The organism is Streptomyces sp. NPDC033270 (genome assembly GCF_055576575.1).
Genome location: NZ_JBVIRA010000016.1, coordinates 115,214 through 203,399, shown reverse-complemented (window position 1 = coordinate 203,399; position 88,186 = coordinate 115,214). Strand labels below are relative to the sequence as shown.

Genomic DNA, 88,186 nt, shown 5'->3' with positions numbered 1-88,186 from the left:
CCCCCCCCCCCCTCCCCCCCCCCCCCCCCCCCCCCCCCCCCCCCCCCCCCCCCCCCCCCCCCCCCCCCCCCCCCCCCCCCCCCCCCCCCCCCCCCGCAGCGGCGTGGAAGGGAAGCCGGTCAGATGTGGCCGACGCCGGCGCCCGCCTCGGCGTTGGCGCCACGCTTGGTGAAGATCGCGACGACGGCCGCGAGGACCGCCACGCCGCAGGCGACCGTGAAGGCCAGGCCCATGCCGGACACGAAGGTGTCATGGGCGGCGGAGGTGATCTTCTGGGCGAACTCCGGCGGGGTGCCCTTGGGGATCGGTGCGATACCGGCCGAGACGGCGTCGGACAGCTCGGACGCCTTGGCCGGCGGAACCGGCGGCAGACCGGCCGACTGCCAGTTGCCCGGCAGCTCGCTGTCCACGCGGGAGGCCATCACCGCGCCGAGCACGGCCGTACCGAGGCTGCCACCGACCTGCATCGCGGCCTGCTGGAGACCGCCGGCGACACCGGATAGCTCCAGCGGGGCGTTGCCGACGATGACTTCGGTGGCGCCGACCATGACCGGGGCGAGGCCCAGGCCGAGCAGGGCGAACCACAGGGACATCGGGCCCGTGGTGCTGTCGGTGTCCAGGCCGGACATGCCGTACATGGCGACGGCGGTCAGGACCATGCCGCCGACCAGCGGGATGCGCGGGCCGAGCTTGGTGATCAGCGCGCCGGCGAGCGGCGAGCCGACGATCATCATGCCCGTGAGCGGGAGGAGGTGCAGGCCGCTGTCCACGGGGCTCATGCCGTGCACGTTCTGGAGGTAGAACGTCACGAAGAACAGGCCGCCCATGAAGGCGAAGGCCATCAGCACCATCAGGACCGTGCCGGCGGTCAGCGGCAGCGAGCGGAACATCCGCAGCGGGATGAGCGGTTCGCGCACCTTGGTCTCCAGGACGGCGAACAGGGCGAAGAGGACCACGGCGCCGATCAGGAAGCCCCAGGTCTTCATGTCGCCCCAGCCCCACTCCGTCGCCTTGATCAGCGGCCAGATGAGGCAGAACATCGCTCCGGAGAGCAGCACGATGCCGGGGATGTCGAACGAGCGCGGGGCGTTCTCGGCGCGGTGGTCCTTGAGGATCACCAGGCCCAGGACCAGGGCCAGCACACCGACCGGGACGTTGATGAAGAACACGGACTGCCAGTTGACGTGCTCGACCAGCAGTCCGCCGACTATCGGGCCGCCGGCCGTGGAGGCGCCGATGACCATGCCCCAGATGCCGATCGCCATGTTGAGCTTCTCGGCCGGGAAGGTGGCGCGCAGCAGTCCCAGTGCGGCGGGCATCAGCAGCGCGCCGAACAGCCCTTGCAGCACACGGAAGACGATGACGAGGGTGACCTCGTGGGAGAACCCGATGGCGCCGGAGGCCGCCGCGAAGCCGAGGATGCCGATCAGGAAGGTCTGGCGGTGGCCGAAGCGGTCACCGAGCTTGCCCGCCGTGATCAACGAGACGGCCAAGGCGAGCATGTAGCCGTTGGTGATCCACTGCACGTCGGCGAGCGAGGCACCGAGATCCTGCTTGATGGCCGGGTTGGCGATGGCGACGATCGTGCCGTCCAGGGCGACCATCATGACGCCGATGGCGACGGAGAAAAGAGTCAGCCACGGATGGCCTCGCAGCCCCTTGGGGGGCTCCGGTACGGGAAGTTCCGGCGCGGCGTCGGCGACCGGGGTCTGAGTACTCATACGACGACACTAATGTCAGCCACTGACAATTGACAAAGCAATTCATGAGTCGGTAACTGTCATCTCCCTCACAGGTAATCTGAGCAGCGCGAACTCCACGGAAAGGCGGCGCAGGATGGCGACCCCGACGCCGCAGACAGCCCCCGCAGGCGGCCTGCGCGAACGCAAGAAGCAGCGCACCCGCGACGCGCTGATCCGCGCGGCCCTGGAGCTGTTCACACAGCAGGGGTACGAGGCGACCACGATCGACGAGATCGCGGAGGCGGTGGACGTCTCCCAGCGCACGTACTTCCGGTACTTCGCCAACAAGGAAGACGTCGTCTTCGCCGTGCCGGAGATGGTCGAGGCCCGCTTCGTGGAGGAGCTGGCCGCGCGGCCCGCGACGGAGGCCCCGCTGACCGCGCTGCGCAGCGCGGTGATGGCCGCCTGGGACGACATCGGCAGCGCCATCGAGTCGGTGATCCCGGTGGAGTTGCACATGCGCTCGTACCAGATGATCGAGTCGACGCCCGCGCTGGTCGCCGTGCACCTGCGGCGCTCCTCCGAGCTGGAGGAGCAGATAGCGCGGCTGATCGCCCGGCGCGAGGGGCTGGACGTGGACACCGATCCACGGCCGCGGGTGCTGGTCGCCGCGTTCAGCGGAGTGATGCGGGTGGCGGGCAAGGTCTGGGGCGAGGGCCAGGACTGCAGCGTGACGGCCATCCGCGAGCTGACCCAGTCCTATCTGGACCACATCGGGCCGGCGATCGACGACGACTGGCGGGCGCGGCGCTGAGGGCGCCCCGGCCCGCCGCCCGCACCGGCAACCCTGGGTAACCATCACCGGCCACGGCGCAACCCATTAATCTCCCCCTGAGACCGCTCCTGCACGGCTGAGCACCGGGTTTCGATAATTCGTGTCCGTTTTGGTCGAAATACCCAGCGTGAAACGTGAGATCACTCACGGCCGGACCAGCCGACCTGCCACGTCTCCTAGGGTGGCTCGCGGTGAATTCCTTCCCGGGCCTCGGCCCCTCCTCCGGTTTCCTGCAGTCCACCGCCTGGCGCGCGGCACTCGCCTTGGTGGTGGTGTTCGTGATGCTTGCCTTGACCGGCTGGACGGCCATCAGAGGAACCAAGGAGGACGCCAACCCCCTGGCCACCGCCAAGGCCGCCTGGAAGCACGCCACCTTCCTCGGGCGCCCGCTGCCCGACCCCAACGGCTCGCCGGCCGCGCTCCGGGCCTTCTTCGCCACCCTCGGCCGCGCCGAGCAGCAGCAGCTCGCCACCCGCTTTCCCCTGGCCGTCGGCAACATGGGCGGCGCCCCCGTCGCCCTGCGCTACCACGCCAACCGGATGGCGATCGACGACGCCCGGGCGATCGAGAAGAAGCGCATGACCGACCACCGGCTCACGCCCGTCGGCCGCCAGGAAGCGGGCCGGCTGATGCACCGCCTCGAATCGCTGATGAGCCCCGGCCGGCAGATCCTGGCCTTCGACCCGGCCTACGGCGGCCGGGCCGCCGAGGTCTTCGGCAACCTCCCGCGCGCGGAGCGGGTCTCGGTCGTGGTGCCCGGTGTGGACACCAATCTCGCGACCTTCGAACGCACCGCACGGGCGACCAGCGCCCCCGTCGGCATGGCCCACGCCCTCTACCGGGCCGAGCGGGACGCCGCCCCGGACACGCGTACCGCCGTGATCGCCTGGGCCGACTACACCTCGCCGGCCGGGCTGGGCGTCGAGGCCGCCACCGGGCAGCTCGCCGAAGCCGGCGCGGTCCGGCTGCGCGCCCTGGTGAAGTCGCTGCCGTCGGCCGACTCTGTCTCGCTGTTCTGCCACAGCTACGGATCCGTGGTGTGCGGCGTCGCCGCCCGGGACCTGCCGGCCAACGTCGAGGACATCGCGGTGGCGGGCAGCCCCGGTATGCGGGCCGGCAGCCGCGCCGCGCTGGACACCCACGCCCGGGTCTGGGCGATGCGGGACTCCGACGACTGGATCCAGGACGTGCCGTACCTGGAGGTCGGCGGGCTCGGCCACGGCGCCGACCCGGTCGACCCGTCCTTCGGATCGCGGATCTTGTCGGCCGAAGGCGCCGTCGGGCACGCCGGCTACTTCACGCCCGGCACCCGCAGCCTGCGCAACTTCGCGCTGGTCGGGGTCGGCGCGATCAGCTCGGTGGACTGTGCCTCCGCCGATCCGCAGTGCAGCACGGACCTGGTCTGAGGGCCGATCCGCGCCACAGCCGGCGGCCGCAGGCAGGGCCCGGCGCCCGGGGACGGGCCCTGCCTGCGGGAACCGCCCCCCTGACGGGGGCGTCCACGGGACAAAAGACGGAGCAAGCGGTCGCGGGGCGTGACACGCCGGCTCCGGCAGGTGTGCGGAAGGGGGACGGGCGGGCGACCGCCCGCATACGATGAGCCGCATGGGTGATGTGCTGGCCGGTTTTCACGCCGTCTGGGAGTTCGACACCGACTCCGTACTCATCCGCTTCGAACGGGGGATCCGCAGGCCGAAGCTGTTCCAGGCGCTCGGCGAGCGACGCATTCCGTACGAGGCGCTGAGCGCTGTCGAGGTGACCGAGGGCAGACGTGGCACGGTGGTGCTGCACGCCGTGCCACGACACGGCGCCGATCCGCTGATGGAGGCGGCGGCCGGGCAGCTCAAAGAGGACGCCGACCCCTACCGGCTGGTGCTGCCGGCCGAGCGCGAGACGCTCGCCGAGTACTACGCCGACGAGCTGCGCACCGCGCTCAGCCCGGAGGCGAAGGAGCCCGCCGACCGCCATCTGGTGGCCGCGCCGGCGCCTCCGCTGCACTTCAAGGCGTACGACGGCAAGGCGTCCTTCGACGGCCGGTCGGTCGCCTTCCGCTGGTTTTGGACGGGCGCGTCGTCGGCGAAGTGGAAGCGCGGCGACCAGACCTTCACGGTCGGCGAGCTGGCCGGTGTGGAGTGGCGCTCGCCGGAGATCTTCAACGGCCATCTGCGGCTGCTGGAGCGCGGGGCCCGCGACCCGGGAGCGGGCGAGGCGGACCAGGACCCGGCCGCCGTGGTGTTCGGCCTGGGGTACGGCCCCGTCCACGAGTCGCTGCCGTTCGCGGCCGCGGTGCTGCAGGCCGTACGCGCCACCGACCCGGCGCAGGTGACGCCGGACGGCGAGCCGGTACGCCGGCGGACCGGGGACGCGCGCCGGGATCCGGCCGACATCGCGGACCGGATACGGCACCTCGGCGAGCTGCACGACGCCGGGCTGCTGACGGACGACGAGTTCAGCGCGAAGAAGGCCGAGCTGCTGGCGGAGCTGTGAGAACGGGCCGCCGGCCGACTCCGGGCAGCGCCCCGCACCGGTGCCCGACACAGGACTCATACCGTGGTACGGGGTGAAAGCCCGCACCACGGTATGACGCCCCGGCGGCCACGCTCCGCTTACATTGACTCCGCGATGAACGGACGACCCCTGCCCCCGCCCCCCGAACCGGCCCGCGGCGCCGAGCGCGAGCCGCTCCGCACGAGGGCGCTGCGCACCGCGCGGCAGGCGCTGCGCGTACTCGCCACCGAACTCGGCAATCCGACAAAGCCCGGCACTCCGCTCTTCGGCAACGTCCAGAGCGGCTGGCTGCGCGGCGTCCCGTACTTCGTGGCGTTCGCCTTCATGGCGTCGCTGCTGCCGTCGACCATCAATGTCCTCGGCAACGACTACGGCATGAACAGCGGCCTGGCCGGCGCGCTCGCCACCGCGCAGACCGTGCCGCTGCTGCTCGCGGTCAGCCGGCCGCTGCAGGCCTGGTGGGTGATCTTCGCGGCGGACGTGGTGAGCGCCGCGGTCCTCGCCGTCACCGACGGCGTCACCGGCCGCGCCTGGCCCTGGCCGCCGACGGCGATCGTCGGCTATCTCGTGCTGATGCTGGCGCTGTCGCTGCGCGAGCGCCGCCGCACCCTGATCGCGGTCTGGCTGACGACCGGGGCGACGGGCGTCCTGCTGGAGCCCACCGCCCCCGACGGCAGTCAGAGCACCTGGGTGCTGCTGTTCGTGCTCACCGGCGTGATGCTGCTGATGGGCGCCACGCTGCGGGAACGGGGCGACGCCCAGCGGAAGTTGATCGAGCAGGAGACCATCAGCGAGGCCGAGCGCGCCCGCCGCACCCTGCTGGAGGAACGCACCCGTATCGCCCGTGAACTGCACGATGTCGTCGCCCACCACATGTCGGTGATCACGGTCCAGGCCGACAGCGCCCCGTACCGCATCGGCGGCATCCCCCAGGATGCCCAGGACGAGTTCGCCTCGATCGCGGCGACCGCCCGGGAGTCACTGGCGGAGATGCGCCGGCTGCTCGGGGTGCTGCGCAGCGAGGAGACGGAGCGCCAGGGCGGCCCGGAGAAGGCCCCGCAGCCCGGTATCGGCATGCTGCCGAAGCTGGTCGAGGCGACCGTACGGGCCGGTGTGCCGGTCGAGTTGACGCTGCCGGGCGAACCGGTGGCGCCCGAACCGGCGGTGGATCTTTCGGCGTACCGCATCGTGCAGGAGGCGCTGGCCAATGTGGTGCGGCATGCCCCGGGCGCGCGGACCCGGGTGTCGGTGACGACCACCGCGGACGGCTCGCGGCTGACGCTGCTGGTCGTCAACTCCGCGCCGCCCGCACCGTCCGCGCCGCTGGAGACCACCGGAACCGGCCACGGCCTGGTCGGTATGCGCGAGCGAGTGCGCCTGGTGGGCGGCTCGCTCGACACCGGTCCGCTGCCCGACGGCGGCTTCCGCGTCGCCGCTCAACTCCCGCTCTCGCCGCCGCCCTCCTCGACCGCTGCCCTCCCCACGAAGGATGCCGACCCGGTATGACCACCCGCGTGATCATCGTCGACGACCAGGCCATGGTGCGCGCGGGGTTCGCCGCGCTGCTCGCGGCGCAGAACGACATCGATGTGGTGGGCGACGCGCCGGACGGGGCGCAGGGGGTGGAGCTGAGCCGCCGGACGCACCCCGATGTGGTGCTGATGGACGTCCGGATGCCGGAGATGGACGGGCTGGAGGCGGCCCGCCGGCTGCTCGATCCGCCCGTCGGCGTCACGCACCGTCCGAAGGTACTGATGCTGACCACCTTCGACGTCGACGACTACGTCTACGAAGCGCTGCGCGCGGGTGCCTCGGGGTTCCTGCTCAAGGACGCCCCGCCAGCCGATCTGATCTCCGCGGTCCGGGTCGTGGCGGCCGGTGAGGCGCTGCTGGCACCGTCCGTGACCCGGCGGCTGATCGCCGACTTCGCCCGGCGGCCGGCGCCCCGCAAGGACCGGGCCTCGCTCCGGCTGAACGGCCTGACCCCGCGGGAGACGGAGGTGCTGGAGCTGATCGCCCGGGGCCTGTCGAACCAAGAGATCGCCGATGCGCTGATCCTCGCCGAGCAGACCGTGAAGACCCATATCGGCCGGGTACTCGCCAAGTTGGAGCTGCGGGACCGGGCGCAGGCCGTGATCTTCGCGTACGAGTCGGGGCTGGTGGCCCCCGGGGAGCGGTAACAGCGCGCTCCTCCCCGAGGACGAGGGGCGGCCCGCACCCCCTACTCCGGTATCACCCGGGAGTTGGCGCCCCGGTGTGACGCCGCATCACCCACCGGCTTCCTACGTTTCCCTCCGCCACACCATCGGGAGAGGGAGACACCACCATGTCCGTGCTGCGCACCGCCGTTCGACGCAGCAGGCGCGCGCTCATCGGCGCCGCGCTCGCGGTTGCTGTGGCCGCCGGCACCGGCGGCTGGGCGGCCGGCTCCGCACAGACCGCCGTCACCGGCCCCGCGCCCGGCGCCGCAGCCTGGCGCGCCGACCACGCCCTCGGCGTCCGGCTGCCGGACCCGGCGAGCGCGCGGCCGGCCGAGGTCGCCCGCTTCTTCGCCTCGCTGACCGATACCCAGCAGCACGCTCTCGCCGCCCGGCACCCGCTCACCGTGGGCAATCTCGACGGTGCTCCCCTCGCCCTGCGGTACGAGGCCAACTCCCTCGCCCTGAAGGCGGAACGCAGCCGCCAGCTGGCCCGCAGCACCGACCCGGCCGGCACCCTGGAGGACCACCGGCAGGCCCGGAAGGCGGCCGACCGCTGCGCCGCGCTGCTCGCGCCCGGCCGCCGGATCCTCGCCTTCGACCCGCGCGGCCGCGGGCAAGTGGCCGAGGTGCACGGCGACTTGGCGCGTGCCGAACGCACCGCGGTGATCGTGCCGGGCTCGGACATCGACCTGGCCTCGTTCGACCGCGCGCGGGACCCGTACGGCACGCCCACCGGGATGGCCAGGTCGCTGCGGGCGCAGCTGGCCGCCGACGCGCCCACCACGCGTACCGCGGTCATCACCTGGGTCGGGTACACCACCCCGGTCGGCGTCGGTCCGGACGCCGCCACCGGGCGGCTCGCCGAGGCCGGTGCCCCGCGGCTGGCCCGCTTCCTGTCCGGGCTGGCCGCCGTCGAAGCCCCGGCACCGGCCGTGCTGTGCCACAGCTACGGCTCGGTGGTCTGCGGGCTGGCCGCACCGCGGCTGGGCCGCGGCCCGATAGCCGACCTGATCGTGTTCGGCTCCCCCGGTATGCGCCAGGACAGCGTGGCGGAGCTGCGCGGCCCGGCGCGGGTCTGGGCGGCGCGGGACGCCTCCGACTGGATCGGCGACGTCCCCCACGTGCAGCTGCTGGGGCTGGGCCACGGCACGGACCCCACCGACCCCGCGTTCGGCGCCCGCCGCGTCGCCGCCGAACGGGCCGAGGGCCACACCGGCTACCTCGCGCCCGGTACCGACTCCCTGCAGAGCTTCGCGGCCATCGTGCTGGGCCGCTACGGCGACGTGCGCTGACGCCGCGCCCGCCCCCTCGGCCCCCTTCACCGCTCCTCACCTCACCGGTTCACGGACTCAAGGACGCCTCATGGACACCGCATTCCCGGCAGCCCTCGGCGGCGCGGCCCGCAAGGCCGTCCGCGCGATCGAGGAACGCACCCCGGCGGACCGCGACCGGGCGATCGACGGTCTGCGCGCGCTGGCGCTGCTCGCCGTACCCACCGGCCACTGGCTGCTCGGCGGCTTCACCCTCGACGCCGACGGCGCGCTGCACAACGCCAGTCCGCTGACCTCCTTCGGCTTTCTCGCGCCCGCCAGTTGGGTGCTGCAGATGCTCGGCATCTTCTTCTTGGTCGGCGGCTACGCCTCGGTGCTGTCCTTCCGGCGCGCCACGGCGCGGGGCGGGTCCGCCGGCGGCTGGCTGCGCGGCCGGCTGGTCCGGCTGGGGCGCCCGGTCCTCGGTGTGACGGCCGTGTGGGCGACGCTGGCGCCCCTGCTGTACGGCCTGGGGGTGCCGGAGGCGACGCTGCGGACCGGGGCGACGCTGGTGATCCAACCGCTGTGGTTCGTCGGCGTCTACGCGGTGATCACCGCGCTGACGCCGTACTGCGTCCGCGCGGCGCGGCGGACGGGCGCCTGGGCCGCGGCGCCGCTGGCGGCGGCCGTGGCGGCGGTGGACTTTCTGCGCTACGGGCCGGCGGCGCCGGACATGCCGTCCTGGCTGAGCCTGCTGAACCTGCTCCCCGGCTGGATGTTCGCCTACCAGCTCGGGGTCTGCTGGGGCGAACGGCGGCTCGGCAGACGCGCGGCGTGGGCGCTGCTGCTCGGCGGGACCGCGCTGTTCGCCGTGCTGCTGCTGGGCTTCGACTACCCGGCGAGCATGGTCGGCGTCCCCGGTCAGGACCGCACGAACTCCCATCCGCCGTCGCTGCTGGTCCTGGCCCTGGCCGCGGCCCAGTCGGGCGCCGCGATCCTGCTCCGCGACCGGCTCGCGCGGATCCTGCGCCGGCCGGCGCTGTGGGCACCGGTGGTGATCATCAACCTCTCCGCGATGACGATCCTGTGCTGGCATCAGACGGCGCTGCTGTCGGCGGCCGTGCCCGCGTCCTTCCTGGGACCGGTACCGGGGCTGACCCTCGCGCCCGACACGCTCGGCTGGCTCGTGGCCAGGATCGCCTGGCTGCCGGTCTTCGCCGCGGCCCTGCTGGTGATCGCGCGGACGACCCGTCGGTTCGAGGCGCCCTGGACCGGCGTCACCCGGGCCCGGCGGGCGCTCGTGGGGGTCCTGGCCGCCGGGTTCGCGCTCTTCGCGCTGGGGGTGGCGTAGGGGCGGGGGGGGGTGGGGTGGGGTCCGTCGGGGTGGCCCCGCAGGGGGTGGGCGAACACATCCCTTAGGGGATGCGAGCGCCCCCTGCAGGGCCACAACGCGCCGGGCGCGGAAGGTATTTCCGGCCGGGCCCGAGCGGACAGAGGGGTAGTTCCGGCCGGGCGCCCGAGCGACAGCCCTAGTCCCGCCCCGCCGAGGTGAACGACATGTCCGCGTAGCGCGGTCCCGCCACCTCCGCGGCGATGGGCTCCAGCAGGGCCAGCTCCTGCTCGGTCAGCTGGATGCGGGTCGCGGCGGTGTTCTCCTCGACGCGGGTGCGCTTGCGGGTGCCGGGGATCGGAACGACGGCCAGGCCGTACGCCGCGGCCTGCTGCTGCACCCAGGCCAGCGCTATCTGGCCGAGCGTCGCGCCGCGGGCCTCGGCGATCTTGCGGATCGGCTCCAGCAGCGCGGCGTTGGCGGCCGCGTTGTCGCCGGTGAACCGCGGCTGCTGGCGGCGGAAGTCGTCCGCGCTCAGCTCCTTGTCGGCGCTGACGAACGCGCCGGTCAAAAAGCCCCGGCCGAGCGGCGAGTAGGCGACCAGGCCGACGCCGAGCTCGGCGGCCGCCGGCACCACACCGTTCTCGATGTCCCGGCTGAACAGCGACCACTCGGACTGCAGCGCCGCGATCGGGTGCACGGCCTGCGCCGCGCGCAGCTCGGGGCCGGTGACCTCGCTCAGCCCGAGGTGCTTGACCTTGCCCTCGGCGACCAGCTCGGCCATCGCGCCGACCGTCTCCTCGATGGGGACCCGCACATCCCGCCGGTGCATGTAGTACAGGTCGATCTCGTCCACGCCCAGGCGGCGCAGGCTGCCCTCGACGGACTGGCGGATGTAGGCCCGGTCGTTGCGGATGATCCGCTTGGTCGGATCGTCCGGGTCGAGCGCTATCGCGAACTTGGTGGCGAGCACGATCTCGTCGCGGTGCGCCTGGACGAACGGGGCGATGAACTTCTCGTTCTCCCCCATGCCGTACATGTCGGCGGTGTCGTAGAGCGTCACGCCCAGCTCCAGCGCGCGCTCCAGTGTGGCCCGCGCCTCGTCGGCGTCGGTGGGACCGTAGGCGAAGCTCATGCCCATGCAGCCGAGGCCCTGCACCCCGACCCGGGGACCGCCGGTGCCCAGCTCGACCGTTTCGATCTTCTTGCTGCTCATGAAGGCCTCAGAACCTCTCGGACGCCCGCCGGGCGTCGGCATAGATATCGATCTTGTAGTCGAGTACGTCCAGCGTGCTCTGCAGCTCCGCTATCCGCTGCCGCACGTCCTCGCGGTGCGCGGTCAGCAGTTGCTCCCGCTCGGCGAAGGTGGACTCGCCGGCCCGCACCAGCTCGGCGTAGCGGACCATGTCCGCGACCGGCATACCGGTCAGCCGCAGCTTGGTGACCAGGCTCAGCCAGTCCAGATCGCGGTTGGTGAAGCGGCGCTGCCCGGTGTGCGTGCGGTCCACGTGCGGCATCAGGCCGATCCGCTCGTACCAGCGCAGGGTGTGGGCGCTGAGCCCGGTGTGCTCGGCCACCTCGCTGATCGTGTACTGGTCCCGGCCGGCCGGGCGCGGGTGGGGTGGCGCGGTGCCGCAGTCCCGCACCTTCGTCGGCAGTCCGCCGGCCGCGCCGCTCGCGACCGGTTCGCTCTGCGTCACCGTCATGCCCCGTCTCCCCTGTTTCGCCGGATATCGCCCGGCTCTTTCGCCGGATCCCTCTCGACGTCCTCAACGCTAGAGACTTGGAGCGCACTCCAAGCAAGCGCCGATCACACGCAGACTTGACCGGAATTTGGACCGTTAGGCTCGTGGGCATGCAGAGCCTCCGGATGATCGAGAACTGGCCGGTGCCCACCGCCGCGGCCGCCGTGGTACGAGCCGACGGGGTGGTGGCCGGCTCGTACGGGCCCCTGGAGCAGCGGTTTCCGCTCGCGTCGGTGACCAAGCCGCTGGCCGCGTACGCCGCGCTGCTGGCCATCGAGGAGGGCGCGATCGAGCTGGACGAACCGGCCGGGCCCGAGGGGTCCACGGTGCGCCATCTGCTCGCGCACACCTCGGGGCTGGCCTTCGACGAACAGCGGGCGATGGCCGCGCCGGGGACCCGCAGGATCTACTCCAACGCCGGTTTCGAGGCACTGGGCGACCACATAGCCAAGGCGACCGACATCCCCTTCCCGCAGTATCTGCACGAGGCGGTGCTCGCACCGCTCGGCATGACCGCGACCGAGCTGGCCGGCTCGCCCGCCAAGGACGGCGTCTCCACGGTCGCCGACCTGATCCGCTTCGCGGCCGAGCTCCAGGCGCCGCGGCTGCTCGCGCCCGAGACGCTCGCGGCGGCGACGCGGGTGGTCTTCCCCGGTCTGACGGGTGTGCTGCCGGGCTACGGCCATCAAAAGCCCAACGACTGGGGGCTGGGCTTCGAGATCCGCGACGGCAAGTCGCCGCACTGGACCGGCGCGCTGTCCTCGCCCCGCACGTTCGGGCACTTCGGGCAGTCCGGAACGTTCCTGTGGGTGGACCCGGACGCGCGGGCCGCCTGTGTGGCGCTGAGCGACCGGGCCTTCGGCCCGTGGGCGATCGAGGCCTGGCCGAAGCTGACCGACGCGGTGCTGACCGAGCTGGCCCGGCCGGCCTGACGGCCCTGGCGTCACCGCGTGCGGGCACCGGGCCTGCCAGGGCCCGCACGCCCGCCTCATCCGTAGCGGGGCTCCGCCGCCAGCTCCCACACCAGGCACTCCGACGGGGCCAGCCCCGTCAGCTCCACTCCGGCCCCGTCGGTGATCCGCGCCGCGTCGCCCGCCCCGAGCTCCTGCCCGTCGATCCGCACGGCACCCCGCACCACATGCACATACGCCCGTGCGGCGTCCGGGACCGCGGTGCGCTCCCCGTCCGCCAGGCGGCGCAGGTGCAGCAGGGCGCCGGCCCGCGGGACCGCGTACGGAGTGCCGTCGGCGATGCCGCGCACCACCTCGTACGACGGCTCCCCGCCGAATTCGGACGGTGCCAGCCACATCTGGACGAAGCGGAGCGGCCGGCCGGCGGTGTTGCGCTCCACATGCCGTACGCCGCCCGCCGAGCTGAGCCGCTGGAGATCGCCGGGGCGTACGGTGGTCTCGTGGCCGGCCGAGTCGCGGTGGGTCAGCTCGCCCTCGATGACCCAGGTCACGATCTCGGTGTCGCTGTGCGGATGCTCGTCGAAGCCCGCGCCGGCCGCCAGCCGCTCCTCGTTGCAGGCGATCAGTGCGCCGAAGCGCAGATTCTCCGGGTCGAAGTGGGGCCCGAACGAGAACGCGTGCAGCGACTCGATCCCGGCGTCCGGATCGCCGCCCCGATAGCGTTCCGTGCCCCTGCGCACCTCAATCATCGGCCCACCGTAGCCCCCGCCCCCTCACCTCCCCGTCCCGATAGTGCAGGCTTGTCCCGTGTCTGAACCCGCATCGCGCGACGCGCACCCGCACTCCGCGACCCTCCGGCGCCTGGAGAACTCGTCCGGCAAACTGGCCGCCGCGGCCATCGCCCGTATGGACGCCACGCTGCCGTGGTACCGCGCGATGCCCCCGGAGAACCGCTCCTGGATCGGCCTGGTCGCCCAGGCCGGCATCGCCGCCTTCACAGAATGGTTCCGGCATCCGGAGACCCCACAGGCGATCAGCACCGATGTCTTCGGTACCGCGCCGCGCGAGCTGACCCGGGCGATCACGCTGCGCCAGACCGTGGAGATGGTCCGCACGACCATCGAGGTCATGGAGACGGCCATCGACGAGGTCGCGGCCCCGGGGGACGAGTCGGTGCTGCGTGAGGCGCTGCTGGTCTACGCCCGCGAGATCGCCTTCGCCACCGCCCAGGTGTACGCCCAGGCGGCCGAGGCGCGCGGCGCGTGGGACGCCCGGCTGGAGTCGCTGGTGGTCAACGCGGTGCTGTCGGGGGAGGCCGACGAGGGCGCGGTCTCGCGGGCGGCCGCGCTGGGCTGGAACTCCCCCGAGCATGTGTGCGTGGTGCTGGGCACCGCCCCGGACGGGGACAGCGAACTGACCGTGGAGGCGATCCGGCGGGCGGCCCGGCACGCCAAGCTCCAGGTCCTCACCGGCGTGCTGGGCTCGCGCCTGGTGGTGATCGCGGGCGGCTCGGACAACCCGCTCAAGGCGGCGAAGGCGCTGATCGGTCCGTATGCGGCCGGTCCGGTGGTGGCCGGTCCGGTGGTCTCGGACCTGCTGGCCGCGACCCGGTCCGCGCAGGCCGCGGCCGCCGGGCTGCGGGCCTGCGCCGCCTGGCCGGACGCCCCGCGCCCGGTCCTGGCGGACGACCTGCTGCCGGAGCGCGCGATGGCCTCGGACCCGGTGGCGCGGGACCAGCTGGTGGAGGAGATCTACAGACCGCTGGAGGAGGCGGGGTCCGCGCTCCTGGAGACGCTGAGCGTCTATCTGGAGCAGGCGAGCAGTCTGGAGGGCGCCGCCCGTATGCTCTTCGTCCACCCCAACACCGTGCGCTATCGGCTTCGACGTGTGACGGACGTCACCGGCTGGTCGCCCTCCGATGTGCGCTCGGCGTTCACACTCCGTATCGCGCTGATTCTGGGGCGTCTGGCTGACGGTGAGGCACAACCCTAGACTTTTGTCGGAGACCAACAATTACCCCGATGGTTCTTCGTCCCTGTCCCCACGGGCGGGCGGAACCACCCACAAGAGAGAGTGTGAGGGTGCTCGTACTCGTCGCTCCCGGCCAAGGCGCTCAGACGCCCGGCTTCCTGACTCCCTGGCTCGACCTCCCCGGTGTCGAAGACCGGCTCCGTGAGTGGTCGGCTGCCATCGACCTGGACCTGGTCCACTACGGAACGAAGGCCGGCGAGGAGGAGATCCGCGACACCGCGGTGGCGCAGCCGCTGCTGGTGGCCTCCGCCCTGATCTCCGCCCGCCAGCTGTTCGCGACGGCCGACGACTTCGCCGCGCAGGTCGGCGCGGCGGCCGGCCACAGCGTCGGTGAGCTCGCCGCCGCCGCGCTGACCGGCACGATCTCCGACGAGGCCGCGATGACGCTGGTGCGCCGGCGCGGCCAGGCGATGGCCGAGGCCGCCGCCGTCAGCGAAACCGGCATGGCCGCCCTGCTGGGCGGCGACGAGGCCGTAGTCATCCCGCATCTGGAGCAGTTGGGCCTGACCCCGGCGAATGTGAACGGCGCCGGCCAGATCGTCGCCGCGGGCACCGCCGAGCAGATCGCCGCGCTGGTCGAGAACAAGCCGGAGGGCACTCGCCGGGTCGTACCGCTGAAGGTCGCCGGCGCGTTCCATACTCACCACATGGCACCTGCCGTCTCGGCCCTGGAATCGGCGACCTCCCAGCTGTCGGTCGCCGATCCGCACACGCGTTACGTCTCCAACAAGGACGGGCAGCTGGTCTCCTCCGGTCAGGAGCTGGTGCAGCGCCTGGTCGGCCAGGTGGCCAACCCCGTGCGCTGGGACCTGTGCATGGAGACCTTCAAGGAGCTCGGCGTCACCGCGCTCATCGAGGCCGCCCCCGGGGGTACGCTCACCGGTCTGGCCAAGCGTGCGCTGCCCGGAGTGCGGACCCTCGCCCTCAAGACGCCCGACGACCTCGACGCGGCCCGCACACTGATCGCCGAAGCGGAATCGGTCGTCTCCGCAGCAGGCTCTGCACCGGCCGAATAGGAGTCCCAAGCGCATGACCTCGAAGATCAAGCCCTCGAAGGGCGTCCCGTACGCGCGGATCATGGGCGTCGGCGGCTACCGCCCGACCCGTGTCGTGCCGAACGAGGAGATCCTCAAGCACATCGACTCGTCCGACGAGTGGATCCGTTCGCGATCCGGCATCGCCACCCGCCACTGGGCGGGCCCCGACGAGACCGTCGCGACCATGTCGATCGAGGCGTCCGGCAAGGCGATCGCCGACGCGGGCATCACGCCCGAGCAGATCGGCGCCGTGATCGTCTCCACGGTCTCGCACTTCAAGCAGACCCCGGCCATCGCGACCGAGATCGCGCACCGCATCGGCGCCGGCAAGCCGGCCGCCTTCGACATCTCGGCGGGCTGCGCGGGCTTCGGTTACGCACTGACCCTGGCCAAGGGCCTGGTGACCGAGGGCAGCGCCGAGCACGTCCTGGTCATCGGCGTCGAGCGGCTGTCGGACCTGACCGACCTGGAGGACCGCGCGACGGCCTTCCTCTTCGGCGACGGCGCCGGCGCGGTGATCGTCGGCCCGGCCAAGGAGCCGGCGATCGGCCCGACGGTCTGGGGTTCGGAGGGCGACAAGTCCGAGACCATCAAGCAGACCCTCGGTTGGGACGTCTACCGCTCCACCCCGCTCCCCGGGGGCGACGGGCCCGAAGCGCGCCCCGCCCTGGAGGAGATCCGGTACCCCGCCATCACCCAGGAGGGCCAAGCGGTCTTCCGGTGGGCGGTGTTCGAGATGGCGAAGATCGCCCAGCAGGCGCTGGACGCGGCCGGAGTCAGCCCGGACGACCTGGACGTCTTCATCCCGCACCAGGCCAACATGCGGATCATCGACTCGATGGTGAAGACTCTGAAGCTGCCGGAGAGCGTGACGGTCGCCCGCGACGTGGAGACCACCGGCAACACCTCGGCAGCCTCCATTCCGCTCGCCATGGAGCGGCTGTTGGCGACCGGGCAGGCCAAGAGCGGCGACACCGCGCTGGTCATCGGCTTCGGGGCGGGTCTCGTCTACGCCGCGACGGTCGTTACCCTCCCCTAGGCAAGATCTGCGCAGCACCGCACGTCCTCGGACGTGTCGGTCGCCGCACGGACCTTCACCACAAGTAACGCAGTTTCCCCTTAAAATGACCGAAGGAGCGCCATCATGGCCGCCACTCAGGAAGAGATCGTCAAGGGTCTCGCCGAGATCGTGAACGAGATCGCCGGCATCCCGACCGAGGACGTCCAGGTGGACAAGTCCTTCACCGACGACCTGGACGTCGACTCGCTGTCCATGGTCGAGGTGGTCGTCGCCGCCGAAGAGCGCTTCGACGTGAAGATCCCCGACGACGACGTCAAGAACCTCAAGACGGTCGGCGACGCGACCGACTACATCCTCAAGCACCAGAGCTGATCCAGCTCCCGCGCATGTCGCCACCTGGCGGTGGCGCCGTCGATTCAGACCCCTCTACCCGTGGAGTAAGAATTCCCGTGAACGCGACCAATCGCACCGTGGTCGTCACCGGTATCGGCGCAACCACACCGCTGGGTGGCGACAGCGCTTCGACTTGGGAGGCGCTGCTCGCCGGACGCTCCGGTGTCAGCAACCTCGACCAGGACTGGGCCGCCGACATGCCCGTCCGCATCGCCGCGCAGGCGGCCGTCGACCCGTCGGAGGTCCTCCCCCGGGCGCAGGCCCGCAAGCTGGACCGCTCGGCGCAGTTCGCCCTGATCGCCGCCCGCGAGGCCTGGGCCGACGCCGGTTTCACCGCCAAGGCCGGTGAGTCCGACCCGGCGGCCGGCGAGGCGGGCTCGGTCAACCCCGACCGGCTCGGCACCGTCATCGCCTCCGGCATCGGCGGTGTGACCACCCTGCTCGGCCAGTACGACGTGCTCAAGGAGAAGGGCGTACGCCGCGTCTCCCCGCACACGGTGCCGATGCTGATGCCCAACGGCCCGTCCGCCAACGTCGGCCTGGACGTGAACGCCCGCGCGGGTGTGCACACCCCGGTCAGCGCCTGTGCGTCCGGCTCCGAGGCGATCGGCTACGCCATCGAGATGATCCGTACGGGCCGTGCCGACATCGTCGTCGCGGGCGGTACGGAGGCGGCCATCCACCCGCTGCCGATCGCCGCGTTCGGCAACATGATGGCGATGTCGAAGTCGAACGACGACCCGCAGGGCGCCTCGCGTCCCTTCGACACCGGCCGCAACGGCTTCGTCATGGGTGAGGGCGCCGGCGTCATCGTCCTGGAGTCCGCCGAGCACGCCGCCAAGCGCGGCGCCAAGGTCTACGCAGAGGCGGTCGGCCAGGGCATCTCCGCCGACAGCCACGACATCGTGCAGCCCGAGCCGTCCGGCAACGGCATCGCGCACGCGCTGCAGAACCTGCTCGACAACACCGATCTCGACCCGGCGGAGATCATGCACGTCAACGCGCATGCCACCTCCACGCCGCAGGGCGACCTGGCCGAACTGAAGGCGCTGCGCAAGGTCTTCGGCGACGACACCGACCACATGGCGGTCTCCGCCACGAAGTCGATGACCGGTCACCTCCTGGGCGGTGCGGGCGGTATCGAGACGGTCGCCTCGATCCTGGCGCTGTACCACCGGACGGCTCCGCCGACGATCAACGTCGAGGAGCTCGACCCGGAGGCCGACGCGGACGTCGTCCGCGGCGAGGCCCGCAAGCTGCCCGCCGAGGGCCGGATCGCGGCCCTGAACGACTCGTTCGGCTTCGGCGGCCACAACGTCGTGCTCGCCTTCCGCACGGTCTGACGCGGACGGCACCTCGCACCTGCGCCAAGGGCCCGCCCGGTGAACCTCACCGGGCGGGCCCTTGGCGTGTCCTCAGGGCCGGTCCCGGCCTTCGAAGCTCGCGAAGTACGCGGCCGCGGCGTCCTCGTCGCCGTGGCCCTGCTCCTCGGCCCGGCGAAAGCGCTCGGCGGCCGCCGCCGCCAGATCCATCCGCACGCCGGCGTCCCGGGCCGCCCCGGTGATGAGCCGGGCATCCTTGCGGGCCGCGGACACCGTGAAGCTCGCCGGGTAGGTCCCGGACAGGATCAGCTCGGATTTCAGCCGCAGATACGGCACATCGAGCGCCCCGCCGGCGACCACGGCGAGGAAGTCGCGCGGGTCGGCCCCGAGCCCCTCGGCGAGCGCGAGGGCCTCCCCCGTGCCGTTGATGAGGGTCAGCACCCAGCTGTTGACGACGAGCTTGAGGCGGCTGGCGGCGCCACTCGCGGCGTCCTCGCCGACCCAGTGGGTGGCACTCCCGACGATGTCGAAGACCTGCCCGGCGCGCTCGCGGACGTCCTGCGGACCGGCCGCCAGGATCGTCAACTCGCCTTTCTCCGCCGGCGCCTTGGTGCCCAGGACCGGGCAGTCGACGAAGCGCAGCCGGTGCTCGCCGGCGAACCGGGCGAGCGGGGTGACCCCTTGAAGGCCCACCGTGCTCGTCTGGAGCCACACCGCACCGGCCCCGAGCGCCGGTGCCGCCTGCCGCAGCGCGTCGAGGACGGCGTCCCCGTCGCGCAGCATGGTCACGACCACCTCGGCGCCGTCCACCGCGTCGGCGGGGGTGTCCGCGATGTGGGCCCCGTCGGCGGCCAGCGGCTCGGCCTTGGCGCGGGTGCGGTTCCAGGCGCGGACGTCCAGTCCGGCCCTGGCGAGGTTGCGGGCCATCGCCGCGCCCATGATTCCGGTGCCGAGCACCGCCACTGAGGGGGCGTCGGAAGAGTTGCTGTCGGTCATGGCGGCACGCTAGACGCTGGAGCGAGCTCCAAGGCAAGGGCGCCGTGCGGCCGCGCCGGTGCCCGCGGCCGCGGCGTGTCGGGGAGTGCCGAGCGGGGCGTCAGACGACCTGGTGGAGGCAGCGGATCGGCGCCGCACTCGTCATACGACCCTGGTGCAGCCAGCGCACCGGCGGCGCACTCCTCATACGACCTGGTGCAGCCAGCGCACCGGGGCGCCCTCGCCGGCGTACCGGAACGGCTCCAGTTCGTCGTCCCAGGGCTTGCCGAGGAGTTTGGCCACCTCGGCGGCGAGTTCGGTCTCACCGCGTGCGGAGCGGGCGACCGCGGCGCGCAGCCGGTCCTCGGGGATCAGGATGTCGCCGTGGATGCCCGTGACGGCGTGGAAGATGCCCAGGTCGGGGGTGGAGCTGTAGCGCTCGCCCTCGGCGGTGGAGCAGGGTTCCGCGGTCACCTCGAAGCGCAGCAGATGCCAGCCGCGCAGCGCGGAGGCCAGTTTGGAGGCCGTACCGACCTCGCCCTGCCAGGAGAACTCGGCTCTCCACGTGCCCGGGGACGCCGGCTGGCGGATCCAGTCGAGGTTGACGCGCACACCGAGGACGCCCGCCACTGCCCATTCGACGTGCGGGCACAGCGCGCGCGGAGCGGAGTGGACGTACAGAACTCCACGTGTCGTCACCGGGACCTCCAGTGCGGTTCGAGGTTCGCCTTCCCCAGCGGCCTCGTGCCCGTTCCGGTTGCGGCCGGGACAGTTGCCATTCTGCCCCAGTGATCACTTCGGCACCAGCATGCGAGGTGACCTACAGTAAACACCATTGGACTGAATTTGCCGCAAAAGGGACAGGAAATGACGTGATGTAATTTGTCTGTGCCGACTGCACTTGCCACTTTGGGTCACCGCCCGGGAGGCACGGGGCAAAGCTACCGCGCAGTGCCAGGCGAAAGAGTGACGTACCGTCGGTACCCGAAGAGATATCACTCGCACGCCGGAGGGGACAGGGGATGACGCAGATCGATCGGCCCTTTCGCCCCCGGCGCAGCCGCCTGGGCCGGAGAATCTCACGCACCGTAGCCGCCGCTGCCACCCTGTTGATCACCGTGGCCGCCTGTAGTGCCGGCGGCGGCTCCGCCCCGCACTCCGGGGCATCGGGCAACCAGGCGCCCACCTGGCGGACCGACCCCGCCTCGCTGGCGGCGCTCGGCGACTCGATCACCGTCGGCTTCGACGCCTGCACGGTGCTCTCCGACTGCCCCGAGGTCTCCTGGGCCACCGGCACCGACCCCAAGGTCGACAGCCTGGCCCGGCGTCTGGTCGCCCACCCCGCCACCCACAGCTGGAACTTCGCGAAGACCGGCGCGCTGATGAGCGATCTGCCCGACCAGGTCGCCGCGGCCGTCCGGCGCAAGCCCGAACTGGTCACGGTCCTGATCGGCGCGAACGACGCCTGCCGCCGCAGCGTGGGCGCGATGACCCCGGAGGCGGCCTTCCGGGCCGACTTCACGCGGTCCCTGGCGTCCCTGCGGCGCGCCCTGCCGCGCACCCAGGTGTATGTCGCGGCGGTGCCGGATCTGCTGCGACTGTGGTCCGAGGGCCGTAAGAACCCGCTCGGCAAGGAAGTGTGGAAGCTGGGGATCTGCGGGTCGATGCTGCGCGACCCGGACGATCTGACGAAGTCGGCACAGGACCGGCGGGCGAAGGTCCGGGCGCGGGTGGTCGCGTACAACACGGCGCTGGCGGAGGTGTGCGGCAAGGATCCGCTGTGCCGGTTCGACGGCTCGGTCTTCGACTACCGCTTCACCGACCGGCAGTTGAGCACCTGGGACTGGTTCCATCCGGGCGCCCGCGGACAGCGGGAACTCGCGGAGCTGGCGTTCCGGGCGATCACCCGCAGGCAGTCGTAGCCCGGGCGGGACACGCCCCGGACACCCCGCGGTAGCCGTCCGCGGTCCCCGGAGGGCGCCGGACGGCCGCCGGGCATAGGCTCGCGGCCATGAACACGCAGGTCGGCAGGGAACCCTTCGGCACGCTGGGCGACGGCACCCGCGTCGACCGCTGGACCCTTCAGACCGGCTCCGGGGCGGACGCACTGCGGGTGGGCGTGCTGACGTACGGCGGGATCGTCCAGAGCGTCGAGGCACCGGACCGGGACGGGACGACGGCGCAGCTGGCGCTCGGCTTCGCCGATCTCGCGTCGTACGTCGCGCACGGCGGGTCGTACTTCGGCGCGCTGGTCGGGCGGTACGCCAACCGGATCGCCGGGGCGCGGTTCGCGCTCGACGGCAGGACCTACCCGCTGACGGCGAACGACGGGCGCAACAGCCTGCACGGCGGGCCGGGGAACTTCTCCCGGGTGGTGTGGGACGCCCGGGAGGTCGAGGGCGGGGTGGAGCTGCACCGGGTCAGCCCGGACGGTGAGGAGGGCTTCCCCGGCACCCTGGACGTGCGCGCGACGTACACCCTCTCCACGGGGCGGGACGGCGCGGCGCTGCGGATCGCCTACCGCGCGCGGACCGACGCCCCGACGGTCGTCAGTCTCACCAACCACACCTATCTCAATCTGGGCGGAGACGGCAGCGGCAGCGCCACCGGGCACGAGCTGCGGCTGGCGGCGTCGCGGTACACGCCCGTCGACGGCACCGGCATTCCGCTGCCGGGCGCGCCCGTCGAGGTCGCCGGCACCCGCTTCGACTTCCGGGCGGCACGGGCGGTGGACGGCGCCTACGACCACAACTTCGCGCTCGACGGCGGGGTGAGCGAGCAGCCGCGCAGGGTCGCCGAGCTGTACGACCCGCGCTCCGGCCGCGCACTGGAGCTGGCCACCACCGAACCGGGCCTGCAGCTCTACACCGCCGGCCACCTCGACGGCACCCTGACCGGCACCTCCGGGGTCCCCTACGGCCCGGCGGCCGGTCTCGCCCTGGAGACCCAGCACTTCCCGGACTCCCCCAACCGCCCGGATTTCCCCAGCACGGTCCTGCGTCCCGGCGCGAGCTACCGCTCGGAGACCGTGTACGGCTTCTCGGTCCGGCCACGCCGGGCCGGCGCGGGGGCCGCCTGAGGGCGGGGGTCCCCTAGGGGAGTGTCATACCGTGCGGTGACGGCAAGGTCATACCGTGCGGCGACGACCGCGGGGCGGCGAAGGCCGAAGATGGGCTGTGATCGCATCCGATCCGCTCCGACCGTCGCCTGACCCGGGAGAACTCGTCACCATGGCCCGCCTCCGCGTTCCTCATCTCGTCCTGTCCTGTGCGGCGTTGACCGCGCTGGTGACCGGCTGCTCGCTGTCGGGTTTCGGCCCGACGAAGGAGGCGGAGCGCACGTACTCGGTCGACGGCAAGATCACCGCGCTGTCGGCGACCACGCACGGCGGGGACATCGAGGTGGTGCCGGTCGCCGCCGGAGGGTCGGTCAAGGTGCGCGAGAAGTACCGCTACAACGACCGCAAGCCGACGCCCGAGCACGGGGTCAAGGACGGCCGGCTGACGCTGAAGGCCGAGGACTGCGGCATGGGGCGCAAGTGCGAGGTGGACTACCGGGTGCTGCTGCCGCGGGACGCCTCGATAGATCTGCACACCAGCGGCGGGGACATCACCATCCGGGGGACCGCCGGCCGGATCACCGCGGAGACCAGCGGCGGCGACATCACCGTCAGGGACTCCACCTCCCGCTCGACGACGGTGAAGACCAGCGGCGGCGATGTGGACGTCACGCTGGACGCCGCGCCCGACGAGGTCTCGGGGCGGACCAGCGGAGGCGATGTGACGATCCGTCTCCCGAAGGGCACCTACGCGGTGGACGCCTCGACCAGCGGCGGCACCAGCAAGGTCTCCGTGCCGACGGATCCGAAGTCCGGGCACAAGGTGACGGCGCGGACGAGCGGCGGGAATGTATCGGTGAGGACGTCATGACCGGGGCGATGAAGGCGGCGGTCTCATGACCGGGTGGCGGGGGCGCCCCTGGCGGGAAGCGCCCCCGGACACGCCCGCGTCAGCCGACGGTGACCTCCGCGGTCAGCCTGCGGTCGGCGACGCTGTGCGCCGCCTCGACGGTGTAGTCGCCCTTGACCCGGCGCCAGCCACGGTCCTTCTCTTCCCAGACCGCGAAGGCGCGGTCCGGCAGCGGGATCTCGGCCTCGGCGCTCTCGCCGGGAGCAGCCTCGACGACGGCGAAACCCACCAGCCAGCGGGCCGGGCGCTCCGGTGCATCCGGGGCGGTGTCCGCGGGCGGCGCCAGATAGATCTGGACGACCTCGCGGCCGGGCCGGTCGCCCGCGTTGCGCACCCGGACCCGCACCGAGTCCGGCGTGGTGTCCAGCGACTCGTACTCCCAGTCGGTGTAGCCCAGACCGTGGCCGAAGGGGTACGCGGGGGCCACCGCGGACCGCTGCCAGGCGCGGTAGCCGATGAAGACGCCCTCGGAGTAGTCGAGTCGGCCGTCGGTCGGGGTGACGGTGGTGACCGGCGCGTCGTCGAGCCGGGCCGGCCAGGTGGTGGGCAGCCGCCCGCCCGGCTCGTGCGCGCCGAGCAGGACGTCCGCCAGCGCGGCACCGGCCTCCTGGCCGGGGAACCAACTCAGCAGCACCGCGGGCACCTCCGCACGCCACGGCAGCTCCACCGGCGAGCCGGAGTTGACGACCACGACGGTGTGCGGGTTGGCGGCGGCGACCCGGGTGACCAGCTCGTCCTGGCGGCCGGGCAGCCGCAGGTCGCCGCGGTCGAAGCCCTCGGACTCGACCTCCTCGGTGGTGGCGACGACCACGACCGCGACATCGGCGGCCGCCGCGACGCGGACCGCCTCCTCGATCTCGGCGCCGGGGTCGCCCTGCGGCTCGCTGTGGCCAAGGGAGAAGTACAGCGCGTCGACGCCCTCGCCCAGGCCGCGCCGCAGCGGGACGAAGCGCAGGGTGACCTCGACCCGCTCCCCCGCCGTCAGCTCCGCCGTCACCCGCTGCTCGACGGGGTGCATGAGGGTCTCGAAGGGGTCGCTGCCCTCCGGCACGCAGCGGTCGTCGAAGAGGACCGAGCCGCCGACGGTCAGCCGCAGCTCGCCGCTGCCGGCGACGGCGAAGGTGTGGCCGCCGGTGAGCCGCGGGGTGAAGCTCCCGGTCAGTTCGACGGCATCGAGGGTCTGCCGGGTGACACCCGCCGGGAAGCTGCCCGTGGCGCGCACCCGACCGTCGAACTGCGGGGTCTCGGCCAGCAGTCGGCCGTCCGCGGCGAGGTAGCGGGCGCGCAGGGTGAAGCCGTCGCGGGCGTGCGGGAGGCGGGTGCGCGGATCGGCGCCGGCCGCGAAGGCGACCTCGACGTGGTCGGGCAGCGCGGCGCGCAGTCCCTCCAGCGGGGAGACGACGGTCTCGGGGAAGACCGTCGCCGAGCCGCCGCCGAGCACCCGCGCCTCGCGCGCGCCGGCGCCGATGACGGCGATGCTGCGGACCGCCGCCGGGTCGATCGGCAGCGCCCGCCGCGCGCCGCCGACGGGCTCGTTGCGCAGCAGGACGAAGCCCCGCCGGGCGACCTCGCGGGCCACCGCCCGGCCGTCGATCCCCCTCGGGACACCGGCCGGGTCGACGGCGGCCGGCACCCCGTCGAGACACCCCGTGCGCGCGGCGAGCAGCAGCACCCTGCGCACCGCGTCGTCGACTTCCGACTCCGCGACCTGCCCCGCGCGGACGGCCTCGGCGAGCGGGACGCCGTAGACCGTCCGGGGGCCCGGCATCGCCACGTCCAGCCCGCCGCGCAGTGCGCGCACGGTGTCGCGGGCCGCCGTCCAGTCGGAGACGTTGACGCCGTCGAAGCCCCATTCGCCGCGCAGCACATCGTGGGCAAGCGAGCGGTGCTCGGTCATCGTCGAGCCGTTGACCTGGTTGTAGGCGGTCATGATGCCCCAAGGGCGGGCTTCTTCGACGATGTGCTCGAAGGGCGCCAGATACAGCTCGCGCAGCGGCCGGGGAGCGATGCGGTTGTCGACGGTGAGCCGGTCGGTCTCGGCGTCGTTGCCGACGAAGTGCTTGACCGTCGTACCGACGCCGCCCTCCTGCACACCGCGCACATATCCGGCGCCGATCGCGCCGGTGAGCAGCGGGTCCTCCGAATAGCACTCGAAGTGGCGGCCGCCCAGCGGTGAGCGGTGCAGATTGACGGTCGGGGCCAGCAGGACGTGCACACCCTTGCGGCGGGCTTCCTGGGCGAGGAGGTGACCGGCCCGGCGGGCCAGCCCGGGGTCCCAGGTGGCGGCCAGCGCCGTGGGGCCGGGCAGCGCGATGGAGGGGTCCTCGGCGCTCCACTGCGAGCCCCGTACCCCGATCGGGCCGTCCGACATCACCAGCGAGCGCAGCCCGATCCCGGGCACGGCCGGCAGCGTCCACATGTCCTGGCCGGACAGCAGCCGGGTCTTGGTGTCGAGGTCGAGTGCGGCGAGCGCCCGCTCGACGGCCGCGGCGTGAGCGCCGGCGCGGTCGTCGTCCGGGGCCCGGTCGTCGTCCGGGGCGCGGTCGTCGTCCGGAGCCCGGTCGCGGATCGGATGCCGGTCGTCGTCGCGGGTGGGGTGGTGGGGCTGATCGTCGGTCATGCGGCTCTCCGGTGCTCCCTGAGTGGGTCTACGGCCTCCCTGTCCGGATTCTTGCCCTCCCACCTGCCAAGCGGTAGGCATCGTCACGCTTCCGTTACCCATCCGTACGGGACCTCCACTCCGGGGTTACGCTCGGCCGGTGAGTGCACGAGAGCCGCAGGCGCCCCGCGACGGCCGGCCGGCCCCGCGGCGGGCCGGCGGCGGGCGGGAGGCGCAGCGCGCGGAGCGGCGGGAGGCGATCCTGCAGGCCGCCATGGCGCTGATCGCCGAGCGCGGCTACGGCCGTACCTCGCTCGCCGCCGTCGCCGAGCGCGCCGGGCTGACCCAGCAGGGCCTGCTGCACCACTTCCCCACGAAGGAACTGCTGCTGGTCGGCGTGCTGGAGGCGCGCGACCGCTGGGACCTGGCCTCGGCCGCCGCGGCGTCCGGGGCCCGGCGCACCGACACCCTCGCCCAGCTGGTCGACTACAACGCCACCCGCCCCGGCGTCGTCCAGACCTACACCGTGCTGTCCGCCGACAGCGTCACCGAGGACCACCCCGCCCGCGAGTTCTTCGAGTCCCGCTTCCGCCGCGTACGTGCGGCGATGGCCGAGGCGCTGCGGGCCGAGCACGGCGACAGGCTGCCCGGTGGCCTGACCCCGCAGCGGGCGGCGCCGCTGCTGGTCGCGGTGATGGACGGGCTGCAGCTGCAGTGGCTGCTGGACCCGGACGACGTGGACATGCCCGCGGCGTTCCGGGACTTCCTGGCGCTGCTCGGGAGCGGGGGCGGGGACGGAAGCGGGAACGACGGGCCGGCCGAGAAGCCCGGCCAGGCCGAACCGGGCTGATCCAGGGCTGCCCCAGGGCTGCCCCGGATCCCCTAGGGCCTGTCCGATGGGTCATGGCCGGGTCCGCGGCGTCTGGCACGGCACCTCGCGGCGTTGCCGAAACGTCCCGAGAGCTCCGCTATCGAGACGCTCCGGCGCCTTGCGATGCACCGCACCAGACGCCGCGGCCTTTCCAACCCTGACCCATCGGACAGGCCCTAGCGGACCGGCGCGAGGCAGGAGACGGTCATCTTGTCCGGGCTGTATTCGAGGTCCGCGAGCAGTTCGCCGTCCGCGCAGGTGTCCTTGGGGGTGTCGAGCCTGCGGGTCACCAGGTACTGGGCATCGGCCGATCCGCATGCCACGACTTCGAGGTCCTGGTCGTGCCAGTCGCCTTCGTTGCGGACGCAGTCGCCGACGGCGAGGGTCGGGGTCTTGCCGATACCCGCTCCCTCGACGAACGCGCCGAGTACGAACAGGGTGGGGATCGCCAGCGCCACGAGCGCCATCGGCACCAGGAACAGCAGCGCCTCGGGGCGGCGCAGCAGCGACTTGCCCGGATCGAGGGAGGGCCCGAAGCCGCCTGCCGGGGCGGCCAGTTTGCGGAAGCGGGCCCGTGGGCCGAGGTTCACCAGCAGGGTGATCGGGGTGATGACCACCGACAGCGGGCTCCACCAGCCCTGCCACAGGGTCTTCGCGGACATCTCGCGGTAGGTGGCCAGCCCGCAGGAGCGGCAGAACACCGCGCTCCGGCTGAGGAACCGCATCAGGAAGAGGATGCCCTGATGCCCGCGCACGGTGGCCCGGACGGCGGGCTGGGCACCACAGAACTCACAACCGGGGGCGGTGGCGTAGGGCGCGGGGTGCGGCGGCTGGGCGTAGGGTCCCGTGGGCGGCTGGGCGTAGGGCCCCGTGGACGGCTGGACGTAGGGTCCCGTGGGCTGTTGGGCGTAGGGTCCCGGGGGCTGTTGGCCATACGACTGCGCGTACGGGTAAGGGCCGTGCGGCGGTGGCGGTGTGGCCACGGAGATTCCCCCTGGATTCCTCGGACGTGCCGGACGCATGGGCGGACCGGACCAGAAACCCTAACCGCGGGCCGTATCAAGCCCTCCCGCGCCCTCTACCGCCGCACCGCGCGCCCCGTTTTACTCGCCCCATGAGACGCATACGCACCAAGCCGGTCGCACTCGGCATCGCACTGCTCGCCACCGTCCCGCTGTCCCTGACGGCTCCGGCCCAGGCGGCCGACGGGAGCGGGGCCACCGCGGCACGGACCGCGGTCGAGCAGGTCACGGTGGAGGAGGCCCGGCTGACACAGGCCGCGCCGCAGGAGATCCTGCGGCGCAGTGCCTTCGACGACCAGGCGCGGGAGTTCGGGCGCGGGCTGACCCGCCTGGAGGGCTACCCGCAGGCCAGGCGCTATGTCGAGGACGCGGGACGGGCGCTGTGGCGACGGGCGGTGGACCGGGCGCAGGGGCGCGGGCCCGAGGGCGGCGATCTGAGCCGGGACGACGACCGGCCGCTGTACTGGGCGCGGCTGGGGATGACGAAGGAACTGCGGCAGTGGCGGCCGGACTTCGCGCTGTCCCCCGCCCGGCGTGCCGCGCTGCTCGGTTCGCTGGAGCGCGGCTCGCGCGGGCAGGACGGCATCGAACTGCCCGCCGGGAAGCAGGTGCTGCGGATCGTGGTGACCGGGTTCGACCCGTTCCAGCTGGACGCCGACCCACGGCGGAGCAATCCGTCGGGGGCGGCGGCGCTCGCGCTGGACGGGACGACGGTGCGCACCGCGTCGGGCCGGACGGCCCGGATCGAGGCCGCCGTCTTCCCCGTACGGTGGGCCGACTTCGCGGCCGGCACGGTGGAGCGCACCCTGCTGCCGCACTTCCGGCGCGGGCCGCGGCAGGTGGATCTGTTCACGACGATCAGCCAGGGACGCCCGGGGAGGTTCGACGTCGAGCGGACCAATGGGGCCTGGCGGGGCGGCTATCCGGACAACGTGCGGGAGTCCCGTACGGAGACGGTGCCGATTCCGGCGGGCGTGCCGACCGTGACGCCGCAGCCGCAGTGGACGACCACCAGCCTGCCGTACGCGCGGATCACCGCGGCGGACACCGGGCCGTATCCGGTGGTCGACCACACGCCCGTCACCGAGATCCCGGCGGGCGGCACCGAGCCGGTCGAGCGGCCGAACGGCCCGACTCCGGGGTCCACGGCCCGCGCCGGTGGCGGCGGGGACTACCTGTCCAACGAGATCGCCTACCGGGCGACGCTCCTACGGGACGCGGTGCGGCGGCCGGCGCTCCCGGGCGGCCATCTGCACACTCCGGTGCTCCAGTTCGGGCCCGGCAACACCGATCCGGCCGGCGGTCAGGTCACCGACCCGGTCTTCGTGCACAACCGGGTCGCGATCATCGGGCAGGTGCGGGCGGTCGTGGCGGTGGCGGCTTCGCAGGAGGCCGCCGGCGGGTAGCGCGGCGGCGGGCACGGGCAGGTTATCCACAGGCCGTCACGCGCCGTGAACTGCGGCGGCATCATGGAGCCATGATCCTTGCTGCCGCACAGTTCACCCCCGTACCACGCGACATCGACGCCAACGCCGCGCGGATGGCCGCGCTCATCACCGAGGCCGCCGGACGCAACGCGGATCTGGTGGTCTTCGCCGAACTCGCACTGTCACGCTACGACCTGGAGGCGATAGCGGCCGATCCGCAGGAGATGACCGTCGGCCCCGACGACCCCCGGCTGGCGCCCGTCCGGGAGGCCTGCCGGGCGACCGGCACCGCCGCGGTCGTCAACGCCCCGGGGCGTGCGGCGGGGGACGGCCGCCGCCCGTTTTTGAGCACCTTCGTCTACGGGCCGGACGGCGCGCTGCTCACCCGCTACGACAAGCGGCATCTGTCCGGGGCGGAGAACGACCTCTTCGCGCCGGGCACGGCCGAGGGCCGCTTCACCCTGGGCGGGATCCGCTTCGCGCTCGCCACCTGCTACGACAACAACTTTCCCGAGGTGCCCGAGCAGGCCGCGGCGGACGGCTGCCGGGTGTACCTCGCCAGTTCCTTCCACGACGACCCGCAGTGGATGGCGCGGTACGCGGCGATGGCGCGGAAGCACGGGCTGCACATCCTCCTCGCCAACGGCACCGGCACCGGCACCGGCACCGGCGTCGACCGCCCCGACCGCCCGGCCTGCGGCCGCAGCGGCGCCTGGCTGCCCACGGGCGAGCAGGTGGCGGCGGCCGGCGCCGGGACGGACCTGGCGCCGGGCGAGGGCTTCGAGCTGGTGCTGACCGATGTCCGCGACCGGATCACGCTGATGGCGGACCCTGCGGTGGCGGCGATCGGGGTCGAGGAGTGCGGTGAGCCGCTGGTGGACGTCCGCACCGCGGCGCCCGCGCTGCTGGTGGCCGCGGACCGGGACGACGAGCGGGGTGCGTTCGCCCAGTTGCGGCAGGGGGTGCTGCGGCGGCTGCTGGCGGCGCAGGAGTCGCTGCCGGACGGGCTGCGGCTGCAGCTCGTCGAGGGCTACCGCCCGCCGGAGCTGCAGCGCCGCTACTTCGAGGAGTACGCGCAGGAGCTGCGCGCCGCCCAGCCCGGCTGGGATGCCGAGCGCATCCACCGGGCCGCCAGCCGCTATGTGTCGCCGCCCGACATCGCGCCGCACAGCGCGGGCGGCGCGGTGGACCTCACCCTGGTCACGGCGGACGGCCAAGGCCTCGACATGGGCACACCCATGAACGCCTCGCCGGAGGAGAGCGACGGCGCGTGCTACACAAGCGCCCCGGATCTGACGCCCGCGGCCCGCACCCACCGCCGCATACTGTCCTCCGCCCTGCGGGCGGCCGGTCTGGTCAACTACCCCACCGAGTGGTGGCACTGGTCCTACGGCGACCGCTACTGGGCGCTGGCGACCGGCGCCGCGCATGCGCTGTACGGCCCGGTGGAGGGGTGGTGACCCCACCGGCCGGCTGACGGCCCGGCGCCCGTGCGGCGCCGGACCGGCCGACGGGTCTCAGCCCTACGGGGCCTCCGGCGCCAGCAGCTCCAGCTCGGCCCGGGTCGGGTAGGACGGCTGGGCGCCCGGCTTGGTGACGGCCGCGGCCCCGACGCGTACGGCGAAGCGGGCGGCCTGCGAGAGCGAGTCGCCGCGTGCCAGGCGGGTGGCGAGGGCGCCGGTGAAGGCGTCGCCGGCACCGGTGGTGTCCACGGCCTTGACCCGGACGCCGGCGACCTCGCTGGCTCCGGCGGCGTCCAGGACCAGCGCGCCGTCCCCGCCGAGGGTGACCACGACCGAGCGGGCGCCCTGGTCGAGCAGCGCCTGCGCCCACTCGGCGGGGGTGCCGTCGGCGCGACCGGAGAGCTGGCGGGCCTCGTGCTCGTTGACCACCAACGGGTCGGCCACCGCGAGGAGTTCGGTTGCCAGGGCCGCCTCGGGGGCCGGGGAGGGGTTGAGCACGACGCGGGTGCCGGCCTGCGCGGCGGCCTCGGCAGCGGCCCGTACCGACTCCATGGGGATCTCCAGCTGGAGGGAGACCACCGAGGAGGCGGCGATGACCTCCTTCGCCGCGGCCACGTCCTGCGGGGTGAGGGCGGCGTTGGCGCCGGGCGAGACCACGATGCTGTTGTCGCCGTCCGGGTCGACGATGATCATCGCGGTGCCGGTGCGGGCCGCCTCGTCCACGATGACCGGTGTGACGTCGGTGCCGGCCCCGCGCTGGGCGTGCAGCAGCAGTTCGCCGTACGCGTCGCCGCCGACCCGCGCCAGCAGTGCGGTGCGGCCGCCGATCCGGGCCGCGGCGGCCGCCTGGTTGGCGCCCTTGCCGCCGGCCGATTCGACCAGGTCCGTGCCGAGCACGGTCTCTCCCGCGCCGGGCCGCCGCTCGACCCGTACCGTCAGATCCGCGTTGGCCGAGCCGACCACCAGGACGTCATACATGCGCCGTTCTCCCATGTCTCAGCGGCGCGCTCCGATAGCCGTGCGCCGCTCTGCCGATTGTTGTCATCTGTGGTCTCGCCTGCCGTCCCACTCGCCGGCCCGTCCGCGGTCTCATCGGCCGTCGAACGTCGCGGCGTTCTTCGCCGTCACCAGCACCACCGGCACCTTGACCGACTCCGGCAGCCTCTCACCGCGGGCGGCCTTCAGCGCCCAGTCCACGGCCTGCCTGCCGAGGAGTTCGGGCTGCTGGGCGACGGTGGCGGTCAGGGTGCCGCCGCGGACGGCCCGGACGCCGTCCGGGGTGCCGTCGAACGCCACCACCTTCACGTCCCCGCCGGACCGCCCGCCCAGCGCCTTGGACGCGCCGAGCGCCATCTCGTCGTTGGCGGCGAACACCCCGGCGATGTCGCGGTGCGCCTGCAGCATGTTGGACATCACGTCCATGCCCTTGGTGCGGTCGAAGTCCGCGGGCTGGCGGGCGACGACCTGGATGCCGGGGTACTTCCTGATGCCCTCTTCGAAGCCCCGGCCGCGCTCGCGGGCGGCGGAGGTGCCGGGCTGGCCCTCCAGGAAGGCCACCTTTCCCCTGCCGCCGAGCGATTCGGCCAGCGTCTTCGCGGCGAGCCGGCCGCCCGCGACGTTGTCGGAGGCGATGGTCGAGCCGACCGTGCCGCCGTTGACGCCGCGGTCGATGGAGATGACCGGCACCTTCGCCCGGTTGGCGACGCCGACGGCCGGGACGGCGGCGTCGGAGTCGACCGGGTTGATGATCGCTGCCCTGACGTTCTGGCTGGTGAACGTCTCCATCTGGTTGATCTGCTGGGTGGGGTCGTTCTGCGCGTCGGTGATGTTGATGTGCAGCCCGCGGGCGTCCGCCTCGGCCTGGGCGCCTTCCTTGATGCCGACGAAGAACGGATTGTTCATCGTGGACAGCGCGAGCCCCAGGTCGGTGTCGCCGCCGCGGTCGCAGCCGGCCAGCCCGAGGGCCACGGTCGCGGCCAGCCCGGCCGCCAGCGACGCCCTGGCCCGGGCGAGGGCCCCGCGCCCGGCGGCCCTCCTGAGGCGCACGGTCCGCGCCGTCCGGTCCGTCCCCGCCGCGCTCCGGCCCCGGGCGGTCATCGCGCGCTCCGTCGGCGCAGCGTGTCCAGCAGCACCGCCAGCGCGATGACCAGCCCGGTGGCCACCTGCTGCCAGAACGCCGAGACGCTCAGCAGATTGAGGCCGTTGCGCAGTACGGCGAGGATCAGCGCACCGATGAGGGTGCCGGACGCCTTCCCGGAGCCGCCGGAGAGGCTGGCCCCGCCGATCACCACGGCGGCGATCGCGTCCAGCTCGTATCCGACGGCGGCCTGCGGCTGGGCGGAGGTGAGCCGGGCCGCGAGCACGATGCCGGCCACCGCGGCGAACAGCCCGGACAGCGCATAGATGACGAGCTTGCGGCGCTTGACGTCGATGCCGCAGAGCCGGGCCGCCTCCTCGTTGCCGCCGATCGCGAACATCGCGCGTCCGGTGTACGTACGGGCCAGGACCAGGGCGGCGACCAGCCCCATCACGATCATGACGAGGACGGGTACCGGCAGCCAGCCGCCGAGGGTGTCACCGAGCCTGCCGACCGAGCCGGGGAAGGCGATCGGCGAGCCGCCGGAGATGACCAGCGCCAGGCCGCGGCCGACCGAGAGCATCGCCAGCGTGGCGATGAAGGCGGGCAGCCGGCCGTAGGCGACCAGCGCGCCGGAGACCAGTCCGGCCGCCGCGCCGACCGCGAGGCCGAGCAGCACCGACGTCCACACCGGCAGGCCCCCGTCGGTGGCCGCCCAGGCGACGACGGTGGCACAGAGCGCCGCGACCGAGCCGACCGACAGGTCGATACCGGCCGAGACGATCACGAAGGTGACGCCGAAGGCGAGGATCGCGGTGACCGACGCCTGGACGCCGACGTTGAGGAGGTTCTGTCCGTTGAGGAAGTCCCCGGACAGCGCGGCCATCACGACGACCAGGGCGATCAGGCCGCCGAGCGGGCCGTTCTTGAGGACCGCCCGGGAGAACCACGGCCCGGGGCCGCCCCGGGCCGGTGCCCGTCCCACCGCCTTGGCGGCGGCTGCCGTCTTCACCTCAGCGGGCATCGGAGCCCTCCCTCGCGCTCTGGTTGGTGTGGTTGCCGTCGGGGGTGCCGTGCGGGGGCTGCAGCGCGAGCTCCATCACAGCGTCCTGGGTGGCCTCTTCGGCTGTCAGCTCGCCGGCCAGCCGGCCCTGGGACATCACCAGCACCCGGTCGCTCATGCCGAGCACCTCGGGCAGATCGCTGGAGATCATCAGCACCGCCCGGCCGGCCGCCGTCAGTTCGTTGACGAGCTGGTAGATCTCGACCTTGGCGCCGACGTCGATGCCGCGCGTGGGTTCGTCGAGGATCAGCAGCCTGGTGTCCGCCAGCAGCCACTTGCCGATGACGATCTTCTGCTGGTTGCCGCCGGAGAGCGTACGGGCGCTCTGCGCCAGACCGCTCATCCGCACCTTCAACTGCTCGGCGACGGCGGCCGCTGCACGCCGCTGGGCGCCGCGGTCCACCAGCCCGCCGCGGGTGTCCCGGTCGAGCCGGGCGAGGGTGAGGTTGTCCTGGAGGGACGCGTCCAGGACCAGGCCCTGGCCCTTGCGGTCCTCCGGCACGAGGCCGAGGCCGGCGCGCATCGCGGCGCGCACATCGCCGCCGGCCAGCATCTCGCCGTCGACCTCGACCGTGCCGGCGTCATAGCGGTCCACGCCAAAGACGGCCCGGACGACCTCGGTACGGCCCGCGCCGACCAGTCCGGCCAGGCCCACCACCTCTCCGGCCCGCACCTCGAAGTCGATGCCCTCGAAGACCGGCCCGGCCGTCGTCCCGTGCCGGGTCAGACCGCGGACCCGCAGCAGGGGCGCGCCCGGCTCGTCGGGGCGCACCCGCGGGTACTGCTCGGCGATGTCCCGGCCCACCATCAGGCGGATCAGCTCGTCCTGGTCGGTGGCGGCGGGCACCTGGGCGACCGAGCGGCCGTCGCGCAGGACGGTGACCCGGTCGCCGAGCGCGCCGATCTCCTCCAGGTGGTGGGTGATGAAGAGGATGCCGACGCCGGCGTCGCGCAGTTCGCGGACGATCGCGAAGAGGGTGACGACCTCCTCGGAGGTGAGCACCGCGGTCGGCTCGTCCATGATCAGGACACCGGCGTCGAGGCTGAGCGCCTTGGCGATCTCGACCATCTGGCGCCGGGCGATGCCCAGTTCGGCGACCGGGGTGTCCGGGGAGACGTCCAGGCCCACGCGGGCGAGCAGCTCGGCGGCGCGGGCGCGCAGGGCCCTGCGGTCGATCAGGCCGAGCGCGGTGCGCGGCTGGCGGCCCAGGAAGAGGTTCTCGGCGACGGTCAGCCCGGGGACGAGGTTGAACTCCTGGTAGATCGTGGCGATGCCGAGGCGCTCGGCGTCCCGCGCGGAGCGGATGTGGACCTCGCGCAGGCCGTGCGGCCCGTCGTCGACGAGGATGCGGCCGGCGTCGGGGCGGTGGGCGCCGGAGAGCATCTTGATCAGGGTGCTCTTGCCCGCGCCGTTCTCGCCGAGCAGGACGTGCACCTCGCCGCCGCGCAGGCTCAGGTCCACCCCGTCCAGTGCGCGGACGCCCGGGAACGACTTCGTCACCCCCTCCACGCGCAGCAGTTCGCGGCCGCCCGGTACGTCGTCGTTGACGCCGGTCATGCGCTGCCCCTCTCTTCTTCGGGTCGCCTTGCGGTGGTGGATGGTCTGGGCGCGGCCGGCCGGACCCGCTCAGCCGGGCCGCTCGCCGCAGGAGCGCCGGACGACCAGCCGGGCCGGCAGCAGCACCGAGTCGGCGGGCCGGCCCTCGATCCGCTCCAGGAGGGTGGCGACGGCCGCCCGGCCCAGTTCGCGGGTGGGCTGGGCGATGGCGGTCAGCGGCGGGTCGATGTGGGCGAACCACGGCACGTCGTCGTAGACCACCAGCGCCATGTCGTCGGGCACCCGCATCCCGCGCGCGCGAAGTTCGTCCATCGCGCCCAGCGCCATCAGGTTGTCGGTGGCCAGCACCGCGTCCGGCGGCTCGGGCAGGTCGAGCAGGCCGCTCAGCACCCGCCGGCCGCCGGTGGGCTGGAGGTCGGGGGTGGCGCCGACCCGCTCGTCGGGGAGGGCGAGGCCGTGGCCGGCCAGTGCCGTGCGGAACAGTTCGAGGCGCTCGTCGCCGGTGGGGGTGCCGGCCGGCGCGACGATGATCGCGGGGCGGCGGCGGCCGAGGGCGGCGAGATGGGCGGCGAGGTCGGTGAGCGCGGCGGCGCCGTCGGCGCGTACGCAGGGGGCGTCGACGCCGGGGACGGTGCGGTCCAGCAGGACCAGCGGGGTGCCGGCGGCGACGGCCTCGCCGAGCATCGCCGAGCCGGTGCCGGCCGAGCTGACCAGCAGGCCGTCGATCCGGCGGTCGAGCAGCGTGCGGATGTGGTCGTCCTGCTGCTCGGGGCGCTCGCCGGCGTTGCCGATGACCAGGCTGTAGCCGAGGCTGCGGGCGGCGTCCTCGACGGCGTCGGCCAGCTCGGTGAAGAAGGGGTTGGTGAGGTCGCTGATGATCAGGCCGAGCGTGCCGGTGCGGGCGGTGCGCAGCGCGCGGGCGACGTTGTTGGGGCGGTAGCCCAGCTCCCGTACGGCGGCCAGCACCCGTTCCCGGGTCTGGGCGACCGGGCTGTGGCCGTTGAGCACCCGGGAGACCGTGGCGACGGAGACCCCTGCCCGCTCTGCCACATCTTTGATGTTCGCCATGGCGCCGTCGCCGCTTCCGTCCGTGCGACCGCGGACCGCCCGGGGGCGCTTCGACGATCGCCGTGTAATCGATTTCAGGAGGTTTTCGTGGGGGCTACGAAATCGATTACACGGCCGTCGCGTCAAGACGCCGTGAATGTTGCCTGCGTCACACCAGGGGTCGTCGGCGACAGAGCCGGGCCGTCGGGGTCCCGCCCCGTACGCGTCGCGCGGCCGGTTCGTGGAGGCGACGCGGGAGCCGTGCGCCGTGCGAAGGATCGGCCCGGGCACTCCCCCGTTGACCGTCCCGCCGCGATGGCGCGCACCGGCCGTGTCCGGACCTGTGGGCCCAACCCGCCGACTACCGGGCGAACTGCCCCACACACGCGACGACCGCCACCAGCAGGCTCAGCACGCCGAGTACGACCTGCCACCTGTCAGGCGGGGCCCATCGGTCGCTCTCCTGCTCCGTGTCCTGATCGTCCATCGCTCCTCCTCGCTCCTCCGGACAGGCCCCGGAAGTCAGGGCCTCCGCCGGCGGTGCACCGGCGAAGCTGTGGGGAGGAACGCGATGAAGCCCCTTGAGAATAGCGCGAGTTGAGCGACCCACGGGGCGGAATCCGGCCCATGGGCCGGGAGCCGCACGCGGGGCGGGAGCGGACTCCGGCCGCCCCCATGCGACAGGGGCCGCACCCCTTGGCGGGATGCGGCCCCTGGTGGAGTCGCCGGTCAGCGGCGGATCAGGCGACGGTCAGCTTGACCTCGATGTTGCCGCGGGTGGCGTGCGAGTACGGGCAGACCTGGTGGGCCTTTTCCACGAGGTCCTGGGCGGTGGCCGCGTCGACCTGGGGAATCGACACCGAGAGCTCGACCGTGAGGCCGAAACCGCCGTCCGGGGTCTTGCCGATGCCGACCTTGGCGGTCACCCGGGAGCCGGAGACATCGGCGTTCTCCCGGCGGGCGACGACGCTGAGCGCGCCCTGGAAGCAGGCGCTGTAGCCGGCCGCGAAGAGCTGCTCGGGGTTGGTGCCGGCGCCGCTGCCGCCCTGCTCCTTGGGCGGGTTGACGACCACGTCGAGCTTGCCGTCGTCGCTGGCGACGCGGCCGTCACGGCCGTTCTCAGCGGTGGCGACGGCGGTGTAGACGACGTCGACGGTCTGGATGGACATACGAGATCCTCCTGTGATTCGCCGCGACTCGCGCCCACGGATCGCGACGGCCTGCCGCCGAGCCTAACGGGCGGGCGCAAGGGGCCGGGGTGCAGGGCGGACCATGGCGAACTCCCGCTCGTCCGATCCGGCCCGCACGGGCTGGACCCGTCCCGTCCGCTGGAAGCCGTGGCGCGCGTAGAGCCGCTCCGCGTGCGCGTTGCCCTCCGTCACCCAGAGCCGGACCCGGGGGCGGCCGTGGTCGCCCGCCCAGCGCAGCGCCTCGCGCACCAGGAGGTCGCCGGCCCCGCGTCCTCGTACGGCGCGGTGCACCCACATGGACACCAGGTCGGCGGTACCCGGGCCGGTCGGGACGACGCCGATCAGCCCGCGGACCTCACCGCCGTCCTCGGCGAGGAACTGGCTGCGGTGCGCGAGGCGCTCGCGCCAGTCGTCCTCGGTGAAGGCCTGCTCGCGGCCCAGGGTGGAGCCGAACGCCTCGGGGGCGTCGGCCAGGGCGGCCAGGCGGACGGGGCGGTAGAGGGCCCAGTCGTCGGGCTCCAGGGGGCGCACGGTGATCTCTGCCATGGGCCGGACCCTGCCGCCGGCCGGCGCCTGCGGCAAGGGGTTTTCCGCGCGAGCCGGGCCCGTGCCCGCGCCGCGGCCCGCGGGTCGCCGCGGCCGGGCGCGGACCGGGCCGCCGCGGGCCCTGGCCCCGCTCAGTCGTCCAGGCTCACGATCATCTTTCCGGTGTTCTCACCGCGCAGGAGGCCCAGGAAGGCCTCGACGCCGTTCTCGATGCCGGAGACCTTGGTCTCGCTGTACTTCAGCTCACCGGAGCGGATCCAGGCGGAGGCCTCCTGGACGAACTGCGGCTGGAGCGCGTAGTGGTCGGTGACGATCAGGCCCTGCAGGCGCAGGCGCTTGCCGATGACCTGCGCGAGGTTGCGCGGCGCGGGGGTCGGCTCGGTGGCGTTGTACATCGAGATCATGCCGCAGATGGCGACCCGGCCGTGGACGTTCAGGGAGGAGATGGCCGCTTCGAGGTGGTCGCCGCCGACGTTGTCGAAGTAGACGTCGATGCCGTCCGGCGCGGCCTCCTTCAGCTGCTTGGCGACCTCGCCGTTCTTGTAGTTGAAGGCGGCGTCGAAGCCGTACTCCTCGACCAGGAGCCTGACCTTCTCGTCGGAGCCGGCCGAGCCGATGACCCGGGAGGCGCCCTTGAGCCTGGCGATCTGGCCGACCTCGCTGCCCACCGCGCCGGCCGCGCCGGACACGAAGACGGCGTCGCCCTCCTTGAAGGACGCGACCTCCAGCAGGCCCGCGTAGGCGGTCAGGCCCGGCATGCCGAGCACGCCGAGGTAGGCGGTCAGGGGCGCCAGCGACGGGTCGACCTTGGCGACGCGCCGGGCGTCCAGGACCGCGTACTCGCGCCAGCCGAGGCCGTGCAGGACGTGGTCGCCGACGGCGAGGGAATCGGCGCGCGAGGCGATGACCTCACCCACCGCGCCGCCCTCCATCGGCTGGTCGAGCTGGAAGGGCGGGACGTAGGACTTCACGTCGTTCATCCGGCCGCGCATGTACGGGTCGACCGAGAAGTGCTTGGTGCGGACCAGGACCTGGCCCTCGCCGACCTCGGGCACCGCGGCCTCGCGCAGCGCGAAGTCGTCCGGGGTGGGCCAGCCGTGCGGGCGGGCGACGAGGTGCCATTCGCGGCCGTTCGTGGGCAGTGCGGACATGAGCGCGGTCCTTCCTAATGCTTCAAGTACTGAAACAATGATGCTCCTCGATATTTCATGTTGTCAAGTAATTGGGTATCCTGGTGCTCATGACAGTGCGCCCGGACCCCTTGACCGTCGAGGTCGTCGATCTCATCGGCACCGTCGTCGCCCGTTACTACGAGGAGTACGAGCACGCCGCGGCCCAGCACTCCCTCACCGGCGCGCAGGCCCGGGTGCTCGGTCTGCTCTGCGTCGAGCCGCTGCCCATGCGCAAGGTCGCCCAGCGCCTGAAGTGCGAGCCGTCGAACATCACCGGCATCGTGGACCGGCTGGAGTCCCGCGGCCTGGTCGAGCGCCGTCCCGACCCGGCCGACCGCCGCGTCAAGCTCGCCGCCCCGACCGACGAGGGCGCCCGCACGGCCGCGGCGCTGCGGGCCTCCCTGGGCTTCGCCCGCGAACCCCTCGGCAAGCTGTCGGTCGCCGAGCGCACCCTGCTCAAGGAGTTGCTGCAGCGGATGCTGGGCGTCGCGCCGGAGTGAGACCGGCGCACCGCACCGGGCCCGTCCGGGGGCGCGGCGGGAAGTGGCCCAGGATCGTCGGGGGCAGGTGGACCGGGCGGCCGGACCGGCGGCGTTCTAACCTCAAGCCCATGACCAACCCGAGCAGCACCCGCCACAGTGTCGACTTCTACTTCGACCCCATCTGCCCGTTCGCCTGGATCACCTCGCGCTGGATCCTGGAGGTCGAGCAGCACCGCGACCTGGACCTGCGGTTCCGGGTGATGAGCCTGTCCGTGCTCAACGAGGGCCGCGAGGACCTTCCCGAGAAGTACCGCGAGCTGCTGGACGCGGGCTGGGGCCCGGTGCGGGTGTGCATCGCGGCCGCCCAGGAGCACGGCGAGGAGGTGCTGCGCGACCTGTACACCGCGCTCGGCACCCGGATCCACAACAACGGCCGCCAGGACACCGCCACCGTCATCGAGGAGGCGCTGGCCGAGGTCGGGCTGCCGGCCGAGCTGGCCCGCGCCGCCGGCAGCGAGGCGTACGACGACGCGCTGCGCAAGAGCCACCACGAGGGCATGGACCCCGTCGGCGAGGACGTCGGCACGCCCACGATCCACATCGACGGGGTGGCGTTCTTCGGCCCGGTGCTGATGGCGATCCCGCGCGGCGAGGACGCGGTGCGGGTCTTCGACGGCGTCCGCCTCCTCGCCGGTTACGACAAGTTCTTCGAACTGAAGCGGACCCGCACCGGCGAGTTCGACTTCAGCTGACGGCCTCGGGGGCGGAGGACGCGGGGGCGGCGGCGGCCGGACCGGTCGCGTCCACCGCTCCCGGCTCCTCGCCCTCCGTGGTGCGCAGGCCGCGCAGCAGCGCCACCGCCAGCACCGCGGCGCACAGCATCACCCCCGCGGCGCCCAGCACCACCGTCTGCAGCCCGTCGGTGAAGGCCTCCCGCGCGGCGGCCAGCAGCGCCCGGCCCGCCCGGCCGGGCAGTTCGCCGGCCACCGCGGCCGCGCCCGCCAGGGTCTCGCGGGCCGCGTCGGCCGCCTGGGCGGGAAGCCCGCCGGGCAGTGCCTCGTCCAGGTGGCCGCGGTAGACCGCGCTCCCGATACTGCCCAGGATCGCCATGCCCAGCGCACCGCCGAGTTCGGTGCCGGACTCCAGCAGGGCCGAGGCGGAGCCCGCCCGCTCCGGCGGGGCGGCGCCGATGGCCAGTTCGTTGCCGAGGGACATCACCATCACCAGGCCCGAGGCGTAGACCGACGAGGCGACCAGGACGTACCAGAGGGCGGAGCCCGGCTCCAGCCAGGACAGCCAGACGAAGCCGCCGGCCGCGACGGCGAACCCCAGGGCGATGACGTACGCCCGGTCCATCCGCCGGGCGAGCGCGGTGGCCACCGCCGCCATCCCGCCCACCGCGAGCGTCGGCACGAGGTTCCACAGCGCCGCCTCCATGGGGCTCATGCCCTTGACGGTCTGCAGGTACTGGGTGAAGAACACCGCGCAGCCGACGACCGCGAACGTCGCCAGCAGGTTCATCAGCACCGAGACGCTGAACCCGCGGTGCCGCAGCAGCTCCAGGTCGAGCATGGGGTGGCGGGCGGTGCGCTGGCGGTGGACGAAGGCCGCGGCGGCCAGCAGGCCGAACACCAGGGCGCAGGCCGGCAGCGCCGCGAAGCCGTCGCGGGCGATCTCCTTGACGCCGTAGACGGCCGGCAGCATGGCGAGCAGGGACAGCAGCGAGCCGGGCAGGTCGAAGCGTCCGGCCGCCGGGTTCTTGAACTCCGGCAGCAGCAGCGGTCCGCAGACCAGCAGCAGCACCATCGCGGGTGCGTTGATCAGGAACACCGAGCCCCACCAGAAGTGCTCCAGCAGCGCCCCGCTGAGCACCGGCCCGATCGCGATCCCGCCCATCACCGCCGCCGACCAGGCCGCGACCGCGGTGCCGCGCTGCTTGGCGTCGTGGAAGAGGTTGCGGATCAGCGCGAGCGTGGACGGCATCAGGGTCGCGCCGCCGACGCCGAGCAACGCCCGTGCGGCGATGAGCATTTCGGCGCTCCGGGCGTACGCGGCGAGCGCGGAGGCCAGGCCGAAGAGCAGGGCGCCGGACAGCAGGAGCCGGCGGCGGCCGATGCGGTCGCCCAGCGCCCCCATGGTGATCAGCAGGCCGGCCAGCACGAAGCCGTAGACGTCCAGGATCCACAGCTGCTGGACGCTGCTGGGATCCAGCTCCGCGGTCAGGAACGGCACCGCGAAGTAGAGCACCGAGACGTCCATCGAGACCAGGAGGCAGGGCAGCAGGAGGACGCCCAGGGCGGTCCACTCCCGGCGGCCGGCCAGCGGCTTGGGTGTGTACGAAGTAAACGACATGGCGGACACGGTAAACAGGTTGTGCTTACGGCGCAAACAGCGGGAGTGATAAGGGAATTGGAGGTGCGTCACACTAGTGCACTGGCCTAGTGCAAGGCGCTGGTCGCGCCTCCGCTGCTACCCTCACAGCAAGCAAATTCCCCTGGTGCACTAGTACGGAGGTTGCCCCGTGGAGCATCCCACCCGCCGCCCGACCACCACCCCTCAACGACGCGCTTCGCGCGGCCCCCGCTGATGGCGCCGCCCTACCGACGGATCGTCGAAGAGATCCGGCGCCGCATCGACGCCGGCGAGCTGGCGGCGGGCGACCGGGTGCCGTCGACCCGGCGGATCACCCAGGAGTGGGGCGTGGCGATGGCGACCGCCACCAAGGTGCTCACGACGCTGCGTCAGGAGGGGCTCGTACGGGCCGTGCCGGGCGTGGGCACGGTCGTGGCCGAACAGGAGCGGGCGCCCCGCGGCGAGGCCGCGCGCGAGCGGCGGCCACGCGAGACGGACGGCGGGCTCAGCCGCGAACGCGTCGTACGGGCCGCGATCAAGGTCGCCGACGCCGAGGGGCTGCGCGGGCTGTCGATGCGCCGGGTCGCCGCCGAGTTCGGGGTGTCCTCGATGGCGCTCTACCGCCATGTCGCCAACAAGGACGAGCTGGAACTGCTGATGGCGGAGGCCGCGTTCGCCGAGGTCGCGCCGCCCCGGCCGGCGCCGGAGGGCTGGCGGGAGCGGATGGAGGCGGGTGCGCGGCTGCAATGGGAGCTCTACCAGCGGCATCCGTGGCTGGCGCAGTATCTGTCGATCACCCGACCCCGGCCGATGCCGCAGGCGATGGCGCTGATCGAGTGGACCATGGCGCGGGTGGAGGGGATGGATCCGCTCACCCTGATCCACATGGCGGTGACCCTGCTGAACTACGTACGGTCCACCGCCGCCGGCTTCGAGGACGATCTGGAGGCCGAGCAGGAGACGGGGATGGACCAGAACCAGTGGATGGCCTCCATGGACCCGGTGTTCGAGGGCATCCTGCAGTCCGGCTCGTACCCCATGTACGCGGGCATCGACGGGGTCGGGGAGGACGCGGTGACCCTGGAGACGCTCTTCGAGTTCGGGCTGGCGCGCCTCCTGGACGGCATGGAGGTGCTGGTCGGGCGCCGGGCGGCAGGGAGCGGCGGGGACGGCTGAACCGGCCGCGGGCCGCTGGATGCCGCCCGTCCCGTCAGGGGAGCACCGGTGAGCCCGCCGGGCCCGCGCGGCCGGTCAGGTCAGCTCCCCGCGCAGCCGGCGGGCCCGTAACACCAGCTCCAGTTCGAAGCGGCGGTCCGGGTCGTCCATCTCCCCGCCCCATAACTCCCGTATCTGGCGCAGCCGGTAGCGCACGGTCTGCGGATGGACACCGAGCCTCGCTGCGATCTCCGGGGCCCCGCCGCGGGTCTCCAGCCAGGCGAGCAGGGTCTGGGCGAGGCGCCGCCCGTGAGTGGGGCCGCAGCTTTCCAGGGGGGCGAGCCGGCGGCGGGTGAGGTCCTCGATCAGCTCCTCGGGCGGCAGCAGGATCAGCGCCTCGGTGTGCTCGGTGCACTGCAGCAGCTCACCGGCGGGCAGCAGCCCGCGCTCCGTCAGATCGACCGCCGCCCCGGCCCAGCGCAGCGACTTCGCGGCGTCCAGCAGCGGTACGGCGGGCCCGATCGCGCCGGACCAGCCGGCCGCCGCGCGCGCCAGCAGCTCGCGCCGCCCCGGGGCGTCCGGCTCCGGCACCACCATCCGCGGCCGTTCGCACTCCATGTCCAGCAGGATGTCCGAGGCGACGGCGGGCGCCACCGCCTCGCGGGCCGGGCGCAGCAGGACCGCGACGGCGACCTGCTCGGGCAGCGGCCAGCCGATCCGGGCGGCCCGCTCGGCGAGCGCCGGCAGCAGCGCGGCGGCCCCCGCCACCCCGGATCCCTTGCCGCGCCGTCGCCTTCCGGCACCGGTGAACAGCAGCTCCATCAGGCCGCGTTGCAGCCGCAGCCGCTCACCGGCCTGCCGGGCGGCGGCCTCGGCGTAGCCGCGTACGGACTCGGCGACCAGTCCGTCCAGGTACTCGAACCCGGACTCGGCCAGCTCGTACATCGCCGGCGCCGGGATGGCGACCTGCTGGCCGATCTCGGCGAGCCGCCGCCAGGCCAGCCGCACGCCCAGCCGGTAGATGGCCTGCAGGGCGTCCAGGCTGCGGCCCTGGATGCCCTCGCCGCGGCCGAACTCCTGGAAGACCCTCGGGTGGACATGCGGACGGTCCAGACCGGCCGTCATATGGGCGACGAAGTGCTCCAGCGACTGCCGGATGCCGACCAGCGCCCGCGGCTCACCGAACTCATCGTGCACCAAAGGCAGTTGGGGGTACTCCCGGCGGATCTCGCGCAGGATGTCCTGGGCCAGGGAGGGCACCTCGTCCAGGGCCAGCGCGGCGAACCGCCGTACCTGGTGGGGCGGGACCTCACGCCAGGCGGAACGCACGGCGGTCACCACCGGGACCTCCTTCGCACGCCGGCCCCGCCTACTCGCCGGTCCGGCCGAAGGTCACCAGCGGCACGTTCGGCTGCTCGGGGGTGGCGCCCAGCGCCGCGACGATGCCGAGCGCGACGCCGACGGCCAGTGCGGCGGCGGCCAGAGCGGTCAGTACGGCAGCGAGCGTTCGGTGCATGGCGCGGCGGCCCTTCGTCGACGCCGGGGACCTCAGGTCCCCGTCGAGGCTGGTACGGCACACGCACGGCCCGGGGTGCGACGGATCAAGGCCGGCTCGGCGCCGCGTCCCACAGCGCGGCACCACTTCACTCGTGGTGCCTGCCGAGTGTGGAAGGGCATTGACTCCCTGTCAAGAGTTCGCTTACGTTCCCGGCCCATGACGCCCGGGGCCGCCGGGAGCGAACGCACCGGACCGGCCACGGCGCCCCGCACGTGCACCAGAGCGTGATCCCCCACCGCTTCCAGGAGTGCTCGTATGCCCGCATCCGGCAAGCCCGCCACCCCCTCCGCCACGCCCACCCCCGCCGCCGTCCGCACCGCATCGCCGCTGTCCCTGGCCGTCCTCGGACTCGGCGTCTTCCTGCTGGTCCTGGCCCCCCTGCTGGCCTGGTACGTCGAGCCACGGGCCAAGGTCACCCCGATCGACGTCGATGCCACCACCGTCTTCACCGGCACCGGCAGCTACTTCGACACCGCCGCGCTGCGCACCAGGAACCGGCAGAAGATCACCATCACCCGGCACGTCCTGGGCGATGTCGCGGCGAGCGAGCGCAGCGGGCGGGCCGTGTGGGACGTCTCCACCACGGTCGACACCCCCCGGACGCTGCCGCTGAAGGATCCGCGCAAGGCGTTCCAGTGGACCACCGAGCGCTGGGTCACCGACCGGCACAGCAATGCGCCGGTGCACTGCTGCGCCGAGGCCCCGACCCGCTTCGACGGCGACGCGTACCTCAAATTCCCCTCCGACGTGCAGAAGAAGAGCTACCGCTGGTGGGACAACACCCTGGGCGCGGCCGTCCCGCTCCGCTACGCCGGCACCCGGCACATCCAGGGCTATGCGGGCTACCGCTTCACCGGGACGGTGCCGCCGACCAGGACCGGCAGCCGGCAGGTCCCCGGGCGGCTGGTCGGACGCGGCGGACAGGGCCAGATCCAGGCCGAGGAGTGGTACGCCAACTCCGGCATCGAGGTGGTCGTCGAGCAGCGCACCGGCCGGATCATCCATGCCGCGATCTCCCCGCTCAAGACCCTGCGGGCGCCCGGCTCCCGGCGCGACGCGGTGACCCTGCTGCGCGGCCGGCAGCTGCAGTTCACCCCGGCGACGCAGCGCGCGCAGGTGCGGCTGGCGAAGGCGGACAGCGACAAGCTGGCGCTGGTCGGCCGGACGCTGCCGGTGGGGGCCGCGGTGGCGGGCGGGGTGCTGGCGGTGGCCGGGGCGGGGTGGGTGGCGCGCGGCCGGCGGTCCGGCCCCGGAGCGAAGTGATGAGGCGTCAGTCAGGTTCGGGCCCGTTTTTGTCACCCCGGTGAGTAGCCGCGGCGCACCGGCCGGGCGAAAACTGTCCACCCCACGACGCAGCACGGCCCCGCACGACTCAGTACGCAGTACGTCCCCCCACCGCCGGTACCGCACCCTGAGACGAGTTGGATCGCACATGCCCCCGTACGTACGCCCCTCCCCGCCCCCGGTACCCTCCGCACCGCCGGCCGGCGGTCCCCCCGCCGCCGGCCGGCCCCCGCTCCCCCGCCGGATCGTCTTCCTCGCCCGCCGCGATCTGGGCAACCCCGCCGCCGGCGGCTCCGAACTCCTGGTGGACCGGATCGCCGCGGGACTGACCGCGCACGGCCACGAGGTGACCCTGCTGTGCGGCGGGCCCGCGGCCGCACGGGACTACCGGGTGGTGTCCGCGGGCGGCGACGCCGGCCACTTCCTGCGCGCGCCCCGCCAGTTGGCCCGCCGCGCCGGCGCCTGCGATCTGCTGGTCGAGGTCTGCAACGGCATGCCCTATCTCGCGCCGCTGTGGCACCGCGGCCCGACCCTGTGCCTGGTCAACCACGTCCACACCGATCTGTGGCGGCTGCGCTACCCGGCGCCGGCCGCCCGGCTCGGCCGCCGTCTGGAGCACTGGGCGCTGGCCGCCACCCACCACCGCAACCTGATGGTCGCGGTCTCCGGATCGACCGCGTCCGCACTGCGCGGCCTCGGCGTGGACCCCGGCCGGATCCGGCTCGTCCACAACGGCGTGGAGGAGCCGGGCGCGCTGGCCCCCAAGGCCCCGGAGCCGCTGTTCCTGGCCATGGGGCGGCTGGTGGAGTACAAGCGGATCGATCTGCTGCTGCGGCTGTGGGAGCGGGTCCGGCCGGTGACCGGCGGCCACCTGGTGATCGTCGGTGACGGGCCGGAGCGGGCACGGCTGACCGCGGCGGCCGGCCCCGGCGTCACCTTCACCGGCCACGTCTCCGAGCAGCGCAAGCACGAACTGCTCTGCTCCGCCTGGCTGTTGCTGCACCCCTCGCTCGTCGAGGGCTGGGGCCTGGTGGTCATGGAGGCCGCCGCCCGCCGCACCCCCACCGTCGGCTTCGACATCCCCGGCCTGCGGGACTCCGTCGAGGACGGGGCCACCGGCCTGCTGGCCCGCGGCGAGAGCTCGTTCGCCGCGCACTGGTGCACCCTCGCGCTCAGCGCCCGGCGCCGCGAGGCACTGGGCGACGCCGCACGACAACGCGCCGACCGCTTCCGATGGAGCCATACCGTCCGCAGCTTCCGCGCGGTCGCCGCCGAAGCCGTCCTCGACGCGCCCCCCAGGCGGTGAGGCCGCGGTGCGCGACCCCTCGCTGCGCAGGTCCTACGCCCTCTTCCGCGCCTTCCTCCAGGAGCAGACCGCACCCGAGCACTGCTACCGGCTGCTCGCCCGCGACGCCGCCGACCAGGTCGAACGCCATGCGCCGCTCAAGGGCGCGGTGGTCGCCGACGTCGGCGGCGGCGCCGGCCACTTCACCGAGGAGTTCCGGCGCCGCGGCGCCCACGGCTACCTCTTCGAGCCCGACCCGGCGGAGCTGACCGCCCGCGGCCGCAGGCCCGAGGCGGCGGTGGTCGCCGACGGCTACCTGCTGCCGCTCGCCGACGGCGCCGCCGACATCTGCTTCTCCTCCAACGTCCTGGAGCACGTCGCCGACCCGCAGACCTTCCTCAGCGAGATGGCCCGGGTCACCCGCCCCGGCGGGCTGATCTACGTGGCCTTCACCAACTGGCTCTCCCCCTGGGGCGGCCACGAGACCGCGCCCTGGCACTACCTGGGCGCCGAACGGGCCCGCAGGCGCTACCGGCGGCGCACCGGCCGGGACGCCAAGCACACCCTGGGCGTCAACCTCTTCGCCGTGCACGTCGGGCGCACCCTGCGGCAGGTACGGGCCCGCGACGACGTCGCGATCGTCACCGCGCGGTCCCGCTACGCGCCGTTCCTCGCCGAGGCCATCCCCCGCCTCCCGGGCGTCCGGGAGGTCGCCACCTGGAACCTCCTCCTCATCCTCCGGCGGTTGCCATGACCCAGACCCTGCGGCCCTCCCCGTCCCCGGGAACGCCCGACACCGGCGGCAGGACCGACACCACGTGTGCCCCACCGCCCGGCGGGCCCCGCAGCAGACGCTGGTTACTGGCCTTCTGGGCGGCCGCCCTGGCCGGCTTCCTGACGCCCTCGCCGGGGAAGATGACGTTCGAGACCAAACTGGGCGTCACCGCCGACCCCTGGAAGTTCCTCGGCGACCTCGGGCAGCTGTGGCACGACCGGGCGGGCTTCGGCGGCATCGCCGACCAGTACTTCGGCTACGCCTTCCCCACGCTCCCCTACTACGGCCTGACCGACCTCGCCCACCTCCCGGTCTGGCTGGCGGAGCGGCTGTGGATGTCGCTGATCGTCACGGCCGCGTTCTGGGGCGCGCTGCGGCTGGCCGAACGGCTGCGCTTCGGCAGCCCGCCGACGCGGCTGCTCGCGGCGGCCTGCTACGCGCTGTGGCCCACCTTCACCCTCGTCATCGGCTCCACCTCCGCCGCCGCCCTCCCGGGCGCGCTGCTGCCCTGGGTGCTGCTGCCGCTGACCAACCCTCAGGTGAGCGCCCGTATCGCGGCGACCCGCTCGGCGCTGCTGATCCCCTTCATGGGCGGCGTCAACGCGGCCTCGACGCTGGCCGCGCTGCTGCCCGCCGGCCTGTATCTGCTCTCGCGTACGGGGCCGCGCCGGACCCGGCTGCTGGCCTGGTGGCTGCCCGGTGTCGTACTGGCCACCGCCTGGTGGGTGGTGCCGCTGCTGCTGCTCGGCATCCACGGCGAGAACTTCATGCCGTTCATCGAGCAGGCCGACACCACCACCGGCACCATGTCCGCCACCGAACTGCTGCGCGGCGCCGGCAACTGGGTCGGCTACCTCAACTTCGGCGAGCCCTGGCTGCCCGCCGGCTGGACCATGACGGCCAACGCCTTCGCGGTACTCGGCTCGGCGCTGGCCGCGGCGCTCGGCCTGGCCGGCCTGGCCCGCCGCGACCTGCCCGAACGGCGCTGGCTCCTGCTGACCGTATTGGCCGTGACGCTGATCGCGCTGGCCGGATACGGCGGAGCGCTCGGCGGCCCCCTGCACGAGCTGTGGCAGGACTGGCTGAACGGCTGGCTGCGCCCGTTCCGCAACATCTACAAGTTCACCCCGGGCCTGGCCCTGGCACTCACCCTCGGGCTGGCGCATCTGCTCGCCGTCGCCGCCGAGCGCCGCGGCACCCGCCGCGTCCCGGGCCGCCACCGCCTGCCCCAACTGACCGCGCTGCTGGTCCTGCCCGCCCTCGCGCTGCCCTTCCTGACCGGCACCGTCCTCCAGCCGGGCCCCTTCACCAAGCTGCCCGCCTACTGGGAGCGGACCGCCGGCTGGCTGCGGACCCACACCCCGCACAGCCGCGCCCTGGTCGTGCCCGCCACCGCGCACGGCATCTACACCTGGGGCTCCCCCATCGACGAGCCCCTCGACGTGCTCGCTACCTCCCCCTGGACACAGCGCGACTTCGTCCCGTTCGGCACCCCGGGCGCCCGCCGGGCCCTGGACGCCGTCGAACAGGCGCTGCTGACCGGCGCCCGGGTTCCGGGCCTGCGCGACTACCTGGGCCGGGCCGGACTGCACGACGTGGTGGTACGCAACGATCTCGACCCCGACCAGATCGGCTACGTCCCCCCGCAGACCGTCAAACGGACCCTGGAGGCCTCCGGCTACCGCAAGGTGGCCGCCTTCGGCCCGCTGACCACCGGCGGCCGGATCCCCGCCGAGGCCCCGCTGCAGATCCAGGGCCTGTATCCGCGCCAGCGCGCCGTCGAGATCTACCAGCCCGAGAACACCCCCGAGCCCGGCCGTGTCGCCGCCCGGCCCGTCGCGGACACCGCCCAGCTCAGCGGCGGCCCCGAAGCGCTCCTGCAGCTCTCCGCCGACCCCGCCCTGCGCAACCGGGCCACCGTGCTGACCGGCGAGAACCACCCCGGCCTCGGCACCCCGCCGCTCCAGCTGACCGCCGACGGACTACGCCGCGCCGACACCCGCTTCGGGCTGGTCAACAGCAACACCTCCTACACCTACACGGCCGACGAGCGGAACCATCCCGACAGCGTGCAGGACCCCGGCCGGCCGCCCCGGCAGATCCTGCCGACCACCGGGATCGACCACCAGACCACCGCCCACCTCCGCGGCGCGTCCTCGGTCACCGCCTCCACCAGCGGCAACTGGCTCTTCCACCTGCCGCAGTACGACCCGGTCAACGCCTTCGACGGCAACCCGGACACCGCCTGGGCCGAGGGCAGCGCCGGCGACCCCGTCGGCCAGTGGGTCGAGATCGCCTTCACCCGGCCGACCGCCGTCCCCGCCGCGCTGACCCTCACTCCGCTGCCCGGCGACGGGCTGCGCGCCGCCCCGACGTCCGTACGGATCCAGACCGACCGCGGCCGCGCCGACTCCGCGCTGCGCCCCGACGGAACCCCCCAGCAGGTCAGGGCCCCGGCCGGGACGGCGAAGTGGCTGAAGGTGACGATCCTGGGCTCGCAGACCCCGCGCGCCGGCCTCTCCGGCGCCGGATTCGCCGAGATCGCCGTCCCCGGTGTCCAGGTCACCCGGCTGCTGCAACTCCCCACCGACGCCCGGGACTCCGACGCGCCCGCCGAAACCGTCTCGCTGCACCGCGGCAGCGATCCGGGCGGCCTGTCGCCCGTGTCCGCCGAGGTCGGGCTGCACCGCGAGTTCCGTACCGGGCACCGCGGCGCCTACGACATCTCCGGCAAGGCGCTGGCCGTCCCCGGCACCGAACTCGACCGGCTGCTGGACCGGGTCGCGCCGGAGCAGAAGGACCGGATCACCGCCACCGCCGACTCCACCAGCTTCGGCTTCGGGCAGTCGCTCAGCCCCCGCAACCTCGTCGACGGCGATCTGACCACCGCCTGGATCGCCGGTGACCGGCCGACGCTGCATCTGCGCTGGCCCGGCAAGAAGAAGATCGACCAGATCGTGCTGGCCGCGGCCGGCGGCATCTCCACCCGTCCGGAGCAGATCCTGATCAACTCACCGGACGGGGCGGCCACCGCGGGCGTCGACGAGAACGGCCAGGCGCGCTTCGAGGCGATCACCACCGACCGCCTCGACATCACCATCAGCAAGGTCAAGGAGCTGACGATCCACAACCCGGTCGCCGGCCAGGCCCTGCAACTCCCGGTCGGCCTCAGCGAGGTCTACCTGCCGGCACTCGACGCCTACCGCACCCCGCGGCCCGCCGCCGGCACCCGCTTCACGGTCGGCTGCGGCCAGGGCCCGATGCTCGCCGTCGACGGCGTACTGCACGCCACCAGGGCCTCCGGCCACGTCCGCGACCTGACCGAACGCCGCCCGATCGACGTGGAGTTGTGCGCCGGGCCGGCCAAGGACGGGCGACTCGAACTGCCGCCGGGCCGCCACCGGGTGGAGGCCGGCGACCAGGGTCCGCTGGCGCTGACGGATGTCACGCTGCGGAGGGGGGACACGCGCGGCACGGAGCCGGCGGCCCCGGCCCGCAGGGTCGCCGCCGAGGACTGGTCGGGGGATCGCCGCACCGTCTCCGTCGGCTCCGGTCAGGCCGTCTACCTCCAGATGTACGAGAACGCCAACGACGGCTGGCAGGCCACCCTCCACGGACGGCGGCTGACGCCGCTGCGGGTGGACGGCTGGCAGCAGGCCTTCCTCGTACCGGCCGGGGCGGGCGGCACCATCGAGCTGTCCTACGGCCCGGCCACCGCCTACGACCTGGGGCTGGTCGGCGGAGCGCTGGGTGTGGCGCTGCTCGTCCTGTCCGCCCTGATCCGCCGCACGCCCCGCACCCCGCGTCCCGACGTCCCGCCGCCGCCCGCCCCCTCATGGGTGCTGGGGGTCGTCGCCCTCACCGCGGTGGTGGCCATCGCCTCCGGGCCGTACGCGGTGATCGTGCCGCTCCTGGCGCTACTGGCCCGCTTCCGGCCGCGGTTGCTCGTCCCGCTCGCGCTGGCGGCGATGGCGGCCGCCGGGGCCGTCGCGGCACTCGGCGCGGGCAAGCCCGTCGCCACGGACCAGGGCGCCTTCAGCGGCCTCGCGCAGGGGCTGGCGTTGCTGGGGCTGGCGGCGGGGGTGGTGACCGTACCGACGGGGGTGGCGGAGTCGGAGCCGGCAGCGACGGCGACCCGGCCGCGGGGCGGGGCGCCGGGCGGGGCGGGAGCGGACGCGCCGCCGGATTCGCCGCCGCCACCGTTGCCGCGGCGGCCGCGGGGCGGTGCGTACACCGCGCGCTCCGTGAACACCGGGCGCTCCGCGGACACCGGGCGCTCCGCGAACACCGCGAACGAGCCCGGTGCGGCGGCCATCGGTCGCCCCATCGTGGCCCGGGGGCGGGCCCGGGGTGACGGTCCGCGCTGGGCCGAGCGGCGCCGGCCGGGCCGGCCGCCCACACCGCCGGGGCCGCCGCCCGTGCCACCAGGTGGCGACGGGGAGGGCAACCGGGGGGACAACGGGAAGGGCAGCGGGGAGGACACCGCACGATGACCGCACTACAGCCGGCCGCCGCGCCGCCACCCTCCTCGTCGTCCGCCTCGTCGGTCTCCTCGTCCGGGCCGCGCCCGGCCCGCCAACCCACCGTCGCCCGCGTCCCGTTCCCGCTCGTCGACGAGGTCTCCCGGCACTGCCTGGAGGACGACGAGCCGGAGACCGTGCACATCGAGGTGCACCTCCCCGGCCGGATCGACCCCCCGCGGCTGCGCACCGCCTTCCAGCAGGCGCTCGCCCGGCACCCGCGCATCCTCATGCGCCAGGAGCCGGCCCGCTGGTGGCACCGCCGCTATCTGTGGCAGCTCACCGCCGCCCCGGACGTGGACCCGGTCACCGTCGCACCACCGGGGCCCGACGCCCTCCGCCACGCCCGGGAACGCGCGCTCTCCCACTGCCCGCCCCTGGATTCCTCGCCGCCCGTACGGCTGGAGATCGTCGGGCGACAGGGGACCGCGACGGCCGACGGCACGGTGCTGCTGCTCACCATCAACCACACCGCCCTGGACGGCCCGGCCTGCCTCCGGGTACTGGCCACCGCGGCCGAGCTCTACGGCGGCGCCGACAACTCCCCGGCACCGCCGCCCGTACGGGCCACCGGCCCCGGGACGGAGCATCCGGATGACGAGATCGACCCGGGGAGCACCGGGCCCCGCTTCTCCCGCCCGGCCCGGGTCGCCCCCGACACCAACACCAAGAACGAGGACGAGGACGAGGACGAGAACAACAGCAACAGCATGCTCATCACCGAGCTGCCGGTGCCGGCCCGTCCGCCCCGGGTGGACGGGCGGGCCCCGTACACCGTGAACGACCAACTCCTCGTCGCCACCTGCCTGATGGTGGCCCGCTGGAACCGGCTGCATGCCGGCCGCACCGCTCCCGTCGTCGTCACCATGCCCGTCGACGACCGGCCGCGCGACATCGGGATGCCCATCGGCAACGGCACCCGGCTGGTCTCGGTCGGCTTCGGCCCCGAGGAGCGGCGGGACGCCGAGCTGCTGACCGCCGATCCCCCCGACCCGGACGCGGTGGCCCGGCTGCTGCGACGTACGGCGGCCCGCACCCGCGCCCTCAAGTCGGCGCCCCCCGGCCCCCAACTCGGGCTCTCCGGGGCGGTGCTGACCGCTCCCGTGCTGCCCGTCGGACTGCGCGGCGCCGCCACCCGCGCACTGCGCGGCGCCGCCGCGCCCTGGACCTCCACCACGCTCCTGTCCAACATCGGCCGTATCCCCTATCCGCTGGACTTCGGTGACGCCGGCCGCCCGACCGCGGTGTGGTTCTCCGCCCCGGCACGGATGCCGCGCGGGCTCACCGTCACCACCGTCTCCGTCGGCGGCCGCATCCAGCTCGCGCTGCGCTGGTCGCACGCCCTGCTGGACGATCCGGCCGGCGCCCGGCTCGGCGCCCTCTTCCGCTCCTCGCTGGCCGCCACCGCCTGGCCGGATCCCGCCGCTCCCCCGCCCCCTGGACAGCCGCCCCCACCCCCCGCCGCCCCGACCGAAGGACGCGACCGATGATCCGGCCCGCCGCCCCCCGCCCCAGCGGCGCCTTGGGAACCGGCCCGACCGCGCCCCCCACCGGGCTGCGGGACTTCTACGAGAACCCGGCCGTGCCGGTGGCGTCCGGCGCCGCCCGCAGCCGGCGGCAGGCGCGGCTGCTGGCCCGCGCCCTGGGCCCCGTACGCTCCGGCGCGCCACCCGCCACCGTCCTGGACCTCGGCTGCGGCGACGGCTCCGCCGCGGCCACCGCCGCCGAGGTCCTCGCGGGCCACCGGCTCATCGGCGTCGACTGGTCCCAGGACGCACTGCGCCGCGCCCGGTCCCGCATCCCCTCCGTCGTACGCGGCGAACTGACCGACGGCGGCCTGCCGTTCGCGACCGGCTCCGCCGACGCCGTCCTCTTCAGCGAGGTCATCGAGCATCTCGTCGATCCCGATGCCGCCCTGGACGAGCTGCGCCGGGTGCTGCGCCCCGGCGGTCACCTCATGCTCTCCACCCCCAATCTCGCCGCCTGGTACAACCGCGGACTGCTGCTGGCCGGAGTCCAGCCGGTCTTCTCGGAGGTGAGCATGCGTCAGATCCACGGTCGGCCGGGCAGCCAGGTCGTCGGCCATCTGCGCCTCTACACCGCCCGTGCGCTGCGCGGCTTCCTGGCGGCCTCCGGCTTCGAGGCCGTACGCATCACCGGCGCCCCGTACCACGATGTGCCGCGCCCCCTGCGCCCGCTCGACCGGGCCGCCTGCCATGTGCCGTCCCTGGCCTCCATCCTGCTCGCCCACGCCCGCCGAAGCGGCCCCTGACCGACCCAACCGCCGGACACCTCACCAAGACCCGCGGGGGCCCTCGACGAAGGAGGTAACGCGATGCTGTGGTGGGGCGTGGCGTCCGCGCTGCTCGCCAATGTCCTGTACAGCACCGGCTTCGTGCTGGAGAAGCGCGCGCTGGCCACGCTGCCGGCGCTGAGCACCCGCCGCCCCGCCCGGGTCGTCGGCCACCTCCTGTCCAGTCCGCTGTGGCTCGGCGGCTCACTCGCGCTGGCCGCCGGATTCGCCGCCCAGCTCGCCGTCTACCGGACCCTGCCCCTCGCCGCCGCCCAGGGCATCTTCGTGTCGGGTCTGGTCCTGCTGCTGCTCCTCTCCTCGGTCGTCCTGGGCGAGCGGACCAGCGGCCGGGAGCGGCAGAGCATCGTGGCGATCCTGATCGCGCTCGTCCTGGTCGTCGCCTCCCTCCAGGGCGAGGACGCCCGCGCCATCGCCCGCACCGCACCGCCCGCGACGCTGCTCACCATCGCCGTGCCCTCGCTGGCCGCCGGGCTGCTGCTCTACCGCTCGGCCGAACGGCGCGCCATGCGCCGCCACCGGCTGCCGACCGCCGGCGTCCCCTACGGGGTGGCCGTCGGCCTGCTCTACGGGGTCAGCTCACTGGCCATCAAGGGCGTCTCCGGCCTGCTGACCACCGACGACATCGCGGGCGCCGCCGCCCAGCTCCTCCGCTCGCCCTACCCCTACCTCCTGCTCTTCACCGGAGCCACCGGTCTGGTCCTGTCCCAGACCGCGCTGCAGCGCTGCCGCGCCTCCGTGATCGTCCCCGTCTGCACCACCGTCACCTGCGTCTTCACCGTCGCCTGCGGCACCGTGGCGTTCGGTGAGCCGCTACCCGCCGATCCGCTGCGACTCGCCCTGCGGCTGGGCGGCACCGCCGTCGCCGTCACCGTCCTGCTCGCACTGCCGCGCCATGACACCCCTGCCGGGCCCCCGCACGACACCACCGCCATGCCTGGTCACGACACCACCACCATTCCTGGTCATGACACCCCCGACGGACCTGGTCACGACACCCCCGGCCCGCCACCTCACGTCCCCACCACCCCACCCCGCCCACCGGCCAACGGAGTTGAGCCATGAAGCCCGATGACCCGCTGCTGCAGATCCTCGTCTGCCCGCTCGACAAGGGCCCGCTGTCCCTCGTCGCCCCCGACGGCATCCTCTACAACCCCCGGCTACGCCGCCGCTATCCGATCCTCGACGGCATTCCCCAGCTCCTCCCCTCCTCCGGGGAACAGGTCACCGACGCCGAGCACGACCGTCTGCTGCGCCGCCTCACGGAGCAGGGGGCGCCGTCGTGACGCTCGCCGCGCGGCTGGGGCCCCGGCTGCCCGCCCGGCTGGTGTCGGCTCTGGCGGGCGGGCTCTATCCGCGCTTCGAGCCGGAGCTGCGGCGGCTCGCCGACTTCTGCCCACCGGGCGGCACGGCCGTCGATGTGGGTGGGTGGTACGGCCCCTGGACCCGGCGGCTGGCCCGGCGGGCCGACCGGGTCGTCACCCTCGAGCCCGTCCCCCATCTGGCCCGCCTGATCGCTTCCGTCACACCGCCTCATGTCGACGTGGTCTCCGCGGCGGCCACCGACCACGCCGGCTGCGCCACCCTCTGGCTCCCCCCGGACGGCCGCGGCGACCGCGGGGTCTCCTCGCTCGTACGCCGCGAGCTGCACGCCGCCACCCTCGACGTCCCCTGCCTCCCCCTGGACGCGCTCGGGTTGGCGTCCGTCACCCTGATCAAGGTGGATGTGGACGGTGCGGAGCTGGCGGTGCTGCGCGGCGCGGCCGACACCGTCGAGCGTGACCGGCCGGCGCTGTTCGTCGAGCTGGAGAGCCGCATCCAGCCGCTCGCGCCCGTCCTCGACTGGACGGCGGCCCATGGCTATCGCGGCTGGGTCCTGCCGCACGACCACTGGCTGCCACTGGCCGACTTCGATCTGCCGGCCCATCAGTCCCGCACCTCCCACGTCGCCGAACACGGCCTGCTGCGCCGCTCCCTCGCACCGCACCGCCGCTATGTGAACTCCGTGCTCTTCCTCCCCGACGGCGACCGCCCCGGACCCCCCGAAACCCCCACCGTCCACGACCATGTCCATCATGAGCCCCACCACTGACAATGACCCGCCCACCGGCCCCGGCACCCCCTCTGACCTGCCAGGACCCATCGCCTTCCAGCTCGTACTGCTGCGGCGGATGGCCGACCACCACCCCGGCATGGTCGAGGACGCGCTGCGGGCACTGGACGTCTCCCGCGCCGAGATGCGGGAGGCCAACCGCCGCTGGCAGGCGCGGATGCACACCCCGCGGGCGGGCGGCGTCCAGCCCTACCGCGCGCTGCTGGGCGCCCCGCAGACCGTCACCCCCCGCCGGATCGGCGACCTGACCTGCGAGGCCCTGACCTGGCCGGTCCCCCTCTGGCCCGACCTGCGGTTCGAGGTCCTCACCGCGGCCCGGGGCACCGTCTGGAACGCCTGGCTGGTCCGGGCGCCCGGGGCCCCGTCTCCCGAGTTGCGGACGACCGCGGACCTGGCCCCCTGGTCCTGCACCGTCGACGAGGTCGCACGCGCCTTCGCCCCAGCCCGCCCGATGGAGGGCAGCGCCCCCACCCGCTGGCGGCTGGCCTGCACGGCTCCGGGCCCCGACGGCACCCCGCGGAACATCGTCACGGAATTCACCTGGGGGCTCTACCAGCGCCGCGTCGACTGAGCCCCGGCCGCCGGTGCGCCACCGCCCCGGCTCCGCTCACCCGTTCGCCGTAGCCCGCCCCTTCCCGTCCCCCGACCGGACCCTCCCAGCGGGCGACCCCCTGTGGGCGATCAGAGGATGGCGCATGAGCGGTCCGTGCGAACGGGCCCTGTGAGCGCTCCGTCCATACCGGCCCACCGGGGAGGAATCACCCATGACCATCAGCCTCGCCCAATTGCGGCGCTGCTCGGCCGCCGTCGACCTCGGCGCGGCCCGGACCAGGGTGTACGTCAAGAACCAGGGGCTGGTCGTCGATGAACCGAGCGTCGCCGCCATCAACACCCGTACCGGGGCGTTGCTGGCCGTCGGCGAGCAAGCCGAGTTGATGGACGGCCGCACCCCCGACCACATCCGTGTGGTCCGCCCGATCGCCGGCGGCACCGTCGTCGATATCGACATGGCCCAGCGACTGCTGCGCACCCTGGTCGGCAACGGGCTGCGCAAGACCTGGCGGCGCCGCCCCACGATGCGGGCCGCGGTCTGCCTCCCGTACGGCAGCGAGCCGCTGGCCCAGCGGGCGGCCGTGGAGACGCTGACCGGACTCGGCGCGCGCCGGGTCGAGCTGGTCGACACCCTGGTCGCCGCCGCCGTCGGCTCCGGGCTCCCGGTGGAGCAGCCGGAGGCGACCATGATCGTGATGTGTGGTGCGGGCACCACACAGGTCGCGGTGCTGTCACTGGGCTCCATCGTGGCCGCGGAGAGCGTGCCGGTGGGCGGCAACGCCATCGACCACGCCGTCATCCAACATCTGCGGCAGCACCATGAACTGATGCTGGCGAGCCAGGCCGTGCGCCCGCTGCATCTGATCCTGTCCGGTGGTGACGGGCTCACCCCCGGCTCCACCGAGGTGCACGGCCGGGACGTGGTCAGCGGAATGGCACGCTCCGTGCATGTCGACACCGAGCGGGTACGGGACGCCATCATCACCCCGCTGACGGCGATCCTCGACGGCATCGGAGCCGTACTGCGGCGCTGCCCGCCGGATCTGGTGGCCGACCTCGGCGAGCGCGGCATCATGCTCGCCGGCGGCAGCGCCCTGATCCCCGGTCTGGAGCCGATGATCCATCAGGCCACCAGCATGCCGGTGCACACCGCGGACCGACCGGACACCTGCGCCGTCATGGGACTCGGCGCCATGATCGAGGGCAAGGTCCAGCCCCTGCACCTCGACCCGATGGCGCCGTAGCGCCGTTCACAGACTCCTGGCGTTCCAGGCCACCACCGCGGGGCGGTCGTGCTCCGTTCCCAGAACGCCGACGGTCCCGGTCTCGAAGGTGAACAGTCCACCCGCCGCGGCCGGCAGACCTAGCCTGCGCGCGGCCAGTACCCGCAGGAAGTGCGCATGCGCCACCAGCGCCACATCTCCCTGGTCGGCCCGGAGCTGCGGCGCGATCCGGGCCAGCACCCGGTCGGCACGCGCGCCGACCTGCTCGGGGGACTCCCCCGGATACTCGTCGGGGCCGGGGGCGACACCGTCGGAGAACAGATACCAGCCGGGCCGCTCGCGATGGATCTCGGCGGTGGTGATGCCCTCGTAGCCGCCGTAGTCCCATTCCCGCAGGTCGGGATCGATCTGCGGACGGGCGAGGCCCGCCAGCTCGGCGGTGCGCAGTGCCCGCACCATCGGGCTGGCGTAGACCTGCGCGATCTTCCGGCCCGACAGCAGCGGCCGCAGCGCACGGGCCTGCTCCTCGCCATGGGCGGTCAGCGGCAGATCGGTCCGGCCGGTGTGCCGGCCGTTCCGGCTCCACTCGGTCTCGCCGTGCCGGACCAGAAGTAGCTCGCTCACGGGGCCCGAGCCTACTGGCCCGACCCGCCCTGCGCCTGCGCGCTCTCCTGGGCCTCGTCGACCGAGGCCCGGACCTCGTCCATGTCCAGCGCGCGGGCCTGGCCGATGACGTCCTCCAGGGCCTCCGCCGGCAGCGCGCCCGGCTGCGCGAACACCGCGATGTTCTGCCGCACGATCATGACCGTCGGAATGGACTGGATCTGGAAGGCCTGCGCCAGCTCCGGCTGGGCCTCCGTGTCGACCTTGGCGAAGACCAGGTCGTCGTGCTTCTCCGAGGTCTGCTCGAAGATCGGGCCGAACTGCTTGCAGGGACCGCACCACTCGGCCCAGAAGTCGATCAGGACGAAATCGTTGCCGGAGACGATTTCGTCGAAGTTTTCCTTGGTGAGCTCAACCGTGCTCATGCGTACGTCCCTGCTTCCGGTCTGTCGACGATGTCCATTCGGTCTCCGGCAGCGGCAACAGGATCAACCCGTGCCGTATTCCGCATGCCGGACCGTCCGGCTCCCCTGCCCACCGAACGCGTTCCTAGACATCCCGATCGACGTGGGGAAACACACGTCGCACCGGTACGGACACCCCGCACACCACAAGGCGGCATCCGCACACCACAAGGTCCCGGGACCGGCTCCCGGGACCATGTGCGGGCACGCCGCCCTGCGGTCCTCCTCATCGCTCCGTCGCGGTCTCAGCAAGCCGCCCCGGCTGCCGGCCACAGCCACCGGCCACCGGCCACAGCCACCGGCCACCGGCCACCGGCCACCGGCTAATCCTTGGCCTTGGCGTACTCCGTCGCCATCCCGCCCGCGAAGTCGTACACGATGACCTGTTCGTCGCCGACGACCCAGGCGTCATGGCCGGGCGGACAGACGAAGACATCGCCGGGCCCCACCTCGGACTCCGCGCCGTCGTTCATCCTGATGCGCATACGCCCCTGGACCATCACGCCGTTGTGGTGGACCTCGCAGCTGTCGGTCCCGGCGATCGGGCCGACCGACTCCGTCCAGCGCCAGCCCGGTTCAAAGGTGGCCACGGCGAAGTCCAGCCCGGTCAGGTGCACGGCTTCGAGGTGACCCCTGGGAAAGTCACGCCGCTCGTCCGGCTTGTCGATCGTCTTGATCTCCATCATGAGGGCTACCTCCCGCCACCCCCACCGGTCGTTCCCCCGTCCCTTCCATGGTGCGCCCGCCGCGGGACCGACGGCCACTTCGAGCGGCCCCCTCCCCCTGCCCCGGGCGAAGGACGGACGTGCGTACGTGCGCGTGTACGTCCGCGTGTACGTGCGTGCGTGCGTACTCACCGGTACCCGACGGGGATGTCGCCCTACGGGTGCGGTGGCGCGCAGCCGCGTACCCCGAGGGCTAGCATCCGAAACAACCGGGCAAGCCCGCCAAGAACGGAGCATCCTTCTGTGCGTCATCTGCGCCTAGGCGTCGCCATCTTGACCATGGGAAACCGTCCCGCCGAGCTGACCGCGCTGCTGGATTCGGTCGCCAAGCAGGACCTCCAGCCGGCCCATATCGTCGTCGTCGGGAACGGCTCGCCGCTGCCGCCGCTGCCGCACGGCGCGATCGGTGTGGAGCTGAGCGAGAACCTGGGCGTCTCCGGAGGCAGAAACGTCGCCCTGGACGAACTGCGCAAGCTCGGGGACCTGGACGTGGTGGTCGACCTGGACGACGACGGCCTGCTGATCAGCCCGGACGTCTTCAGCCGACTCGCCGAACTCCACGGGGACGACCCGGAGTTGGGCATCGTGAGCTTCCGCATCGCCGACGAGCTCGGCCGCACCCAGCGCCGCCACGTCCCGCGCCTGCGGGCCGGCGACCCGCAGCGCGGCGGCCTGGTGACGACGTTCCTCGGCGGCGGGCACTCGCTGTCCGTACCGATGCTGGACCGCATCGGCGGCTGGCCCGACGACTTCTTCTACGCGCACGAGGAGACCGACCTGGCCTGGCGGGCCCTGGACGACGGCTGGCACATCCGCTACGCCCCGGAGCTCGTGCTCCAGCACCCCTACACCTCGCCCACCCGGCACGCGGTCTACCACCGCATGGTCGCCAGGAACCGCGTATGGCTGGCGAAGCGTCATCTGCCCGCGGTCCTGGTGCCGCTCTACCTGGGCGTATGGGCGGCGCTGACGGCCGTACGCAGCCGCTCGGTGGCAGGCATGCGCGCCTGGGCCGCCGGCTTCGCCGAAGGGGTACGGACGCCCTGCGGACGGCGCCGGCCGATCCGCTGGCGCACGGTGTGGCGGATGACGCGGCTCGGCCGCCCGCCGGTCATCTGAGGGCGGGGGCCACCTGATGCAGCTCCTCGCCTTCCCCGAAGCCGCGACCCCGCCCGAGCTCCGCCGACAGGTGCGCGCGCTCCATGACGAGGCGTGGCCCCCGGCCGGCGCTCCGGCCGGCGCGACGGCCGACGACGGCGACCGGCCCCACCACGACCCCGCGCTGCACCCCGTCTCGATGCTGCTGGTGGACAACGGCACGGTGCTGGCGGCCCTGGACATCCTCTCCAAGCCGATCGTGCACGCCGGCCGCCGCTATCGGGCCGGCGGGCTGAGCACCGTGGTGACCCGCCGCGCCGTCCGCGGCCGGGGCCACGGCCGCCGCCTGGTGACCGCCGCCCGCGAAACCATGGCCGGCTCGCCCTCGTTCCCGAATCCGCTCCCGCCCCCGAATCCCCTCCCAGCCCCGAACCTGGACCTGGACCTGGACCTGGGGATCTTCACCTGCGACCGCCCCTTGCAGGGCTTCTACGAGAGCGCAGGCTGGCACCCGTTGCCCGCAACGGTCCTCGTAGGAGGAACACCGCAGGCCCCCTTCCCCAGCGACCGCCCCGGATTCGACAAGGTCACCATGGCGGCCTTCTTCTCCCCGAGGCCCGCCGGAGCCACGCCGCGTTCCACCACACCCGCATCGCCCTGCACCCGGGCGACATCGACAAGCTCTGGTAGTCGGGTGAACGTCGGCACGGCGGTGGGACATCCCGGCCGCGGGTGGTACAGCACGCATTGTGAGCTCCCAACCGCCGACCGGCCCTCCCAGCGGCCCCCTGCACGGGGAGCCGGCGCCCACTCCGCCGCCTCCCCCACCCCCTCAGCAGCCCCGGCGGCGCGTTGCGCCGGTACTCATCGGTGTGGGCGTTGCCGTCGTGGTGGTGGTGGCGGCGATCTCCTTCTTCGCGTTCATCGGCGGCGATGACGGAGGTGAGCCTTCGGGCGACTCCTCCAAGGTTCCGAGCGTCAGCTCCTCCACAGCGGCTCGCGATCTCGCGAAACGCGTGGCGCTGACACCCAAGGACTGGGGGGGCTCATTTGTTCGAGACTCTCCATACGAGAATACCGACCGGTATTGGGCGGTTGTCGACCAAGACTGCAAAATCACGTTGGAATCGCCGACTGCCGCACTCGATATCCTCATTCGCAACGCCAAAGAATCAGATGACGCGGCGTTTGCTCAATCTACAGTCACCACCTACAAGGGAGCGGATTCAGCCAAGCGTGCCGTTGCCCGGCGGCGCGAGCCTTTGCAGCGATGCCCAACACAGAGTGTTGCCGGAAGTAAGGCGCGGGTCGAAAACGTCCACGAGGTAGAAGTTCCCGACGCGAAGGGTTTTGATGATTTGGTGGCCGAGGAGGGCCACGACACTGTCGCTTCAGACGGCCAAAAGGCAGACGGTTACTATACGCTCCTCACGGCCAGCAAAGGGCAGTTCGTATTGCAGGCGTACGCGACCCGCGGCGGGTCCGAGACGCAGGAGAAGACCCGTGACGAGGCGGTCAACGCCCTCTCGCTCATGCTGGGCCGCCTCGAGAGCGGTTGACCTGCCTGTCGGGAGTCAGGCGCATATCCGGCCACCATGCCGATGGTGGCCCATAGGGTAAGCCCCATTCGCCTCGACGACGCACCGCCCGAGGGAAAATATCTCACCAATGTCGAACAATTCGACAACCCACCGCGAGCGGAGCAACATGAAATTGGTGGGAGGTGCACAGGTGATTTCGAACCTCAGGCAACGTCGGCGCGGCCGGTGGGGTGTACGCCAAGTAGACGGGCCGCTCCGCGATCAACGGTCATGAGCCCGGACGCGCTCATACTCTCCGGACCGCACGCGAATCACTGGCCGGCCGCGCGGATAGCCCTTCTCGGTGGTTTCGATCTCCTGGTCGGCGATGTGCCGGTACTGGTCTCCGTCGGTTCGAAGCGACTCCTGGCGTTCATCGCGCTCCATGGCCGTACGGCTTCCGCTCGGTCTCTGATCGCCGGGAGTCTCTGGCCGGAAGCAAGCGAGCAGAGCGCCTACGCGAACCTGCGGTCGGCGTTGTCGCGTCTGTGCAGCACCGGCAGGAGAGCCCTGGAGGTCAGCACCACCGACGTACGTCTCGCGCGGGACGTCAGCGTCGACCTGTACCTCGCGCGGTCACTGGCCCAGCGCATCCTCGACCCCGGCGTCCCGGCCGAAGCGCTCCATCTGAATGCGGCGACCGTCGATCAGCTCTCCCGCGACCTGCTGCCCGGCTGGTACGACGACTGGGCATTGCAGGAGGCAGAGCGGTGGCAGCAGCTCCGCATCCACGCACTCGAGTCCCTGGCGGGAGCATTCATCGCCACGAAGCAGTTCGCCGGGGCGGTGGCGGCCGCCCACGCGGCCGTACAGGCGAATCCGCTGCGGGAGAGCAGCCAGGCGTCGCTGATCCGCGCCCACCTGGCGGAAGGCAACCTGTCCGAGGCGCTGGACGACTTCGCACGCTACGAGCACCGCCTCCACGACGAGCTCGGACTCCGTCCCACACGGCGGCTGCGCCACCTGGTGGACGGGCTACAGCGGCCGTACCCCGGTTGGTGACCACCGGACCGCCCTCAGTCATTCAGCTCAACAGCAAGTATGCGCAGCAATGTGTGTATTTATTCTGATCTGGTGGCGGTAATGCGCTGGATGACCAGGTGATCCGTCAGCGAATGTGCTGAGTGTTCGGGACCCGTGATCGGGGGAGCATCGTGGAGCCACGCGGGGCCTCGGACGAGACAGGCGCGGACGGCGCCGACGAAGGCGCGGCGCCCGGACGGTCCACCGTCGTCCGCGCGTTGCCGCCGGCGCCGAACGGGTCCTGGTCGCTGCTGTCGCGGATCGTGATCATGGCGGCCGTCGGGGCGCTCACGATCGGTGTCACGCTCCACCTGGTTCTGGTGTTCCTGTTCGTCGCCCCGACGAACGCCATCAGCAAGGAGTACAGCGGGCTGATCAAGGGCTACGTCTACCCGGAGTTCGATCAGAACTGGCAGTTGTTCGCCCCGAACCCGCTCCAGTCCAACATCGCCGTGCACGCGCGCGCCGAGATCGCGTTCCCCGACGGCTCGCGGCGTACGACGGGCTGGCTGGCGCTGACCGCCCAGGACATCCGCGAGATCAGGCACAATCCCGTGCCCAGTCACGCGCACCAGAACCTGCTGCGACAGGCCTGGGACTTCTACAACCGGACACACGACGCCAAGGGGCGGGCGCTCGGCCTGCGCGGCGAACTCTCCGCGGCCTTCGTGAACCGGATCGGGGCTCACCGGCTCGGGCCGCGGATCGACGGCGGTCGGGTGGTCAAGGTGCAGATGTACGCGTCGTACACCCCGATCATCCCGCCCAAGTGGAGCAGCGACCGCGGGAGCACCGAGAAGACCTACCAGGTACTTCCCTGGTGGCCGGTCTCCGAGAAGGAGTTCTCGTGAGCGTCGAGAAGGACATCGCCCAGACGCCCTCCCCCTTCAAGGACATGGGCACCAGGCTCGACGCGGCGATCGCCAAGGGCCTGAACAAGATCACGAGTGCGGCACTGGCGCCGTACCAGGCCGCGGTCGTCCGGATCGGCTTCGCCCTGACCTTCGCGCTCTACCTCCTCCGCGAGTGGCCGTACCGGCTGGAGCTGTACGGCACCACCAACCCGTGGGGATTCGACCTGGCCCAGCGCCTGATCGCCTCGAACCACGCGTTCACGGTCCTGCTGTGGTCGAACCACAGGCTGTGGTTCGAAGTGGTCTACCACGGGACGATCGCCGCGAGTCTGCTGCTGCTCCTGGGGTGGCACACCCGCACGATGTCGATGCTGTTCATGGTCGGGGTGTTGTCGCTGATGAACCGCAGCATGCTGCTGGGCGACGGCGGCGACACCCTCATCCACCTGATGGCGAGCTATTTGGTGCTCACGCGGTGCGGGCAGGTGTGGTCGCTGGACGCCCGACGGCGGGAGCGTTCGCGGGGGCGGCTGAGCCGGGACGGCTGCGATCGGGTGAGCGTGGCGCTGTGGAGCCTCTGCGGCGCGGGCCTCGCCCTCGCCCAAGTGACGGGATTCGCCGCACTCCCCTGGGGCTGGGTACTGATCTTCTGGGGATGGTGGTTGATCCAGGCCCTGTGGTTCTGGGCAGGGCGGCGTCGTTCCCCGGACCCCGGGGCGCTGCTGGATGTCGTCGCCAATCTCGTCCACAACGCGGCGATGCTGGTGATCGCCGCCCAGGTGTGCCTGCTCTACGCCACGGCCGGCTGGTACAAGATCCAGGGAGCCCGCTGGCAGGACGGCAGCGCCCTGCACTTCCCGCTCAACCTGGCCTACTTCAGCCCGTGGACCGCTCTGTCCCAGATGCTCGACAGCCGCTCCATCATGGTCACGCTGATCAGCTACGGCACCGTGATCGCGCAGGTCGCCTTCCCCTTCACCCTGCTCCATCGCCGCGTGAAGAACGTGCTGCTCGTGATCTTGATCAGCGAACACGCGACCATCGCGGTGATCTGCGGCCTGCCGTTCTTCTCGCTGGCGATGATCGCCTCCGACATGGTCTTCCTGCCGACGAACGTCCTGCGATGGGGCGGGGGGAGGATTGCGGCCGCGTGGGAACGCGTCACGGCACCACTACGGCGGAGCAAGAGCCCGGGCAGCCGTGACGAGGAACGGCGCGTGACCACCTGACGCGCCGTGCAGGAAGCCGACGGACCGGCCGGCCGTACGAGCCCGACGGACCGTACGCGTCCAACGGACCGTAGGCGCCGACGGAGGCGGTCCTCCGGCGGAATCGGACCGTGGTGGCACGAACCGCCGGAGGGATGACGGGGAGCCCGGATCCGCCGTCCCGCGGACGCGGACGGTGAACAGGGCTCCCGGGTAGAAGGACTGCGTTTCCGCCCCTCAGCATGAGCCGAGAGCTCTGCCGATCGCGTGGCCTGCCTCGATCGTTGTCGGCCTGGCCTCCTGTGCCGGCGCCATTCGCTCAGGGAGCAGCCGGAGCGGCCGGAGCAGCGGGTGCAGCCGGAGCAGCGGGAGCGGCCGGAGCGGCGGGGCCGCCGGTAGTGGTGGTGGTGCCGCCACCGGATGTGGTGCTGGAGCCTCCGGCTGCGCCGCCGGTGGTGCCGCCGGTTCCGCCGGCGGTAGTGGTGGTGGTGCCTCCGGTTGCGCCGCCGGTGGTGGTCTGGGAAACGGTGGTGGACTGGGCGCCGGTGGTCGTCTGGGAGCTGGTGGTGGTCTGGGCGCCGGTGGTCGTCTGGGCGCCGGTGGTGGTGGCGCCGGTGGTGGTGCTGGCACCGGTGGTGGTGCTGGAGCCGGTCGTCGTGGTGGTGCTCACCCCGCCGCCACCACCGCCGCCTCCGCCGCCGCCCCCGCCGCCGCCCCTGCCGGGGACGCACAGCAGCCTGACCGAGCCCGGAGCGACATTGATGATCTTGCCGGTGACCTTGCTGACACACAGGACGTCAGGCACTGCCGGCGCCTCCTGTGTCGATCGGGTCGGAGCTTTCGCAGTCGCTGTTTCAGCGCCCGTCGTCCCTATCACCCCCATTGTTCCGGCGAGCGCAGCCGCCATGACTGACGCCCCGACCACGTGCGGAAGACGCTTGCGGATGCTTGTCATCACTGCGCCTCCTCTTCTCTTGAAGCCATAGATACCTCCAGCGTGGGAGGGCGGCCATGACCGCGGCGTCGAGCCGGCGTGACCCTCGCGTGACGGCTCCGTCGTTCTGGGCCCTGCCTCCGCCCGGAGCGGCCCTGCCGGCGCGTTGCTGCCCGGCCGCCGGCTCCGGGCGGACTGTCGGCGGCGATCCGCCGCGGACGGTCAGACGAAGTCGATGCGCTCCTCGCTGACCGGGTACCCCGCCGTCGCGAAATGCGCTGCCATCGGGAAGTTGCCCTGGTCGGTGGCGGCCGCGATGCGCGTCGCGCCCCGCGCCACCAGGTCCTGTGTGCACTCCACCAGCAGGTCGTAGGCGTAGCCGTGGCCGCGCTGCTCGGGGAGGACGCCGATGAATCCGATGCAGGGGCCCGACGGGTTGCGGGCGGGGACGTGGATGCCCGCCACTTCGCCGGCCGGGGTGTAGGCCAGGCGCCACCAGTCCCGCGGGGAGGGCATCCAGGTGAGGATGCCGAGGAGTTCCTCGACGGCCCCGTCCCTGCCGTACTCCGCGATCTCGTGCAGGTCGTGGGCGTCCAAGGAGCCCTCCTGGATACGGCGCAGCACGCCCCGGATGACGTCGTCGTCCGGCTCCGGCCGGTACTCCAGGCGCCCGGTGCGCTCGGGAAGCGGGCAGGCGGAGGTCCAGGTGTAGCGGTAGCGCTCGACCAGCTTCCGCAGGCCGGCCGCCTGCGCCGCGGCCATCCGGGCCTCGGCCGCGGCCCGCACGTCCGGCTGCTCGCGCCAGGCGGGCGGCAGCAGCAGGCTGTACTCGGCGTGAAGGGGTGCGGTGCGCAGCAGTTGGACGGCGGCCTCGGCGTCGGTGAAGTCGAACCAGTCGAGGGCGATGGGCTTTTCGTCGCCGGGCTTGGCCCACCAGGCCGCCCGGGCGACGACGACACCGTCGCGCAGCGCGACCCAGGTCCATTCGGGCCGGTACTGGCCGCCGTCGGCGATCATGCCGTAGGTGTCGCCGAGGACGGCGCGGCCGACGATGCCCGGGTCGGGCAGGGAGGCGAAGAGGGGAGTCTCGCCCGCGGTGAGCGGACGGATGACCAGTTCAGTCATGGGTGAAGCGATCCTTCGGGAGAGTGACGCGCTCCCGGATCAGACCTGGGACGCCCGGTGGACGGGGCGGGAGCGCACGGCTGTTGTGGTGGACATCGCTCTCGCCTCCTTCTCTGTGATCACGGGCGTGCACCCACCCTAGGCGCGGTCGCTCGCGGTCGTCCAGGCATTTGTCCGCGTACGACGCGGCGCGATCGCCGCCGGGCCCTGCACGTCATCCGCGCCTCACGCCATCCGCGCGCCGTGCAACCTTCTTCCCACCTCACGAGTCTCCGCGCTGTATGTCTTGACCCGCACAGTGCGAAAGGTCCCCGTGCACCAGAAGAGACTCGTCGTCGCCCGGACCGGTGGCATCATGTCCGCCGTCGTCCTCGGCAGCCTGCTGGCCGCCGCCCCGCAGGCGGCAGCCGCCGACGTCACCTGCTCGGCCAACGTCTACAAGCGGACGTTCTACAAGAACACCTCGTTCTCCGGCTCCCCGGTGAAGACCGACTGCGACAGCGCCATCGACCAGAGCTGGTCCGGCGGCCCGGTCTCCGGCATACCGGCGGACAACTTCGGCGTCCGCTGGTCGGTGACCCGCGACTTCGGCTCCGGCGGCCCCTTCGCGTTCACCGCCTCCGCCACCGACGGCGTCCGTGTCTACCTGGACGGGGTCCGCAAGATCGACCTGTGGAAGGGCACCGGTGACACCGCCCGCTCCCAGAGCGTCAACCTCACCGTCCCCTCCGGCAAGCACACCCTCCGCGTGGACTACGCGAACTGGAGCGGCGCCGCGAAGGTCAAGTACACGTACACGCCCCGGACTTCGGCCACGTACGACAAGACGAAGCCCTTCGCCCCCACCGGCGTGCAGACCGCCTACAACACCACGACCCGCAAGACGACCGTCTCCTGGTCCGCCAACAAGGAGATGGACCTCGCGGGTTACGCCCTCTACCGGCGGCCCGTGGGCTCCAGCACCTGGACGCAGGTCACCACGACCACCGCCCGCAGCCACACCGACCCCCTCGTGAACCCCGACGACCGCACGCCCTACTACTACGAGGTCCGCGCCAAGGACAAGGCGGGCAACACCTCGTCGGGCAGCACCGACACCCTCGTGCGCCCGCTGCCCGTGGTGACCGAGCTGACGGGCACGTACGACAAGGCGACCGGCAAGGTCACGCTGAAGTGGCCCCTGAACAGCGAGCCGCACTTCGACCACTACACGGTCCTGAGCAACGACAAGGTGGACGGCCGCTGGGTCTGGGTCCCGCTCGGCACCACCAAGGGCAACACCTGGACCACCGAGCCGGTCGTCGCCGACGGCGAGTGGGGCCACTACCGCGTCCTGGTCACCAACGACGGCGGCACCACCACCTACAACCCGAACGGGCTCGACGCCACCGCCACCAATGAGCTCTGGCTGGAGATCCCCGACGGCATCGCCCCCGCCTACGCCCCCGAGCTGACCCTGCGCTCCTGCGCGACCGGCATCCAGGCGACCGTCACCGACAGCACGCCGGCCCCGATCCGCGACTTCACCGGCTTGGAGATCGAGCGCCGCGAGGCGGGGACGGACGCCTGGTCGGCCGTCCTGCACAAGGGCTACGACCCGCGCCTCGCCACCGCCACGGCCACCGTCTGCGACCCGCTGCCCGCCGACGGACGCAGCTACGAGTACCGCGCCCGCACCTATGACGCGGCCGGGAACTACTCGCCGTCCAGCGAGATCCGCACCGCGACCGTGCCGGTCGGCTGACGCTTCCCGGAAAGCACGCGCCGGCACCCGGAGGCGGTCACCTCGCCGCTGCTTGATCCGGACCCTGTTGCTTCGCCGTCGGGGACCTGAGCACCCAGGTCCCCGCTGGGGCGGCTACGGCAGTCGGCCGCCGTGGTGTGCGGGGCCGTTCCCCAGGTCGATGACCAGGCGGATGACGAGTTCGCCGTCGACGGTGCGGGTACGGTCGCCGATGATCCGGTTGAGGTGGCGGACGCCGGGCTCCAGGGCCATGACGTGGGTGAGGAGCGGGTCGACGGTGCTGTCGGTGCGCAGGGCTTCGGCGGCGGCGAGGAGCTGGGGGTTGGTGACGCCGCGGTTGCCGCTAAGGGTGAGGCTCAGGCCCGGGCGGGTGAAGGTGGTGGTGGCGGGGGGCCAGGGGCCGCCGGTGCCCGCGCGGCGGACGCCGTCGAGGTCGACGCCGGGCAGCAGGGGGGTGGTGGCGCGGGGCGGGACGCCGCCGAGGGGATGGATGGCGACCAGGCGCTCGCCGAGGGCGGTGAGGGCGGCTTCGACGGCGGGGACGGTTCCGCTGCGATGGGTGGTGACGAGGAGCGCGACGGTGCCGGTGACATGTCGGTCGAGGGGATCGGTGGCAAGGACGCTCACCGTGTGAGGGAAGTGGGCCTGGGTCCATTTGAGGCCGGCTTCTGTGCGGTGGACCACGACGACCCGGACAGTGGGGAAGAGGAAGCGGGGCGCGAGAAGGGCGGCGAGATTGCCGGTCAGGCCGTCGCCGTGGACGACAAGGGTGTCGGGAGCCGAGGCGGCTAAGCAGGAGAGGGCGTAGCGGACGACCGCGTACGGTTCGACGAGGGTGGCGCGGGCGGCGGGGAGGTCTTCGGGGAGGTGGGAGACCAGGCCGCCGCGGACGGCCGAGGCGCCGATGAGGACGCGTTGCTGGAAGAGGCCCGGCACATTGTGGCCGAGGAGGAACGAGGGGTCGCCGGGGTGGGTGGGGTTGACGACCACCCGGTCGCCGGGCGCGAAGCCGTCGGTGCCGGGTCCGGCGGCGACGACCTGGGCGGCGCCCTCGTGCCCGACGACGGGTGAGGGGTCGTCGCGGTCGCCGCGCAGGATCTGGATGTCGGTACCACAGAGGCTCACATGCTCGGGTGCAAGCAGGAGTTCGCCCTCGCCGGGGTCCGGGGTGGGGACCTCTTCGACGCGGCAGCTGGTGCCGTGGCGGACGATCGCGCGGTGGGTGGCCGTGGCCGGCATGGGGTCCTTCCCGGGTGGTGACAGGTGAACGGGCTGGTCTCAGTGTTTGGTGACGGTCAGTGCGCCGCGGGAGAGCGCGACGGCGCCCGCCATCGGGTCCACCTCGCCGGGGCGGCAGAGCCGCAGCCGGTGTCCGGCCCGGTCGGGGCCGGTGTCGCGGTCGGCGTAGCTGCGTACCTCGCTCACCTGGCGGACCAGTTCGGCGCGGTAGGGGTCGCCGAGGCCTTCCGCGTAGCCGCCGCCGATGCCGATGAGGTCGATCCGGGGATCGAGGCAGCGCAAGGTGCGCACGATTTCGGCGACGGGTTCCACGACGGTGGTGAGCAGGCGGCGGGCGGCGGGGTCTTCGGACCGTAGCCGGACGGGGAGGGCGTCGCGGATGCCCTCGGGGCGTTCGATGCCGAGCGCGGCCGCGACGTGCGGCAGGGCGGGTCCGGCGGCCAGGGCGGCGACGTGGCCGGTGCCGCCGCAGGGGCAGCTCAGTGCGCGGACGGCGGCGGGTGCGGTGGAAGCGGCCGGGAGGTGGCCGACCTCGCCCTGCATGCCGTGGGCGTCGACCGGGACGGAGCGTTCGGTGAGGTCGGCGGTGCGCAGGGCGATGCCGCTGCTCACCGTGAGGTACACGACGCGGCGGTGGTGGGGGCGGGCGAACCGCTCGACGAAGCTTGCAAGGCCGGCGGTGACGTCGTTGAACAGGTGCCAGTCGACGTCCGGGCGACGGGCGGTGAGCAGGGCGCGGAGCGGGACGGGCCGGTCCGGGCCACCGCCCCAGAGCGGGCCCGAACCGTGCAGCACGCCACGCTCCTCGTCCATGGCGGCACCGCAGGACATCGCCACCCGCGCGTCCGCCGGCACCGCGTCGGCCAGGGTCTCGATCAGCTGATCGAGGAGCGCTGCCGGATCCTCGCCGGGCCGGTTGAGGATGCTGGGCGCGGGGAGCCGTACGGTCTCCCCGGACCCGGTCCGGATCCGCAACCAGGTCCCTCCGAGGTCGACGGCGACCTCGGTACGTACCAGGTCGACGCGGTCCTCCGGCACGGCCCGTGGGCTCACAGCCGTATCCCCTCTGCCGGTTCGGCGTGTGCCCGGGGCTGCCGGATCTCCAGGCGGATACGGCCGTCCTGGACGTGGGCGGTGACGGCGGTCAGGTCGTCGACGCGGTACGGGGCCGGTTCGGCGACGGGGGCGGCGACGGCGACGGGGGTGCCGCCTGAGCGGCGGGCGGCGAGCAGGCCGGGGGCGGAGTCCTCGAAGAGGAGGCAGTCGGCGATGTCCACGTCGAGGAGGCGGGCGGCGGCGCGGAAGCCCTCGGGGTCGGGTTTGCCGACCTGGACGTCGTCGGCGCAGACGGCGACGGCGGGCAGGGGCAGTCCGGCGGCGGTGAGGCGGCGTTCGGTCATGGTGCGGGAGGCGGAGGTGACGACGGCCCAGGTGTGCGCGGGCAGGGAGGTGAGCAGCCGACGGGCGCCCGGGATCTCGGTGACGGTGTCGGCGGTGGCCTCCTCGCGTGCCCGGATCCAGGCGACTTCGGCGGTGACGTGGGAGGAGCCGGCTGCGGGGAGGAGCCCGGCGACGATGTCGTGCGCGGTGCGGCCGGGCAGCGCGGCGAGCACGGTGGCGGGGTCGAGACGGTGGCGGGCGGCGAACTCCCGCCAGACGCGGTCGATGGAGTCGGCGGAGTCGACCAGGGTGCCGTCCATGTCGAAGAGCAGAGCGCGGGCCGTCACGGCACGCAGGGAGGTCATCCGATCTCCAGGGTGTGTGCGGCGAGCCGGATCAGTTCGAGGTCTTCCTTCCAGTGCCTGCGCAGACGCTGGTCGCCGGGGTCGGTGTCGAGGATCACGTGGTCGGCACCGAGTTCGCGGAGGAAGGCGATGTCGGAGCGGATCTGGTCGGGTGTGCCGTAGCCGAGAGGCCGGGAGTCGGGGTCGGCGGGGGTGGTGGTGGGGAGGAAGAAGATCCTCGGGGCGAACTCCTTGCCTTCCGCGAGGGCCCCGGCGGCCAGGGCGCACAGTTGCCGGCTGGGGTGGAGCGGATGCCAGGCGGTGCCGATGCGGTTGACGCGTTCCAGGGCGCGCGGTCCGTTGCCGCCGATCCACAGCGGCGGATGCGGATCCTGTACGGGCCTGGGTGCGGTGTGCACCCGGTGGCCGCGGTGGGTGACGGTGTCGGAGGTCCACGCCGCGACCAGGACGTCCAGGGTTTGGTCGGTGAGGGCGCCGCGCCTGCGGAAGTCCACGCCCAGGACGTCGAAGGCGCGCGGGGCCCAGCCGACGCCGAAGCCTACGACGAGGCGGCCGCCGCTGAGCTGGTCGATGGTGGCGGTGGCCCGGGCGAGCGCGATCGGGTGGCGGTGGGAGGCGATGAGGACGCCCGCGCCGACACGGACGGTCTCGGTCTGCCCGGCCAGCCAGGAGAGGGTGGTGAGGCTCTCGTGGAACGGGGCCGGTGAGCGCCGGTGGGCGTCGTCGGTGAGGGCGAGGTGGTCGGAGACCAGGACGGTGTCGAAGCCCAGCCGTTCGGCCTCGCGGGTCCAGGTGAGCATGCCCTCAGGTGTCATCTGGGGGCCGAAGTTGGGCAGGTTGATGCCGAATTTCACGTGGTCACCGGCCCGGGGAGGGTGAGCCCGAAGGGAGCGTGGTGGGCTGTGGGGGCGGGTTGCGGTGTGGCGTGGAGTTCGAGCAGGTTGCCGCCGAGGCGGTCGAGGGGGCGCGGCGGTTCCTGGTCGGGGACACCGTGTTGGAAGAGTTCGAGGTTCAGAGCGTCGTCGACGACGACCATGGCCATCGCCGAGGTGCCCTCGACATCGAGGTCGAACTGGCGTCGCATGAAGGCCCGATCGACGGTGATCTCGGTGCGCAGGACGACCCGTGCCCGGTGGTGGGTGACCAGGTGGTCGACAGTGGCGTCGAGGCTCTGGACGCTGTAGCCGGTGTGGTCCAGGCCGAGCAGGGTCGGCAGGGGCGCGTCGTTGGCCGGCCGCTGGGCGTGGTGGAGCCGTTCGGCGGTGGTGTCGACGTATCCGGGGGTGTCGGGCCACTGTTGCAGTTCGAAGAGGGTGCCCCAGGGGGAGCGGAAGTAGATCCAGCGGTTTCCGCGGATCGGGCCCTCGGGGATGGTGACGATGTCGCCGAGGACGTCGACCCCGGGAAGCTCTTCCAGGTGGGCGACGGCTGCCTCGATGTCGCCGACGCGGAGGCAGAGGTGGTTGGTGCCGATGTCGACCAGGCGGGGCGGGGTGTCGGGGGTGCCGGCGGGCGCGGTGGGAACGAGTCGCACCTCGATGCCGGGTGAGAACGAGACGACGCCGGCCCCGCCGTCCCTGTCCACGGTCGAGGGCCCGGCCAGTTCCGCGAGGAAGGCGGTGGCCTCCGCGACGTCGGGCACCGCCACCGTGATCCGGTGGGCCGGCGGGCGGGTGCCCGGGGCGAGCGTCAGGGAGGTGTCCGGAGCCGTGCTCATGCGGGGGTTCCTTCGGGGTGCGGGGTCGGATCGACGACCCGGGTGGTGTGGGGGCTGGTGGCCGGAACCGGGTACGGCCGGTGGCCGGTTACGAGTACCGGCCGGTGGCCTAGGCCGTGGCCGGGGTCGGGACCGTGCGCGACTCCGTGACCGGGTGCGCAGCCGACATCGGGTGCGGGTGCGTCACGCCAGGAGCAGGACCTTCCCTCGCAGGCCGCCCGCGCCGAAGTCGTGGTGGGCGCGGGCGGCGTCGGCGAGCGGGTAGCGGCGGCCGGCCGGTACCGTGAGGCGGCCAGCGGTGATCAGGTCGCTCAGGGTCTGGAGCTGGTCGCCGTTCTCGTCGACGTAGCTCTTGCGGGGAGTGATGCCGCGCTCGGGCGCGGGCTGGAGGTTGTCGTCGATGGCGACGAACTGGCCGCCGTCGGCGACCGCGCGGATCGCGGCGGCCACGCCCGCGGTGTCGACGACAGCCGTGTGGGTGGCGTCGGGGAGATCTTCGGGCCGGGTGTGGACGGTGCCGACGCCGATGGCCCGCAGGGGTTCGGTGTCGCCGGTCCGGGCCAGGGCGTCGACGGGGTGCCCGTCGGCGAGCAACAGCTGGACGGCGATCCGGCCGACCGCGCCGGCCGCGCCGGTGACGAGCACCGGCGCGCCGGGCGGCAGCGTGAGCTTGGCCAGGGTCTGGACGGCGGTGAGTCCGGCGAGCGGGAGCGCGGCGACCTCCTCCAGCGGCGCTCCGGCCGGGGCACGGGCGAAGAGGCGTGCGTCGGCGGTGACCTGCTCGGCATAGGTGCCGTAGCGGTGGACCGGCTGGGCGATCATGCCGATGACCTGCTCGCCCACGGCGAACCGGGTGACCTCGCTGCCGGTCTCGGTGACGACGCCGGAGACGTCCCAGCCGGGGACGGCCGGGTAGGTCAGGTTCATGGTGAGGAAGCCGGAACGGGTCTTGAGGTCGACCGGGTTCACGGCGGCCGCGGTGACGGTGACACGGATGTCCTGCGGTCCGAGGGGCAGTTCGGGCACCTCGGCGAGGGCCAGGACCTCCGGGTCGCCGGTGCGGTGGAAGGTGACAGCTTTCATGCCGGTGGGTTCTCCCTCGGAGGAACGGTGGTGAAGGCGTGGCGGGCGTTGGCCTCCGCCGCGGTCAGGGCGAGTCCGCCGTCGGCGAGGACCGAGGCGCCGGTGAGGTAGCCGGAGCCGGGCCCGGCGAGATAGGCGATGAGCGAGGCGATCTCCTCGGCTCCGGCCGGGCGTCCGAGCGGAATGTCGGGCCGGGAGATCTCCCGGTAGGTGTCCTCGTCGTGGACGCCGTTCATGGCGGTGGCGGTCTCGCCGGGGGCGACGGAGTTGACCCGGATGCCGAACCGGCCGAACTCCAGGGCGAGAACCTTGGTGATCATGCCCAGGGCGGCCTTGCTGGCGCAGTAGAGCGCGCCGCCGCTGATGGGCACGGTCTCGTGGACGGAGGTGACGTTCACGATGCTGCCCCGGACGCCGCCTCGGATCATGTGGTGGCCCACCGCGGAGGCGAGCGTCATGGGGGCGAGGGCGTTGATCGCGAACACCTCGTCGGCCCGCTTCAGTTCAAGGGCGTCGGCGGCGGTGCGGTCGTTGATGCCGGCGTTGTTGACCAGGCAGTCGATACGCCCGGCCCGCTCGACGGCGGCCATGCAGCTGTCGACGGCGGCCTCCGGGTCGCGCAGATCGGCCCGGACCGGGACGCACTCGGCGCCGGTGGTGCGCTGCAGCTCCCCGGCGACCTGGCGGATCCGGTCCTCGCCGGTGGCGTAGCCGAGAAGCAGCCGGTGGCCGGGGCGGGCGAGCGCCCGGGCGGCGGCCCGGCCGATGCCGCTGCTGGCGCCGGTGATCAGTGTGGTGTGCAGGTCAGGCAACGCTCAGCACCACCTTGGGCCGGATCCGGCCGTGCTGGAGCACGTCGAAGGCGCGGGCGACCTCGGCGAGCGGTATCACCTGGTCGACGAGACCGGCGGCGAGTTCGTCGACGAGGGCGACGGCGCGGGCGTAGTGGTCGACGCCGTGCCGGACTCCCGCGATGCGGAGGCCGTTGAGGGTGATCCGGCCGGGGTCGACGGTCTCGGCCTGCGCGGGGACACCGACCAGGAGGCACAGGCCGCCGGGGCGCAGACGGTCCAGCGCGGCGGTGAGGGTGCCGGGGGCACCGGAGCACTCCAGGACGAGGTCGTAGCCGGTGGGCGCGTCGGCGGTGCGCGTGACCCGGTCGCGGTAGCTGCCGGGCGGGAGGTGGCCGACGCTGCCGGGTTCGGCGATGTCGACGGTCACCGGGTAGCGGGCGAGAACGGCGGCGGCGAGGCTGCCCATGGTGCCCGCGCCGACGACCAGGACCTGGTCACCGGCCCGGAGGTCGGCCGCGCGGACCGCCTCCAGGACGGTGACCAGGGGTTCGACCAGGACGTGTGCCGGGCGTGGGTGCTCCGTGCCGGGACCGAAGGGGACCAGGGCATGGCGGGGCATCACCAGGTACTCGGCGGCGGCACCGGTCCAGCCGTACAGGCCGACCTCGCGCAGTTCGGTGCAGAGGTTGCGGTGGCCGGAGGCGCAGGACCGGCAGGACTGGCAGGGGATCATGGTGGAGCCGGTGACCACCTCGCCGTGGCGCAGTCCGGTGACGCCGGGGCCGTACTCCTCGACGGTGCCGGCCCATTCGTGGCCGAACCGGTGCGGGAAGGCGGCCCGCCCGTCGGCGAGGTAGGGGGAGGTGCCGTGGAGCAGCTCCAGGTCGCTGCCGCACAGGCCGACGTAGGCGATCCTGACCAGGACCTCACCGGGTCCGGCGACCGGTCGGGCGGTCTCCACCAGGGTCGCGGTGTGCGGTTTGTCGATGACGGCGGCCCGCATCAACGGCCCTCACCTGCCGTCCGGGCAAGGGTGCGGCGGGTGCCCACGGCAAGGGCGAGGACGGCTGCCAGGGCCAGGGCGGCGCCGACCGCGGGCAGCGAGGCCAGCGATGCTCCGAGGGAGAGGGTGGCCGAGCCGATCCAGGCGCCGGCGGCGTTGGCGAGCTGGAAGCCCGCGATGTTGACCGTGGCGGCGAGGTTGGGGGCCTCACTCGCCGCGGTGATCAACTTGGAGGCCAGCGGCGGGATGATCGAGAAGCCCGCAGCGCCAAGGACGAAGAGCCAGGGGGCGGTGAACCAGGTGCTCGAACCGAAGAGCGCGAGCAGGCCGAGGGCGACGGTGAGGGCGCCGAGCGCGACGAACAGGGTGCGGTCGATGGAGCGGTCGGCGAAGTGTCCGCCGAGCTGGTTCCCGGCCACCGAGCCGATACCGAAGACGAACAGGAGCAGCGTGACGTGACCGGACGAGAAGCCGGTGTAGTCGCGGAGGTAGGGCGCGATGTAGGTGAAGACGACGAACAGGGCGGCCTGGCTGAGCGCGGTCAGGGTGAGCGCAGCCCACACCGAGGGCCGGGTGAAGACGGTGAGTTCGGCGGAGATGGACCCGGCCGGGCGAGCGGGAGCGCGCCGGGTGACGGCCACGAGCCCGACGGTGACCAGGGTCTGGAAGACGGCGACGACCACGAAGGAGGTACGCCAGCCGAACTCGCCGCCGATCAGGGTGCCGAGCGGCACGCCGAGCACGGTGGCCAGGTTCAGGCCGAGCGAGACCCGGGCGATCACCCGGCCCTGGAACTCCGGCGGCACCAGCGAGGTGGCGAGGACCAGGCAGAGGGCGAAGAAGGTGGCGTGCGGCAGCGCGGTGACGATCCGGAAGACGATCAGGAGCGCGAAGCTGTGCGCCAGAGCCGTGCCGAGGGTGCCGATGACGAAGACCGCCATGGAGCCGATGATCAGGGCGGTGCGCGGCACCCGGGTGGTGACGATGGTGAGCAGCGGACCGCCGATCATCACGGTGACCGCGTAGACGGTCACCAGGAGGCCGGCGGTGGCGTCGGATACCTTGACGTCGCCCGCGATGTCCGGCAGGACACCGGCGACGAGGTATTCGACGGTGCCGACGCCGAAGACGGCGAGCAGCATCCAGAACACGGCGGCGTTGGCGCCCGCCCCTGGTACGGGCGTTGCGGTCTCGGTCTTGGTGGTGGCGGTCAACGGACGCCCCCCTTCGTCTCGTTCGTCTCGGTGGTGTGTGCGTGCGCGCCGGTGTACTCCACGACCACGCAGCCCCAGGTGAATCCGGCGCCTATGCCGGTGAGCAGCACCCGGTCGCCCGGGGTGAGGGCGCCGGAGTGGCGCAGCAGGTCGAGGCCGACGACCGGGTCGGCAGCGCCGGTGTGCCCGATCTCCCAGCCGCGTTCGGCGAGCGTCTGGCCGGCGTCGATCTTCAGCGGGGTGAAGCACTGCTTGCGCAGCAGGACCCGGCCGAAGTGCGGCACCAGCCAGTGGGCGATGTCGGAGTGTGCGGTGTCGGCGTCGGCGAGTGCGGTCTCGGCGCTGCGTGACAGTGCGGCGGTGTTCCGGGTCCAGAACTCCTCGATGCTGCGGGTCTCGGTGAATGCGGTGACCCGCTGGCACAGGTCGATGGGGGTGCTGGAGCCGTAGTACGGCATCGCCATCGAATCGTTGCCGCGGTGCATCCGCTCGAGCAGCGGGTCGCTGACCACGGAGGTGGACAGGACCCGGAAGGGGCCGCCGTCGTGGCCGAGGACCAGGGCACCCGCGCCGTCGCCGTAGACCAGTCCGCTGTCGGAGTTCCAGCGGTCGAAGAGCGGCAGCTGCCAGACGTCGGAGGCGGTGACCATGCCCTTGCCGGAGCCCGCACACCAGCGACCGACGAGTTCCATGCCGACGACGGCGCCCGCACAGGCGGTGCGTATCTCGATCGGTATGCATTCCTCTATGCCGAGCTCGCTCTGCAGATAAGCGCCGCAGTTCCAGGCCTCCAGGCCGTTGTTCAGCACCACCGCGTGGACCAGGACATCGATGTCAGCGGGGTCGGTCCCGGCGTCCGCGAGCGCGGCGCGTCCGGCGGCCGCCGCCATCTCGGGGGCGGTCTCGCCGCGTTCGGGTCGGGCTATGGTGGCCGACACCTGTCCGGTCTTCTCGTGTTCGACCTGGCTGTACCGTCCAGCGGCCACCATCTCTGCGGCGAACTCACGCTCTTCGGGCAGATAGGAGCCGAAGCCCTCGATGTAGAGGCTGTCCCACTTCACGCTGCCTCACCGGCCCCTACGAGTCCGGCGGCCGGTCCGAAGTCCTGCCCGATCCGTCGTCGTTCGGTGTCGAGTTCCTTGAGCGCGGTGTTCAGTTCCTCGGGGGTGACGTCGTTGACGAAGCGGTGGTGTCCGATGCCGACCGGCAGCGGCAGCCGCTGCTGTCCGTCGCGGTGGCGCACTGTGTCGGCGAGTGCGCCGTCCAGGATTCCCGGGCGGGCCAGGACCTCGGTCCACAGGGGCAGTCGCAGCCGGTCCATCAGTGCCAGTACGCGCTGGGCCTGATGCTCGGTGACATCGCCGCGCATCCTTCCCATCACGGTGGTGAGCGCCATGTCGACGGCGACCGCCTCACCGTGCAGCAGCTCCGGCAGCGCCTCCATCTCGATGGTGGGGCTGAAGGTGTGCCCGTAGTCGACGCACCGTTCCAGGCACTGTTCCCACAGATTGGGCTGGAGTTCTTCCAGCATCAGATGGATGGCCTCGGAGACGACCCGGCGGGCCGCCGTCTCCAGTGCGGGAGTGCTTCCCTGGAAGCGGTCCTCGATCAGCAGCGGCCCGAAGTCCTCCAGAAGACCGAAGAGTTCCGCCGACTTGATCAGCGCCATCTTGAGGATCTCCGCCAGCCCGTTGGAGAGGTGCCGGGCGTCGAGAGTGCTCAGGAAGGAGCGGTCCACGAAGGTCGCCACGGCCGGCGCGTAGGTGCCGAGCCGGTTCTTGCCCTGCTGGTAGTTGACCCCGGTCTTCACGCCGACCCCGGCGTCGACCAGGCCCACCAGCGTGGTGGGTATGCGTATGTAGGGTGTGCCGCGCCGGTACAGGCTGGCGGCGAGTCCGACGACGTCGAGGAGGACGCCGCCGCCGATTGCGATCACCGGTTCGCGCCTGCGGTCGATGCCGAAGTCGTTCATGGCGTCGACCACGTCCGTCACCAGGCTCCACCGCTTGACGCTCTCGTCCGCGCGTACGGGAAGGAGGGTGACCGCGATGCCGTGGTGGTCGAAGTAGCGGGTGATGCGCTCCCCGTGGAGTTTCCGAACGGTGGAGTCGATCACGACGAGACGCCGGTCGCCGGGTAACAGCGGGGCGTCAGCGCAGCCCGATAACAGCAGAGTGCTGTCGAGCTCGAACAGTCCGGACGCCTCGACGACGTGGTACCGAACCTGTTTGATGGCCTCCACGGTCCAAGACGGGGAGGCGGAGTGACGACGCGTTAAGCCATCGGTGTATGCGGCACTGCTGTGCACCTGGAGTCCCCCTGTGTGCAGACAGATGTGTCACGGCCGGCGACCACCCTGTCGCCGCGCCGCGTGGCGCATGGAGATGCGGCGAGGGACCACGCCTGTCGGCGTACCGGTTTCCCCTCACCCGCCCGGCGACACTACCATTCGTTTATCGATCGATACATGAATAATGGATCACACCGGTGTGAAGCCGCGTCCCGGCCCGCGCCCCGACAGAGCACCCTCACTGACGACGACGCGGGAGCACCCGATGGCAGGCGTACGCGGCCAGGGCCGTAAGTTCGATCTCGAACACATTCTGGACAAGGCCATGCTCGCCTTCTGGCGGCACGGTTACGACGGCACCTCGGTGGCCACCCTCACCCGGGAGATGGGGATCAACGCCCCCAGCCTCTACGCGGCCTTCGGCAGCAAGGAGGGCCTCTTCTTCGCCGCCGTCGAGTACTACAAAAACGGCAGGGGCGGCTTCATGCAGCGCGCCTTCGACGAGGAGGACCGCTCCCCCGCCCTGATCCATCGCCTGCTGCACGAGGCGGTCGACGCCTACACCCACACCGACAGTCCCGGCGGCTGCCTGGTCATAGGCTCCGCCACCCGGGTCTCCGACGCCGCCCAGCAAGTCGCCGACCACCTCCGCGATCTCCGCAACGCCAACATCGACCGCCTGGAGGCCCGCATCAGAGCCGACATCGCCGCGGGCACCCTCCCGGCCGGCACCGACGCACGCGCGGTCGCCGAGTTCACCGGGGTGATCGTTCAGGGCATGTCCCACCGGGCCCGGGACGGCGCGACGGCCGAGGCGTTGCGGACGGTCGCGGGAACGGCGTGGGAGTCGGTCCGCGGACTGCTGGGCGAGACGTAAGGTCGGCCCGGGAGAGCCCGATGACGGTGCCGCCGGCCGGCGCGGGAAGACACCGGCGGCGATCATCGACCCGTACACCGCCTGCATGCCGCACTCGCCCGCGAGGAGGGTCAGCGCCGAAGACCAACGGGAGGGTGACGCAGCCGGGGTGCACGACCAGCACGGGGTGCAAGCCGAGCAGCCCCAGACGGGCGGGCGGCAGGACCTGCCTTGCAGGTCAATGGCGCACCACTCGCCACAGGCCGGTCCGGAACCAGACCCGCGAGCAGCGGATGCAGTTCGTTGAGGCGAAGTTGGCGCTCCGACCCCAAAAAGAAGGTTTCCGCAGGTCACAGCCCTGCACTGGTGGGGCGGGTGGGACTCGAACCCACGACCGACGGATTATGAGTCCGCTGCTCTAACCGGCTGAGCTACCGCCCCCCACGGCGCGTCGCGCACATTTGTGCGCGCCGTCTGCCGCAGCATAGCCGCTCATACGATCTGCTGCCCGTGAGGGCTGCCGTCGTGCGACATCGGATGCCCAAGAGGACTTCGATCACCCGGGGTTCGGTTCCACGACACAAGAAAAAGGACCCCTTTCGGGGTCCTCGTTCTCTCTGCTCCCCCGACTGGACTCGAACCAGTAACCCTCCGGTTAACAGCCGAATGCTCTGCCAATTGAGCTACAGGGGACCGAGCTCCCCCGACTGGACTCGAACCAGTAACCTGCCGGTTAACAGCCGGCTGCTCTGCCAATTGAGCTACAGGGGATTGCTCTGTGTGCCTCGAATGCATCGCTGTCCGGGCCTCCGGACGGCGCGCGCTCGCTGCGACACATACATTAGCGCAAGCAGGGGGGTGCTCCGCCAATCGGTATCGCCTCAGGTCACCTCGGGTGATCTCCGGCCCCGGAGGGTAGGGGCGCGGCACAGCCCGGCGTGCCGGTGCGTGGTGGCACCGGACGGGACCGACAGAGGGAAAGGTGGAGCGATGCGCTACCGGCTCACGTTCATCGCGGGACTGGCCACGGGTTACGTGCTCGGCGCACGAGCCGGCCGCGAGCGGTACGAGCAGCTCCGCAAGGCCGCCCAGCGGGTCGCGCAGAACCCGGCGGTCCGCAACAGTGCCGAGTCCGTTGCCCTGACCGGGCGCGAGGCGGCGACCAAGGCGTTCGGAACGGTTTCCGCCAAGGTCGGGGACCGGCTGCCCGGAGCCGTCACCGACCGGGTCCGCTCCCTGCGGGAGCGGCGAGCCGCCGACGAGGACGACTGGGGAACCAGCAACACCTGAGCCGGACGGGTCGAAGGATCGGACGGTTCGGCGGGCGGCGGGAAGATCCCCGGGGGGCAGCGCAGGCGGATGACCTCAGGGAATGCCCGGGGAGCGGGTCGGGGGGATACCGGAAGGGACCCGAGGCCGCCCCTCCCGGGCAAACCCTGACTCTCTCCTTATGCGTCCCATGAGGCATCATCTGGGGCCATGGGGATAGTCGCCGGATTGGACAGTTCGTCCGAGAGCACACGCATCGTCGTCTGCGATGCGGACACGGGTGCCGTCATCAGACGGGGGTATGCCCCGCACCCCGTTGAAAAGGGGCCCGAGGCCGATCCGCAGGCGTGGCTGATGTCGCTCGGCGAGGCGGCTGGCAACGGGCTGCTCGAAGGCGTACAGGCCATCGGTGTCTCGGCGCAGCAGCACGGGCTGCTGCCGCTGGACGCCGAGGGCAACCTCGTACGGCCGGCGCTGCTGGGCAACGACAAGCGGGCGCAGAGCGCGGCCGCGGATCTGGTCGACTCGCTGGGCGGGCGTGCCGCATGGGCGCAGGCCGTCGGAGCGGTGCCGCAGGCCGCGCACCTGGTGACCAAGCTGCGCTGGCTGGCGCGTACGGAGCCGGCGAACGCGGCCCGGATTGCGGAGGTCATGCAGCCGCACGACTGGCTGGCCTGGCAGCTGCTGGGGCGGCCCGCGCGGCGTACCACGGACCGGGGCGGGGCCTCGGCGACCGGCTTCTGGTCGGCGGCGAGCGCGTCGTACCGGCCGGATCTCGTGGAGCTGGCGCTCGGGCACCAGGTACGGCTGCCGGAGGTGCTGGGCCCCTCCGGGACCGCCGGCTTCACCCCGGAAGGCCTGCTGATCTCCGCGGGTACGGGCGAGACGATGGCCGCGGCGTTCGGGCTCGGCGTCGGAGAGGGTGACGCCGTGGTGTCGCTGGGCGCCTCGGGGTCGGTGTTCGGGATCCACCATGAGGCGCTGGCCGACCCGAGCGGCACGATCACTTCGTTCGCCGACGCCACCGGACGGCATCTGCCGGTGGTGCACACCAGCAACGCGGTGCGGGTGCTGCGCGGCGCCGCGGAGATGCTGGGGACGGACCTGGAGGGGGTGTCCGATCTGGCGCTGAAGTCGTCGCCCGGTGCGTACGGCATGGTGCTGCTGCCCTATCTGGAGGGCGAGCGGACGCCTCATCTGCCGCACACCGCCGGCTCGTTGCACGGGATGCGGCGGGAGAGCATGAAGCCGGAGCATCTGGCGCGGGCGGCCGTGGAGGGCATGCTCTGCGGCCTCGCCGACGCGCTGGACGTGCTGCGCGGGCGGGGCGTGGCGGTGCGCCGGGTGTTCCTGCTGGGCGCGGCGGCGGAGCTGGGCGCGGTGCAGGCGGTCGCGCCGGGGCTGTTCGGGGTGCAGGTCGTGGTGCCAGAGCCGGCGGAGTACGCGGCGCTGGGCGCGGCGCGGCAGGCGGCCTGGGCGTGGGGGGTCGCGCACGGCACGCTCGCGCCGGCCGCCGGAGCACCGGCCCGTCCGGGCGGCGGGGCCGCCTGGGTCGATCCGCCGCAGTGGCCGGCCGCCGCGAGCCAGATCTTCGATCCGGGCGAGGAGCTGCCGGTCGGGCAGGCCGTGCGCCAGCAGTACGCGGCGGTGCGCGACGAGGCCCATCCGGGGGCGTTCCAGCGGGAGGCGTGACGGGCGCACCTCAGGGGCGGGGCGAACAGATCCCGTAGGGGATGCGAGCGCCCCCTGCGGGGCCACAACGGGATGGGGTCGGGTGGTATTCCCATCGGACAGGCCCTAGTCGAGGTAGCCGCGGAGCTGGTCGGCGAAGGCGTGGTCGCGGAGTTTGTTGAGGGTCTTGGACTCGATCTGCCGTATCCGTTCGCGGGTGACCCCGAAGATCCGGCCGATCTCCTCCAGCGTGCGGGGGCGGCCGTCGGCCAGGCCGTAGCGGAGCTGGACGACCTTGCGTTCGCGTTCGCCGAGGGTGGACAGGACCGCGTCGAGGTGCTCGCGCAGCAGCAGGAACGCGGCGGACTCGACGGGTGAGGCGGCGTCGCCGTCCTCGATGAGGTCGCCGAGGGCGACGTCCTCCTCCTCGCCGACGGGAGCGTGCAGCGAGACCGGCTCCTGCGCCAGGCGCAGCACCTCGCTGACGCGTTCCTCGGTCAGGTCGAGGTGGGCGGCGACCTCCTCGGGCGTCGGTTCGTAGCCGCGCTCCTGGAGCATCCGGCGCTGGACGCGCACCACCCGGTTGATCAGCTCGACGACGTGGACCGGGACGCGGATCGTCCTGGCCTGGTCGGCGAGGGCGCGTGACATCGCCTGGCGGATCCACCACGTGGCGTAGGTGGAGAACTTGTAGCCGCGGGCGTAGTCGAACTTCTCGACGGCGCGGATCAGTCCGAGGTTTCCCTCCTGGACGAGGTCGAGCATGGTCAGCCCGCGGCCGACGTAGCGCTTGGCGACGGAGACCACCAGGCGGAGGTTGGCCTCGATCAGGCGGCGTTTGGCCATTCGGCCCAGGACCACCAACTTGTCGAGGTCGTAGGCGAGTTGGGACGACAGGTCGGGGGTGCTGGTGAGCTTCTCCTCGGCGAAGAGGCCAGCCTCCACCCGGCGGGCGAGCTCCACCTCCTCGGCGGCGGTGAGCAGCGGGATCCGGCCGATCTCGCGGAGGTACTGGCGGAAGAGATCGGAGGACGGGCCGCTGCCGGGGTCGGGGCGGGGCGAGGGTGCCGGCTCCCGTTCCAGTGCCGCTCCCGGCTCCGCTTCCGGTTCTGGTTCCGCTTCCGGTTCCGGCCCCGGGCCCGGTTCCGGGGCGATCTCCCCGAGGTACATCTCGGCGGCGGGAGGCTCGGCCTGCTGCGGCACGGTGACCGGTTCCGGGGCCGGCTCCCTCTGCGGCTCGGCGGCCGGGTCCGTGACCGGGTCCGTGTCCGGTTCCACGGCAGTCGGCGCATCGGCGAGGGTCTGGGTCTGCACGGGGGCGACCTCCAGGGTGATCGCAGCTGAGGCGGCAGAAAGGTCGGGCACGGTAGCGGCCGAGCCGCCTCCCGTCCCGTACGTCAAGAGCGGTTCCGCGGGGGATTCCGGTGGCGTACGACCGGACCCGCCGCGCTCCGAGGACTCAGGCACCGCTTCTCAGTGTGGAGTACGACACACTCCCGCCACGAGGGGCGTGCGACCACTTTTTGAGTCCGATCCGTGACCGGACGGCTACTGCGGGGTGTTGCCGGAGGGGTCGGGGCGGGTCGGGCCGGGGCCGGAACGCGTACGGCGTCCGCAGCGCCGCGTGCGCAGGCCTACAGCGCCGCGTAGCCGCGTTCGCGGAGGGACTGGCCGTACTGCTGGAGGACCCACAGTTCGTTCTGTACGGCGGCCAGGTGCTCGGGGTCGGCGCGGGGGCCGAGGCGCTGGAGGGTGCCGCGGATCTCCGTGACGCGCTGGTTGACGGCGGCCAGGCGGACGGCGACCAACTGGACGCCGGCGTAGGCCTCGTCGGGCTCGCGACGGGTGTGCAGCGGTTCGACGGCGAGCTCGGTGATCATGGCGCGGACGGTGTCGTCGGGGGCGACCTCGCGCACCCGGGGGACGTACCCGCTGTCGGCAGCGCCGGCGGTCGCCCCGCCGGCGTCCTCGATGCACTGGCGGACGACGGCGTAGGGCGGCGCGGTGAACTCGTCGGCCCCGTAGGCGTCGAAGGCCGGGGAGACCAGGTCGGGGCGCTGCAGGGCGAGCTTGAGCAGTTCGCGCTCGACGCGGTGGGCGGGGCTGCGGAGGTTGAGCGCCGGGCCGCGCGGGCCGGGGGCGGGGCCGGGCTGGTCGGGCCCGGGGGCCGGGCCGCGGCGCTGGGGGCGGCCCTGGTCGGGGCCGGCGCCGTCGCGGCCGCGCTCGCGGGCCCAGCGGGCGAGCTGGCCGACCCGGCGGACGACGAACTGGGTGTCCAGGATGCCGAGCATGCCGGCGAGCTGGACGGCGGATTCGTGCTGGATGGAGCTGTTCTTGATGTGGGCGACGATCGGGGCGGCCTCGTCGAGGGCGGCGGCCCGGCCGACCGTGGTGTCGAGGTTGTGGCGCGAGACGACATGGCGCAGGGCGAACTCGAAGAGCGGGGTGCGGGACTCGACGAGGTCGGCGACGGCCTGGTCGCCCTTGGCGAGCCGCAGGTCGCAGGGGTCCATGCCGCCGGGGGTGATGGCGATGGAGGTCTCGGCGGCGAACTTCTGGTCGTCTTCGAAGGCGCGCAGGGCGGCCTTCTGACCTGCGGCGTCGCCGTCGAAGGTGAAGACGACCTCGGAGCCGGAGTTGTCCATCAGCAGCCGCCGCAGGATCTTGATGTGGCCCTCGCCGAAGGACGTGCCGCAGGTGGCGATGGCGGTGGTGACGCCGGCCAGATGGCAGGACATGACGTCCGTGTACCCCTCGACGACCACCGCGCGGTTGGTCCTGGCGATCTCCTTCTTGGCGAGGTCGATGCCGTAGAGGACCTGGGACTTGCGGTAGAGGGGGGTCTCGGGGGTGTTGAGGTACTTGGGGCCGTTGTCGTCGTCGCGGAGCTTGCGGGCGCCGAACCCGACGACCTCGCCGGCGATGTCGCGGATCGGCCACATCAGACGGCCGCGGAAGCGGTCGATGGGGCCGCGGCGGCCCTCCTGGGAGAGGCCGGCCAGGACCAGCTCCTTGTCCGTGAAGCCACGGCCGCGCAGGAAGCGGGTGAGGTGGTCCCAGCCGGCCGGGCTGTAGCCGACGCCGAAGTGCTGG

General features: G+C 72.8%; 78 protein-coding genes, 3 tRNA genes and 2 pseudogenes (1 of these 83 only partly in view). 43 read left to right on the top strand and 40 right to left on the bottom strand.

Annotated elements, in window-relative coordinates; all coding sequences use genetic code 11:
- Positions 1–82 precede the first annotated feature (82 nt).
- Positions 83–1,721 (bottom strand): annotated as a pseudogene (locus ACZ5XZ_RS23000) (MFS transporter); the annotation flags it as partial.
- Positions 1,722–1,836: 115 nt separating this feature from the next.
- Here ACZ5XZ_RS23000 and ACZ5XZ_RS22995 point away from each other — a divergent pair.
- From ACZ5XZ_RS22995 to ACZ5XZ_RS22965, 7 genes are all read left to right on the top strand, one after another.
- The gene (locus ACZ5XZ_RS22995; protein ID WP_468980889.1) at positions 1,837–2,496 is read left to right on the top strand and encodes a TetR/AcrR family transcriptional regulator; all 660 of its coding nucleotides are present in this window, start codon (positions 1,837–1,839) and stop codon (positions 2,494–2,496) included.
- A 212-nt stretch (positions 2,497–2,708) separates the two neighbouring features.
- Positions 2,709–3,923, top strand: coding sequence for an alpha/beta hydrolase (locus ACZ5XZ_RS22990; RefSeq protein WP_468980887.1), 1,215 nt, complete (start codon positions 2,709–2,711; stop codon positions 3,921–3,923).
- Between the two features lie 199 nt (positions 3,924–4,122).
- A complete protein-coding gene (locus ACZ5XZ_RS22985) occupies positions 4,123–5,004 on the top strand; it encodes a DUF4429 domain-containing protein (RefSeq protein ID WP_468980884.1) in 882 nt (293 codons plus the stop codon).
- Positions 5,005–5,139: 135 nt separating this feature from the next.
- A complete protein-coding gene (locus ACZ5XZ_RS22980; RefSeq protein WP_468980881.1) occupies positions 5,140–6,531 on the top strand; it encodes a sensor histidine kinase in 1,392 nt (463 codons plus the stop codon).
- Positions 6,528–7,205: a response regulator gene (locus ACZ5XZ_RS22975; protein ID WP_468980879.1), complete on the top strand. Its 678-nt coding sequence runs from the start codon at positions 6,528–6,530 to the stop codon at positions 7,203–7,205. Before ACZ5XZ_RS22980 ends, ACZ5XZ_RS22975 begins: the two co-directional genes overlap by 4 nt.
- Before the next feature lie 146 nt (positions 7,206–7,351).
- The gene (locus ACZ5XZ_RS22970) at positions 7,352–8,518 is read left to right on the top strand and encodes an alpha/beta hydrolase (RefSeq protein ID WP_468980877.1); all 1,167 of its coding nucleotides are present in this window, start codon (positions 7,352–7,354) and stop codon (positions 8,516–8,518) included.
- Positions 8,519–8,588: 70 nt separating this feature from the next.
- Complete coding sequence (locus ACZ5XZ_RS22965) at positions 8,589–9,827, top strand: acyltransferase family protein (protein ID WP_468980875.1); 1,239 nt, start codon at positions 8,589–8,591, stop codon at positions 9,825–9,827.
- A gap of 178 nt (positions 9,828–10,005) precedes the next feature.
- Here the strand turns inward: ACZ5XZ_RS22965 and ACZ5XZ_RS22960 are convergent, their stop codons facing one another.
- A complete protein-coding gene (locus tag ACZ5XZ_RS22960) occupies positions 10,006–11,022 on the bottom strand; it encodes an aldo/keto reductase (RefSeq protein ID WP_468980873.1) in 1,017 nt (338 codons plus the stop codon).
- 7 nt (positions 11,023–11,029) lie between these two features.
- On the bottom strand, positions 11,030–11,512 hold the full coding sequence (locus tag ACZ5XZ_RS22955; protein ID WP_468980871.1) for a MerR family transcriptional regulator: 483 nt from the start codon (positions 11,510–11,512) through the stop codon (positions 11,030–11,032).
- A 149-nt stretch (positions 11,513–11,661) separates the two neighbouring features.
- On the opposite strand from ACZ5XZ_RS22955, the gene ACZ5XZ_RS22950 reads away from it, so the two are divergent.
- Complete coding sequence (locus ACZ5XZ_RS22950) at positions 11,662–12,483, top strand: serine hydrolase domain-containing protein (RefSeq protein WP_468980870.1); 822 nt, start codon at positions 11,662–11,664, stop codon at positions 12,481–12,483.
- 56 nt (positions 12,484–12,539) lie between these two features.
- Here the strand turns inward: ACZ5XZ_RS22950 and ACZ5XZ_RS22945 are convergent, their stop codons facing one another.
- Positions 12,540–13,211, bottom strand: coding sequence for a pirin family protein (locus ACZ5XZ_RS22945; RefSeq protein ID WP_468980867.1), 672 nt, complete (start codon positions 13,209–13,211; stop codon positions 12,540–12,542).
- A 58-nt stretch (positions 13,212–13,269) separates the two neighbouring features.
- Between ACZ5XZ_RS22945 and ACZ5XZ_RS22940 the strand changes: the two genes are divergently transcribed.
- The 5 genes from ACZ5XZ_RS22940 to ACZ5XZ_RS22920 all read left to right on the top strand — a co-directional run bounded on the left by ACZ5XZ_RS22940 (position 13,270) and on the right by ACZ5XZ_RS22920 (position 18,287).
- A complete protein-coding gene (locus ACZ5XZ_RS22940) occupies positions 13,270–14,454 on the top strand; it encodes a PucR family transcriptional regulator (RefSeq protein WP_399147922.1) in 1,185 nt (394 codons plus the stop codon).
- An 89-nt stretch (positions 14,455–14,543) separates the two neighbouring features.
- The gene (locus ACZ5XZ_RS22935) at positions 14,544–15,509 is read left to right on the top strand and encodes an ACP S-malonyltransferase (protein ID WP_468980865.1); all 966 of its coding nucleotides are present in this window, start codon (positions 14,544–14,546) and stop codon (positions 15,507–15,509) included.
- Between the two features lie 13 nt (positions 15,510–15,522).
- Complete coding sequence (locus ACZ5XZ_RS22930; protein ID WP_468980864.1) at positions 15,523–16,569, top strand: beta-ketoacyl-ACP synthase 3; 1,047 nt, start codon at positions 15,523–15,525, stop codon at positions 16,567–16,569.
- Positions 16,570–16,674: 105 nt separating this feature from the next.
- Positions 16,675–16,923, top strand: coding sequence for an acyl carrier protein (locus ACZ5XZ_RS22925; RefSeq protein ID WP_016572342.1), 249 nt, complete (start codon positions 16,675–16,677; stop codon positions 16,921–16,923).
- Between the two features lie 77 nt (positions 16,924–17,000).
- Positions 17,001–18,287, top strand: coding sequence for a beta-ketoacyl-[acyl-carrier-protein] synthase family protein (locus ACZ5XZ_RS22920; protein WP_468980861.1), 1,287 nt, complete (start codon positions 17,001–17,003; stop codon positions 18,285–18,287).
- 72 nt (positions 18,288–18,359) lie between these two features.
- Here ACZ5XZ_RS22920 and ACZ5XZ_RS22915 read toward each other — a convergent pair whose 3' ends face one another.
- Together ACZ5XZ_RS22915 and ACZ5XZ_RS22910 are read right to left on the bottom strand one after the other, a co-directional pair.
- Positions 18,360–19,262: an NAD(P)-dependent oxidoreductase gene (locus tag ACZ5XZ_RS22915; RefSeq protein ID WP_468980859.1), complete on the bottom strand. Its 903-nt coding sequence runs from the start codon at positions 19,260–19,262 to the stop codon at positions 18,360–18,362.
- Positions 19,263–19,445: 183 nt separating this feature from the next.
- Positions 19,446–19,940 carry a DUF3145 domain-containing protein gene (locus ACZ5XZ_RS22910; RefSeq protein ID WP_384427187.1) on the bottom strand — a complete coding sequence of 165 codons (495 nt, stop codon included), beginning with the start codon at positions 19,938–19,940 and terminating at the stop codon, positions 19,446–19,448.
- Between the two features lie 323 nt (positions 19,941–20,263).
- On the opposite strand from ACZ5XZ_RS22910, the gene ACZ5XZ_RS22905 reads away from it, so the two are divergent.
- The 3 genes from ACZ5XZ_RS22905 to ACZ5XZ_RS22895 all read left to right on the top strand — a co-directional run bounded on the left by ACZ5XZ_RS22905 (position 20,264) and on the right by ACZ5XZ_RS22895 (position 23,170).
- Positions 20,264–21,163 carry an SGNH/GDSL hydrolase family protein gene (locus tag ACZ5XZ_RS22905; RefSeq protein ID WP_468980857.1) on the top strand — a complete coding sequence of 300 codons (900 nt, stop codon included), beginning with the start codon at positions 20,264–20,266 and terminating at the stop codon, positions 21,161–21,163.
- Positions 21,164–21,252: 89 nt separating this feature from the next.
- Positions 21,253–22,320, top strand: coding sequence for an aldose epimerase family protein (locus tag ACZ5XZ_RS22900; protein WP_468980855.1), 1,068 nt, complete (start codon positions 21,253–21,255; stop codon positions 22,318–22,320).
- A 151-nt stretch (positions 22,321–22,471) separates the two neighbouring features.
- Positions 22,472–23,170, top strand: a complete 699-nt coding sequence (locus ACZ5XZ_RS22895; protein ID WP_468980852.1) for a DUF4097 family beta strand repeat-containing protein — start codon at positions 22,472–22,474, stop codon at positions 23,168–23,170.
- Between the two features lie 79 nt (positions 23,171–23,249).
- Here the strand turns inward: ACZ5XZ_RS22895 and ACZ5XZ_RS22890 are convergent, their stop codons facing one another.
- A complete protein-coding gene (locus ACZ5XZ_RS22890; RefSeq protein ID WP_468980851.1) occupies positions 23,250–25,829 on the bottom strand; it encodes a beta-glucosidase in 2,580 nt (859 codons plus the stop codon).
- Positions 25,830–26,082: 253 nt separating this feature from the next.
- On the opposite strand from ACZ5XZ_RS22890, the gene ACZ5XZ_RS22885 reads away from it, so the two are divergent.
- Positions 26,083–26,658, top strand: a complete 576-nt coding sequence (locus ACZ5XZ_RS22885; RefSeq protein WP_468980910.1) for a TetR/AcrR family transcriptional regulator — start codon at positions 26,083–26,085, stop codon at positions 26,656–26,658.
- A 197-nt stretch (positions 26,659–26,855) separates the two neighbouring features.
- Here the strand turns inward: ACZ5XZ_RS22885 and ACZ5XZ_RS22880 are convergent, their stop codons facing one another.
- On the bottom strand, positions 26,856–27,404 hold the full coding sequence (locus ACZ5XZ_RS22880; protein WP_468980849.1) for an LppU/SCO3897 family protein: 549 nt from the start codon (positions 27,402–27,404) through the stop codon (positions 26,856–26,858).
- A 389-nt stretch (positions 27,405–27,793) separates the two neighbouring features.
- Between ACZ5XZ_RS22880 and ACZ5XZ_RS22875 the strand changes: the two genes are divergently transcribed.
- Positions 27,794–29,107, top strand: a complete 1,314-nt coding sequence (locus ACZ5XZ_RS22875) for a pyroglutamyl peptidase (RefSeq protein WP_468980846.1) — start codon at positions 27,794–27,796, stop codon at positions 29,105–29,107.
- Between the two features lie 71 nt (positions 29,108–29,178).
- Complete coding sequence (locus ACZ5XZ_RS22870) at positions 29,179–30,588, top strand: nitrilase-related carbon-nitrogen hydrolase (RefSeq protein WP_468980844.1); 1,410 nt, start codon at positions 29,179–29,181, stop codon at positions 30,586–30,588.
- Between the two features lie 63 nt (positions 30,589–30,651).
- Here the strand turns inward: ACZ5XZ_RS22870 and ACZ5XZ_RS22865 are convergent, their stop codons facing one another.
- From ACZ5XZ_RS22865 to ACZ5XZ_RS22830, 8 genes and pseudogenes are all read right to left on the bottom strand, one after another.
- Positions 30,652–31,569: a ribokinase gene (locus ACZ5XZ_RS22865; RefSeq protein WP_468980842.1), complete on the bottom strand. Its 918-nt coding sequence runs from the start codon at positions 31,567–31,569 to the stop codon at positions 30,652–30,654.
- Positions 31,570–31,680: 111 nt separating this feature from the next.
- Positions 31,681–33,692: pseudogene (locus ACZ5XZ_RS22860) on the bottom strand (ABC transporter permease/substrate-binding protein).
- Positions 33,682–35,289, bottom strand: coding sequence for a sugar ABC transporter ATP-binding protein (locus tag ACZ5XZ_RS22855; protein ID WP_468980840.1), 1,608 nt, complete (start codon positions 35,287–35,289; stop codon positions 33,682–33,684). The pseudogene ACZ5XZ_RS22860 and the gene ACZ5XZ_RS22855 overlap by 11 nt, the downstream one beginning before the upstream one ends.
- A 69-nt stretch (positions 35,290–35,358) precedes the next feature.
- Complete coding sequence (locus ACZ5XZ_RS22850; RefSeq protein ID WP_468980838.1) at positions 35,359–36,357, bottom strand: LacI family DNA-binding transcriptional regulator; 999 nt, start codon at positions 36,355–36,357, stop codon at positions 35,359–35,361.
- Between the two features lie 340 nt (positions 36,358–36,697).
- Complete coding sequence (locus ACZ5XZ_RS22845; RefSeq protein ID WP_384427165.1) at positions 36,698–36,823, bottom strand: hypothetical protein; 126 nt, start codon at positions 36,821–36,823, stop codon at positions 36,698–36,700.
- Between the two features lie 253 nt (positions 36,824–37,076).
- Positions 37,077–37,505, bottom strand: a complete 429-nt coding sequence (locus ACZ5XZ_RS22840) for an organic hydroperoxide resistance protein (RefSeq protein WP_468980836.1) — start codon at positions 37,503–37,505, stop codon at positions 37,077–37,079.
- A gap of 63 nt (positions 37,506–37,568) precedes the next feature.
- Positions 37,569–38,072 (bottom strand): GNAT family N-acetyltransferase, encoded by a 504-nt coding sequence (locus tag ACZ5XZ_RS22835; protein WP_468980833.1) that lies wholly within the window; start codon positions 38,070–38,072, stop codon positions 37,569–37,571.
- A 131-nt stretch (positions 38,073–38,203) separates the two neighbouring features.
- Positions 38,204–39,223, bottom strand: a complete 1,020-nt coding sequence (locus ACZ5XZ_RS22830; protein ID WP_468980831.1) for an NADP-dependent oxidoreductase — start codon at positions 39,221–39,223, stop codon at positions 38,204–38,206.
- Between the two features lie 89 nt (positions 39,224–39,312).
- On the opposite strand from ACZ5XZ_RS22830, the gene ACZ5XZ_RS22825 reads away from it, so the two are divergent.
- Positions 39,313–39,744 (top strand): MarR family winged helix-turn-helix transcriptional regulator, encoded by a 432-nt coding sequence (locus ACZ5XZ_RS22825; protein WP_468980829.1) that lies wholly within the window; start codon positions 39,313–39,315, stop codon positions 39,742–39,744.
- 110 nt (positions 39,745–39,854) lie between these two features.
- A complete protein-coding gene (locus ACZ5XZ_RS22820; RefSeq protein WP_468980826.1) occupies positions 39,855–40,478 on the top strand; it encodes a mycothiol-dependent nitroreductase Rv2466c family protein in 624 nt (207 codons plus the stop codon).
- On the opposite strand, the gene ACZ5XZ_RS22815 is transcribed toward ACZ5XZ_RS22820, so the two are convergent.
- Positions 40,471–42,078, bottom strand: a complete 1,608-nt coding sequence (locus ACZ5XZ_RS22815; RefSeq protein WP_468980824.1) for an MFS transporter — start codon at positions 42,076–42,078, stop codon at positions 40,471–40,473. The genes ACZ5XZ_RS22820 and ACZ5XZ_RS22815 overlap by 8 nt on opposite strands.
- A gap of 234 nt (positions 42,079–42,312) precedes the next feature.
- On the opposite strand from ACZ5XZ_RS22815, the gene ACZ5XZ_RS22810 reads away from it, so the two are divergent.
- Entirely contained in the window at positions 42,313–43,254 is a 942-nt protein-coding gene (locus ACZ5XZ_RS22810; RefSeq protein WP_468980908.1) for a TetR/AcrR family transcriptional regulator, read from the top strand.
- Between the two features lie 75 nt (positions 43,255–43,329).
- On the opposite strand, the gene ACZ5XZ_RS22805 is transcribed toward ACZ5XZ_RS22810, so the two are convergent.
- Positions 43,330–44,574 (bottom strand): PucR-like N-terminal domain-containing protein, encoded by a 1,245-nt coding sequence (locus tag ACZ5XZ_RS22805; protein WP_468980821.1) that lies wholly within the window; start codon positions 44,572–44,574, stop codon positions 43,330–43,332.
- Positions 44,575–44,602: 28 nt separating this feature from the next.
- Complete coding sequence (locus tag ACZ5XZ_RS22800) at positions 44,603–44,749, bottom strand: hypothetical protein (protein WP_384427149.1); 147 nt, start codon at positions 44,747–44,749, stop codon at positions 44,603–44,605.
- Between the two features lie 297 nt (positions 44,750–45,046).
- Between ACZ5XZ_RS22800 and pgfA the strand changes: the two genes are divergently transcribed.
- The 11 genes from pgfA (at position 45,047) to mreB (ending at position 58,875) form a co-directional block, all read left to right on the top strand.
- Positions 45,047–46,054, top strand: coding sequence for a cell envelope lipid trafficking protein PgfA (gene pgfA, locus ACZ5XZ_RS22795; RefSeq protein ID WP_468980819.1), 1,008 nt, complete (start codon positions 45,047–45,049; stop codon positions 46,052–46,054).
- A 169-nt stretch (positions 46,055–46,223) separates the two neighbouring features.
- Positions 46,224–47,381, top strand: coding sequence for a glycosyltransferase family 4 protein (locus ACZ5XZ_RS22790; RefSeq protein WP_468980817.1), 1,158 nt, complete (start codon positions 46,224–46,226; stop codon positions 47,379–47,381).
- Positions 47,382–47,388: 7 nt separating this feature from the next.
- Complete coding sequence (locus tag ACZ5XZ_RS22785) at positions 47,389–48,114, top strand: class I SAM-dependent methyltransferase (protein ID WP_468980815.1); 726 nt, start codon at positions 47,389–47,391, stop codon at positions 48,112–48,114.
- Complete coding sequence (locus ACZ5XZ_RS22780) at positions 48,111–52,628, top strand: alpha-(1->3)-arabinofuranosyltransferase domain-containing protein (protein WP_468980814.1); 4,518 nt, start codon at positions 48,111–48,113, stop codon at positions 52,626–52,628. Before ACZ5XZ_RS22785 ends, ACZ5XZ_RS22780 begins: the two co-directional genes overlap by 4 nt.
- The gene (locus ACZ5XZ_RS22775; protein ID WP_468980811.1) at positions 52,625–54,145 is read left to right on the top strand and encodes a condensation protein; all 1,521 of its coding nucleotides are present in this window, start codon (positions 52,625–52,627) and stop codon (positions 54,143–54,145) included. The genes ACZ5XZ_RS22780 and ACZ5XZ_RS22775 overlap by 4 nt, the downstream gene beginning before the upstream one ends.
- Positions 54,142–54,927 (top strand): class I SAM-dependent methyltransferase, encoded by a 786-nt coding sequence (locus tag ACZ5XZ_RS22770; protein WP_468980808.1) that lies wholly within the window; start codon positions 54,142–54,144, stop codon positions 54,925–54,927. The genes ACZ5XZ_RS22775 and ACZ5XZ_RS22770 overlap by 4 nt, the downstream gene beginning before the upstream one ends.
- A 63-nt stretch (positions 54,928–54,990) precedes the next feature.
- Positions 54,991–56,031, top strand: coding sequence for a DMT family transporter (locus ACZ5XZ_RS22765; protein ID WP_468980806.1), 1,041 nt, complete (start codon positions 54,991–54,993; stop codon positions 56,029–56,031).
- Positions 56,028–56,252: a Trm112 family protein gene (locus ACZ5XZ_RS22760; RefSeq protein ID WP_468980804.1), complete on the top strand. Its 225-nt coding sequence runs from the start codon at positions 56,028–56,030 to the stop codon at positions 56,250–56,252. The genes ACZ5XZ_RS22765 and ACZ5XZ_RS22760 overlap by 4 nt, the downstream gene beginning before the upstream one ends.
- Entirely contained in the window at positions 56,249–57,058 is an 810-nt protein-coding gene (locus ACZ5XZ_RS22755; RefSeq protein ID WP_468980802.1) for an FkbM family methyltransferase, read from the top strand. Before ACZ5XZ_RS22760 ends, ACZ5XZ_RS22755 begins: the two co-directional genes overlap by 4 nt.
- On the top strand, positions 57,042–57,650 hold the full coding sequence (locus tag ACZ5XZ_RS22750; protein ID WP_468980799.1) for a hypothetical protein: 609 nt from the start codon (positions 57,042–57,044) through the stop codon (positions 57,648–57,650). Before ACZ5XZ_RS22755 ends, ACZ5XZ_RS22750 begins: the two co-directional genes overlap by 17 nt.
- A gap of 193 nt (positions 57,651–57,843) precedes the next feature.
- The gene (gene mreB, locus ACZ5XZ_RS22745; RefSeq protein WP_468980796.1) at positions 57,844–58,875 is read left to right on the top strand and encodes a rod shape-determining protein MreB; all 1,032 of its coding nucleotides are present in this window, start codon (positions 57,844–57,846) and stop codon (positions 58,873–58,875) included.
- A 6-nt stretch (positions 58,876–58,881) separates the two neighbouring features.
- Here the strand turns inward: mreB and ACZ5XZ_RS22740 are convergent, their stop codons facing one another.
- From ACZ5XZ_RS22740 to ACZ5XZ_RS22730, 3 genes are all read right to left on the bottom strand, one after another.
- Entirely contained in the window at positions 58,882–59,478 is a 597-nt protein-coding gene (locus tag ACZ5XZ_RS22740) for a histidine phosphatase family protein (protein WP_468980795.1), read from the bottom strand.
- Positions 59,479–59,489: 11 nt separating this feature from the next.
- Positions 59,490–59,882, bottom strand: a complete 393-nt coding sequence (gene trxA, locus ACZ5XZ_RS22735) for a thioredoxin (RefSeq protein ID WP_468980792.1) — start codon at positions 59,880–59,882, stop codon at positions 59,490–59,492.
- A gap of 362 nt (positions 59,883–60,244) precedes the next feature.
- Positions 60,245–60,607: a cupin domain-containing protein gene (locus ACZ5XZ_RS22730; protein WP_468980791.1), complete on the bottom strand. Its 363-nt coding sequence runs from the start codon at positions 60,605–60,607 to the stop codon at positions 60,245–60,247.
- A gap of 282 nt (positions 60,608–60,889) precedes the next feature.
- Here ACZ5XZ_RS22730 and ACZ5XZ_RS22725 point away from each other — a divergent pair, with 282 nt between their 5' ends.
- The 6 genes from ACZ5XZ_RS22725 to ACZ5XZ_RS22700 all read left to right on the top strand — a co-directional run bounded on the left by ACZ5XZ_RS22725 (position 60,890) and on the right by ACZ5XZ_RS22700 (position 66,430).
- Positions 60,890–61,765 (top strand): glycosyltransferase family 2 protein, encoded by an 876-nt coding sequence (locus tag ACZ5XZ_RS22725; protein ID WP_468980789.1) that lies wholly within the window; start codon positions 60,890–60,892, stop codon positions 61,763–61,765.
- Between the two features lie 16 nt (positions 61,766–61,781).
- On the top strand, positions 61,782–62,681 hold the full coding sequence (locus ACZ5XZ_RS22720; protein WP_468980786.1) for a GNAT family N-acetyltransferase: 900 nt from the start codon (positions 61,782–61,784) through the stop codon (positions 62,679–62,681).
- Entirely contained in the window at positions 62,617–63,303 is a 687-nt protein-coding gene (locus ACZ5XZ_RS22715) for a hypothetical protein (protein ID WP_468980785.1), read from the top strand. Before ACZ5XZ_RS22720 ends, ACZ5XZ_RS22715 begins: the two co-directional genes overlap by 65 nt.
- 252 nt (positions 63,304–63,555) lie before the next feature.
- The gene (locus ACZ5XZ_RS22710) at positions 63,556–64,326 is read left to right on the top strand and encodes an AfsR/SARP family transcriptional regulator (RefSeq protein ID WP_468980782.1); all 771 of its coding nucleotides are present in this window, start codon (positions 63,556–63,558) and stop codon (positions 64,324–64,326) included.
- A gap of 152 nt (positions 64,327–64,478) precedes the next feature.
- Positions 64,479–65,198, top strand: coding sequence for a DUF5819 family protein (locus ACZ5XZ_RS22705; protein WP_468980780.1), 720 nt, complete (start codon positions 64,479–64,481; stop codon positions 65,196–65,198).
- On the top strand, positions 65,195–66,430 hold the full coding sequence (locus tag ACZ5XZ_RS22700; RefSeq protein WP_468980777.1) for an HTTM domain-containing protein: 1,236 nt from the start codon (positions 65,195–65,197) through the stop codon (positions 66,428–66,430). The genes ACZ5XZ_RS22705 and ACZ5XZ_RS22700 overlap by 4 nt, the downstream gene beginning before the upstream one ends.
- Positions 66,431–66,728: 298 nt before the next feature.
- Here the strand turns inward: ACZ5XZ_RS22700 and ACZ5XZ_RS22695 are convergent, their stop codons facing one another.
- Entirely contained in the window at positions 66,729–67,214 is a 486-nt protein-coding gene (locus ACZ5XZ_RS22695) for a hypothetical protein (protein WP_468980774.1), read from the bottom strand.
- Between the two features lie 351 nt (positions 67,215–67,565).
- Complete coding sequence (locus ACZ5XZ_RS22690) at positions 67,566–68,468, bottom strand: GNAT family N-acetyltransferase (RefSeq protein WP_468980772.1); 903 nt, start codon at positions 68,466–68,468, stop codon at positions 67,566–67,568.
- A gap of 313 nt (positions 68,469–68,781) precedes the next feature.
- Here ACZ5XZ_RS22690 and ACZ5XZ_RS22685 point away from each other — a divergent pair, with 313 nt between their 5' ends.
- Entirely contained in the window at positions 68,782–70,212 is a 1,431-nt protein-coding gene (locus ACZ5XZ_RS22685) for a PA14 domain-containing protein (protein WP_468980769.1), read from the top strand.
- A 114-nt stretch (positions 70,213–70,326) separates the two neighbouring features.
- Here the strand turns inward: ACZ5XZ_RS22685 and ACZ5XZ_RS22680 are convergent, their stop codons facing one another.
- The 11 genes from ACZ5XZ_RS22680 to ACZ5XZ_RS22630 all read right to left on the bottom strand — a co-directional run bounded on the left by ACZ5XZ_RS22680 (position 70,327) and on the right by ACZ5XZ_RS22630 (position 81,249).
- Positions 70,327–71,451: an alcohol dehydrogenase catalytic domain-containing protein gene (locus ACZ5XZ_RS22680; protein WP_468980767.1), complete on the bottom strand. Its 1,125-nt coding sequence runs from the start codon at positions 71,449–71,451 to the stop codon at positions 70,327–70,329.
- Between the two features lie 39 nt (positions 71,452–71,490).
- Entirely contained in the window at positions 71,491–72,504 is a 1,014-nt protein-coding gene (locus ACZ5XZ_RS22675; protein WP_468980764.1) for an ROK family protein, read from the bottom strand.
- The gene (locus ACZ5XZ_RS22670; protein ID WP_468980762.1) at positions 72,501–73,196 is read right to left on the bottom strand and encodes an HAD-IA family hydrolase; all 696 of its coding nucleotides are present in this window, start codon (positions 73,194–73,196) and stop codon (positions 72,501–72,503) included. The genes ACZ5XZ_RS22675 and ACZ5XZ_RS22670 overlap by 4 nt, the downstream gene beginning before the upstream one ends.
- Positions 73,193–74,050 carry a TIGR03619 family F420-dependent LLM class oxidoreductase gene (locus ACZ5XZ_RS22665; protein WP_468980759.1) on the bottom strand — a complete coding sequence of 286 codons (858 nt, stop codon included), beginning with the start codon at positions 74,048–74,050 and terminating at the stop codon, positions 73,193–73,195. Before ACZ5XZ_RS22665 ends, ACZ5XZ_RS22670 begins: the two co-directional genes overlap by 4 nt.
- Positions 74,047–74,913 (bottom strand): VOC family protein, encoded by an 867-nt coding sequence (locus ACZ5XZ_RS22660; protein WP_468980757.1) that lies wholly within the window; start codon positions 74,911–74,913, stop codon positions 74,047–74,049. Before ACZ5XZ_RS22660 ends, ACZ5XZ_RS22665 begins: the two co-directional genes overlap by 4 nt.
- A gap of 183 nt (positions 74,914–75,096) precedes the next feature.
- Complete coding sequence (locus tag ACZ5XZ_RS22655) at positions 75,097–75,996, bottom strand: NADP-dependent oxidoreductase (protein WP_468980755.1); 900 nt, start codon at positions 75,994–75,996, stop codon at positions 75,097–75,099.
- On the bottom strand, positions 75,993–76,808 hold the full coding sequence (locus ACZ5XZ_RS22650) for an SDR family oxidoreductase (protein WP_468980753.1): 816 nt from the start codon (positions 76,806–76,808) through the stop codon (positions 75,993–75,995). Before ACZ5XZ_RS22650 ends, ACZ5XZ_RS22655 begins: the two co-directional genes overlap by 4 nt.
- A complete protein-coding gene (locus ACZ5XZ_RS22645) occupies positions 76,801–77,793 on the bottom strand; it encodes a zinc-dependent alcohol dehydrogenase (protein WP_468980750.1) in 993 nt (330 codons plus the stop codon). Before ACZ5XZ_RS22645 ends, ACZ5XZ_RS22650 begins: the two co-directional genes overlap by 8 nt.
- A complete protein-coding gene (locus ACZ5XZ_RS22640) occupies positions 77,793–79,007 on the bottom strand; it encodes an MFS transporter (RefSeq protein WP_468980747.1) in 1,215 nt (404 codons plus the stop codon). The genes ACZ5XZ_RS22645 and ACZ5XZ_RS22640 overlap by 1 nt, the downstream gene beginning before the upstream one ends.
- Positions 79,004–80,068: a 3-oxoacyl-ACP synthase III family protein gene (locus ACZ5XZ_RS22635; RefSeq protein WP_468980745.1), complete on the bottom strand. Its 1,065-nt coding sequence runs from the start codon at positions 80,066–80,068 to the stop codon at positions 79,004–79,006. Before ACZ5XZ_RS22635 ends, ACZ5XZ_RS22640 begins: the two co-directional genes overlap by 4 nt.
- The gene (locus ACZ5XZ_RS22630; protein ID WP_468980743.1) at positions 80,065–81,249 is read right to left on the bottom strand and encodes a sedoheptulose 7-phosphate cyclase; all 1,185 of its coding nucleotides are present in this window, start codon (positions 81,247–81,249) and stop codon (positions 80,065–80,067) included. The genes ACZ5XZ_RS22635 and ACZ5XZ_RS22630 overlap by 4 nt, the downstream gene beginning before the upstream one ends.
- 313 nt (positions 81,250–81,562) lie before the next feature.
- Here ACZ5XZ_RS22630 and ACZ5XZ_RS22625 point away from each other — a divergent pair, with 313 nt between their 5' ends.
- Positions 81,563–82,174: a TetR/AcrR family transcriptional regulator gene (locus tag ACZ5XZ_RS22625; RefSeq protein ID WP_468980742.1), complete on the top strand. Its 612-nt coding sequence runs from the start codon at positions 81,563–81,565 to the stop codon at positions 82,172–82,174.
- Between the two features lie 343 nt (positions 82,175–82,517).
- Here the strand turns inward: ACZ5XZ_RS22625 and ACZ5XZ_RS22620 are convergent.
- From ACZ5XZ_RS22620 to ACZ5XZ_RS22610, 3 genes are all read right to left on the bottom strand, one after another.
- Positions 82,518–82,594, bottom strand: a tRNA-Ile gene (locus ACZ5XZ_RS22620).
- Between the two features lie 179 nt (positions 82,595–82,773).
- A tRNA-Asn gene (locus tag ACZ5XZ_RS22615) sits at positions 82,774–82,846 on the bottom strand.
- A 5-nt stretch (positions 82,847–82,851) separates the two neighbouring features.
- A tRNA-Asn gene (locus ACZ5XZ_RS22610) sits at positions 82,852–82,924 on the bottom strand.
- A 219-nt stretch (positions 82,925–83,143) separates the two neighbouring features.
- On the opposite strand from ACZ5XZ_RS22610, the gene ACZ5XZ_RS22605 reads away from it, so the two are divergent.
- Complete coding sequence (locus ACZ5XZ_RS22605; RefSeq protein WP_468980741.1) at positions 83,144–83,443, top strand: YtxH domain-containing protein; 300 nt, start codon at positions 83,144–83,146, stop codon at positions 83,441–83,443.
- Positions 83,444–83,632: 189 nt separating this feature from the next.
- On the top strand, positions 83,633–85,114 hold the full coding sequence (locus ACZ5XZ_RS22600; protein WP_468980740.1) for an FGGY family carbohydrate kinase: 1,482 nt from the start codon (positions 83,633–83,635) through the stop codon (positions 85,112–85,114).
- 105 nt (positions 85,115–85,219) lie between these two features.
- Here ACZ5XZ_RS22600 and ACZ5XZ_RS22595 read toward each other — a convergent pair whose 3' ends face one another.
- Positions 85,220–86,560: an RNA polymerase sigma factor gene (locus ACZ5XZ_RS22595; protein ID WP_468980739.1), complete on the bottom strand. Its 1,341-nt coding sequence runs from the start codon at positions 86,558–86,560 to the stop codon at positions 85,220–85,222.
- A 167-nt stretch (positions 86,561–86,727) separates the two neighbouring features.
- A protein-coding gene (gene dnaG / locus ACZ5XZ_RS22590; protein WP_468980738.1) for a DNA primase crosses the window boundary here: on the bottom strand, positions 86,728–88,186 show its 3' portion. Its footprint extends 461 nt past the window's final position; 1,459 of the gene's 1,920 nt are visible here — the last part of the coding sequence; its start codon lies off the right edge, out of view — the gene reads right to left on this strand; its stop codon occupies positions 86,728–86,730.

What these genes read in the sequence shown, in the direction of transcription:
- ACZ5XZ_RS22710 (WP_468980782.1), top strand. Translation starts at nt 63,556, where the DNA reads ATGAGCCCGGACGCGCTCATACTCTCCGGACCGCACGCGAATCACTGG.
- trxA (WP_468980792.1), bottom strand. Translation starts at nt 59,882, where the DNA reads ATGAGCACGGTTGAGCTCACCAAGGAAAACTTCGACGAAATCGTCTCC.
- ACZ5XZ_RS22720 (WP_468980786.1), top strand. Translation starts at nt 61,782, where the DNA reads ATGCAGCTCCTCGCCTTCCCCGAAGCCGCGACCCCGCCCGAGCTCCGC.
- ACZ5XZ_RS22965 (WP_468980875.1), top strand. Translation starts at nt 8,589, where the DNA reads ATGGACACCGCATTCCCGGCAGCCCTCGGCGGCGCGGCCCGCAAGGCC.
- ACZ5XZ_RS22985 (WP_468980884.1), top strand. Translation starts at nt 4,123, where the DNA reads ATGGGTGATGTGCTGGCCGGTTTTCACGCCGTCTGGGAGTTCGACACC.
- ACZ5XZ_RS22950 (WP_468980870.1), top strand. Translation starts at nt 11,662, where the DNA reads ATGCAGAGCCTCCGGATGATCGAGAACTGGCCGGTGCCCACCGCCGCG.
- ACZ5XZ_RS22895 (WP_468980852.1), top strand. Translation starts at nt 22,472, where the DNA reads ATGGCCCGCCTCCGCGTTCCTCATCTCGTCCTGTCCTGTGCGGCGTTG.
- ACZ5XZ_RS22880 (WP_468980849.1), bottom strand. Translation starts at nt 27,404, where the DNA reads ATGCGGTTCCTCAGCCGGAGCGCGGTGTTCTGCCGCTCCTGCGGGCTG.
- ACZ5XZ_RS22925 (WP_016572342.1), top strand. Translation starts at nt 16,675, where the DNA reads ATGGCCGCCACTCAGGAAGAGATCGTCAAGGGTCTCGCCGAGATCGTG.
- ACZ5XZ_RS22850 (WP_468980838.1), bottom strand. Translation starts at nt 36,357, where the DNA reads ATGGCGAACATCAAAGATGTGGCAGAGCGGGCAGGGGTCTCCGTCGCC.
- ACZ5XZ_RS22765 (WP_468980806.1), top strand. Translation starts at nt 54,991, where the DNA reads ATGCTGTGGTGGGGCGTGGCGTCCGCGCTGCTCGCCAATGTCCTGTAC.
- ACZ5XZ_RS22690 (WP_468980772.1), bottom strand. Translation starts at nt 68,468, where the DNA reads ATGACTGAACTGGTCATCCGTCCGCTCACCGCGGGCGAGACTCCCCTC.
- ACZ5XZ_RS22975 (WP_468980879.1), top strand. Translation starts at nt 6,528, where the DNA reads ATGACCACCCGCGTGATCATCGTCGACGACCAGGCCATGGTGCGCGCG.
- ACZ5XZ_RS22790 (WP_468980817.1), top strand. Translation starts at nt 46,224, where the DNA reads ATGCCCCCGTACGTACGCCCCTCCCCGCCCCCGGTACCCTCCGCACCG.
- ACZ5XZ_RS22780 (WP_468980814.1), top strand. Translation starts at nt 48,111, where the DNA reads ATGACCCAGACCCTGCGGCCCTCCCCGTCCCCGGGAACGCCCGACACC.
- ACZ5XZ_RS22670 (WP_468980762.1), bottom strand. Translation starts at nt 73,196, where the DNA reads ATGACCTCCCTGCGTGCCGTGACGGCCCGCGCTCTGCTCTTCGACATG.
- ACZ5XZ_RS22750 (WP_468980799.1), top strand. Translation starts at nt 57,042, where the DNA reads ATGAGCCCCACCACTGACAATGACCCGCCCACCGGCCCCGGCACCCCC.
- ACZ5XZ_RS22760 (WP_468980804.1), top strand. Translation starts at nt 56,028, where the DNA reads ATGAAGCCCGATGACCCGCTGCTGCAGATCCTCGTCTGCCCGCTCGAC.
- ACZ5XZ_RS22645 (WP_468980750.1), bottom strand. Translation starts at nt 77,793, where the DNA reads ATGCGGGCCGCCGTCATCGACAAACCGCACACCGCGACCCTGGTGGAG.
- ACZ5XZ_RS22605 (WP_468980741.1), top strand. Translation starts at nt 83,144, where the DNA reads ATGCGCTACCGGCTCACGTTCATCGCGGGACTGGCCACGGGTTACGTG.
- ACZ5XZ_RS22900 (WP_468980855.1), top strand. Translation starts at nt 21,253, where the DNA reads ATGAACACGCAGGTCGGCAGGGAACCCTTCGGCACGCTGGGCGACGGC.
- ACZ5XZ_RS22840 (WP_468980836.1), bottom strand. Translation starts at nt 37,505, where the DNA reads ATGTCCATCCAGACCGTCGACGTCGTCTACACCGCCGTCGCCACCGCT.
- ACZ5XZ_RS22815 (WP_468980824.1), bottom strand. Translation starts at nt 42,078, where the DNA reads ATGTCGTTTACTTCGTACACACCCAAGCCGCTGGCCGGCCGCCGGGAG.
- ACZ5XZ_RS22830 (WP_468980831.1), bottom strand. Translation starts at nt 39,223, where the DNA reads ATGTCCGCACTGCCCACGAACGGCCGCGAATGGCACCTCGTCGCCCGC.
- ACZ5XZ_RS22775 (WP_468980811.1), top strand. Translation starts at nt 52,625, where the DNA reads ATGACCGCACTACAGCCGGCCGCCGCGCCGCCACCCTCCTCGTCGTCC.
- ACZ5XZ_RS22865 (WP_468980842.1), bottom strand. Translation starts at nt 31,569, where the DNA reads ATGTATGACGTCCTGGTGGTCGGCTCGGCCAACGCGGATCTGACGGTA.
- ACZ5XZ_RS22995 (WP_468980889.1), top strand. Translation starts at nt 1,837, where the DNA reads ATGGCGACCCCGACGCCGCAGACAGCCCCCGCAGGCGGCCTGCGCGAA.
- ACZ5XZ_RS22885 (WP_468980910.1), top strand. Translation starts at nt 26,083, where the DNA reads ATGGCGCTGATCGCCGAGCGCGGCTACGGCCGTACCTCGCTCGCCGCC.
- ACZ5XZ_RS22870 (WP_468980844.1), top strand. Translation starts at nt 29,179, where the DNA reads ATGATCCTTGCTGCCGCACAGTTCACCCCCGTACCACGCGACATCGAC.
- ACZ5XZ_RS22825 (WP_468980829.1), top strand. Translation starts at nt 39,313, where the DNA reads ATGACAGTGCGCCCGGACCCCTTGACCGTCGAGGTCGTCGATCTCATC.
- ACZ5XZ_RS22770 (WP_468980808.1), top strand. Translation starts at nt 54,142, where the DNA reads ATGATCCGGCCCGCCGCCCCCCGCCCCAGCGGCGCCTTGGGAACCGGC.
- ACZ5XZ_RS22625 (WP_468980742.1), top strand. Translation starts at nt 81,563, where the DNA reads ATGGCAGGCGTACGCGGCCAGGGCCGTAAGTTCGATCTCGAACACATT.
- ACZ5XZ_RS22855 (WP_468980840.1), bottom strand. Translation starts at nt 35,289, where the DNA reads ATGACCGGCGTCAACGACGACGTACCGGGCGGCCGCGAACTGCTGCGC.
- ACZ5XZ_RS22960 (WP_468980873.1), bottom strand. Translation starts at nt 11,022, where the DNA reads ATGAGCAGCAAGAAGATCGAAACGGTCGAGCTGGGCACCGGCGGTCCC.
- pgfA (WP_468980819.1), top strand. Translation starts at nt 45,047, where the DNA reads ATGCCCGCATCCGGCAAGCCCGCCACCCCCTCCGCCACGCCCACCCCC.
- ACZ5XZ_RS22835 (WP_468980833.1), bottom strand. Translation starts at nt 38,072, where the DNA reads ATGGCAGAGATCACCGTGCGCCCCCTGGAGCCCGACGACTGGGCCCTC.
- ACZ5XZ_RS22680 (WP_468980767.1), bottom strand. Translation starts at nt 71,451, where the DNA reads ATGCCGGCCACGGCCACCCACCGCGCGATCGTCCGCCACGGCACCAGC.
- ACZ5XZ_RS22845 (WP_384427165.1), bottom strand. Translation starts at nt 36,823, where the DNA reads ATGGACGATCAGGACACGGAGCAGGAGAGCGACCGATGGGCCCCGCCT.
- mreB (WP_468980796.1), top strand. Translation starts at nt 57,844, where the DNA reads ATGACCATCAGCCTCGCCCAATTGCGGCGCTGCTCGGCCGCCGTCGAC.
- ACZ5XZ_RS22970 (WP_468980877.1), top strand. Translation starts at nt 7,352, where the DNA reads ATGTCCGTGCTGCGCACCGCCGTTCGACGCAGCAGGCGCGCGCTCATC.
- ACZ5XZ_RS22730 (WP_468980791.1), bottom strand. Translation starts at nt 60,607, where the DNA reads ATGATGGAGATCAAGACGATCGACAAGCCGGACGAGCGGCGTGACTTT.
- ACZ5XZ_RS22810 (WP_468980908.1), top strand. Translation starts at nt 42,313, where the DNA reads ATGGCGCCGCCCTACCGACGGATCGTCGAAGAGATCCGGCGCCGCATC.
- ACZ5XZ_RS22655 (WP_468980755.1), bottom strand. Translation starts at nt 75,996, where the DNA reads ATGAAAGCTGTCACCTTCCACCGCACCGGCGACCCGGAGGTCCTGGCC.
- ACZ5XZ_RS22660 (WP_468980757.1), bottom strand. Translation starts at nt 74,913, where the DNA reads ATGAGCACGGCTCCGGACACCTCCCTGACGCTCGCCCCGGGCACCCGC.
- ACZ5XZ_RS22875 (WP_468980846.1), top strand. Translation starts at nt 27,794, where the DNA reads ATGAGACGCATACGCACCAAGCCGGTCGCACTCGGCATCGCACTGCTC.
- ACZ5XZ_RS22980 (WP_468980881.1), top strand. Translation starts at nt 5,140, where the DNA reads ATGAACGGACGACCCCTGCCCCCGCCCCCCGAACCGGCCCGCGGCGCC.
- ACZ5XZ_RS22930 (WP_468980864.1), top strand. Translation starts at nt 15,523, where the DNA reads ATGACCTCGAAGATCAAGCCCTCGAAGGGCGTCCCGTACGCGCGGATC.
- ACZ5XZ_RS22945 (WP_468980867.1), bottom strand. Translation starts at nt 13,211, where the DNA reads ATGATTGAGGTGCGCAGGGGCACGGAACGCTATCGGGGCGGCGATCCG.
- ACZ5XZ_RS22915 (WP_468980859.1), bottom strand. Translation starts at nt 19,262, where the DNA reads ATGACCGACAGCAACTCTTCCGACGCCCCCTCAGTGGCGGTGCTCGGC.
- ACZ5XZ_RS22800 (WP_384427149.1), bottom strand. Translation starts at nt 44,749, where the DNA reads ATGCACCGAACGCTCGCTGCCGTACTGACCGCTCTGGCCGCCGCCGCA.
- ACZ5XZ_RS22955 (WP_468980871.1), bottom strand. Translation starts at nt 11,512, where the DNA reads ATGACGGTGACGCAGAGCGAACCGGTCGCGAGCGGCGCGGCCGGCGGA.
- ACZ5XZ_RS22820 (WP_468980826.1), top strand. Translation starts at nt 39,855, where the DNA reads ATGACCAACCCGAGCAGCACCCGCCACAGTGTCGACTTCTACTTCGAC.
- ACZ5XZ_RS22600 (WP_468980740.1), top strand. Translation starts at nt 83,633, where the DNA reads ATGGGGATAGTCGCCGGATTGGACAGTTCGTCCGAGAGCACACGCATC.
- ACZ5XZ_RS22905 (WP_468980857.1), top strand. Translation starts at nt 20,264, where the DNA reads ATGACGCAGATCGATCGGCCCTTTCGCCCCCGGCGCAGCCGCCTGGGC.
- ACZ5XZ_RS22890 (WP_468980851.1), bottom strand. Translation starts at nt 25,829, where the DNA reads ATGACCGACGATCAGCCCCACCACCCCACCCGCGACGACGACCGGCAT.